At 64.3% G+C, this 115,343-nt stretch carries 89 protein-coding genes, 1 tRNA gene and 2 pseudogenes (1 of these 92 running past the window's edge); 50 read left to right on the top strand and 42 right to left on the bottom strand.

From position 1 onward, the window contains the following. Positions 1–619, top strand: partial view of a sensor histidine kinase gene (locus QDT69_RS32940; protein WP_279710629.1) — the 3' portion only. The gene continues 77 nt to the left of window position 1, outside the view; 619 of the gene's 696 nt are visible here — the last part of the coding sequence; its start codon lies beyond the left edge, outside the window; its stop codon occupies positions 617–619. 49 nt (positions 620–668) lie between these two features. Continuing rightward, positions 669–1,103, top strand: coding sequence for a hypothetical protein (locus QDT69_RS32935; protein WP_279710628.1), 435 nt, complete (start codon positions 669–671; stop codon positions 1,101–1,103). Between the two features lie 204 nt (positions 1,104–1,307). Here the strand turns inward: QDT69_RS32935 and QDT69_RS32930 are convergent, their stop codons facing one another. After that, on the bottom strand, positions 1,308–2,249 hold the full coding sequence (locus QDT69_RS32930) for a LysR family transcriptional regulator (RefSeq protein WP_279710627.1): 942 nt from the start codon (positions 2,247–2,249) through the stop codon (positions 1,308–1,310). A gap of 210 nt (positions 2,250–2,459) precedes the next feature. Between QDT69_RS32930 and QDT69_RS32925 the strand changes: the two genes are divergently transcribed. The 10 genes from QDT69_RS32925 (at position 2,460) to QDT69_RS32880 (ending at position 9,125) form a co-directional block, all read left to right on the top strand. Next, positions 2,460–3,227, top strand: a complete 768-nt coding sequence (locus QDT69_RS32925; RefSeq protein WP_279710626.1) for an SDR family NAD(P)-dependent oxidoreductase — start codon at positions 2,460–2,462, stop codon at positions 3,225–3,227. Between the two features lie 38 nt (positions 3,228–3,265). Continuing rightward, positions 3,266–3,877 (top strand): glutathione S-transferase family protein, encoded by a 612-nt coding sequence (locus tag QDT69_RS32920; protein ID WP_279710625.1) that lies wholly within the window; start codon positions 3,266–3,268, stop codon positions 3,875–3,877. A gap of 179 nt (positions 3,878–4,056) precedes the next feature. After that, positions 4,057–4,362: a putative quinol monooxygenase gene (locus QDT69_RS32915; RefSeq protein WP_279710624.1), complete on the top strand. Its 306-nt coding sequence runs from the start codon at positions 4,057–4,059 to the stop codon at positions 4,360–4,362. A 347-nt stretch (positions 4,363–4,709) separates the two neighbouring features. Next, positions 4,710–5,363 (top strand): flavin reductase family protein, encoded by a 654-nt coding sequence (locus tag QDT69_RS32910; RefSeq protein WP_279710623.1) that lies wholly within the window; start codon positions 4,710–4,712, stop codon positions 5,361–5,363. Between the two features lie 62 nt (positions 5,364–5,425). Further along, the gene (locus QDT69_RS32905) at positions 5,426–6,400 is read left to right on the top strand and encodes an MBL fold metallo-hydrolase (RefSeq protein ID WP_279710622.1); all 975 of its coding nucleotides are present in this window, start codon (positions 5,426–5,428) and stop codon (positions 6,398–6,400) included. A gap of 847 nt (positions 6,401–7,247) precedes the next feature. Then, on the top strand, positions 7,248–7,532 hold the full coding sequence (locus tag QDT69_RS32900) for a hypothetical protein (protein WP_279710621.1): 285 nt from the start codon (positions 7,248–7,250) through the stop codon (positions 7,530–7,532). Positions 7,533–7,712: 180 nt separating this feature from the next. Further along, on the top strand, positions 7,713–7,946 hold the full coding sequence (locus tag QDT69_RS32895; RefSeq protein ID WP_279710620.1) for a hypothetical protein: 234 nt from the start codon (positions 7,713–7,715) through the stop codon (positions 7,944–7,946). Positions 7,947–8,143: 197 nt separating this feature from the next. After that, positions 8,144–8,593, top strand: coding sequence for a hypothetical protein (locus QDT69_RS32890; protein ID WP_279710619.1), 450 nt, complete (start codon positions 8,144–8,146; stop codon positions 8,591–8,593). A 155-nt stretch (positions 8,594–8,748) separates the two neighbouring features. Continuing rightward, the gene (locus QDT69_RS32885; protein WP_279710618.1) at positions 8,749–8,919 is read left to right on the top strand and encodes a hypothetical protein; all 171 of its coding nucleotides are present in this window, start codon (positions 8,749–8,751) and stop codon (positions 8,917–8,919) included. Next, a complete protein-coding gene (locus tag QDT69_RS32880; RefSeq protein WP_279710617.1) occupies positions 8,916–9,125 on the top strand; it encodes a hypothetical protein in 210 nt (69 codons plus the stop codon). Before QDT69_RS32885 ends, QDT69_RS32880 begins: the two co-directional genes overlap by 4 nt. Before the next feature lie 271 nt (positions 9,126–9,396). Here the strand turns inward: QDT69_RS32880 and QDT69_RS32875 are convergent. Beyond that, positions 9,397–10,951, bottom strand: a pseudogene (locus QDT69_RS32875) (ISL3 family transposase). A 111-nt stretch (positions 10,952–11,062) separates the two neighbouring features. On the opposite strand from QDT69_RS32875, the pseudogene QDT69_RS32870 reads away from it, so the two are divergent. Together QDT69_RS32870 and QDT69_RS32865 are read left to right on the top strand one after the other, a co-directional pair. Then, positions 11,063–11,155, top strand: a pseudogene (locus QDT69_RS32870) (hypothetical protein); the annotation flags it as partial. A 188-nt stretch (positions 11,156–11,343) separates the two neighbouring features. Next, complete coding sequence (locus tag QDT69_RS32865) at positions 11,344–11,484, top strand: hypothetical protein (protein WP_279710643.1); 141 nt, start codon at positions 11,344–11,346, stop codon at positions 11,482–11,484. Here the strand turns inward: QDT69_RS32865 and QDT69_RS32860 are convergent. From QDT69_RS32860 to QDT69_RS32850, 3 genes are read right to left on the bottom strand one after another with little or no spacing between them, the layout of a single operon-like run. Continuing rightward, positions 11,474–14,140, bottom strand: coding sequence for a DUF3962 domain-containing protein (locus QDT69_RS32860; RefSeq protein ID WP_279710616.1), 2,667 nt, complete (start codon positions 14,138–14,140; stop codon positions 11,474–11,476). The two genes, QDT69_RS32865 and QDT69_RS32860, sit on opposite strands and share 11 nt — an antisense overlap. After that, a complete protein-coding gene (locus QDT69_RS32855; RefSeq protein ID WP_279710615.1) occupies positions 14,133–17,699 on the bottom strand; it encodes a hypothetical protein in 3,567 nt (1,188 codons plus the stop codon). The genes QDT69_RS32860 and QDT69_RS32855 overlap by 8 nt, the downstream gene beginning before the upstream one ends. Continuing rightward, positions 17,699–18,934, bottom strand: a complete 1,236-nt coding sequence (locus QDT69_RS32850; RefSeq protein WP_279710614.1) for a hypothetical protein — start codon at positions 18,932–18,934, stop codon at positions 17,699–17,701. Before QDT69_RS32850 ends, QDT69_RS32855 begins: the two co-directional genes overlap by 1 nt. A gap of 397 nt (positions 18,935–19,331) precedes the next feature. Here QDT69_RS32850 and QDT69_RS32845 point away from each other — a divergent pair, with 397 nt between their 5' ends. The 3 genes from QDT69_RS32845 (at position 19,332) to QDT69_RS32835 (ending at position 24,453) form a co-directional block, all read left to right on the top strand. Next, positions 19,332–20,114 carry a Hachiman antiphage defense system protein HamA gene (locus QDT69_RS32845; protein ID WP_279710613.1) on the top strand — a complete coding sequence of 261 codons (783 nt, stop codon included), beginning with the start codon at positions 19,332–19,334 and terminating at the stop codon, positions 20,112–20,114. Then, the gene (locus QDT69_RS32840; protein ID WP_279710612.1) at positions 20,098–23,616 is read left to right on the top strand and encodes a DEAD/DEAH box helicase; all 3,519 of its coding nucleotides are present in this window, start codon (positions 20,098–20,100) and stop codon (positions 23,614–23,616) included. The genes QDT69_RS32845 and QDT69_RS32840 overlap by 17 nt, the downstream gene beginning before the upstream one ends. A gap of 453 nt (positions 23,617–24,069) precedes the next feature. After that, positions 24,070–24,453, top strand: coding sequence for a hypothetical protein (locus QDT69_RS32835; protein ID WP_279710611.1), 384 nt, complete (start codon positions 24,070–24,072; stop codon positions 24,451–24,453). Between the two features lie 264 nt (positions 24,454–24,717). On the opposite strand, the gene QDT69_RS32830 is transcribed toward QDT69_RS32835, so the two are convergent. Together QDT69_RS32830 and QDT69_RS32825 are read right to left on the bottom strand one after the other, a co-directional pair. Then, positions 24,718–24,793 (bottom strand) — tRNA-Ile (locus QDT69_RS32830). A 112-nt stretch (positions 24,794–24,905) separates the two neighbouring features. Continuing rightward, positions 24,906–25,874, bottom strand: a complete 969-nt coding sequence (locus QDT69_RS32825) for a tripartite tricarboxylate transporter substrate binding protein (RefSeq protein WP_279710610.1) — start codon at positions 25,872–25,874, stop codon at positions 24,906–24,908. Positions 25,875–25,993: 119 nt separating this feature from the next. On the opposite strand from QDT69_RS32825, the gene QDT69_RS32820 reads away from it, so the two are divergent. Next, a complete protein-coding gene (locus tag QDT69_RS32820) occupies positions 25,994–26,962 on the top strand; it encodes a TAXI family TRAP transporter solute-binding subunit (RefSeq protein WP_279710609.1) in 969 nt (322 codons plus the stop codon). Between the two features lie 123 nt (positions 26,963–27,085). Here QDT69_RS32820 and QDT69_RS32815 read toward each other — a convergent pair whose 3' ends face one another. Then, on the bottom strand, positions 27,086–28,297 hold the full coding sequence (locus QDT69_RS32815; protein WP_279710608.1) for an ABC transporter substrate-binding protein: 1,212 nt from the start codon (positions 28,295–28,297) through the stop codon (positions 27,086–27,088). Positions 28,298–28,480: 183 nt separating this feature from the next. Between QDT69_RS32815 and QDT69_RS32810 the strand changes: the two genes are divergently transcribed. Both QDT69_RS32810 and QDT69_RS32805 read left to right on the top strand, forming a co-directional pair. Continuing rightward, positions 28,481–29,590, top strand: a complete 1,110-nt coding sequence (locus tag QDT69_RS32810; protein WP_279710607.1) for a molybdopterin-binding protein — start codon at positions 28,481–28,483, stop codon at positions 29,588–29,590. A 9-nt stretch (positions 29,591–29,599) separates the two neighbouring features. Continuing rightward, positions 29,600–31,654, top strand: a complete 2,055-nt coding sequence (locus tag QDT69_RS32805; RefSeq protein ID WP_279710606.1) for a molybdopterin biosynthesis protein — start codon at positions 29,600–29,602, stop codon at positions 31,652–31,654. A 244-nt stretch (positions 31,655–31,898) separates the two neighbouring features. Here the strand turns inward: QDT69_RS32805 and QDT69_RS32800 are convergent, their stop codons facing one another. After that, positions 31,899–32,210 (bottom strand): hypothetical protein, encoded by a 312-nt coding sequence (locus QDT69_RS32800; protein ID WP_279710605.1) that lies wholly within the window; start codon positions 32,208–32,210, stop codon positions 31,899–31,901. A gap of 262 nt (positions 32,211–32,472) precedes the next feature. On the opposite strand from QDT69_RS32800, the gene mobB reads away from it, so the two are divergent. The 4 genes from mobB (at position 32,473) to QDT69_RS32780 (ending at position 35,675) form a co-directional block, all read left to right on the top strand. Then, positions 32,473–33,000, top strand: coding sequence for a molybdopterin-guanine dinucleotide biosynthesis protein B (gene mobB / locus QDT69_RS32795; protein WP_279710604.1), 528 nt, complete (start codon positions 32,473–32,475; stop codon positions 32,998–33,000). 57 nt (positions 33,001–33,057) lie between these two features. Then, positions 33,058–33,327 (top strand): sulfurtransferase TusA family protein, encoded by a 270-nt coding sequence (locus tag QDT69_RS32790; RefSeq protein ID WP_279710603.1) that lies wholly within the window; start codon positions 33,058–33,060, stop codon positions 33,325–33,327. Positions 33,328–33,649: 322 nt separating this feature from the next. Next, the gene (locus QDT69_RS32785; RefSeq protein WP_279710602.1) at positions 33,650–35,305 is read left to right on the top strand and encodes an OFA family MFS transporter; all 1,656 of its coding nucleotides are present in this window, start codon (positions 33,650–33,652) and stop codon (positions 35,303–35,305) included. Between the two features lie 91 nt (positions 35,306–35,396). Beyond that, positions 35,397–35,675 (top strand): hypothetical protein, encoded by a 279-nt coding sequence (locus tag QDT69_RS32780; RefSeq protein ID WP_279710601.1) that lies wholly within the window; start codon positions 35,397–35,399, stop codon positions 35,673–35,675. Between the two features lie 334 nt (positions 35,676–36,009). Here QDT69_RS32780 and lon read toward each other — a convergent pair whose 3' ends face one another. From lon to corA, 3 genes are all read right to left on the bottom strand, one after another. Further along, positions 36,010–38,385, bottom strand: a complete 2,376-nt coding sequence (gene lon, locus QDT69_RS32775; protein WP_279710600.1) for an endopeptidase La — start codon at positions 38,383–38,385, stop codon at positions 36,010–36,012. An 11-nt stretch (positions 38,386–38,396) separates the two neighbouring features. Beyond that, complete coding sequence (locus QDT69_RS32770) at positions 38,397–38,804, bottom strand: Hsp20/alpha crystallin family protein (protein WP_163149919.1); 408 nt, start codon at positions 38,802–38,804, stop codon at positions 38,397–38,399. A 181-nt stretch (positions 38,805–38,985) separates the two neighbouring features. Continuing rightward, on the bottom strand, positions 38,986–40,002 hold the full coding sequence (gene corA, locus QDT69_RS32765) for a magnesium/cobalt transporter CorA (RefSeq protein WP_279710597.1): 1,017 nt from the start codon (positions 40,000–40,002) through the stop codon (positions 38,986–38,988). 264 nt (positions 40,003–40,266) lie between these two features. Between corA and QDT69_RS32760 the strand changes: the two genes are divergently transcribed. Then, positions 40,267–40,542: a hypothetical protein gene (locus QDT69_RS32760; protein WP_279710596.1), complete on the top strand. Its 276-nt coding sequence runs from the start codon at positions 40,267–40,269 to the stop codon at positions 40,540–40,542. A 1-nt stretch (position 40,543) separates the two neighbouring features. Next, on the top strand, positions 40,544–40,735 hold the full coding sequence (locus QDT69_RS32755) for a hypothetical protein (protein ID WP_279710595.1): 192 nt from the start codon (positions 40,544–40,546) through the stop codon (positions 40,733–40,735). Here QDT69_RS32755 and QDT69_RS32750 read toward each other — a convergent pair. The 6 genes from QDT69_RS32750 to QDT69_RS32725 all read right to left on the bottom strand — a co-directional run bounded on the left by QDT69_RS32750 (position 40,705) and on the right by QDT69_RS32725 (position 45,114). After that, positions 40,705–41,466: a slipin family protein gene (locus QDT69_RS32750; RefSeq protein WP_279710594.1), complete on the bottom strand. Its 762-nt coding sequence runs from the start codon at positions 41,464–41,466 to the stop codon at positions 40,705–40,707. The two genes, QDT69_RS32755 and QDT69_RS32750, sit on opposite strands and share 31 nt — an antisense overlap. Beyond that, entirely contained in the window at positions 41,463–42,860 is a 1,398-nt protein-coding gene (locus QDT69_RS32745; RefSeq protein ID WP_279710593.1) for a nodulation protein NfeD, read from the bottom strand. Before QDT69_RS32745 ends, QDT69_RS32750 begins: the two co-directional genes overlap by 4 nt. 121 nt (positions 42,861–42,981) lie before the next feature. Then, entirely contained in the window at positions 42,982–43,923 is a 942-nt protein-coding gene (gene dapA, locus QDT69_RS32740) for a 4-hydroxy-tetrahydrodipicolinate synthase (RefSeq protein WP_279710592.1), read from the bottom strand. Positions 43,924–43,931: 8 nt separating this feature from the next. Beyond that, complete coding sequence (locus QDT69_RS32735; protein WP_279710591.1) at positions 43,932–44,186, bottom strand: hypothetical protein; 255 nt, start codon at positions 44,184–44,186, stop codon at positions 43,932–43,934. Between the two features lie 174 nt (positions 44,187–44,360). Then, a complete protein-coding gene (locus QDT69_RS32730; RefSeq protein ID WP_083632527.1) occupies positions 44,361–44,636 on the bottom strand; it encodes a hypothetical protein in 276 nt (91 codons plus the stop codon). A 13-nt stretch (positions 44,637–44,649) separates the two neighbouring features. Beyond that, positions 44,650–45,114 carry a hypothetical protein gene (locus QDT69_RS32725; RefSeq protein WP_279710590.1) on the bottom strand — a complete coding sequence of 155 codons (465 nt, stop codon included), beginning with the start codon at positions 45,112–45,114 and terminating at the stop codon, positions 44,650–44,652. A 488-nt stretch (positions 45,115–45,602) separates the two neighbouring features. Between QDT69_RS32725 and QDT69_RS32720 the strand changes: the two genes are divergently transcribed. From QDT69_RS32720 to QDT69_RS32690, 7 genes are all read left to right on the top strand, one after another. Further along, positions 45,603–45,692 carry a K(+)-transporting ATPase subunit F gene (locus tag QDT69_RS32720; protein ID WP_016846764.1) on the top strand — a complete coding sequence of 30 codons (90 nt, stop codon included), beginning with the start codon at positions 45,603–45,605 and terminating at the stop codon, positions 45,690–45,692. Positions 45,693–45,811: 119 nt separating this feature from the next. Next, positions 45,812–47,515 (top strand): potassium-transporting ATPase subunit KdpA, encoded by a 1,704-nt coding sequence (kdpA, locus tag QDT69_RS32715; RefSeq protein ID WP_279710589.1) that lies wholly within the window; start codon positions 45,812–45,814, stop codon positions 47,513–47,515. 24 nt (positions 47,516–47,539) lie between these two features. Further along, positions 47,540–49,645 (top strand): potassium-transporting ATPase subunit KdpB, encoded by a 2,106-nt coding sequence (gene kdpB, locus QDT69_RS32710; protein ID WP_279710588.1) that lies wholly within the window; start codon positions 47,540–47,542, stop codon positions 49,643–49,645. Positions 49,646–49,761: 116 nt separating this feature from the next. Beyond that, a complete protein-coding gene (locus QDT69_RS32705) occupies positions 49,762–50,367 on the top strand; it encodes a K(+)-transporting ATPase subunit C (protein ID WP_279710587.1) in 606 nt (201 codons plus the stop codon). Between the two features lie 39 nt (positions 50,368–50,406). Beyond that, positions 50,407–53,118 carry a sensor histidine kinase KdpD gene (locus tag QDT69_RS32700; RefSeq protein WP_279710586.1) on the top strand — a complete coding sequence of 904 codons (2,712 nt, stop codon included), beginning with the start codon at positions 50,407–50,409 and terminating at the stop codon, positions 53,116–53,118. Then, positions 53,115–53,804, top strand: a complete 690-nt coding sequence (locus QDT69_RS32695) for a response regulator transcription factor (RefSeq protein ID WP_279710585.1) — start codon at positions 53,115–53,117, stop codon at positions 53,802–53,804. Before QDT69_RS32700 ends, QDT69_RS32695 begins: the two co-directional genes overlap by 4 nt. A gap of 54 nt (positions 53,805–53,858) precedes the next feature. Next, the gene (locus QDT69_RS32690) at positions 53,859–54,098 is read left to right on the top strand and encodes a DUF6496 domain-containing protein (protein WP_279710584.1); all 240 of its coding nucleotides are present in this window, start codon (positions 53,859–53,861) and stop codon (positions 54,096–54,098) included. A 149-nt stretch (positions 54,099–54,247) separates the two neighbouring features. On the opposite strand, the gene QDT69_RS32685 is transcribed toward QDT69_RS32690, so the two are convergent. Beyond that, positions 54,248–55,126: a Ku protein gene (locus tag QDT69_RS32685; RefSeq protein ID WP_279710583.1), complete on the bottom strand. Its 879-nt coding sequence runs from the start codon at positions 55,124–55,126 to the stop codon at positions 54,248–54,250. 106 nt (positions 55,127–55,232) lie between these two features. On the opposite strand from QDT69_RS32685, the gene ligD reads away from it, so the two are divergent. After that, on the top strand, positions 55,233–57,866 hold the full coding sequence (ligD, locus tag QDT69_RS32680) for a DNA ligase D (RefSeq protein WP_279710582.1): 2,634 nt from the start codon (positions 55,233–55,235) through the stop codon (positions 57,864–57,866). A gap of 219 nt (positions 57,867–58,085) precedes the next feature. On the opposite strand, the gene QDT69_RS32675 is transcribed toward ligD, so the two are convergent. Then, complete coding sequence (locus QDT69_RS32675) at positions 58,086–58,250, bottom strand: DUF3309 family protein (RefSeq protein ID WP_074125080.1); 165 nt, start codon at positions 58,248–58,250, stop codon at positions 58,086–58,088. Between the two features lie 165 nt (positions 58,251–58,415). On the opposite strand from QDT69_RS32675, the gene QDT69_RS32670 reads away from it, so the two are divergent. After that, positions 58,416–58,724, top strand: a complete 309-nt coding sequence (locus tag QDT69_RS32670; protein ID WP_050422534.1) for a polyhydroxyalkanoic acid system family protein — start codon at positions 58,416–58,418, stop codon at positions 58,722–58,724. 9 nt (positions 58,725–58,733) lie between these two features. Here the strand turns inward: QDT69_RS32670 and treY are convergent, their stop codons facing one another. From treY to QDT69_RS32640, 6 genes are read right to left on the bottom strand one after another with little or no spacing between them, the layout of a single operon-like run. Beyond that, positions 58,734–61,517, bottom strand: coding sequence for a malto-oligosyltrehalose synthase (gene treY, locus QDT69_RS32665; RefSeq protein WP_279710580.1), 2,784 nt, complete (start codon positions 61,515–61,517; stop codon positions 58,734–58,736). A 4-nt stretch (positions 61,518–61,521) separates the two neighbouring features. Further along, complete coding sequence (treZ, locus tag QDT69_RS32660) at positions 61,522–63,273, bottom strand: malto-oligosyltrehalose trehalohydrolase (protein WP_279710579.1); 1,752 nt, start codon at positions 63,271–63,273, stop codon at positions 61,522–61,524. Next, entirely contained in the window at positions 63,270–65,342 is a 2,073-nt protein-coding gene (gene glgX, locus QDT69_RS32655; protein ID WP_279710578.1) for a glycogen debranching protein GlgX, read from the bottom strand. The genes treZ and glgX overlap by 4 nt, the downstream gene beginning before the upstream one ends. 3 nt (positions 65,343–65,345) lie before the next feature. Beyond that, positions 65,346–67,493 (bottom strand): 1,4-alpha-glucan branching protein GlgB, encoded by a 2,148-nt coding sequence (gene glgB, locus QDT69_RS32650; RefSeq protein ID WP_279710577.1) that lies wholly within the window; start codon positions 67,491–67,493, stop codon positions 65,346–65,348. Beyond that, entirely contained in the window at positions 67,490–70,795 is a 3,306-nt protein-coding gene (treS, locus tag QDT69_RS32645) for a maltose alpha-D-glucosyltransferase (RefSeq protein ID WP_279710576.1), read from the bottom strand. The genes glgB and treS overlap by 4 nt, the downstream gene beginning before the upstream one ends. A 10-nt stretch (positions 70,796–70,805) precedes the next feature. Next, positions 70,806–72,755, bottom strand: coding sequence for an alpha-1,4-glucan--maltose-1-phosphate maltosyltransferase (locus QDT69_RS32640; protein ID WP_279710575.1), 1,950 nt, complete (start codon positions 72,753–72,755; stop codon positions 70,806–70,808). Positions 72,756–72,958: 203 nt separating this feature from the next. Here QDT69_RS32640 and malQ point away from each other — a divergent pair, with 203 nt between their 5' ends. Next, on the top strand, positions 72,959–74,905 hold the full coding sequence (gene malQ / locus QDT69_RS32635; RefSeq protein ID WP_279710574.1) for a 4-alpha-glucanotransferase: 1,947 nt from the start codon (positions 72,959–72,961) through the stop codon (positions 74,903–74,905). A gap of 18 nt (positions 74,906–74,923) precedes the next feature. Further along, positions 74,924–76,732, top strand: a complete 1,809-nt coding sequence (locus QDT69_RS32630) for a glycoside hydrolase family 15 protein (protein ID WP_279710573.1) — start codon at positions 74,924–74,926, stop codon at positions 76,730–76,732. Positions 76,733–77,067: 335 nt separating this feature from the next. Here the strand turns inward: QDT69_RS32630 and QDT69_RS32625 are convergent, their stop codons facing one another. The 3 genes from QDT69_RS32625 to QDT69_RS32615 form a co-directional block, all read right to left on the bottom strand. Further along, the gene (locus QDT69_RS32625) at positions 77,068–77,730 is read right to left on the bottom strand and encodes a DedA family protein (protein ID WP_279710572.1); all 663 of its coding nucleotides are present in this window, start codon (positions 77,728–77,730) and stop codon (positions 77,068–77,070) included. A gap of 160 nt (positions 77,731–77,890) precedes the next feature. After that, the gene (locus tag QDT69_RS32620) at positions 77,891–78,610 is read right to left on the bottom strand and encodes a metallophosphoesterase (RefSeq protein WP_074125090.1); all 720 of its coding nucleotides are present in this window, start codon (positions 78,608–78,610) and stop codon (positions 77,891–77,893) included. Beyond that, positions 78,600–79,133, bottom strand: a complete 534-nt coding sequence (locus QDT69_RS32615) for a hypothetical protein (RefSeq protein WP_279710571.1) — start codon at positions 79,131–79,133, stop codon at positions 78,600–78,602. The genes QDT69_RS32620 and QDT69_RS32615 overlap by 11 nt, the downstream gene beginning before the upstream one ends. Positions 79,134–79,748: 615 nt before the next feature. Between QDT69_RS32615 and QDT69_RS32610 the strand changes: the two genes are divergently transcribed. The 5 genes from QDT69_RS32610 to QDT69_RS32590 all read left to right on the top strand — a co-directional run bounded on the left by QDT69_RS32610 (position 79,749) and on the right by QDT69_RS32590 (position 86,818). Beyond that, the gene (locus tag QDT69_RS32610) at positions 79,749–80,168 is read left to right on the top strand and encodes a nuclear transport factor 2 family protein (RefSeq protein WP_347952178.1); all 420 of its coding nucleotides are present in this window, start codon (positions 79,749–79,751) and stop codon (positions 80,166–80,168) included. Positions 80,169–80,848: 680 nt separating this feature from the next. Then, positions 80,849–81,943: a TRAP transporter substrate-binding protein gene (locus QDT69_RS32605; protein ID WP_279710569.1), complete on the top strand. Its 1,095-nt coding sequence runs from the start codon at positions 80,849–80,851 to the stop codon at positions 81,941–81,943. 88 nt (positions 81,944–82,031) lie between these two features. Next, entirely contained in the window at positions 82,032–85,418 is a 3,387-nt protein-coding gene (locus QDT69_RS32600) for a response regulator (protein WP_279710568.1), read from the top strand. A gap of 7 nt (positions 85,419–85,425) precedes the next feature. Further along, positions 85,426–85,773 (top strand): Hpt domain-containing protein, encoded by a 348-nt coding sequence (locus tag QDT69_RS32595; RefSeq protein WP_279710567.1) that lies wholly within the window; start codon positions 85,426–85,428, stop codon positions 85,771–85,773. Beyond that, positions 85,766–86,818: an adenylate/guanylate cyclase domain-containing protein gene (locus QDT69_RS32590; protein WP_279710566.1), complete on the top strand. Its 1,053-nt coding sequence runs from the start codon at positions 85,766–85,768 to the stop codon at positions 86,816–86,818. The genes QDT69_RS32595 and QDT69_RS32590 overlap by 8 nt, the downstream gene beginning before the upstream one ends. A 316-nt stretch (positions 86,819–87,134) precedes the next feature. Here QDT69_RS32590 and QDT69_RS32585 read toward each other — a convergent pair whose 3' ends face one another. The 9 genes from QDT69_RS32585 to QDT69_RS32545 form a co-directional block, all read right to left on the bottom strand. Further along, positions 87,135–87,464 (bottom strand): hypothetical protein, encoded by a 330-nt coding sequence (locus QDT69_RS32585; RefSeq protein ID WP_279710565.1) that lies wholly within the window; start codon positions 87,462–87,464, stop codon positions 87,135–87,137. A 314-nt stretch (positions 87,465–87,778) separates the two neighbouring features. After that, on the bottom strand, positions 87,779–88,594 hold the full coding sequence (locus QDT69_RS32580; RefSeq protein WP_279710564.1) for a Cof-type HAD-IIB family hydrolase: 816 nt from the start codon (positions 88,592–88,594) through the stop codon (positions 87,779–87,781). Then, a complete protein-coding gene (locus tag QDT69_RS32575) occupies positions 88,591–89,115 on the bottom strand; it encodes a gluconokinase (RefSeq protein ID WP_279710563.1) in 525 nt (174 codons plus the stop codon). The genes QDT69_RS32580 and QDT69_RS32575 overlap by 4 nt, the downstream gene beginning before the upstream one ends. An 18-nt stretch (positions 89,116–89,133) precedes the next feature. Then, complete coding sequence (gene pgl / locus QDT69_RS32570) at positions 89,134–89,886, bottom strand: 6-phosphogluconolactonase (RefSeq protein ID WP_279710562.1); 753 nt, start codon at positions 89,884–89,886, stop codon at positions 89,134–89,136. 1 nt (position 89,887) lies between these two features. After that, positions 89,888–91,381: a glucose-6-phosphate dehydrogenase gene (zwf, locus tag QDT69_RS32565; RefSeq protein ID WP_279710561.1), complete on the bottom strand. Its 1,494-nt coding sequence runs from the start codon at positions 91,379–91,381 to the stop codon at positions 89,888–89,890. Positions 91,382–91,400: 19 nt separating this feature from the next. Then, complete coding sequence (gene gnd / locus QDT69_RS32560; RefSeq protein ID WP_279710560.1) at positions 91,401–92,384, bottom strand: phosphogluconate dehydrogenase (NAD(+)-dependent, decarboxylating); 984 nt, start codon at positions 92,382–92,384, stop codon at positions 91,401–91,403. 11 nt (positions 92,385–92,395) lie between these two features. Continuing rightward, entirely contained in the window at positions 92,396–95,242 is a 2,847-nt protein-coding gene (locus QDT69_RS32555; RefSeq protein WP_279710559.1) for a bifunctional transaldolase/phosoglucose isomerase, read from the bottom strand. Positions 95,243–95,458: 216 nt separating this feature from the next. Continuing rightward, on the bottom strand, positions 95,459–95,905 hold the full coding sequence (locus QDT69_RS32550; RefSeq protein ID WP_279710558.1) for a DsrE family protein: 447 nt from the start codon (positions 95,903–95,905) through the stop codon (positions 95,459–95,461). Between the two features lie 40 nt (positions 95,906–95,945). Then, a complete protein-coding gene (locus QDT69_RS32545; RefSeq protein WP_279710557.1) occupies positions 95,946–96,563 on the bottom strand; it encodes a hypothetical protein in 618 nt (205 codons plus the stop codon). A gap of 521 nt (positions 96,564–97,084) precedes the next feature. Here QDT69_RS32545 and QDT69_RS32540 point away from each other — a divergent pair. The 4 genes from QDT69_RS32540 to QDT69_RS32525 all read left to right on the top strand — a co-directional run bounded on the left by QDT69_RS32540 (position 97,085) and on the right by QDT69_RS32525 (position 103,446). Next, the gene (locus QDT69_RS32540) at positions 97,085–99,028 is read left to right on the top strand and encodes a PrkA family serine protein kinase (RefSeq protein WP_146991787.1); all 1,944 of its coding nucleotides are present in this window, start codon (positions 97,085–97,087) and stop codon (positions 99,026–99,028) included. A gap of 150 nt (positions 99,029–99,178) precedes the next feature. Continuing rightward, entirely contained in the window at positions 99,179–100,450 is a 1,272-nt protein-coding gene (locus tag QDT69_RS32535; protein WP_279710556.1) for a YeaH/YhbH family protein, read from the top strand. Positions 100,451–100,454: 4 nt separating this feature from the next. Further along, positions 100,455–101,999 (top strand): SpoVR family protein, encoded by a 1,545-nt coding sequence (locus tag QDT69_RS32530; protein WP_279710555.1) that lies wholly within the window; start codon positions 100,455–100,457, stop codon positions 101,997–101,999. Positions 102,000–102,249: 250 nt separating this feature from the next. Continuing rightward, a complete protein-coding gene (locus QDT69_RS32525; protein ID WP_279710554.1) occupies positions 102,250–103,446 on the top strand; it encodes an ABC transporter substrate-binding protein in 1,197 nt (398 codons plus the stop codon). A 63-nt stretch (positions 103,447–103,509) separates the two neighbouring features. On the opposite strand, the gene QDT69_RS32520 is transcribed toward QDT69_RS32525, so the two are convergent. The 4 genes from QDT69_RS32520 to QDT69_RS32505 form a co-directional block, all read right to left on the bottom strand. Then, a complete protein-coding gene (locus tag QDT69_RS32520; protein WP_279710553.1) occupies positions 103,510–104,565 on the bottom strand; it encodes a 2-oxoacid:ferredoxin oxidoreductase subunit beta in 1,056 nt (351 codons plus the stop codon). Further along, positions 104,562–106,409, bottom strand: coding sequence for a 2-oxoacid:acceptor oxidoreductase subunit alpha (locus tag QDT69_RS32515; protein WP_279710552.1), 1,848 nt, complete (start codon positions 106,407–106,409; stop codon positions 104,562–104,564). Before QDT69_RS32515 ends, QDT69_RS32520 begins: the two co-directional genes overlap by 4 nt. After that, positions 106,379–108,178, bottom strand: a complete 1,800-nt coding sequence (locus QDT69_RS32510; protein WP_279710551.1) for an FAD-dependent oxidoreductase — start codon at positions 108,176–108,178, stop codon at positions 106,379–106,381. The genes QDT69_RS32515 and QDT69_RS32510 overlap by 31 nt, the downstream gene beginning before the upstream one ends. 281 nt (positions 108,179–108,459) lie before the next feature. Beyond that, the gene (locus QDT69_RS32505) at positions 108,460–109,131 is read right to left on the bottom strand and encodes a DUF4286 family protein (protein ID WP_279710550.1); all 672 of its coding nucleotides are present in this window, start codon (positions 109,129–109,131) and stop codon (positions 108,460–108,462) included. 196 nt (positions 109,132–109,327) lie between these two features. Here QDT69_RS32505 and QDT69_RS32500 point away from each other — a divergent pair, with 196 nt between their 5' ends. The 4 genes from QDT69_RS32500 to QDT69_RS32485 all read left to right on the top strand — a co-directional run. Continuing rightward, a complete protein-coding gene (locus tag QDT69_RS32500) occupies positions 109,328–111,664 on the top strand; it encodes a caspase family protein (protein ID WP_279710549.1) in 2,337 nt (778 codons plus the stop codon). An 80-nt stretch (positions 111,665–111,744) separates the two neighbouring features. After that, positions 111,745–113,244 (top strand): DUF1800 domain-containing protein, encoded by a 1,500-nt coding sequence (locus QDT69_RS32495; protein WP_279710642.1) that lies wholly within the window; start codon positions 111,745–111,747, stop codon positions 113,242–113,244. Between the two features lie 15 nt (positions 113,245–113,259). Further along, positions 113,260–114,453, top strand: a complete 1,194-nt coding sequence (locus QDT69_RS32490; protein ID WP_279710548.1) for a DUF1501 domain-containing protein — start codon at positions 113,260–113,262, stop codon at positions 114,451–114,453. Between the two features lie 102 nt (positions 114,454–114,555). Further along, positions 114,556–115,343: substrate-binding domain-containing protein (locus QDT69_RS32485; protein ID WP_279710547.1), on the top strand; the 788-nt coding region annotated here is incomplete at its 3' end.

Below are 115,343 nucleotides of genomic sequence, written 5' to 3'. Positions count from 1 at the left end.
CGAGCTCACCTGCACTATCTGCACGGTTTCAGCAAATGCAATCAGATCTGATAACGCAGCTGTCAAGGCAGCGCTGCTCGACGTCGTCGACCTGCTGCACCAATGGGCCGATGTTCATCGAGCGTTGCGCATGCCGGATCAAAAACGCCTCACCGATGTCGCGAAGTACCTCCAGCAGCTTTGCTTCACGGTGACGAAATATCGACTAGAACGCCTGGCGATACGGGTCTTGTTCTCAGGGGACGATCTGCTGCTTGAAGGTGAACGCTGCTGGAAGGTTGGGCTGATTGTATCGGAGCTGCTGACCAATGCGGGACGACATGCGCAATTCGACGGTAGACATCCAGAATTGCGAGTCGAATTGCTGCTTGCAGGCGACATCGTAAGATGTAGGGTCAGCGACAATGGCTCGGCGTCTGAGCCGTTTGGGCGCGGCGAAGGGTTAGGGGTCATCGGCGAACTCGCAAGTAATTTGGGTGGTCGCGTTCATACGACCTGCGCAGCCGAAGGATCTTCTTTCCTTCTCACGTTCCCATTGACTCATACCGAGCAACGGGCCGCCGCCGCAACTCATGTTGTTCTGTTCAAGCGGAGGAAGATGCGCCGCCCTCGCCCGTAGACCGTTTCCTGGAGCGGGGCGCCCGGCGTAGAAAAGGAGCATACTGCAGGTGCTTGACCATATCATCAAGTTCATGACGCTTGGGTCGGTTGTTGTTGGTGTGATCACCATCTACACCGCATTGCATACCAACAATCGGCGCTTGGGCGCGGACATCTATCTCCGCTATTGCGATCGGGTCTCTGACTTGCGGCGTGCTCTTCCAATAACCGCCTTTGTCGAGCTTGGGGCCGCCGAGCCGAGACAAATAACGCCGGAGGAGCGCCGGACAGTTCATGAAATTATCTACTCAATCTTCGAACTGTATGAGCTTATGCTGCACGGCTTCCTTCCTCCGGCGATCTGGAGGATCAGGGAGCCTGATATCGAGCGACTTCTTTCCTTAAGCATTTTCCGGGCAGAATTGGCGGCTCTACAAGGCAGATTTGATACGCATCCGCGTTTCAGAAGTTGGCTCGAGCAAACTAGTCAAAAGCGGACATAGGCTGGCAGAGCGGTCTCGCGGAAGTCATTGGCCTGGGGCGGGGAATGGAGCGCCATTCAGAGTAAAACCGCGAACCCGTATGTAATTGAAATTGCGTTGCACGACGCCGTTGACCCGGCGGTCGTCGGAGCCGGTTTCGGCCCTCAAGCTGGACTGCCGAGCATTTCGCTACGCGCCCCGCGACTCCGCGCGCGTTGGCCGCCTCTAAGGGATGACAAGCGGCGCGCGGCGCTCGCTCTTCGCGATTGATTCATTGCCCGCAAACAGCGCGGCGAGCCACTCGATGAACACCCGAACCTTTGTGCTCATGTATCGATTCGGCTGATAGGCGGCAAAAACGGGAATGGGGTCCGATACCCAGTCGTTCAGGACGGTTTCGAGCGCTCCGCTTTGAAGGTGTGTGGTGGCGGAAAAAGTGAAAGCGTGTACGACGCCGAGACCGGCCAGGCTCATGGTCAGGCACGCCATGAAGTCGTTCGAACTGAGACCGTGCCGATTCTGCACTTCCACGCGTTCACGACCTTTCGCGACCACAATCGGAAAGGGACGCTGGGTCCGCGAAGCAATGGTTCGGATGACGACATGGCCATGCTCAAGGTCCGACGGATGCGAGGGGCGTCCATATCTGCCCCAGTACGCTGGCGTCGCACACAATATCTGCTTGACGGCGCCGATCTGTCGCGCCGCGAGCGATTGATCGAAGATCTCCCCCGCGCGCACGACGCAGTCGACGCTCTCTGCAATGAGGTCGACCGGTCGGTCACTGAGTCCAAACTCGAACTCGATGTCCGGATAACGCGCGACGAACGCCGGCAACGCGGGAAGGATGACGGACTGGCCTAACGGCATCGGCAGATCGACACGCAGGCGTCCTCGAGGGCTACTCTTCGCACGCGACATCGAGCCTTCGAGCTCCGCGAGGTCATCCATCAACTGGCGCGCGCGCTCGTAGTACGCAGAGCCATCCGCTGTCGTCGACACTTTGCGCGTCGTCCGGTTTAGCAGCTTCGTGCCGAGTTCGCCTTCGAGCGATACGATCAAACGGCTAACAGCCGTCTTGGGTAACTCGAGCATCCGCGCAGCTTTCGTGAAAGTCCCGCTCTCGACCACTCGAATGAACGCCTGCATAGCCTGAAGTTTGTCCACGATCCGGCTCCTCGCTTTCCGCGCAATCTGTATTGTTTCACCGAAGAAACAATGTGGGACTGTAGCAGCGGTTTATCGCTTTGCACGCGCTCGCTATCGTTTACCCGTCGGAGCGACTGGCGACCTTCAGCGGTGCTTCGAACGGACCGACGGGCGACTCGTTCCGCTTTCAGGGTTGGGCCGAAGTTTGTTCTGTAAGGGGAAATTGTCATGTCCAACGTCGCGGAAACGACCGTCGCGGACCGCCCGAAGGCGGTGGTCATCGGAGTGGGGCCAGAGCAAGGGCTCGGCGCGGGACTGTCGCGCCGGTTCGCGGCAGAGGGGCGCCACGTCATCGTCGCGGGGCGCACCCAATCGAAGATCGATCGGGTACGCGACAGCATTGTCGAGGCCGGAGGTTCGGCGAGCACGGTTGTCATGGACGTGACGCAAGAGGCGGATGTGATCCGGTTGTTCGATGTCGCGATGCAGACTGACGAAAATGGCGGCAGCGTCGACCTTGTAGTGTACAACGCGGGAAACAATCAGCCTTCTGACTTGCGCACGATGGAAGCGGACGTCTTCGAATCGTTCTGGCGGTTGAATTGTTTCGGTGGGTTCCTTGTGGGTCGCGAGGCCGCACGGCGCCTTGCGCCACTCGGCCGAGGTTCGATTCTCTTTAGCGGAGCGACGGGCGCACTTAGAGGTATGCCGAACTTCGCCCACTTCGCGTCGAGCAAGGCTGGTTTGCGAATGCTCGCTCAAAGCATGGCGCGCGAATTCGGTCCGCTGGGCCTGCATGTCGCCCATATCGTGATCGACGGGGGCATCGACGGAGAGCGGGTACATACGCGCTTCACCGAGCACTTCAAGCAAATGGGTGCGCGCGGACTGCTCGACATCGACGCGATCGCCGATGCATTCTGGTCGCTTCATCGCCAGCACCGCTCGGCGTGGACGCATGAGCTTGATCTGCGTCCGTTCACAGAGCCGTTCTGAACCAGGGCCCCCACACAATGAATTCCGAGAAATCAACAATGAAGCTTATCGGTCCCTGGCTTTCCGGCTTTACCCGTCGGGTCGGCATCACGTTGAAGCTGTTAGGCATATCGTTCGAACATCTGGCCTTTCACGCCTATGAGCAGAAGGAACTTATCCGTCCTTTTAGCCCGATGGTGAAGGTGCCGGCGCTCGTGCTCGACGACGGCACGATTCTCTACGACAGCGGAAGCATCATCGAATACCTGCACGAAGCGGTCGGACTCGAACGCGCATTGCTCGCGCCCTCGGGCGCAAAACGGCGTGACGCGTTGCAGTTCGTCGGCATCGCGTCCGCGATCTACGCAAAGCTCGGCGATATCTACGATGAGTCGCTTCGTCCGCCCGAGCATCAGATTGCCACGATCGTCGATTCGTTGCGCCAGCAGGTGTTGGCTGGGCTTCAGATGATCGAGTCGCGAGCTGGCGGCGGCTGGCTGGTGGGCGGCTCGCTTTCGCAAGCCGACATAATGGTCGTCGTCACCTATCAGTCGTCGCTGGTATTCATGCCCGACGTCGTGAATGCAACCGCATTCCCCAGGCTTGCCGGACTGGCCGCGCGCGCCATGGAAATCGAAGCATTCTCCAGTACGTTTCCCTTCAAGCAATAGCGAATCCATGAGTTGTCCAGGCTGGAAAATTGAGCACTACTTTGGGGTCAAAGCCGCATCTTCACCTTAGGAGACGCTACCGTCCGTGCGAAGCCAAAACAGTCGAAGGCCCGCAAGGCGCTGTAGGCGTGGTGCTACGGATCAGAAAACAAATCCGTAGTATGAGCAGGAGTAGCTAGATGATTCACGTAGTCGTAGAAATCAAAGCAAAGCCAGGCCAGCGCGAAACCATCCTCAGCGCATTCAAGGCGAACATACCCGCGGTCCATGCGGAGCGAGGTTGCATCGAATATGCCACGTACGTTGATGCAGCGGGTTTCGGCACGTTCGCGCCCTATGGCGACGACACGTTTATCGTCATCGAAAAGTGGGAATCTGCATCCCACTTGATGGCCCACGCCAAGGCTCCTCACATGCTGGAGTATCAGGCCAAGGTCAAAGATCTGATCGAACGCCGGACTGTCCACGTTCTTTCGCCTGCATAGGTAGGGAGAATATCGTCTCCAGGAAGGAGGCTGTGTCATCGTGCCGACGGCCGGCACCTATGACAGGCTCGGAAAAATCGCATTTCCGGACGTTCCCGTCCGCTCACTTCGAAGCGGGTGGCGGATTCTGAACTAGGGCCTGATGAAGCTAAAGCGAGTTTCCATCGGTAGTCACTCTCCCGCGACTACACCGGCATAACCCCGGCCGTAACGGGGGGCGCTTGGGGAGTGCTGCGAAGCCGGCCTAAGCCAAACCGTTCTTCGTCGGGGACGAAATGTACGCGGCCGGGCTACCGGCGGACAGCACTTCTTGCGTGGTTGATGAAGATTCTAGAGGGAACGAGGTCATGGATTTCCACTACTACGAGCCGGCCAAAGGTCACGGGCTGAAGCACAATCCGCTCAACGCAATCATCGCGCCACGACCAATCGGATGGATCTCCTCCCGGAGTTCAGCTGGGTTAGCCAATTTGGCGCCCTATAGCTTTTTCAACGCGTTTCTCTACGACCCACCAGTCATCGGCTTTTCGTCAATATCTTGGAAGGATACCGTCCAGAATGTCTCGGAAACGCGGGAGTTTGCCTGGAATCTCGTGACTAAAGAACTTGGCGATAAGATGAATCAGACATCAGAGGGGTTTCGCCACGGGGTCAATGAATTCGAGGTCGCCGGCTTGACCCCCGTAGCCAGCCGGCACATCCGCGTTCCGCGGGTCGGCGAGAGCCGAGCCTCAATGGAGTGCAAGGTATCCGATATTGTTTCCCTTCGGTCCGCAAACGGAGAAAAGACAGATGGATGGCTTGTTCTTGGAGAGGTGGTCGCAGTCTACATCGACAGGGCGTTGATCGAGGACGGCATCTACCAGACTGCGTTAGCCAATCCGATACTCCGCTCAGGACGCGGCGACGAGTACATTCAAGTAACTCAGGATCGCATGTTCGAGATGCCGCGACCACTTGGCAGCAGCCATCCGGATTTTCATGGTTCGCGCGGCTCGTGAAGCGTTGAACGGATGGGCTTGGGTGGGTCCATCACATCGTTTGAACCCATTCAGGAGTGATCATGTTCGAAAAATCTGCACTGGCCAGAGTATTTTTCTCGCTAGTCGTCGCAGCCGGGGTTTCCTTCTCGGCGCAAGCCGAACAGGCTCTGCATAAGGGGCAAGCGCCGGGCTACTTCCGCACGAAGGTCGGCGCTCTTGAAGTGACCTCGCTCTATGACGGGGCTGGTGCGTTTCAGTTCGACTGGTTGAAAGGCAAGCCTGCTGCGATTGAAGAGATCGGAATTGCTGCCACGGCCAACCCGCATTTCTTGGACGGAAACGAGGCCGGATTCCTTGTTAACACTGGCGCAAAGCTGGTTCTCGTCGACGTCGGCGCGGGTCCGTGGTTTGGTGGCAGTGCCTTTGGTCACCTTGGCGAGAGCCTGCGGCAGGCTGGCTACAAGCCTGAGCAGATTGACATGGTGCTGGTCACGCACCTGCACTCCGATCACGTCGGTGGCCTGACATCCAAGAGCGGCGAGCGCCAGTTCCCGAACGCTCAGATTTACGTGGCTCAAGCCGAGAGTGACTTCTGGCTCTCAAAGGAAATTGCCGCCGGGGCACCGAGCAACGCCAAGCCGTTCTTCGATGCCGCCCAAGCGATCGCTGCCCCGTACATCAAGGCTGGCAAGTGGCACACGTTCCAGCCGAACGAGAAGATCCTTGACGGGATGACTGTTGTGCCGCTGCCGGCCCACACGCCTGGCCATTCGGGTTATCAGTTCGAATCCGAAGGACACAAGATCCTCTTCTGGGGCGACACCGTCCATTCCATCAATGCTCAGCTTCCCGACCCCGACGTGGCGGCAGTATTTGACATTGACGTGGAAGGTGCCATTGCACAGCGGACGAAGCTGCTCGAGGCCATTGCTGGGAAGGACGTCTTGATCGCGGGGCCGCATTTGGCGTTCCCGGGGCTCGGTCGCGTGTTTAAGGCGCGTGGTGCCTACCACTGGGCTTCGACCTCGTACTCCAATCGCTGGGAAGAACGATAAAACCGAGCAGGGCCATTCGGCGCTCGCGCTCCCATTGATGCCTATACGTCACCGTTCGCCATATCCGGAGATCAACATTTCGATGCTGGAGCGTGACAGCCTCGCGATCAAAGAGAGTGTCGCGGCAACATCGCTGAGATTGACGTCTTCACTAGGCTACCGCACCGCGCAGACATCGAGGTCGGACGAGTTGAAAGTTCTTGTCCCGGCGCCCCATCCTCTGGCGGACCAGGAGCAAGTCGACTTTGCGGAAACACTTGACGATGAGCACGTCGTGTTGCGCGTCGGCACCCACTTGCGCTTCAGATGCAGACGCAGCGAGGCCAAATAGGGAAGGTGCTGCGCGCGAAGGTCGAAGTGTCTTCGTATGACGCGTTGTGCAAGATGGTTCAGGTGGGCATGGGGGGCGAAATATTGCCTTCCGGCAATGCAGAGTTTGTACGTCCTGCCGGACACCCGGCCGCTTAAGACTGGTACGCTACCACGACGGCGAGGGTAGGCGGCTCTGAGAGTCCGCTCCGAGCTCGCGACGAGCTTCTTCGGGCTGATCGACAAAGTGTCGGCGCGGCCGGGCTGCATTCCCGGCCCTCCGCCTCCGTCACCACAGGAAGCCGGTATCGGCATTGGCGTTTGTGCAGTCACGACGGTCGTTGACTGATCTCGTGCCGCTTGCATTCGCTGCGAAAAAGCGGCTGCTCGTCGTTGCTAAGCCAAGGCTTAGGTGAGACAACCACCGCAGTACTCGGAGCAACGCGAGTACAATAGATCGTGGGCTCGCGGAATTGTAACTCTTTCTCAACAATTCGTCTTGCGGGGCTCGATCATGAGTAGAGTAGGATTTCTCGCGTTGGCTGTGGCGATCAACGCGTTCACAATTCCTGCAGTTGCGGCGGAGTGTGCGTCGATCGAGGACATCGACGCCTCCCGTTCGCGCTGGGAGCTGTTGCGCAGCCAACCGACCAAGGAGGCCGACAGGGACAAGATCTGCCGCGCCTACGCCATGTCGTTTTATGAGTCGGTGACGCTTCGGCAAGACGAGGCAAGATGCGCCGGCGGCGAACGAAACCTCGCTGTGCTTGACTCCGAGATCGACGCTTTCAACGATCTGCTGGCGACAAAGTGCGGCCGTTGAATCCCAACATTGCCGGCGGGTGACAATTCCGAGGTGTGCCGATGATCCTGTTTCCGCTCATGACTGCCTGGATGTGGTTCCAGATCTTCAAAACAATGCCGGGGCTGGCACTTTCTGCCGGCACGGAAGGATCGCAGTGCTGAGATCCGTGACGAACGTCCTAGGTGAGGGAGGATGAGCATGACACAGGTGTTCTTTCACTGCTCGAACACGAAGAAAGTGTTCCTCGATCGTCGCGGCGCCGAAGTCGACGACCTTGCCGAGGCACGCGATTTTGCGACCCGCGTCGTGCGGTCCGTCACCAACGAGCGCAGCCTCGAGGACTGGCGCGATTGGGTCGTGCATGTCAGCGACGACCAAGGCGATGAGCTCTTCGTCATGCCCTTCTCTTTGGTCCTCGGCAAGCCGCATTGAAGGTCGCCATGCTCTGGACAGTCGATTGGGCCAGGCAGCACCAACTAGGAGGCAGGCGGCTGCAGTTCCGCGAAGGCTATGGCTGAACGAGGAGCGATCATCGGTCACACCCTATGGCGCGGCGGACCAGCGCACCATGTTCACTCCCGATCGCATCGCGATCGAGAAGCTCGACGGAACCCTGGTCGCGGAGCGGCTTGCGCCCCGAGATTCATTCGCCGGGCACCAGATGCACGCGCCCTGGGATCCTCTGCATCGCGCTTTATTTCAACGGCGAAGCGCTATGGACCTATCTTGCGACGCCATTTGCCTTCGCAATGGACGGCTTCCGTGTCGAGGAGACTGCACTCTGGCAGGAGGGGAAGGAGACGTGGCGAGTGCTGCGTGTCTATTTTCCGGGGGCGATCGAGACGCATTGCCAGGTTAAGGACTTCTTTTTTGACGAGCGGTTTGAACTCCGGCGGCACGACTACAGTGTCAATATCGCCGGTGGCTTCCCGGCCTCGCAACTGATGCTGGAATACACCGAGGCCAACGGGCTTCGTTTGCCGAGCAAGCGGCGAGCGTACAACCCCGGTCCCGACCGGCGTCCGATCCTCGACATGCTGATGGTTTCGATCGACCTCAGCGAGGTGGCGTTCTCGTAGACAATTTGGGCCGATCGAATGAAGGCCTGATTTTGACACCTGGACCATAACACGAACTTTTGTTTCTTCGTTACCGCCTCACAGCCTTCAAAGCCGCAGTCGATGAACCTAGATCATTTAAAGGAATGATGATCATAATGTAAAAGGAGCCATCCATGGGTGAGGTTATTCCATTCGTCTCAAAGGCCGAGCGCGAGCGCATTCGCCTGATCAAGGAAGCGCGCGCGATATATGACAGTGTCTTCCCGCCGGATGGTCCCGTCGATGAACAGGGCAGCGAAACGCCGGTAGTCCATCCGTTTAGCGGCGGGGGCTCCGTGTCGTGATCAAGATCATCGCCGTGCTCTGCAGTTTGTCTTCTCCGGCAAACTGCCACGAGCAGACGGTCACTTCATCGGATTTCGCCGATGTCTCCTTGCAGTCGTGCCTGATGGGCGCCCCGCAGCTTGCCGACTGGATGAAGCAGCATCCCGCCGAACGCCTGGCAGCGTGGCGTTGCGTAATCGGCCAGGAGCACGGCAGGGGAGCCTAGAGCGCATTCGCCACGATTTGCCAAGATTCGGTTTGCTTTACTCGTACCGACGCTCGGCGTCGGATACCAGTCTATCTCGCGAAGACAGACAGCTTCGCGACTGCCCCGGCGCCGGACCCCCGTCCCTTCGCCGCGGTTTGCGGCGGCCGGTCCTTCTCTCCCTCTCAAGGACCGGCCGCCCCTTTTAAGGTCCGATACGGCAACGCCGATCGAATGCACCATGTCAACCGGCGTTCAAATTTGGCTCTGACGCAATTTTGGTGCAGCTCACTCATTCGGCACCTATCAGTCTGGCTTGAAGCAGATCGATTTTTCCGCGGCCGTACATTTGGCGTCTGACGAGCTTGAGGCGTGTGATCTGCCCCTCGGTCTGTCCATTGGACCAGGGCGAAGTGATCGCTGCGCGAACCGCCGCTTCATCGTTCGTAACGCCGCGGGCGAACGATACGACGAGACTGGCGCGAGCGCGCTCGATCCAGGGCGACAACTCAGCGGCAGCTCTGCGCCGGATCATCGCGTGGAATTCGGCTGCGATCTCTCGAGCTTCGACGAGGGTGGGAACGCCAGCTTCGACGGCGACGACGGTGATCGTCTCCGCCTTGGAGAGCGTATCCCGTCCGACCGTCATAAGACGAACGATTGTTCTGGCCGATGGGATCCGGTGGAGGTTTTCGATATCAGCCTTTTCGGACCGCCGTCTGCGGGTCGTCCATTCGCCGACAACGCGAAGGGAGCCTCGGAAGCCGCGCACCCTTAAGCGGCGCCAAAGTTCAGCGCCGTTTCGGCAACCGGCTGCCCATTGGTCATCGAGCCATGGCAGATGCTGATCGAGTGAGTTCTGCCGGGTCCGGAAGATATCGTGACGTTCGCCACGGATCATCTGCCGTACCAGCTTTCTGCTATGGCCGGTCTGGCGCACGATCTGCTTGATCGGCGTTCAGCCTTTCGGCAGGCCCAAGATAGTTGCGTTGGTCTCTTCGCGGCGGAGATAGCCCTCATACTGGAGGCGCTCGGCCGCCGTGAGCAGCTTGGGATCGATTGTCGTTGCCCCGATCGCGCTGCGGATATGGCGCATCGATTTGCGGACGGCATCGAGGAAGGCCCGACTGGCGTTCTCCATCAGACGCCACCGATCCGCGACCTGTACCGCCTGCGGCAGGGCCTTTGCCGGAGCTTCGCCATATCCCCCACCACGGTCACGGGCAATGATCGTGATCGTGGGATGAGCAGCCAGCCAGGCTTGGGGGGTCGCGGGCTCACGATCCGGCAGCAGCGTGACGATCCGGCGCCTTTCAAGATTGCAGATGATGCTGGCGTATCGGTGATTGCGCCGCCAGGCCCAATCATCGATGCCTATAACCCTGAGCGGGTCGGCCGGCGGACGACTGCGGCGTCGAACCACACGCAGGAGCGTGTCTTTGCTCACCGGTAGCATCAGCCGCTTTGCGAAGCCTGCTGCTGGTCGACCGCCAAGCGCCAGGCCGAGGTGGTGGACGATAGAGTCCAGTCTCCCCGTGCGTCGCGCCGACGGAGCCAGTACGCATTCGGCGAAGCGCTCAGTGAAGATCTGGCGTCCGCACAGGACAGCGTCGCGGCGGAAGCGGCGAGCGATCACCAGGAGCTTTACAATCCGCCCCGAACGCGAAGATCGGTCACGCGCCGTCGATAGCGGCTATGGACGCGTCGGGAAACGTTCCGCACGACGGACACAGACCAACGCTTCCGGACGCTCGGACCTCAACAACGGCCTCATCGTCTTCGTAATACGCACTCTCTACAACAAACCCACGCGGCACCAGACTGGAGCGCTGGAGTGCTTGCTGTATGGCGCTGATTCTCCCCCAATCAAAACGCCAGACATCCCCCAAACTGCATCAAAAGTGAGTCAGAGCCAATACCGCAAGCCGAAAGACACCGATCGCGAACTCATCAAGGAAATGGTCAAGAACGAGGACATCCGTCTCCTCGTCGCGACCGACGCCGCCTGCGAAGGACTCAACCTGCAGCACCTCGGCAGCCAGATGAACGTCGACATGCCATGGAATCCGTCGAGGCTTGAGCAGCGGAAAGGGCGCATCCAGCGCATCGGTCAGTTGCGCGACGTCATCCACGTCGTGAACGTGCGGTACGCTGGCACGGTCGAGGACGACGCGTACACCGCCCTGTCTGAGAAGCCGTCCGCTACTTCCCGCAGCGGGTCGAGACCATCAGTTCGCCGATGGAGAAGCGCTACTGGAACGACGTGGCGGACGATGCCGGACTCGACTGGGAGTTCACCGAAAAGGTGCTCTCGTCCCATGACATCGCACATGCGACAGGGTTGGCGATGAGCCACCGCGCGGAAACTTTCAGGCGGTGACCGCTTTACCCAGCAGTAAGAGTTCGTGCAGCGGAAACGGCGACACGGTGTCGTCGTCGTACTGGGCGTGGACCGATCGCAGACGATGCGCTAGGAGCCGGAGCTCGGTGAGATCGTCGCCGTCCTGGCACAGGGCGACGCACACCTCGTCGACGGACGAGACCTTCCTCGGTTTGTTGTCCATGGCCCTGTTGTCGCCGGTCGGCAGATGGCGCGATACTGGCATCGCGCGGCCGACGGTCTTGGCCGAGACGGGCTTCCGCTTGAGCGCGTAGCCGGTACGCTCGGCGTTCGCTCCCCAGACGAACATCCCGGTCGGCCACTGGGTCTCGTCGTCGACGTAGTAGGACGGCAGCTTGCTGGCGTTCGCCGAAAGCCTGATGAGCCGCACGTTGCCCAAATCGGCGGGTGTGAAGACCCGGTTGCCGATCGCGATGCGGTCGAAGACCAGCTTGCCGTTCTGAATGGTGGACATCCACTTCTCGCCGAGCGTGTCCATGTCGGCGAGGACGACGGTTTCACCCGATCGGTCGATCTGCTCGAGCACCGTCGCGTAGAACGTGTGGAATTTCGCGACGTTCTCCTCGCTCCGCGAGCGGCGGAAGCGTTCGTTGACGCCGGAGAAGATGAACAATGCGGCCTCGGCGTAGGGCAGCCAGCTCGGTTCGCCGTCCTCCTGGGGAATCGCGCACTCCAGAATTCCGTCCCTGGTCCGCACCGCGAGCGGAAAGGCCTGCGCCCGGATTGATCCGCCGCCGACGTCCTGCGCGTTCCTCTGGATCGCGGCGACGGCCGCCACGGCGAAGGGAAGCTTCTCCTCGAAGACGGGCACGACGCCCAGCATGCGCAGCAGATCGCGCACCGCCGCGCGGATCTTCGGATTCTCCTCGCCGTCGCCGCCGTCCTCGACCAGCATTACCTGAGGGAGAAGACGCTCGCTGGCGAGCTCGCTCCGCGCGACCGCGTACGGATCGGCGACGCCGGCGTTGCGGTGGGCCGACGGCATTTCGAGGATGGCGCAGCCAATCTCCGTGCCGTCGGCGCGGGTCGCGCGGACGTGGGCCCGCATCTCGGCGCCGATCCGGCGGTTGGCCTCCTCCTGCTTGGAGCGGCGGATCTCGGTCTGCTGCTTGTCGGTCTTGCCGGCCTCCTCGGCCGCCGTCAGCTGGATCCTGGGCAGCGCCTGCGCGAGCACGTCGGAAACGGCCGGGATCACATTGATGCGCAATCCGTCGTTCCAGATCAGGGAAGCGCCGTCCACGGCATCGGGAACGCCGAGATAGTCGCCGATCTGCTGCACGACCGCCCGAGGCGTGGCCTCCTGCAGGCGAAAGATCACGATGTCCAGACCCCGGCTCGTTCCGATTGCCTTCAGGGTCCTGGACAGGGCGGCCCGTCTCAGGCCCTTGGCTTCCTCCCTGCCGTCCTCCTTCACGTGTCCGAACGGTCCCTTGACCGGCATCTTCCCGCTCAGGCGCGTCAGCGGCGCGGCGCGGGAGATGCCCGCTGGTTCGAGATGCCGGTCAATCGCCGTGGCGATGTCGTTGCGGTCCGGCCAGCCCACGCCGCTGCCGCCGGCCATGAACCTGTCGCCGCTGCCCGGCGCGAGGCGCGGAAGGACCCAGCGTCCCTCTTCGCCCACGACGATATGGGTGAGATCGGCCTCGGCGAGACGTGCCGCTCCGGCCAGGCGCCCGACGAGATCGAAGACACGGTGCTCGTTCTGCGACTCCCATTTCGCGACGATGTCCTTCGGGGCACCGCGGCCGAACACTGCCTTCCAATCGACCGTGGCCTTGAAACGGAACGCCGCGTGTCGGTAGCCGGCAAAGCCCGGTTCGCCGCCCACCGACGGCACGAAGACGTCCAGCGATCGGGACGGATCCGACACCTTGTCGTATCCCTGAACGGGGCCCCAGTTGCGGATCGAGGGGCGCGCGAGGACGTGCACGCCGTGCCCCTTCCGTTCGGGAAAGGTAGCCGTCGAGACAGTAATCACCTCGCTCCAGAGCGCGTCCGAACCGGTTCGCGCGCGGGTCGGTGGAAACGCCACGAGCTCGACGCCGCCGAACAGGTCGGACCGCGGGGTCTGAAGCACCATGGTGCGTTCCTGACCGGTGGCGAACTGGATGGTCTTGCCGGCGAGACGCCGCGCGGCGAGGGAGGTCAACGCGTCGAAGAGCCTGCTGTCCTCCGGCACCGCGCACGTCCCGTCGTGCGTGCGCATCGCCGTCGCGACTGAAATCGTCGTCCAGTTCCTGTCGTCGTCGACCGTATTGGCGATGTCGGCGCGGAGGTCGGCATCCCTTTTCGGATAGATGAGGCCGAGCCAGAGCGACAGGCTGGCGCGCACGCGCTGGGCGATGTCGGCGCGGTCGACGACGTCTCCGGCCTGGAAATAAAGCGACAGGCGAGGCGGGCCACCGTCGCGGTCCATCTTGACGTAGGCCGTTTCCGGCACCAGGAACGCCACCACCTCGGCCAGCCCCGCGACGACGATGCTCACCGGCATGTCGATGCGCTTGGTCTTCTCCTGCAACCACTGCGCCAGGATTTCGTGCGCCTTCGACGCCAGCGTGAAGCGGACGAGCGAGATCTCCTTCGGCAGGTGCTCGGCTGTCCACACCGCGACCTGAAGCGTATCGACGTTAGACACGGCGAAGTCCCTCCGTTTTGGCCAGAGCATCATGGAAAGGTTCGTAGAGCAGCTTCGCGACTTCGCGCGCAGGAACGTCGCCTCCCGACGTCATCGCCTGCTCCAACTGGGACAGGCACTGGACGAGCACGCTCGAGTCCCCGCTGTCCCCGCCTTCGCGCGCATCGAACGAATGCGGAGCGAACGCGTAGTCGACGAAGCCGACGAAGACCGGACATCCCCCGCGTATGCCGCGCCCGACCGTCTGCCAGATCGGGGTCAGCAGATCCCAGGCGAACTGCGCCTTGAACTCCGGCGGAAGACTGCGATAGCCGAAACGGCCGCGCTCCAGGGACTGCTTGACGAGGTTAGTCGCCGCATACCGCATCCTTCTCGCCCGCGAGGACATGCCCTCGACGGAGGCAACGCCCTTGTCGAAGCGCTCCTGCGCGAACCTGTTGAGCCGCCCGATCGTTGGAGCGAGATCGTCGGGGCGTGGATGCAACCGATGCAGGAAGTAGATGGTCGAGATCGCCGCCTTGCCCGGACGGTTCAGGATGTTGTGGCCGCGCCCGACGATCTGGACGGGCGCGACGATGACCGACTTTTCCGGCTCCAGGCCGAACCTCTCGATCAAGGACCGCGGCATCCTGCGGGCCTGCACCAGGCGGACCTCGCCCTCGTCGTCCGCGCGGTCGGGAACGACGCAGAAGACCTTCCAATCGGGATATCCGTTGGCTTCGAGCTCGGCGGCCAGCGCCTCCGCCACGATGGCGGCGTCGGCGTAGCTGTTGGTCACCAGCAGACCGCGCCGGCGATCGTCGAGCGCGGTCGCGCTCCAGCCCTTCCACTTCTCCGTCATCCGCCACCAGTCGGATTCGAAGCGGTTCATGCCGTCGCGCCGCGTTGCGAAGCGCTCCGCGATCGCCGCGAGATTTGCGCGGCGCGCCTTCTGGTTCATGCCCGAGATCCTGACCTGCGCCCCGTCATGGTCGCGGACGTCGACCAGCGCGAACACCGAATGTCCGATCGCCTCGAGTTCGGCGTCCGGTTGCTTCAGCACGCCCTTGACCGGGACCTGCACGTCGAAGGACGGCGAGGCCGTGTCCATGGGCCGGCCGGTCTTCGGATGCTTCCGCCTCCCGCTGCCGCCCGCCCAGCTCGTTCCGGACAGCATGAGGACATGCGGACCGGCCTGGCCCTCGGCGGCCAGCAGATCGTGGAGATGGGTCAGAAGGTGCCGGCCGACGCCGAGATGCGTGATCAGGGTCAGCTTTCCGCCCATGGCCGTCCGCGTCTCGTTGGCCGGCTCGTCGTAGAACAGGCCGAATGCGGCGCCGGCTGGGTTCGACGGCAGGAGCGTCCGATAATGCTTCAGAAGGCTGTTCGTCCGCCCCAGGAGGTGGCCTTCGTCGATGTCGAAGTCCCGCGCCACCGCCGGCTGGGTTTTGATCAGCCAGTTGTAGTGGCTCAGGGCGAGATCGGTGACCGTCGCGAGCAGAAGCGCGAGCGCGTTGCTCCGCCGGTCGAGCCGCTTGCGCGGCGGTCCGGTCTCGTCGACGGCGTTCAGGATCTGCAGCGGTCCGTCCAATTGATTCCCGATTTCGCCGACGAGGGATTCGTAGTAGTCGGCGACCAGTATCTCGCGAGCCACTTCCTGCAGCGCCTTAGCGGCGTCGGCAAACTTCACGTCGGTGAACTTGGGCCCGGATGCCTCGGCGCCGTCCTCCTCGTCGCCGTCTTCCGACACGGAGGAGCGGTCCGAATAGTGGCGGATCGCGCCGGCGACCTTGATGATCTCCAGAAACTGCCTTTCGTAGTCCGGATTGTCGAACGTCAGGTCGGCCGACGGCTCGCTCGCTTCCATCCGCCGCCGCCAGAGGTCGTAGAGGATGCTGCCGGCGGTGAAAGGAGTGTTTTCGTAGAATGCCGTCAGCGCCTCGCGTTCGTTCTGCAGGATCGCATAGATCGTGCCGATCAGGCGGAAGAAGACGTAGAAGTTCGACTGCCACTTCGTGTTCACGGGCTTGCGGAACTGGGCGCCGCTCTTGTCGCGCAGCGCACCGGACGAGCGCAGCCCGATGCTGGGAGCGTAGACGTCGGGCGCGTCGCCCATGATCGGGGATCTTGGCGCGAAGATGTCGTCGAATGCCTTCTGCACGCCGTCGACCTCGTCGACGACCACCAAATCGACCGTGTACTGCAGCAGTTCGGGGATCGTGACGTGCCGGTCGATCGTCCACTTGTCGGGCGTGATGTGCACGAACGCCTGCGGCGTCATGATCACAACTTGGGCGTCGACGAAGTCGCGCTGCTGCTCCTGGGCGGGACATCGCATCCACAACGGACACGACTTCGCATGGACGCTGTCGCCGACGTCGTCGATGTCGTCCTGCTCGTCGTTCGCGGCCGGTACCGCCTTCTGCTTCAGACTGTGGCATTGCTTCTCGGCGAAGCCCGGATATCCCGGCCGGGCGTCGGGAGCGCCTTCGACGATCTCCGGCGCCTGCTGCATGCCGTCCAGAGGACAGGCGGTGCTGAACCCCTCTGACAGGTCGCCGAGCGACGACAGGGACCAGCCGGTCGGGTCCAGTCCTCGCTGCCAGTAGATCGAATTGAGGTGCTTTTCCCGGTTCCGGAGGCTCGCGAGGACCGTCGCCTTGACGCCGTGGTGCCGCAGACGCGCGGCGAGTACGGATCCCTGGATCGTGTCGGTCGACAGCACCGCGATCCTCTTTCCGCTGCCGCCGAGCGTCAGCGTCAGAAGTAGCCCGAGCACCAGCGTCGACTTACCAGATGACAGCATCCCCACGACGTGGACCGCGCCGTCCAGCGTGATGTCCTTGCCGTCGAAGAATCCCGAAACGTCCTCCGGCCTGAGCTTTCGAAGGCGTTCGACGAGTCTCAGCGGCGGCAGGCTTTCCTTCGGCCAGTCGTCCTGCGCCTCGCGCGCGTCGACACGTTCGGCGATCTCGAGCATCTTCCTCAGCGCGATCCTGATCGGAGGATTCACGGCCCGCCGGACGAGGTCGTGTCTGCGGGCCGCCTCCGGATCGGCGGGGACGGGGGGGACGCGGTACACCAGCTTGGTGCGCCCGTGATCGACGGTGAACGTCGCCTCGCCCGGGTCGGCGACGCGAAGCTTGCGGGTGGACCATGGGACCTGCGCGGCGAAAGTCCGCTCGATCTGCTGGAGGAGCGCGTGCGGAGCCGCGGCGCGGCGGTTCACGCGGTCGGCCGCGATGTCGTGGCAGCGGACGGTCGCCGGCGTCCTGACGTACTGCGCGGTCGCGTCAAGCCAGGCGGACACCGAGCCGAACCGGGAGCTGAGATGGCGCAGCGCTGCCATCGCGCTGCGCGCCTCGGGCGCGGCGGCTTCGTCCAGAAGGTGCGGATATCCCATCATCAGGAACGGCACCGACCTGAGCGTCTCGTTGGGCACGAATCTATCGATGTAGGCCAGGCACAGTTCGGTCTGCGCCAGCGTCCGGACCTCCTCGGCGTCCATCTCCTCCGTCGCGGGATCGACGATCGCGAGCGCCTTGCGATACGACGCGACGAATTCGGCATCCGATCTCATCAGGCGGCCTCCAGCTCGTCGACGAGTTCGGACGCGGTGCGCAATTCGACCGGCGACTTCGCGTAGGAGCTCCGGACAGCTTCGAACCGGCCGCGATAGCCGCGCGACATTTCGGGCATCCAGTCCGGCACCGCGACGAAGCATTCGTGGTCCTCGGCGTATTCGCGGAAGCCGGGAAACCGCGCCGCCAGATGCTCCGGCGACAGATAGTCCTTCACGTCGACCGCGATCCTGCGCTTGCCGTCCGGAGACGTCGCGGTGAGGTCGACGCGATCCAGGCCCGGCCAAAGCGCGCAGGTCCAGCCCGCCCGCGAGAGGGCCTTCTCGAGCTCCAATTCGGTTTTCCCCGGCAGGCACCAGTATGTCCTGAACGGCCGACGCAGATGCATGGCGCCGACGCGCCACTTCAGGCGCTTGATGTCGCCGGCCTTGGCCCGGCGGACGGCCTCGGGTGCGCGGCACTCGGTATGAAAGCCCGCTGACTCGCGACGCAGCACCGTCCCGCTGACGGCGCAGACCGGCAGGCTGCCCTCGAAGAGTAGCGCCTCTGGGATACGGTGGTAGAAGGCGTCGATGACCTGATCGATCCGGTCCACGGTGGCCAGCAACGGGTGCGTCAGCATGACGGCCGTCCAGTTCGACAGCACCGGGTTCTCGATGATCGTGCGCCGGACCGCTACGTAGACGTCCTGGCCGTCGCGGCGATCGGAGCAGATTCCGCGCAGCAGCTTGTAGCCGGCATTCTCGATTAGTTCGGCTTCGGGGTCCGCTCCGGGCATCGCGAGGTCGGCGCAGGCCGGGGTGATCTCGCCGGCTTCGATGAGGCGCGCCGCGGTGAACTGGCCGTCCGGATCCCAAGACAGATCGCCGGCCCATTCGTAGAGCGGCTTCCGGGCGACGCGCGCGAGCTCGGAGAGGTTCGTCGGCCATTCCTGCCGTCCGGAGGCGAAGTTGCTCGCCGCGGCGAGGTCGAAGCCACGCTGCAGTGAGACGGGATATCCGTCCTTGAGCCACCCGTGCTCGTCGACCTGCGTCTGGACGTCGAGAAGGCCGCGAGCGAACCAGGTCACGAGATCCTGCGGGGAGACTGGCGGCCGGTCGTCGCCGCCCTCGAGCCTGCCCAGCTGGGTCCAGACGTCCTGGGGAACGTCGCTGTCATCCTGGAAATAGCGATAGAGAGTCGCACGGCTGATGCCGAGCGCCTGCGCGGCCGCCGTCTTCCATCGTCGACCCATTCCGAGCTTCTTCCCAAACAATTCTTGGCAGCGCGTTTCGAAATTGGTAGCCATGCGGTCCTGATTCCGTGAGACAGTTGCGACAATACTGTCTCAAGTGTCTCATTGCAACCGATTCCAGGGAACTTTGCACAGGTTGATCGCCGCCATGGTCGAACATATCGAAAAAGGGTCCGCACCGGCGTGCGCCGAAAGCGCGGTCGGCTCCGAAAAGGCGCGTTCCGCGCCTGGAGATATGCGGCCGGCTCGAGTCGTACTACCTGGACGTGTTGAAATCAAAAAAATCAATCATTGCAGCCGTCAGGGAACTTGGCCGAGGATGGCTGCCGATTCCTTAGGCGGCCGCGGGCGGCGATCTCCGGCATCCCGTCGACCCCCTTCATAGAGGCGAACCGGAGTGGCGCAGTTCAACGATTGGTGCAGTTCGGCCGACGGGAAGGTCGGAACCCATTTTCGACGCATCATGACCGGAAAGCCGGCGACGCTCGCCTCGGGCATCGCTGCGACCGCGGCCATCGTGCCGGGCCACTACGCGTCCGAAGAACACGTGGCCCGCGCGCTCGCCCGCCTCGGCAAGCCGCGTGCCGCCGCCCTCATCGAGGGCAAGCTTCCGACGACGAAGCAGATCCGGTCGGGCGATCTTGGCGAGATCTACGCGACGGAATGGATCGATGCGCACAGCGGGGGCTATCGCGCGCCGATCAAGCGCCTGCGGTGGAAGGACCATCGCAACATGGCGATGCGCGGCGACGACGTCATCGCCATCCAGTTGGACGTGAAGACGCAGCGGCTCCGCTTCCTCAAGACGGAAGCCAAGAGCCGCGCCAAGCTCACAGCGAAGGTGCTCGCCGAAGCGCGTGCCGGTCTGGACAAGGACGGCGGCCTGCCGTCGGCCCACGCGCTCACGTTCATTTCCGAGCGGCTGGTGGACATGAAGAAGGATTTGCGGCTCGCCGACGCGATCGACGACGCCTTGCTCAAGCACACCATCCCGCCACAGAGCGTCACGCATCTGCTGTTCGTCTTCACCGGCAACGCGCCGGAAAAGCTGCTGACTACCGCGTTGCAGAACTACACCGGCAAGATCGGCCAGTGGGGGCTCGGCCTGCACGTGGACGGCCACAGCAAGTTCATAGGCGATATCTACGATAAGGTGATCGCCGATGCCCACAAACCCTGACGCGATCGCGGCCGACATCGCGGAAGCGGCGACCGCCGGTTTTCGGGCAAACCTGATCGCACGCGGCCAGGCCCGCGCAATCATCTGGCGCGACGGCGCCCTTCCGGCGGACGCGCCTGCCTTCGCACCCCAGCTCAGCTACGATCTGCATTCCTACGGATACGCGCTGCTCGGACTCGGGCTTCGCCTGCTCGAGCTCGGCGGTGACGCGGCGCGCGCCCGGATGGCCTTCGAACAGGCCGCGACCGCGCTCGAGTCGGTGATCGCCAAAGGCGACCGCGGCGAGGTCGACCGCGACTTCCATTTCGTGATGGCTGCGGCCAGCTATCATCTCGCGCATCTTTCGGCGCGTGCCTACTCCCTGCTCGCGATCGTCGAGGCCGACGAGAACTTCTCGCCGACGGAGCGGCTGCTCGCCCTGCTCATGCGGCGCGACTTCCGCGGCTTCCGCCGTACCGTGCTCGACTACAGGGCCTCAGGAGAAGGCAGCGACGAGCACATCGCACATGCCATCCAGGCCGCCATGGACGGCGCCGCCGAGGGCGAAGACGAGGGCGATGAGTTCCTGTTCGACGGCCTCGACATGGCGCTGACGGACTCGTTCATGGCGGCGATGTCCCTGTTCGTGCAGGCAGTGGAGCGCGGGGAGCGCGCGCTGGTCGACCAGGCGGTCGAGCGGCTCCGCACCGGCCTTTCGATCTGCGGCGAACTGAACATGTTGCCGCAATGGTGGACTCACCGTATCGCCATCCACCTCATCCGGGACCTTTGGTCGAACACCTTCCACGAAAGGGTGCCGCTTCAACCGGCGGGCGGCATCGCGGCCGATTGGCCGCGGCTGCGCGAGCTGTTCATCGCGCTGCTGCAGAGCCGGACCAGGGCGGAGATGGACCTCTGGCCGTCCCAGGTGGATGCGGCCGGCCGAGCCGTGGACCAATCGGACGATCTGGTGGTCTCGCTTCCGACCAGCGCCGGGAAGACCCGCATCGCGGAACTCTGCATCCTGCGCTGTCTCGCCGGCGACAAGCGGGTGGTCTTCGTCACGCCGCTGCGCGCGCTTTCGGCCCAGACCGAAACCACCCTGCAGCAGACCTTCGGCCCGCTCGGCAAGACGATATCGGCGCTCTACGGCAGCATCGGCACGAGCGGCTTCGACGAAGACGCAATCCGCGAACGCGACATCGTCGTCGCGACGCCGGAGAAGCTCGACTTCGCGCTCCGCAACGATCCGTCGCTGCTCGACGACGTCGGCCTGCTGGTGTTCGACGAAGGCCACATGATCGGCCTTAACGAGCGCGAGGTCCGCTACGAGGTGCAGATCCAGCGGCTGCTGCGCCGGACCGACGCCGCGCAGCGACGGATCGTGTGCCTGTCCGCGATCCTGCCCGACGGCAAGCAACTCGACGATTTCGCCGCCTGGCTGCGGCGAGACCATCCGGGCGGCGTGATCAAGAACGAGTGGCGGCCGACCCGATTGCGGTTCGGCGAGGTCGTCTGGTCGCCCTCGACGACGACCGCGCGGCTGAACCTGCGGGTGGGCGACGAGCGTCCATGGGTCCGTCGCTTTCTCGTCGGGGTGCCCCCGCCCAAGTGGGTGCGGCCGAAGCGCCAGCGCAAGATCCCGTTTCCTCAGGATCAGCGGGAGCTCTGCCTCGCGACGGCCTGGCGGCTAGTCGAGGACAAGCAGACGGTGCTCGTCTTCTGCCCGCTGCGCAAGAGCGTCGAGCCTTTCGCCGACGTCATCGTCGACCTGCATGAGCGCGGCGCGCTTCGATCGCTGCTCGAAGCCGACCCTTCGGTTCTGAAGACCGCGATCGCGCTCGGCCAGGAGTGGCTCGGCGCAGACAGCGCCATCCTCAAGTGCCTCCGCATCGGGGTGGCGCTGCACCACGGTGCGCTGCCGACCGCCTACCGCAAGGAGATCGAGCGGCTGTTGCGCGAGAACGTCCTCAAAGTCACCATCTCGTCGCCGACGCTGGCGCAGGGGCTGAACCTGTCCGCGACCGCCGTGATCATGCACTCGCTGCATCGCGCCGGCGAACGGATCGACGTCTCCGAGTTCAAGAACGTCATCGGGCGCGCCGGCCGGGCCTATGTCGACGTCGAAGGCATCGTGCTGTTTCCCATGTTCGACGATGTCGCGAAGAAGCGCCAGAGTTGGGAAGGGCTGATCGACGATCTCGGCGCACGCAACATGGAGAGCGGTCTGGTCCAACTGATCACCGCGCTCCTGAACAGGATGCACGCCCGTATCGGCGGCGACATCGACCACCTGACGGAATACGTCGTCAACAACGCCGCGGCATGGAGCTTTCCCGAGGTCGCCCGCGAGAGACCCGAAGCGCGAGAGAAGGCGCTCGCCGAGTGGGAACGCCACATCGCGACCCTCGACACGGCCATACTGAGTCTCATCGGCGAGAACGACGTCCCGGACGACGGAATCGAGGCCGCGCTCGACGACATCCTGCAGTCCTCCCTCTGGCACCGACGCCTGCATCGCTACAACGAGGCGTCCCGGCGCATCTTCAGGGCGGGCCTGGTCACGCGCAGCCGGCTCATCTGGAAACAATCGAACGCAACACGCCGTCGCGCCTACTTTCTCGCCGGCCTCGGACTTTCCGCCGGACATGCGCTCGACGCCATCGCGGCGGAGGCGAACCCACTCCTGGTCCAAGCCAACGCCGCCATCCTGATGGGCGACGCCGACGCGGCGATCACCGCGATCACGGGCATAGCCGATCTCGTCTTCACGTTCTATCCGTTCATCCCCGACACGATGCCGGACGATTGGCAGGGAGTGCTGCGGGCGTGGCTGCTGGGTCGCCCGCTCGCGACCATGGCCGTCGGCCGGGAGGCGGAAACGTTGCAGTTCGTCGAGGGCGGACTGGTCTTCCGTCTGCCGTGGGCGCTCGAGGCTATACGGGTCCGCGCCGCGACCCACGGCGACACTGTCGACGGCCTTGAGATGACCGACTTCGAGCTCGGCCATGCGGTCTCCGCCGTGGAGACCGGAACGCTGAACCGGTCCGCCTCGATCCTCATCCAGGCGGGCTTCAACTCGCGGCTCGCGGCCATCAAGGCCGTGACTGACACCGGCGCCACCTTCGGCAACGGCCAGGAGCTGCGACAGTGGCTGGCATCGAAGGACGTCATCGCCCGGAGCGCGCTCGCCGATTGGCCCACCGTCGAGACGAAGGCCATGTGGACGGAATTCCTACAAAGCTTCAGGCGAAGCGACAACCGCACGTGGGCCAAACGCGGATACACGACGAAGGTGGCGTGGCTCGGGGCGGCGCCGCCGCCGGGCACGGCGGTCCAGATCCACGACTTCGGCGGTCACCCGCGCGTGCTCGCCGCCGACGGCACGCCGCTCGGCATGGTACAGGCCGCCCTCAACCCAGGACGGATCGGCCTGGCGCGCGCCCAGGTCTCGCATCACATGGGCAAGATCGACGTCTCCTACTTCGGTCCGGACGATTTCAACGCCGGCGCCGGCCCATAGGAGGGATGGCCCACCACGTCGGCAGGTGCGCCCCTCACGTGCGCGGACTGGCTACGGACGTCGAACCTGCGGCCGGAATACGGGCAGGGCCTCCTGGACGACCCTCGCGCCGATGGTAGTCAACGAGGCCAGACCGGCCCCCGGATCCGGGCGCTGCGGCTCCGCGACATCCCGCATCACCTGCGAAGTGCGTCCCCCCAATTATACATAGCCAGAAAGGGGTCGCTGACGTCGCTTCATTATGGTTAAGGGCCGAATTGGAATTGGAGGGCTCCTCTAGGACGCTCTGGCCATCCGGGAACGCCTCGTCCTGGGCTTCGAAGGTAAAGAACAGGCGCCGCAAAAGCCTGCCACAGTGGGTCAAACTGGCTCGCACGGCGTAAACCACGGAAATAGGAAGACTTCCGTCGGCCGGTTGCGGAGCTTATATTTGCGGAACAAAGGACGTTCCAGATGGCCGGCGAAGTGAACGAGGGAGTGGTCGGGGACACCGCGAAGCTGATGATGCATCGGCTGATCGTGCGGATGGTTCGTCGCGACCCGTCGCTGGTTGAAAGGGCCAAGATCGCCCACGCGCGCCAAGCGGACCAATTCGTCGACTGGCCGTTCGTGCGCGAGTGGGAGGAGCTACTTGCGCTTCCGACGAAAGAGCTTGCGTCCAGGCTTGTCAGCCGCGACCGCGAGATGGTGCGGCTTCGCAATTCGTCGCCGTTCTACTTGGCGGAGGGCGTCGATTTTGGCGGATACGACGCGCGAGTACGGTTGAGGCGGGCGGCGAGAAGGATTGTAGAACGAGGCTTGGCTACCGATCAGCACGCCACGCCTCGGGGACCTTGATGGTTGAGAAAAAGATACTCCGGACCCTCGAGGACCTACTCAGGGTGGTGAGAGCCCTCGCTTATGCAGGCGTCAAAGAACGCAACGAAGCTGATTAGACCCCCCTGACTTTTTTCCAGCTCAAAAATCGACGAAAAAATCGAGGGGAAATTCGATAGGCGTTTCAGGGAGATCTAAGATCGAGTCGTATTCAAAACGAAATCGAGTCGTTCTTAAGGGTGAAATCGAGTCGTTTTCAAAGTGTCCGCACAACACGGATATTCTTGGTGGGCCCGGCAGGACTCGAACCTGCAACCAGACCGTTATGAGCGGCCGGCTCTAACCATTGAGCTACAGGCCCCGCCGCCTTGCGGGCCGCGGGGGGGCGGCCGGCAACGGTGCGGGCTCCGTTTACAGGTTGCGTCGGGTTTCGGCAATGCCGCCCCGATCCGCCCATGACGGCCACTCACGCCTCAATCGACCGAGACGCCGGCGAACTCGACGACCTTGCGCCATTTCTCGGTCTCATCGGCCACCAACTTGCCGAATTCGGCCGGGGTCATCGGCTTCGGGATGCCGCCTGCCTCGGCGAGGCGCGCCACCAGCTTGGGGTCCTTCAGGGCCTCGCCGACGGCCTTGTTCAGCGCGTCGACGATCTCCGGCGGAGTGCCCTTCGGCGCTGAGATGCCGTAGAACCCGACCGCCTCGAAGCCCGGCACCGTTTCGGCGATCGCGGGCACGTCGGGCACGCTCGGCCAGCGCTGCGGCGAGGTGACGCCGAGCGCGCGGACGCTGCCGCCGCGCGACTGCTCCAGCGCCGACGGCAGATTGTCGAAGATCAGCTGCACCTTGTTGGAGATGATGTCGGGGAAGGCGATCGCCGATCCCCGATACGGCACGTGCTGCATGTCGCACTTGGTCATCGCCTTGAACAGCTCGGCCGACATATGCACCGAGGTGCCGTAGCCGGACGAGGCGTAGGCGATCTTGCCCGGATTGGCCCTGCAATAGTCGATGAACTCCTGAACCGTCTTCACCGGCATCGCATTCGAGACCACCAGCATGTTGGTGAGCTGCATGATGCTGGCGACCGGTGTGGTGTCGCGCAGGAAGTCGTAGGGCAGCTTCTTGTAGAGCGAGGTCGAGATCGCATTGTTGGGTGCGACGAACAGCAGCGTGTAACCGTCGGCCGGCGAGTTGATCGCGGCTGCGGCCGCGATGTTGCCGCCGGAGCCGGTGCGGTTCTCGACCACGAATTGCTGGCCGAGATGATCCGACAGCCACTGGCTCATGATGCGGGCGACGATGTCGACCGGGCCGCCGGCGGCAAACCCGATCAGCCAGCGCACCGGCCGGTTCGGATAGTCGGATGCGGATGAGGGGCTGAGCGAAGCAAGACAGCAGGCCAAACCAAGCAGAGCAGCACGTACGAACCGGATCATCGTCTCTCCCGTCATTTTCTTGTGACTGTTGCCGTCATGGTTTCACAAAACCCTGCCTTTGCCTACGACCCCGCCCGTGCGACGATAGTTGGACTCGTGTGCAATGCTTGAGGCTCGGGATGAAATTCGCTGTTATGATTTGCGCCGGCGTGCTGCTGCTCGCGGGCGGCGCGGCGGCGCAAGAGGGGGGCAAAACCATTTCCAAAACCACGATCAGTTTCGCCACCGCGACGCCGGGCGGCGGCTTTCCGCTCTATGGCAATGCGTTCGCCGAGGTGATGAATGCGGCCGATCCGACGCTGTCGATCGAGCCGCGCAACACCAAGGGCTCCAACGAGAACATTCCGCTGCTCGAGGCCGGCAGCGTCGACATCGCAACCGTTGCGGGCGAGCCGTCCTATGAAGCCTTCATGGGCATCGGCCGGCCGAAGGCGACCAAGCTGAAGATCCTCACCGCGATGTATTCGAGCCCGGGCATGTTCGTGGTCCGCGCCGACAGTCGCTACAAGACGATCCAGGATCTGGTCGGCCAGTCCGTCGCGTTCGGCGCCAAGGGCTCCGGCCTGCCGATCCTGTCGCGCTATATCCTCGACGGCATCGGGTTGAAGCAGGACGAGGACTTCAAATCGATCTATCTCGATCGCGCCGGCGACGGACCCGCGATGGTCGAGGACGGCCGCGCGGCGGCGCTGTGGGGCGCCGGCATTGGCTGGCCCGGTTTCAGCAAGATGGCCGAGAGCGCAAGCGGCGCGCGCTTCATTGCGCCGACCGCGGACGAGATCGCGCGCATCCGTGCCAGGCACACCTTCCTGAAGCCGCTGACGATCCCCGCCGGCAGCTATCCGAAGCAGACGGAAGCCATCTCTTCGGTCGGCTCCTGGAGCTACATCCTGGTGCGCGAGAGCCTGTCCGACGATGTCGCCTATCGGCTGGCGAAGACACTACATGGCGTCGAGGCCGATTTCTGCAAGAAGCTTGCGCAGGCCTGCGAGACCACGGCGGCGAACACCATCGCCGCCGCGCCCGATCTCAATCTGATCCACCCCGGCGTGCTGAGATATTTCCGAGAGATCGGGGTGGCGAAGTGATCTCTGCATGGACGCGTCGTTGCGTCTATGCAGAGGTCATTCCGGGGCGCGCGAAGCGCGAACCCGGAATCTCGAGATTCCGGGTTCGATGCTGACGCATCGCCCCGGAATGACTGCTGGCAGTTATTTCTTCACCATCGAACACGCCGGATCCGGCGGGCCGAACGCATCCTCGCCCGAGATCTTGGCCAGGATCTTGTAATAGTCCCACGGATACTTCGACTCGGACGGGATCTTGACCTGCACCAGCCAGAGATCGTGCACCATCAGATTGTCCTCGCGCAGCTTGCCGTTGCGGGCGAAGAAATCCTCGACCGGCTTCTCGCGCATCTTGGCCGCGACCTTGAGCGGATCGTCGGTGCCGCTGTCCTTGATCGCGTTCAGATAGGCGGTCACCGAGGAGTAGACGCCGGCCTGCCACATCGTCGGCATCCGGTTCATCTTGGCGAAATAGCGCTTCGACCATTCCCGGGTCTTGTCGTCCATGTCCCAGTAGAACGAGGTGGTCAGCAGCAGGCCCTGCGCGGCCGACAGCCCGATCGAGTGGACGTCGGTGATCAAGGCCAGCAGCGCGGCCATCTGCTGCCCGCCGGCAAAGACGCCGAACTCGGCAGCGGTCTTGATTTCGTTGGTGTTGTTGGGCGGGCCGCCGGCGATGCCGATGATCTTGGCCTTCGAGGCCTGCGCCTGCAGAATGAAGGATGATAGATCGGGCGTCGCAAACGGCGGGCGTACCGCGCCGAGCACCTTGCCGCCGTTCTTCGTCACGATCGCGGAAGCGTCCTTCTCCAGCGAATGACCGAACGCATAGTCGTCGGTGATGAAGAACCAGCTGTCGCCGCCGCGCTTCACGACCTCCTGCGCGGTGCCGACCGCGAGCGCGCGAGTGTCGAACACCCACTGCATGGCGTAGGGCGAGCAGAACTTGCCATGGAAATCGGTCGCGCCGGTCGAGTGGGTGATGAACAGCTTCTTCTTCTCGTTGGCGATGTTCTGCACCGCGAGGCCGACCGCCGAGACCGGCACGTCGACGATGAGGTCGACCTGATCGACGTCATACCAGCGCCGCGCGATGGTCGCGCCGATGTCCGGCTTGAGCTGGTGATCGCCGACGATCACCGAGATCGGCTTGCCGAGCACCTTGCCGCCGAAATCGTCGACCGCCATCTGCGCGGCGGTGACCGAGCCCTGTCCGGTCGGCGTCGAGGCTGGGCCGTTCATGTCCGTCAGCACGCCGATCTTGACGATGTCGTCGGATATCTGGGCCGATGCGGCCGAAGAGGCCAGTAGCGCGGCTGCGAGCGTCCCGAACATGGCTAGTCTGGTGGCGTTCATTCTGTCTCCCTCCTGAACTGGCGCATTGGCCATTATGGTTGTCCCGGGTCTCTGGAACCCGGTTATATTGGTTTCTTTTGCAACTAGTTTGGGGTCCGCGTCAACGCGCCATCGGTCTAATGACGCAGGCCCGGACCGGTGCGAGGCAGTTTCTTTCGGGGCCGATTCAGTCCATAGCGGGCCATGGTCACTGCCCAGCGCCTTCCGGCTTCGCTCACCCCGCTCGATGCGGCGCTGGCCGCCGTGCTCCGTAACCTCGCGCCGGTCCAGCCGATCGAACTGCCGCCGGCCGAGGCCTTGCGATGCATTGCCGCCGAGATGCCGGCCTTGCGCGCCTATCCGCCGCACGATGTCGCCGTCGGCGACGGTTGGGCGATGCGTGCCAATGACCTGGTCGGTGCGTCCTCCTACGCACCGCTGCCGCTCGCCGCGCTCCCGGTCTGGGTCGAGGCCGGCGCGGCGATGCCCGACGGCACTGACTGCGTGGTCGATGCCGATGCCGTCGACAGCTCCGGTCCGTTGGCGCAGGTGCTGGCCGAAGCCATCCCGGGGCAGGGCGTCCGGCGTGCCGGCAGCGATATTGCGATCGGGCGTGCCGTGATCGCGGCCGGTGAGCCGCTGCTGCCGCGCGGTCTGCTGCTCGCACGCGCGGCCGGGCTGGACCTGTTGCGTGTGCGACGGCCACGGCTTCGTATCGTCAACACCTCCAACGGTCAGCTGACCGCGCAGCTGATCGCTGACACTGCGCAGTTCGCGGGCACTGAAATCGTCTGCGCCGAGGTGGCGCCGGATGTGACCGCGATTGCCAACGCGCTCGCGGCAGATGGTTGCGACCTGATCGTCACGATCGGCGGCACCGGCGTTGGCCGCAACGATGCCGCGGTGAATGCGCTGGCGGCGCGCGGCACGCTGATCGCGCACGGCATTGCGTTGCAGCCCGGGCGCACCACGGCGGTCGGCCGCGTCGATGCAACGCCGGTCGTCGCTCTGCCCGGCGCGCCGGATCAGGCATTCGCGGCCTGGTGGGCGATTGCGCTTCCCCTGCTCGATCGTTTGTCGGTCCGGCACCCGCGCAAGACGCTGGCGCTGCCGCTGGAACGCAAGATCGCCTCCGGCGTCGGGATAGCTGAAATCGTGCTGCTGACGCGTCAGGACGGGAGCTGGGCCACGCTTGCGATCGGCGACCTGTCGCTCGACGCCATCTCGCGCGCCGAAGGCCTGCTGATCGTGCCCGGCGCTTCCGAAGGCTTCGCTGCGGGCACGGTCGTCGATGCCTATATATTGCGGGAGTGAGTTCCCGAGATGACCGAGATGCCGACATCGACCGACCATAAGCAGCATCGTCATTCCGGGGCGCGCGGTAGCGCGAACCCGGAATCTCGAGATTCCGGGTTCGATGCTGGCGCATCGCCCCGGAACGACAGCTCCCACTTCGAGCAGGACCAGTTCCTGACCATCCTGGCGCGCGAGGAGGCGATCGCGCGCTTCGAGACGGCGCTGTTCCCGCGCCAATTGCCGTCCGAGGCGCGGCGGCTCGCCGATGCACTCGGCCGTGCGCTGGCGGAAGACGTGATGGCGCCGATCGACGTGCCGCCGTTCGATCGCTCCAATGTCGACGGCTTTGCGGTGCGCTCCGCCGATCTTGCGCGCGCAGGCGAGGGCGCGCCGGTGCAGCTCGCGCTGAACGGCGAGACGATTTCGTGCGGCACCGCGCCGGCCCTGCCGGTGCTCCCGGGCACTGCCACTGCGATTGCGACCGGCGGCCCGGTGCCGCGCGGTGCGGATGCGATCGTGATGGTTGAGCACACCCAGCCAGTCGGCCAAGGGGGCGGCAACGACGCCATCGAGGTCCGGCGTGCGGCATCGCCCGGACAGTTCGTGTCCTATGCCGGCTCGGACATCGCGCGCGGCGAGGCGCTGCTGCGCGCGGGAACGATCATCGGCTCGCGCGAGATCGGCATGCTCGCGGCCTGCGGCATCGCCGAAGTCGCGGTGGTGCGCCGTCCCCGCGTTGCGATCCTCTCGACCGGCGACGAACTGGTGCAGCCGGGCGAGACGCTGCGGCCGGCTGCGATCTACGACACCAATGGTGCGATCGTCACCGCGGCGATTGCCGAGAACGGCGGTGATGCGGCATTCCTCGGTGCGATTGCCGACAATGAGGCCATGCTCGAAGCCGCGATGCGCAAGGCGCTGGCGGAGAGCGACATGCTGGTGCTGTCCGGCGGCACCTCCAAGGGTGCGGGCGACGTCTCGCACCGGATCATCGCAAGGCTCGGCAAGCCCGGCATCATCGCGCATGGCGTGGCGCTCAAACCCGGCAAGCCGCTGTGCCTTGCGGTGTGCGACGGCAAGCCGGTGGTGATCCTGCCGGGCTTTCCGACCTCAGCGATGTTCACCTTCCACGACATGATCGTGCCGGTGCTGCGGCGGTTGGCCGGCCTGCCGCCGCGCTCGGATGCCAAGGTCGCGGCCAGGGTGCCGGTGCGCATCGCCTCCGAGCTCGGACGCACCGAGTTCGTGATGGTGTCGCTGGTCGAGGGCGCCGACGGTCTGATTGCTTATCCCGGCGGCAAGGGCTCGGGCGCGATCACGTCGTTTGCGCAGGCCGACGGCTTCCTGAAGATCGAGGCGCTGGCCGACCAGATGCCGGCCGGCAGCGACGCCGAGGTGACGCTGTTCACGCCGCATGTGCGGGTGCCCGATCTCGTCATCGTCGGCAGCCATTGCACCGGGCTCGATCTCGTCACTGCACCGCTGGCGCATGCCGGCCTTGTGGTGCGTTCGATCGCGGTCGGCAGTCTCGGAGGGCTCGCGGCCGCCAAGCGCGGCGAATGCGATCTCGCCCCGATCCATCTGTTCGACGACAAGACCGGGACCTACAACACGCCGTATCTGGCCGATGGCCTCGAACTCGTGCCGGGCTGGCGGCGCATGCAGGGCATCGTGTTCCGTCGGGACGACAAGCGCTTTGCCGGCTTGAGCGCAGAGCAGGCGGTGCGCGCCGCGCTCGCCGATCCCTCCTGCATCATGGTCAACCGCAACCAGGGCGCCGGCACGCGTATCCTGATCGATCGCCTGCTGGCCGGCAGCCGGCCCGACGGCTACTGGAATCAGCCGCGCTCGCACAACGCGGTTGCGGCCGCGGTGGCGCAGCACCGCGCCGACTGGGGCATGACCATCGCGCCGGTCGCGCACGCGTCCGGGCTCGGTTTCATTCCGCTCGCCGAAGAGCATTACGACTTCGCGCTGGTGACGGCGCGCAAGCAGCGGCCCGCAGTGCAGGCCTTTCTCGACGCGCTGGCATCGGAGCAGGGTCGCGCTGCGCTGACGGCGGCGGGGTTCGGGCCGGCGTAGTGCTCCGCATCCACCGCCGTCGTCCTGGCTTTCGCCGGGACGACGGCGGTGGATGGTTCTGGATTCTAGACGTCAAACAGGCAGTGTCATTACCCGCGAAAGCGAAAGCGGGTGATCCAGTATTCCAGAGGCCGTAGTGCTTGAGCCGAGAGGCCGCGGCGTACTGGATCGCGCGGTCGAGCCGGGCGATGACAGATGTGGGTGGGGACGCCGCTTCGTGGCCTCGCGACATCGAGGCTCCGGCTCAGTGCCGCATGGCGGTCTCCACGAACTCCAGCACGGAGCGCGGGACCTCTTCGTATTCGACGAAACGGCGCCGAAGCTCGTCGGCGATGTCGGTCGTCACGTCGCGGGACCATCCCTCGTTGGTGTTGAAGGCCACGATGCGGACCGGATGGCTGTATTGGTCATCCAGCAGGCGCCGGATCAGCGTTTTCCGGTCGGCGCCTTCTTCGTCGGTCTCGCACCAGGCACGGCCAAGCCGACCGAAATCGTTCAGCACGAGATAGGTGTCGTGGTCGATCTGATGCGGCACGATCGAAGGCGAGCGCGACATAGGTGGTCTCCGATAATGCAATTTTATCGCGTTCCGGTCGCCCCGCGCAGTGGAAACTTCGAGGTATATCTGTTGGACCGACGTTAGTCCGGTGCGGCGCATCGGCCGCCGTGGCCGGTCCGCTGCCGTTCAACCCCGAGAAGCTCTGAAGGCGATCCCCAGGGACGGACGGTCCCGCCAAATCCCGCCGGCAAGGCTGGCATGACATTGCATCAGCGCTGATATAAGCAGCATTGGACGTTAGATGGCTTCGGAGACGTGGATGAAAGTGATTGGCCTCGCAGGGTGGAGCGGCGCCGGAAAGACCACCCTGCTGTCGCGGGTGATCCCCCATCTGCTGGGCCGGGGCTTGCGCGTCTCCGTGATCAAGCACGCCCATCACGAATTCGATGTCGACGTGCCCGGCAAGGACTCCTGGGTGCACCGGCAGGCCGGCGCGACCGAGGTGCTGGTGTCCTCGACCCGGCGCTGGGCGCTGATGCACGAATTGCGCGGCGCGAGCGAGCCGCGGCTGCCGGAATTGCTCGCCAAGATGGCGCGCGTCGACCTGGTCGTGGTCGAGGGATTCAAGCGCGAGCCGGTCAGCAAGATCGAGGTGTATCGCGCCGCCAACGGCAAGCCGCTGCTGTTCCCCGACGACCCGCGCGTGGTCGGGATCGCCAGCGATGTTGCCGTTAAGACCACGCTGCCGGTCGTGCATCTCGATGACATCGAGGACGTGGCCGAATTGATGCTGCGTTCGGCGATTCCGGTCGACGATGTGCTCGCATCGGCCTCGGTCGAAAACTAAGCAGGGTGGGACGGTGCCGCCGTTGACGATGCGCAGCCGCTTCGCCATGGTCGCGCCATGACGACGACCAAGCTTGATCTCACCGGCCTGAAATGCCCGCTGCCCGCGCTGAAGACGCGCAAGGCCCTCAGGAGCGTAACGGCGGGAGATTTCCTCGAAGTGCACTGCACCGATCCGCTTTCGGTGATCGACATCCCGGCCCTGATCCAGGAGACCGGCGACAAGGTCGAGATCACCGAACGAAGCGATATCCGGATCGTTTTTCTGATCGAGAAGATGAATGGAACGATAGATATTTCAAATGCTGCAGCGCCGCGTACGCGCTAGATGCAGCTTGATTTCTACCATTTGCCTATCGACACCTATTTTCCATTCTGCGCGAATTGATAATCTCCGCCGGATCGCGGAGGTGGAGTTGTGCCCGGATGTGGGCACACCGACGGACAACGGCCGGCCTGCGTCCAGTTCAGGCTGCACGGCTTGGCATATCCGATCGGATTGGGGGTTAACATTCCCGGAAATGCGCGTGGTTGGTCCCGGCGCATCGAGGGAATGTGCGGCGCAGCTGCCTGACGGCAGCTGCAAGGGCTGAGACGGGATCGAAGACGCAGATGCGCCTGACGTAATGGCGGCTGCAGGGGAGGTATCAATGACCGCAGTGAGCAGCGCCGGACGCGTATCCGCGGCAAGCGCAGGTTTCCTTGACAAGGAACACACGATCGCGACCGCTGGCTTCAACCGCTGGCTGGTGCCGCCGGCCGCGCTGTGCATCCATCTGTGCATCGGCATGGCCTATGGCTTCTCGGTGTTCTGGCTGCCGCTGTCGCGCGCGATCGGGCTGACCGCGCCGAAGGCGTGCCCGGACATTTCGCTGGTGCAGGAGTTGTTCACGACCACTTGCGACTGGAAGGTCGCGAGCCTCGGCTGGATGTATACCCTGTTCTTCGTGCTGCTCGGCGTCTCCGCTGCGATCTGGGGCGGCTGGCTCGAGAAGGTCGGTCCGCGCAAAGCCGGCTTCGTCGCGGCATTGTGCTGGGCCGGCGGCCTCGTGATCGGCGCACTTGGTGTCTACACCCACCAGCTCTGGCTGATGTGGCTCGGCTCGGGCGTAATCGGCGGGGTCGGTCTCGGCCTCGGCTACATCTCGCCGGTGTCGACGCTGGTGAAATGGTTTCCCGACCGCCGCGGCATGGCGACCGGCATGGCAATCATGGGCTTCGGCGGCGGCGCGATGATCGGCGCGCCGCTCGCCGACAAGCTGATGAACTATTTCAGGACTCCGACCTCGGTCGGCGTCTGGGAAACCTTTCTCGCCATGGGCGCGATCTACTTCGTCTTCATGATGATCGGCGCATTCCGCTATCGCATCCCGCCGGCTGGCTGGCAGCCCGAGGGCTGGACGCCGCCGGCGAAGGCCAATGCGATGATCTCGACCAAGAACGTGCATCTCGACAACGCGCACAAGACACCGCAATTCTGGCTGATCTGGGGGGTGCTCTGTCTCAATGTGTCGGCCGGCATCGGCGTGATCGGCATGGCCTCGCCGATGTTGCAGGAGATCTTCGCCGGCAAGCTGATCGGTTTGCCCAATGTCGGCTTCAACGCGCTCGACGCATCGCAGAAGGCGCAGATCGCGGCAATCGCGGCCGGCTTCGCCGGCCTGCTGTCGCTGTTTAACATCGGCGGCCGCTTCTTCTGGGCCTCGCTGTCGGACAAGATCGGCCGCAAGAATACCTATTATACCTTCTTCATCCTCGGCATCGTGCTCTACGCGCTGGCGCCGACCTTCGCGGCGATGGGATCGAAACTGCTGTTCGTGCTCGGCTTCGGCATCATCCTGTCGATGTATGGCGGCGGCTTCGCCACCGTGCCGGCCTATCTCGCCGACATGTTCGGCACGCAGTTCGTCGGCGCGATCCACGGCCGCCTGCTGACGGCGTGGTCGACCGCGGGCATCATCGGTCCGGTGGTAGTGAACTATCTGCGTGAATTCCAGCTGGCCGCCGGCGTGCCGCGCGACCAACTCTACAACACGACGATGTACATCCTGTGCGGCATGCTGATCGCCGGCTTCATCTGCAACTACATGATCAAGCCGGTCGATTCGAAGTGGCACATGAGCGACGCCGAGGTGGCCAAGCTGCAGTCGGCGAGCGCCAGCGCCGATGCGGCCGGACCGCACGGTTCCTACGGGATCGGGTTCGGCGGGCTCGATGCCAAGGCTGCGCTGTTCTGGCTTTTCGTCGGCATTCCGCTGGCCTGGGGCATCTACATGACGCTGCTCAGCGCGGTCAAAATTCTCTGATCGCGACAATTATCGCCGCGGGTTGCCGATGCTCCGGCGCCCGCGGCGTTCGCTTTATTTCAATAAACAGAAATGGGATTGGGGGATTTCAATGTCTTGCACCCGGATATGTCTTGCCGCCGCGCTGCTCGCCCTGGGGCTTCACGCCGCGTCGGCCCAGACCACGGCGCCGGCCGCGCCGGCACAGGCCGCGACCACGACGGCCAAGCCGTCGAAGATGAAGCTGACGATGGAGAAGCTGAAGGAGATGAGGGCGCAGTGGCGCGCCAACAAGCCCAAGCTGAAGGCCTGCCGCAAAGAGGTCAAGCAGAAGGGCCTGACCGGCGACGACCGCTGGTTCTACATTTCGGATTGCATGGGCAAGAGCTGAGCAACGGCGCTCTGAATGCGACGAGGATTGAGTTGAGAGAGCACGCCGTGCGGCACCCCTCTCCCTAACCCTCCCCCGCAAGGGGGGAGGGAACCCTTCCGCCTCGGGCTCCCTCACAAGCACGCCACGGCAACCTCCAAAACGAAGTCGGTACTCATAGCGCCTCGTATGCATGACGGATCATGCAGCCGTTGAAACATCGTCTGTGCTTCCTGCGGCGTAACGTCAGGTGAGCACGCCAGTAGGGCTCCCTCCCCCCGTGCGGGGGAGGGTTGGGGAGAGGGGTAAGCCCCGGGCGAGATGATCGACGCGGAGTGTTTCCCTCCGCCTGCCATCACTCCGCCGCGGCGGGCGTCGCCTTGGCGGGCTCGAGCGCGGCGGCGATCGCCTCGTCGACCCGTTCGAGCCAGATGAACTCCAGCTTGGCGCGGGCGCCGGCGGGGATGTCGTCGTAGTCGCGCTTGTTGCGCGCCGGCAGCATCACCCGCGTCAGGCCCGCGGCTGCGGCGGCGACCACCTTCTCCTTGATGCCGCCGACCGGCAGCACGAGGCCGCGCAGCGAGATCTCGCCGGTCATCGCGGTGTCGCTGCGCACCGTGCGGTCGGTCAGCAGCGAGGTGAGGGCGGTGAACATCGCAACGCCTGCGCTGGGGCCGTCTTTCGGCGTCGCGCCGGCAGGGACGTGGACGTGGATGTCGCTCCTCTCGAAGATCGCCGGGTCGATGCCGAGCTGCGATGCGCGGCCCTTCACCAGCGTCAGCGCGGCCTGCACGCTCTCGCGCATGACATCGCCGAGCTGTCCGGTGATGGTCAGTCCGCCGCGGCCCGGCGTGCGCGAGGCCTCGATGAACAGGATGTCGCCGCCGACCGGGGTCCAGGCGAGGCCGGTGGCAACGCCGGGGATGCTGGTGCGCTGCGCGATCTCGTTCTCGAACCTGGGCTGGCCGAGCAGCGACACGATGTCCTTCGGCGCGATCGTGACGTGGCTAGTGCTGCCTTCGGCGATCTGCACCGCGACGTTGCGCAGCACCTTGCCGATCTCGCGCTCGAGGTTGCGGACGCCGGCCTCGCGGGTGTAGCTCTTGATGATGAGCCGCAGTGCGTCCGGATCAATCTCGACCTGCTCGGCCTTGATGCCGTTGGCCTCGAGCTGGCGGCGCACCAGATAGCGCTTGGCGATCTCGAGCTTCTCGTCCTCGGTGTAGCCGGCGAGGCTGATCAGCTCCATGCGGTCGAGCAGCGGGCCGGGGACACCGTCGAGCATGTTGGCGGTGGCGATGAAGACGACGCGCGACAGGTCGAACGGCACGCCGAGATAATTGTCGCGGAAGGTGCCGTTCTGCTCGGGGTCGAGCACCTCCAGCATCGCCGCCGACGGATCGCCCTGGATGCCGCGGCCCATCTTGTCGATCTCGTCCAGCATCATCACGCAATTGCGTGCGCCGGCCTTCTTGATCGCCTGGATGATGTTGCCGGGCAGCGCGCCGATATAGGTACGGCGATGGCCGCGGATCTCGGCCTCGTCATGCACGCCGCCAAGGCTGACACGAACGAATGGCCGCGACATCGCCCGCGCGATCGACTGCCCGAGCGAGGTCTTGCCGACGCCGGGCGGCCCGAGGAAGCAGAGGATCGGCGCCTTGCCGCCGGGCGCGAGCTTGCGCACCGCGAGATACTCGATGATGCGGCTCTTGATCTTCTCGAGGCCATAATGGTCCTGGTCGAGGATCTTGCGCGCCTCCGCGATGTCGATCGGCTTCTCGTCCGGAATGCTCCAGGGCAAATCGATCAGCCAGTCGAGATAGCTGCGCACCATGCCGGATTCGGCCGCCGCCTCCGGCATCCGCTCGTAGCGGCGCAATTCCTTCTGCGCCTGGCTCTCGGCCTCCGGCGGCATCTTGGCTTCCACAATCGCCTTGGTCAGCTCGGCGACTTCAGCCGCCTTGCCGTCGCCTTCGCCGAGCTGGCGCTGGATCGTCGCCATCTGCTCGCGCAGGATCGCTTCGCGCTGCCGCTCGTCGAACACCGCCTTGGTCTTCTGCCCGATCTCCTGGCTCAGCCGCAGCACCTCGATGCGCTCGGCGAGATGACGCGAGACCTTGTCCATCCGCGCCACGAGGTCGATGGTCTCCAGGATGTCCTGCTTCTCCAGCGGCTTGATGTCCATGTAGGAGGTTGCAAGGTCGGCGAGCGTCGCCGGCGAGGTGGTGCCTTGCAGCGCGGCGATCAATTCGGGCGGCGTCTGCGGCAGCAATTGCGCGGCCTCCAGCGCCTGGCGCTGCAGATTGAGGAAGCGCGCCTCGATCTCGGGCGAGGTGGTGGTCGGCTCCGGGATCTGCAGCACACGCGCCGCGAGGAACGGCGTGCCGGGCAGATAGTCGAGCACGCGCATGCGCTGCACGCCCTGGCAGACCAGGTGATGGCTGTCGTCGGCGCCGGTGATGTAGCGTACGATGTTGGCGACGGTGCCGACGCGATAGAGCCCGTCGGGGCCGGGATCGTTGGTGTCGGGATCACGCTGCAGCAGGATGCCGATCGGCCGCTGCTCGCGCACCGCCTGCTGGGCGGCGGCAATCGAGGTCGCCCGCGCGATCGTGATCGGGATGATGACGTCCGGAAACAGCACGGTGTTGCGCACCGGGACGATGATCGTCGCGTCGCTCGGGATCGGCGCCGAGCTCGCCGGGCTTGAAACGTCTGATGCAGCCATGGCGAAATCCTCTAGCTCGATTTTCCGAGCCGCAGGCCGACGCAGCCATGCGCGGCAAAGCGGCTGATGGTGTAGCGGCCGGTCGGCAGCGCGATGCGCCGCTCGAAGCGGCCTTGCGGCAGCTCGAGGCGCAGGATGCGGGCGTTGCGCAGCTCGGAGGGCAGGGTGCGGCGGCCGGAGATCACCAGCGTGCCGCCGTCGAGCGCGGCCTCGACCTCGTCGGGATCGACCCCCGGCAGCGCGACCAGGATCAGGATCTCCTCCTCGGTCTCGATCACGTCCATCGGCGGTTCCCAGCTCGGCTCGCTGGTCTCCCCGCGCGGGTGCAAGTTGAGGAAGCTCTGGTGCAATCGTTCGGCGCGGGCGAGCGCCTCGATCGCATCCGTCAGCATCCAGTTGATCTGATCCTTGGGCCGCATGGGCACTCTCCACGTCGCATTGGGAGGCAACGTTACCGGTCTTGCAGCCGACCGTAAACCGGTGGCTCCGGGCGCTGCCGAGCGGCGGCGGGATTGTCCAAAAATGTCACGATTTGCCGCATGGTTGTGATGCACCGGGGCGCTTTGCTTGGACCCGTGATGGCTCGGTTCTGATCGTCGCCTACAGCCAGCCGGAACGCCTGAATCGCCAGAACAGCGCGCCGCATGCGGCCAGCATCAGGCCCATCACGACGAAATAGCTGTACTCCCATTGCAGCTCCGGTATGTACTTGAAATTCATGCCGTAGATGCCGGCGACGGCAGTCGGCACCGCGACGATCGCAAGCCAGGAGGCGAGCTTCTTGGAGATTGCGGTTTCCTGCGCCTGACCGACCAGCAGGCTTGCTTCAAACGCAAAGGCGAGCACCTCGCGCAGCGAGTCGATCCGCTCCTGGATGGTGCGGACATGATCGGTGACGTCGCGGAACAGCGGACGCATCGCGACACGCACCATCGGCAGGTCGTCGCGCTCGAGCCTCCGGCAAACTTCGACGAGCGGCCCGACTGCGTTGCGCAGTCGCAGCAGGTCGCGCCGCAGCAGGTAGAGCCGTTCGATCTGCGCCCGCGTCATCGCGCTCGCCAGCACCTCCGCCTCCATCCTCTCGACCTCGTCCTGGATGGTCTCGAGCACCGGGGAGTAGTTGTCGACGATGAAATCGAGGATGGCATAGAGGATGTAGTCCTCACCGCGGGCAAGCGCGCGCGGGCAGCTCTCGCAGCGTTCCCTGACCGGCGCGTAGGACGTCGAGGCGCCATGGCGCACCGAGACGATGTAGCCCTCGCCGACGAACAGATGCGTCTCGCCGAACGAGATGTTCTCGCCCACGAGCTGCGCGGTACGCGCCACGATGAACAGCGCGTCGCCATACTGCTCGATCTTCGGCCGCTGATGCGCGTGATCGGCGTCCTCGATCGCGAGGTCGTGCAGCTGGAATTGCCGCTGCAAGCTTTTCAGCAGCGTCATGTCGGGTTCGTGCAGGCCGATCCACACCACATGATCCGGCTTGTCGCGCCAGCTTGCGGCCTCGTCGACCGCGATATTGGCGACGCGTCGGCCCTCGACATAGACCCCTGCCGCGATCACGCCATCGGATTGGACGGGCGCGGCGGTTGCGAGATTTGGCGATACGAGGTCCATGGTCTCCACCCTCGACGCGGCCATATCCGCGTGACGACAATTCGCAATCAAAAAGGCTAGCACCGAATAGAAGCTGGTCAACACGCGCCGGGACGTCGCGTTCCGCCTTGCCTGGGACGTCACGACGGGTTGCCAGGGGCTGGACGGTCTTTATGCGGCGCCTATGCCGCACCGCGGCGTGCCCTCTCGAATTCCTACGGCCGCCTCAGCATCTTCTGGTGTGACGCGGTGCGCTCGCGCGCGCCGCCAACAGGAAGGTGGGACATGACCTTGCTCCATGTACACGAAGTCCGGCCGCGCGGTTCTGCCGGCGCTGTCGGCCCGGTCCTGAAGCGGACGATCCGGCGGATCGGCGCGGCCTTCAGGACGATTCACCGCGCCATCGCCGCCGCCAAGATCCATCGGCTGCGCAACGAGCTGCTGCTGCATCGCGGCCATGAGGGTTGGACACGGGCCAATCTCCATGCCGGCCTGCCCGGCGGCGATGCCGAGAGATATCCGCGGGCCCCGGTCGTGCTCGGCGAGAAGTGGGACTACTGAGATGCGCGCGGCGTCACTCATCGCTGGCCTGCTGCGCAGCGCCGCGGAAGGGCTGCTCAAATTCCTTGCCTGGATCGGCGAGGAGCCGATCGGCAGCTACCGGCCCGAGGCGCATTACATGCGCGGCCCGGGGCCGGCCTGGCAGGCCAAGCATCAGCCGGGTCAGGTGGCCTCGCTGCGCCGCGCCAGGTGATCGAGCAGGTTCATCGGCAGCGGGAATACCACGGTTGAGGAACGCTCGCCGGCAATGTCATGCAGCGCCGCGAAATAGCGGAGCTGCATCGCCTGCGGCTCCTGGGCGAGGATCCGGCCGGCCTCGACCAGCTTCTCTGCGGCCTGCTGCTCGCCCATCGCATTGATCACCTTGGCGCGCCGCAACCGTTCTGCTTCGGCCTGCTTGGCGATCGCCCGCACCATGGTCTCGTTGATGTCGATGTCCTTGATCTCGACCGCGGTGACCTTGATACCCCAGACGTCGGTCTGCTTGTCGAGGGTCTCCTGGATGTCGGCGTTCAACTTGTCGCGTTCGGCCAGCATCTCGTCGAGCTCGTGCTTGCCGAGCACCGAGCGCAGCGTGGTCTGGGCGAGCTGGCTGGTCGCGGCCATGTAGTCGCCGACCTTGATGATGGCGCGCTCGGGATCGACGATGCGGAAGTAGAGGACGGCGTTGACCTTGACCGAGACGTTATCGCGGGAAATCACGTCCTGCGGCGGCACGACCTGCACCATCACCCTGAGATCGACCTTCACGAGCTGCTGCACCACCGGAATCAGGATGATCAGCCCCGGGCCCTTCACCCCGGTGAAACGGCCGAGCGTGAAGATGACGCCACGCTCGTATTCGCGCAGCACGCGCACCGCCTGGGTCAGGAAGATGATCACGAGCAGCGCGACCGCCCCGTAGGTGAAATAATCAAGCATCATGCTGTACCTCCTTCGCCGGCGGATGCCGGCGCACGCCGCACCACCAGCGTCAAATCGATGATATTGGCGACCTCGACCGTCTCGCCCGCCTTGAAAGTCTCGGTGCCGCGCGCTTGCCAGCGTTCGCCATTGGTGAAGACGTGGCCTGATGTCTCGGACCAGTCGAGGACCTCGGCCGGAAGCCCGCGCATGGCTTGCGCACCCATCCGCAGCGGGCCGTTACGCGCGCGGCGCAGCGCCCCCAGCACGACGAGGATCAGCCCGGTGAACATCGCCGCGACGATGGCGATGAGCGGCCACGACAGGCGGTATCCGGGCGCCTCGATCCGGAACAGCATGGCGGCTCCCAGCACGAAGGCGACGATGCCGCCAAGGCCGATCACGACGGTCGGGTTGAAGGCCTCGATCGCGAGCAGCGCGATCCCGACCAGCATCAGGGCGAAGCCGGCGTAGTTGATCGGCAGCATGTTGAGCGCGTAGAGGCCGACCAGCAGGCAGATCGTGCCGACCACCCCGGGCGCCACGGCACCGGGCGACATGAACTCGAAGATCAGGCCGTAGATCCCGACCATCAGCAGCACGAACGCGATGTTGGGGTCGGTGATGACTGCGAGCACGCGCGAGATCCAGGTGGGATCGATGGCTTCGATCACGTCATCCCTGGTCGCAAGGCGCTGCGTCTTGCCGCCGGCAAGCTCCACCGTCCGGCCATCGATCTGTCTGAGCAGGTCGGCCGGATCATGCGCGGTGAATTCGATGACATGGGCCTCCAACGCGGCGTTGGTGGAGAGGGTGGCAGCGTCGCGCACCGCCTTCTCGGCCCAGTCGGCATTGCGGCCGCGCAATTCGGCCAGGCTGCGGATGAAGGCGACGGCATCATTCGTCACCTTCGCCGTCATGGCATCTTTCGGCTCGGCAGGGCTGCTTCCGTCCTTCTGCTCCTTGCCACCCTTGTCCGGCGTGCTGCCGGGCAGGCCCGGTAGCGGGCCGCCGATCTGCACCGGCGTCGCGGCGCCGATATTGGTGCCGGGCGCCATGGCGGCGAGATGGGTCGCATAGAGGATGTAGGTCCCGGCGCTCGCGGCATGGGCGCCGGAGGGGGCAACGTAGCCGATGACGGGAACGGGCGAGGCAAGCACGTCGGTGATGATCTCGCGCATGCTGGTGCTGAGACCGCCCGGCGTATTCAGGCGCAGGATCACGACCTCGGCGTGCCGTTCGGCCGCCTTGGCCAGGCCGTCCTTGACGTAGCTGGCCGCTGCCGGCCCGATCGCGCCATCGATTGAAATCGTCAGGGCAAGGCGGTTGCTGTCCGCGGCCGTACCGGGACGGATGGAGACGACCAGAGCGACCAGTGCGATCGCCACAACGAGAGCCGCCTTGAAGGTCTGCACGGCAAGCACTCCCTTGCCGTGGATATGGGGCGCGGTTCCGGAACCTCAATATGGCGCGGCGTCACGGACGAAGCCGGGCGTGCCATTGTGCATTGCGATGGCTTGCGGCGGCTCGGCGAACTCACTGCGCCACGGCGAGATATTCGTCGGCAAGCGCCGCCATCGTCTGCGCGACCTCGGCCTTGTCAGTTGCACCCAGCTGCACGATCGGCAGTCGCGTTGCCGGCTGCATGAGCCCCAGCAGCGCCAGCGCGAATTTCAGGGCGGCAGGATGCTCGCGCTCCAGCAGGGCTGCGAGCGGCACCAGCCGCTGGTGCAGCTCACGCGCCTGGTACAACCGGCCCGCGCGGAAATGCCGGTAAACGGCCACGTAGAGGTCGGGCGCGACGTTCGCGACAGTCGAGATGCAGCCGTCGCCACCGGCCGCGAGCCAGGCCAGCGACGAATGATCGTCGCCGGTCAGCATCCGGAACGTGGCGGGCAGGCGTGAACGCAGGCGTGTCAGGCGGGCGACGTCGCCGCCGCCGTCGCGCAATCCCGCGAAGCGCGGCGATGCGGCGAGCTCGAGCAGCGTCTCGTCCGCGAGGCCCTTCACGGTCCGCGACGGAATGTCGTGCAGGATCACCGGCAGCGTCGTCGCCGCAGCGACGTCGCGGAAATGCGCCGCCATGCCCCGTGGCACCGGCTTGTTGTAATACGGCACGACCGACATGATGGCGTCGGCACCGGCCGCTTCGACAGCCCTTGTGAACGTGACGGCGCGATCCGTCGCGTTCGATCCGGCGCCGGCGATGATCCGCACCCGCTTGCGCGCGACGCGGGCGGCGATCTCGACGAGCTGCACGCGCTCGGCGGGCTCCAGCGTCGCGTTTTCGCCCGCGGTCTCGCCGACCACCAGCGCCGAAGCGCCGGCCGCGATCTGACGCTCGCATAGCCGGCCGAACGCATCGGCGTCGATTTCGTCCCGGTGGTTGAAGGGGGTCGGAAGATCGGGGATGAAGCCCGACAGCCATTCGGCCGAATCAGCCTTCGATGCCCATCTGGATGTTGTCAGCGAGATCATGGGGTGGCTCAGGCCACGCGGCTCGCGGGGAGGGGCGCTGTCTCGCCGCTTGTATCGAGCTCGAGCTCGCGCGACAGCTCGATGATCATTTCGGGGTGCTGGCCGTTCTCGAACAGCGCGTATTTGACGGCCTGGGCGCGGTTGACGAACAGGCCGCCATAGAGGCCGTTCTGTTGCTGGGCGACCCACTGGCCGCGGTGGTTGCGGCCGATGAAGACAATGGTGGACGCTGCGCTACACGAGGGAGGTTCGACGAGTTTCACGGATGGAGTCCTTATTCTCTTGCTTGACGCATTTTCTTCACGCGAACCGGTGTTCACTTCGCTCGAAAACGCTTTAGTGGAAGTCACGCGATCAATGTCTGTGTTGCCGGATATGAAATCGAGCGCGAGCGACCGGCGACTTCATAGGAGCGGCATAGGATTTGAGGGATGACTTCAGGTGTGTTGGACGATGCCGGTGCCGAGCGCGCATAGCGCGACATAGGCGGTCATCTCGTCCCAGTGATTGAGGTTTGCGGCCAACGGCATTTCCCGTTTGGCAATCCCGGCGAAGGCGCAGATCACGGCCGACATCCAGAGCAGCGTGATGAGGCCCCTGCCGAAGCCCGCGCCGGCGAACACGGCGAAACCGATCATGATGGCAAGCCGGAAGCCGAACCGGACCATGACCTGGACCGATTGCAGCTGCCGCGGCAATTGTTTCGCGTTCACGATCGTGCTGCCGTCAGCCGATATTGTCGACCAGCAGCGGCTCGTAGAGCGTGCGGATGCCGCGACGGACGGTAGGCACGCTGGTGCGGTTCTCGGGCGTCGAGATCCGCTGCGCCTCGACGAAGCCGGAGAGGATCGCGAGCGCGAGATCCGTGTGATGGGTCTCGATCGACTGGTCGAGCCAGTCGGGCAGCTCGCGTTCGCGCGACAACGCGCAGTGCCACTCGCCCTCGTCATAGACCAGGCGGCGGATCTGCCATTGCGGCAGCTCGAGATCGAGCAGCGCGATCGCGGCATCGGTCCAGGCGCCGGACTGGATCAGGCCCTCGACGCGGGAAGTCTTGCCGCTCTGCCCGGCCGAAGGAAAGCGCCGGCAGGTCTGGCTGACGATGTCGGCCATGAACTCGGCTGTAACAGCATAGGCATCGCGCAGCCGTTCGCCGAGGTCGGTCGAGGTGTTTTGCGATAGCACGGACATGGCGTCATCTCGTCTTGCGCACGGCCCAAAGCATTGGCCGCAGGCCCAAAATGGCCGGACCGCCATTTGAAAACGAGATGAGGGGAGGGGCGGAGATATAGGGATTCCATAAAGATGGAACCTCTCCTGTCGTCCTGGCGAAAGCCAGGACCCAACCACCGCCGTTGGTTGCTTGCTCAATGTCTGGCCGCGTGTCCTTTCCTGAGGCCGCGGCGTATGGGTCCTGACTTTCGCCAGGACGACGCCGGAACCCGCCCGCAGCACTTATACGATTCCTATAACGTCCTTATGCGCCACCTCTCGAAAACCTATGCCCCGGATGGCACCTCACGGCGATCCGGTGCGGAGCGCTTATATGGTCGCCCGCGCCCCTCGGATGCATAGGAGTCTCTCATGATGGACATTCTCATGGCGGCGCTCGCGATCGGCTTCTTCGCGGCCGGCATCGGCTACGCCTACGCCTGCGAACGGCTGTAACGGAGGCGGCGATGATCTTCGATTACTCGCTCGCCGGCCTCGTCTCGCTCGGCCTCTTGTTCTACCTCACCTACGCATTGCTGCGGCCCGAACGCTTCTAGGCGGCACGCGATGTCTGCGCTTTGCACGATTCTGTTAGCCGACGCGGCGCTGACCGGGCTGTTGCTCGGTATGTTCGCGTCGCTGCTGCGCTTCGCACCCATTCGAAAGGTTTGACGCAATGACCGTCATCGGCTGGATTCAAATTATTCTGTTCTGCGCGATCGTGATCGCGCTGGTCAAGCCGCTCGGCTGGTACATGACCCGCGTGTTCAACGGCGAGCGCACCTTCCTCTCCCCCATGCTGCGCCCCCTCGAGCGCGGCATCTACTGGGTCGGCGGCGTCGACGAGCGGCGCGAGCAGCACTGGCTGACCTATACGGTCGCCATGCTGCTGTTCCATGTCGGCGGCTTCGCCCTGATCTACGGCCTGATGCGGCTGCAGGCGGTGCTGCCGTTCAACCCGGCCGGACAGACGGCGGTTGCCGAGGATCTCTCCTTCAACACCGCGATCTCCTTCATCACCAACACCAACTGGCAGAACTACGGCGGCGAGAGCACGCTGTCCTATCTGGTCCAGATGTTGGGCCTGACCCACCAGAACTTCCTGTCGGCGGCGACCGGCATCGCGCTCGCGATGGCGCTGATCCGCGGCTTCACCCGTTCGTCGATGCGCACGGTCGGCAATTTCTGGGTCGATGTGACGCGCTGCACGCTCTATGTGCTGCTGCCGATCTGCATCGTCTACACGCTGTTCCTGGTTTGGCAGGGCATGCCGCAGACGCTCGGCGCCTATGTCGATGCCACCACGCTTGAAGGCGGCAAGCAGACCATCGCGCTCGGGCCTGTGGCCTCGCAGGTCGCGATCAAGATGCTCGGCACCAATGGCGGCGGCTTCTTCAACGCCAACGCAGCGCATCCGTTCGAGAACCCGACCGCGCTGTCGAACCTGGTGCAGATGATCTCGATCTTCGCGCTGGGCGCCGCGCTCACCAATGTGTTCGGTCGTATGGTCGGCAATCAACGCCAGGGCTGGGCGATCTTCGCCGTGATGGGCGTGCTGTTCGTCGCAGGCGTCGCCGTCACCTATTGGGCGGAAGCCAACGGCACTTCCATCTTGCATGCCTTCGATCTGACCGGCGGCAACATGGAGGGCAAGGAGGTTCGCTTCGGCATCGTCGCGTCCTCGCTGTTTGCCGTCGTTACCACCGCGGCGTCCTGCGGCGCGGTCAACGCGATGCATGACAGCTTCACCGCGCTCGGCGGCATGATCCCGTTGATCAACATGCAGCTCGGCGAGATCATCATCGGCGGTGTCGGCGCCGGTCTCTATGGCATGCTCATCTTCGTGATCATCTCGATCTTCGTCGCAGGCCTGATGGTCGGTCGCACGCCGGAATATGTCGGCAAGAAGATCGAGGCGCGCGAGGTCAAGATGGCGATGCTCGCGATCCTGGTGCTGCCGCTGATGTATCTCGGCTGGACCGCGGTTGGCGTCGTGCTGCCCTCGGCCGTGGCCTCGATGGCCAATGCCGGCCCGCACGGCTTCACCGAAGTGCTCTATGCCTACACCTCGGGAACCGGCAACAACGGTTCGGCGTTCGCGGGACTTACCGGCAACACCCTGTTCTACAATCTGACGCTCGCTTGCGCGATGTTCGTCGGCCGTTTCTTCATGATCGTGCCGGCGATGGCGATCGCAGGATCGCTCGCCGAAAAGAAGTCGCATCCGCCGTCTGCCGGGACGTTCCCGACCACGGGCGGGCTTTTCGTCGGGCTCGTCGTCGGCGTGATCGTGATCATTGGCGGCCTGACCTTCTTCCCGGCGCTGGCGCTCGGGCCGATCGTCGAGCATCTCGCCATGAACGCCAACACCTTGTTCTGATCGAATTTGACCGGAGTGACATCCATGGAAACCGCAAAATTGCAAAAGCAAGGGTCGACCATGCTCGACCCTAAGATCCTAGTACCTGCGATGACCTCGGCCTTCGTCAAGCTCGATCCCCGGCTGATGGCCAAGAACCCGGTCATGTTCGTGGTCGAGATCGTCGCCGCGCTGACCACCGTGATCTTCGTCCGCGATCTGCTGACCGGTGGAGCCAACCTCGGCTTCACCTTCCAGATCATCCTCTGGCTGTGGTTCACGGTGCTGTTCGCCAACTTCGCCGAGGCTGTCGCCGAGGGCCGCGGCAAGGCGCAGGCCGAATCGTTGCGCAAGACCCGCACCGAGAGCCAGGCCAAGCTGCTCACCGGAACGGACCGTACCTTTCGGCTGGTGCCGGGCACCTCGCTGAAGGTCGGCGACATCGTGCTGGTCGAGGCCGGCGACAACATCCCGTCCGACGGTGAAGTGATCGAAGGCGTCGCCTCGGTCAACGAGGCCGCGATAACAGGCGAGTCCGCGCCCGTGATCCGGGAGTCCGGCGGCGACCGCTCGGCGGTCACCGGCGGCACCCAGGTGCTGTCGGACTGGATCCGCGTCCGCATCACCGCGGAGCAGGGCTCGACCTTTATCGACCGCATGATCAAGCTGGTGGAGGGCGCCGAGCGGCAGAAGACGCCGAACGAGATCGCACTCAACATCCTGCTCGCGGGCCTCACCATCATCTTCGTGTTCGCCACCGTGACGATCCCGAGCTATGCGGCCTATGCCGGCGGCTCGATCTCGGTCGTGATCCTGGTTGCGCTGTTCGTCACGCTGATCCCGACCACGATCGGCGCGCTGCTGTCGGCGATCGGCATTGCCGGCATGGACCGCCTGGTGCGGTTCAACGTGCTGGCGATGTCCGGCCGCGCGGTGGAAGCCGCCGGCGACGTCGATACGCTGCTGCTGGACAAGACCGGCACCATCACACTTGGCAACCGCCAGGCGACCACGTTCCGCCCGATCCGCGGCGTCTCCGAGCAGGACCTCGCCGACGCGGCGCAGCTCGCCTCGCTGGCCGACGAAACGCCGGAGGGCCGCTCGATCGTGGTGCTTGCCAAGGAGAAGTACGGCATCCGCGGCCGCGACATGCATGAGCTTGCCGCGACCTTCGTGCCGTTCACGGCGCAGACCCGCATGAGCGGAATCGACGCCGGTACGTCGTCGGTCCGCAAGGGCGCAGTGGATGCGATCCTTGCCTATGTCGACGGCGGCTCGCCCCGCACCGTCGCGTCGGGTAACACCGTCCGCGCCGTTTCGGCGACGATGAGCGCCGAAGCACGCGAGATCCAGGCCATTGCCGACGAGATCGCCAAGGCCGGCGGTACGCCGCTGGCGGTGGCCAAGGACGGCAAGCTGCTCGGCGTCGTGCACCTCAAGGACATCGTCAAGGGCGGCATCCGCGAGCGTTTCGCCGAACTGCGCCGTATGGGCATCCGCACCGTGATGATCACCGGCGACAACCCGATGACTGCGGCCGCGATCGCGGCCGAGGCGGGTGTCGACGACTTCCTGGCGCAGGCAACCCCCGAGGACAAGCTCAAGCTGATCCGCGACGAGCAGTCCAAGGGCAAGCTGGTCGCGATGTGCGGCGACGGCACAAATGACGCGCCGGCGCTCGCGCAGGCCGATGTCGGCGTCGCCATGAACACCGGCACGCAGGCGGCCCGCGAGGCCGGCAACATGGTCGACCTCGACTCCAACCCGACCAAGCTGATCGAGGTGGTGGAGATCGGCAAGCAGCTGTTGATGACCCGCGGCGCGCTGACCACGTTCTCGATCGCCAACGACGTCGCCAAGTATTTTGCGATCATCCCGGCGATGTTCCTCGCGTTCTATCCGCAGCTCCAGGTGCTGAACATCATGCACCTGGCAAGCCCGCAGAGCGCGATCCTGTCGGCGATCATCTTCAACGCGCTGATCATCATCGCGCTGATCCCCTTGGCGCTGAAGGGCGTCAAGTACCGCGCCGTCGGCGCCGGCGCGCTGCTCAGCCGCAACCTGATGATCTACGGCCTCGGCGGCATCATCATCCCGTTCATCGGCATCAAGGCGATCGACCTCGTCGTCGCCGCTTTGGGCCTGGCTTAACCCCGTAACCGTCATTGCGAGCGAAGCGAAGCAATCCATCTATCCGCGAAGAAAGTGTGGATTGCTTCGTCGCTTCGCTCCTCGCAATGACGGCGTAAAGAATTCGGAGACCTATCATGTTGAGAGAAATTCGCCCTGCCATCCTGGTGCTGGTCCTGCTGACCGCGATCACGGGGCTTGCCTATCCGCTCGCCATGACGGCGATTGCCGGCGTCATCTTTCCGAAGCAGGCGCAAGGCAGCCTGATCGAGAAGGACGGCAAGGTGGTCGGCTCCGCTCTGATCGGGCAGGAGTTCAAGGAGGAGAAGTATTTCCACGGCCGGCCGTCGGCGACGGTGGCGCCCGATCCGAACGATTCCACGAAGACCGTGCCGGCGCCCTACAACGCGGCCAATTCCGGCGGCTCCAATCTCGGCCCAACCAGCAAGGCGCTGAACGACCGGGTCAAGGAGGATGTCGAGAAGCTGAAGGCGGAGAACCCGACCGCCAGCGTGCCGGTCGATCTCGTCACCACCTCGGCCAGCGGGCTTGATCCGGATATCTCGCCGGACGCTGCGCTGTTCCAGGTGCCGCGGGTGGCCAAGGCGCGTAGTATGTCCGAGGATGCGGTGCGTGAGCTGGTGACACAGAACACGCAGGGCCGCTTCGCCGGCGTGATCGGCGAGCCCCGCGTTAACGTTCTTGCGCTCAACCTGGCGCTCGACGCGGCCAAGGCGAAATAGGGGAGTAGGCCCGCTCTCGCAGGATGACTATATTGCGGTATGGCCAATCAGCGTGACCCTCATAAACGACCCTCGCCGGATGCGCTGCTGGAGGCGGCGCGCCGGGAGACCGATCGATCGGGGCGGCTGAAGATCTTCATCGGCGCCGCCCCCGGCGTCGGCAAGACCTACGAGATGCTGCAAAACGCCCACGCCCGCCTCAAGGCGGGCGTCGACGTGGTGGTCGGTGTCGTCGAAACTCACGGGCGGGCGGAAACCGAGGCGCTGCTGAAAGGCCTCGAGGTGATCCCGCGGAAGCGGCTAAGCTACCGCGACCAGACCCTTGAGGAGATGGACCTCGACGCTCTGATCGCGCGGCGGCCGAAGCTCGCGCTGGTCGACGAGCTCGCCCATACCAATGCGCCGGGCAGCAGGCATCCGAAGCGCTATCTCGACGTCGAGGAGTTGCTGTCGCACGGTATCGACGTCTTCACCGCCGTCAACATCCAGCATATCGAAAGCCTCAACGACGTGGTCGCGCAGATCACCCACGTCCGGGTGCGCGAGACCGTGCCGGATTCGGTGTTTGATCGCGCCGATGCCATCGAGCTGATCGACCTCACGCCTGATGACCTGATCCAGCGGCTGAAGGAGGGCAAGGTCTATGTGCCCAAGCAGGCCGAGCGCGCGCTGGAGCACTATTTCTCGCCCGGCAACCTGACCGCGCTGCGCGAGCTGGCGCTGCGCCGCACCGCCGAGCGGGTCGACGAGCAGCTGCTCACCCACATGCAGGCCAACGCCATCGCCGGTCCCTGGGCCGCCGGCGAGCGCATCCTTGTTTGCGTGAGCGAGGACCCGCGCGCCGCCGGCCTCGTGCGCTATACCAAACGCTTGGCCGACCGGTTGCATGCGCAATGGACCGCGGTCAGCATCGAGACCCGGCGCAGCCTGCAGCTGACCGACGAGCAACGCGACCGCCTTGCCGACACCATGCGGCTTGCGGAATCGCTCGGCGGCGAGGCGCTGACCCTTCCCGGCGTCGGCCGCCGCATTGCCGACGACGTCATCAGCTTCGCCCAGGCCAACAACGTCACCCAGATCATCATCGGCAAGTCGACGCGCTCGCGCTGGTTTGAGCTGACGCACGGCTCGGTGGTGCACGACCTGGTGCGCCGCGCCGGCAATATCAGCGTCAACGTGATTGCCGGCGATGAGCTGCCGGTCGGCAAGGCCGCAGTGCAGACCGCGCAGCGGCAGGAACCATTCAATCCGCGGCCCTATCTGATGGCGCTGCTGCTGACGGCATTGGGGCTCGGCGCGGCCAAGCTGATCCAGCCGTTCTTCGGCATCGAGAACGTCGACCTCGTCTTCATCACCGCGGTGGTCGGCGCCGCGGCGCGCTACGGTCTGTGGCCGTCGCTGCTTGCGAGCGTGGCGGCCTCGCTGAGCTACAATTTCTTCTTCCTGCCGCCGATCTACACTTTCACCATCACCGACCCGACCAATATCGCGGCGTTCTTCTTCTTCATGCTGGTGGCATTGCTCGTCTCCAATGTCGCGGCGCGCGTACGTACCCAGGCCGATACTGCAATCGGGCGGGTTCGGACCACCGAATCGCTCTATGCGTTCAGCCGCAAGCTGGCGGGCACCGCAACGCTGGACGACGTGCTGTGGGCGACTGCCTACCAGATCGCACTGATGCTGCGGGTGCGCGTGGTGCTGCTGCTGTCCGACGACGGCGTGCTGACGGTGAAGGCGGGCTATCCGCCGGAAGATCAACTCGACCAGGCCGATCTGGCTGCGGCGAACTGGGCCTGGGCCAATGATCGCCCGGCCGGCCGCGGCTCGGACACGCTGCCGGGCGGCAAAAGGCTTTTCCTGCCGATGCGCACCGGCCGCGGCCCGATCGGGGTGATCGGCATCGACGACGACCGCACCGGACCGCTGCTGACGCCGGACCAGCGCCGGCTGCTCGATGCGCTGGTCGACCAGGGGGCGCTCGCGATCGAGCGCGTGCTGCTGGTCGAGGACATGGACCGCGTCAAGCGCACGGTGGAATCCGACCGGCTGCGCGGCGCGCTTCTGACCTCGATCTCGCACGACCTCAAGACGCCGCTGGCCTCGGTGCTCGGCTCTGCCTCGGCGCTGCGCGATCTCGGTGCGAACCTGAGCGACGCCCAGAAGCATGATCTGCTCGCGACCGTGATCGACGAGTCGGAGCGGCTGAATCGCTTCATCGCCAATCTCCTCGACATGACCAAGCTGGAATCCGGCGCGATCGTGCCCAACACCGCCCGGCACGATGTCGGCGAAATCGTCGGCAGCGCGCTGCGCCGTGCCGCCAAGATCCTGGTGCATCACCGGGTGTCGCTGGAACTTGCGGCCGATTTGCCGATGCTGGAGCTCGACGCCGTGCTGTTCGAGCAGGTGCTGTTCAACCTGCTCGACAATGCCGCCAAATACGCTCCCTCGGACACCACGATCTCGATCCGTGGCGCGCGCGACCGCGACACGATCGCGCTGCAGATTCTCGATGAAGGCAACGGCATTCCCGCCGCCGAGCTCGAGAGCGTGTTCGACAAGTTCTATCGCGCCGAGAAGGGCGACCATGTTCGTCCCGGCACCGGCCTCGGCCTGGCGATCTCGCGCGGCTTCGTCGAGGCGATGCGCGGCACGATCGCGGCGGCCAACCGCTCCGACCGCAGCGGCGCCGTCATCACCATCCGCCTGCCGATCCCGGCGGACACCAACGCGCTGGACACTGCTGCATGAACGCGACGCCGATCAAGGTCCTGGTCATCGACGACGAACCGCCGATCCGCAAACTGCTGCGGATGGGGCTGAGCACGCAGGGCTACGACATCCTGGAAGCGTCCAACGGCAAAAACGCGCTGGAGATGCTGGCCGAGGGGCCGGCGCTGATCATCCTCGATCTCGGACTGCCTGATATCCAGGGCCACGACCTGCTGCGCATGATCCGCGGCCGCAACGAGAGCGTTCCGGTCGTGGTGCTGTCGAGCCGCGGCGACGAGGCCGGCAAGGTGCAGGCGCTCGATCTCGGCGCCGACGACTATCTAACAAAACCGTTCGGCATGGACGAATTGCTGGCGCGGCTGCGCGCGGCGCTGCGTCACCAGCTGCAGGTGCAGGGCGAGCGGCCGGTATTCCGCTCCGGCGATCTCTCGGTCGATTTGGTGCGCCGGATCGTCAAGGTCGCTGACCGCGAGATCAAGCTGTCGCCGAAGGAGTATGACCTGCTGCGCGTGCTGGTGCAGCATGCCGGCAAAGTGCTGACCCATCGCTTCCTCTTGAAGGAATTGTGGGACGAGCTGACCGACGCGCAGTATCTACGCGTCTATGTGCGCCAGCTCCGTCAGAAGATCGAGGCCGATCCCGAGCGGCCGCAATTCGTGCTGACCGAGACCGGCATCGGCTATCGGCTGCGCGCGGCGGATTAGCTTCGGAACCTTCGCTCCGATCGAGGCTTGTTCTCCCTTACCGGGAGAGAAGCCATGGCAAGAAAATACTCGCGAAAGGCATCGAGCGATGTCGAGCGTGTGATGAAGAAGCGCAAGGCTGGCACGCTGCGCAGCGGCCGCTCCAAGAAGAAGGTGAAGAGCCGCAAGCAGGCGATCGCGATCGGCCTGTCGGAAGCGCGCGCCAAGGGACGGAAGGTGCCGAAGAAGGCCGCCAAGAAGGCGGCGAAGAAGAGGAAGACGGCCAAGAAGCGCACAGCTGCGAAGAAGAAGTAGGGCGGCGTCCCGCTCCACGTCATTGCGAGGAGCGAAGCGACGAAGCAATCCATCCCTCCAAGCGCGTGGAGAGATGGATTGCTTCGCGGAGCCTGTCATCCGGCGGCGCTGCGCGCCGACCGGGTGGCTCGCAATGGCGTGGAGAGGGATCAACCCGCCTTCCGCGACCGCGCGTTCGACCGGTGCGCCTTCTTGGCAGTACGACGATGTGGGGGGCGCCGCCGCGTAGTGGAGGTTGCGCGCCTTGCGCCGCTCTTCAAGCTCTGCTTCAAGGCGTCCATCAGGCTCACAACATTGCTCGGCTTCTCCTCGCGCTCGGCCGCCTTGATCGGCTTGCCGGCGGCCTTGCGGCGGACCAGGGCCTTCAGCGCGGTCTCATACTCGTCCTTGAATTTCGACGGATCGAAATGCGCGGCCTTGCTGTCGAGGATGTGGCCGGCGAGCTCGATCATGTCTTTCGTCACCTTCGGGCTCTTGATGTCATCGAAATAATCGTCGGCGTCGCGCACCTCGTAAGGGTAGCGCAAGGTGGTGCCGAGCATGCCCTTGTCGAGCGGCTCGATCGCGATCACGTGCTCGCGGTTGGTCAGCACGATCCGCGCCAGCGCGACGCGGTCCTGGTCCTTCATGGCGTCGCGGATCACTGCGAATGCGTCGACGCCGGCCTTGCCGTCGGGCCGGATGTAATAGGGGTGGTCGAGATAGCGCTTGTCGATCTCGCCCTCGGGCACGAAACTGTCGATATCGATGGTGTGGTTGCTCTCGATCTGGACCGCCTCGAGCTCGTCCTTCTCGACCTCGACATATTTGCCCTTGCTCACCTCGTAGCCGCGGCCCTTCTGGTCGCCCTCGACCACGTCGCCGGTCTCGGTATCGACCATCTGCTGCTTCAGCCGGTTGCCGGTCTCCCGGTTGATCATATGGAAGCGGGTCTTCTCGACCGTGGTGGAGGCCGGATAGAGCGCCACCGGGCACGACACCAGCGACAGTTTAAGCGTGCCTTTCCAGTAGGCGCGGGGAGCGGCCATGATCGTCTCCAAACAGCTTGAGTTTGGAACTTGAACGGATACCGTAGGTTTTGGTTCCTGATGGCCGCGCGCCCGCGGCGGCCGTGATCTGCGCCGAGGCCTGCACGTGTCGCTGAGAAACCTCACCACCTATCGCAAGAAGCGCGATTTCGAGAAGACCAACGAGCCGTCGGGCGACGTCAAGGTCGCACCAGCGAAGCAGCGGCGCTTCGTGATCCAGAAGCATGACGCGACCCGGCTGCATTATGATTTCAGGCTGGAGTTCGACGGTGTCTTCAAGTCCTGGGCGGTGACGCGCGGGCCCTCGCTCGATCCGCATGACAAGCGCCTGGCGGTCGAGGTCGAGGACCATCCGCTCGACTATGGCGATTTCGAAGGCACAATCCCCGAGGACCAATATGGCGGCGGCACCGTGCAGCTGTGGGATCGTGGCATCTGGGAATCGGACGATCCCGAACGCGGCTTCAAGAAAGGCGATCTGAAATTCACGCTGCATGGCGACAAGCTGCACGGCAGCTGGGTGCTGGTGCGGATGAAGAACGACCGCTTCGGCGGCAAGCGCACCAACTGGCTGCTGATCAAGCACCGCGACGAATATGCCGTCGAGGGCAATGGCGAAGCGATCCTCGACGAGGACCGCTCGGTCGCCTCCGGCCGCTCGATGGCCGAGATCGCGGCCGGCAAGGGACGGGCGCCGAAGCCGTTCATGCTGGCGAAGGGGAACGGCAGGGCCAAGGCCGATGCGGTCTGGCAGTCCAATCACGGCATGGCCGCGGATGCGCGCGCGAAGACCGGGGCGCCGGCGCCCAAAGCACGGTTGAAGGAGCGACCAAAGGCGAAGCCGAAGCAGGTGTCCGACATGCCGAACTTCGTCTCGCCGCAGCTCTGCGCCGCGGTCGAGAGCCCGCCGAATGCTGCGGGCTGGTGCCACGAGATCAAGTTCGACGGCTACCGCGTGCAGCTGCGGATCGAGGATGGCGAGGCTGTGCTGAAGACCCGCAAGGGGCTCGACTGGTCCGACAAGTTCGGCGCGATCGTGAGGGAGGCCGGCAAGCTGCCCGATGCCCTGATCGACGGCGAGATCGTCGCGCTCGACAAGAACGGCACGCCGCATTTTTCGACCCTTCAGGCGGCGTTGTCGGACGGCAAGACCGACCAGCTGATCTTCTTCGCGTTCGACTTGCTGTTTGCTGGCAAGGAGGATCTTCGCCCGCTGCCACTCACCGAGCGCAAGGCGAGGCTGAAGGCGCTGCTCGCGGCGCGCAAGGGTAGCAATCTCCTGGTCCGCTATGTCGAGCATTTCGAGGAGCGCGGCGATGCCGTGCTGGATTCGGCGCGCAAGCTCGGCCTGGAAGGCATCGTCTCCAAGCGGCTTGACGGCGCCTATCGCTCCGGCCGCTCCGACGACTGGACCAAGACGAAAATCCGCGCCGGCCAGGAGGTCGTGATCGGCGGCTGGAAGACCACCAACGGCAAATTCCGCTCGCTGATGGCCGGTGTCTATCGCGACGATCATCTGGCCTTCGTCGGTATCGTCGGCACCGGCTTTGGCCAGGACACCGTCCGCCGCATCATGCCGGCACTGAAGGCTGCGGCATCGGACACCAGCCCGTTCGGCGGCAAGAATGCGCCGAAGAACACCCGCGACGTGCACTGGCTGAAGCCCGAACTGGTCGCCGAGATCGAGTTCGCCGGCTGGACCGACGCCGGCAATATCCGCCAGGCGGCGTTCAAGGGCCTGCGCCGCGACAAGCCGGCGCATGAGGTCGAGGCCGAACGGCCGGTCGTAACCAACGTGGTGAAGCCGATGGCCAAAGGGCGATCCTCAGGGAAATCATCCGGCGAGGTGATGGGTGTCACCATCTCCCATCCCGACAAGGCTTTGTGGCCGGACGCCGGAGATGGCGAGCCGGTGACCAAACTCGACCTCGCCAACTATTTCGAGGCGGTCGGCGAATGGATAATCGGCTATCTCAAGGGCCGGCCGTGCTCGATCGTGCGCGCGCCCGACGGCATCAAGGGCGAGACCTTCTTCCAGCGCCATGCGATGGCCGGCACGTCGAAGCTGCTGAAGCTCGCCAAGGTGTCCGGCGATCGCAAGCCGTATCTGCAGATCGACCAGGTCGAGGGGCTTGCTGCGGTCGCGCAGCTCGGCGGCCTCGAGCTGCATCCTTGGAATTGCGCACCCGATGCCTATGACACGCCGGGCCGGCTGGTGTTCGATCTCGATCCCGCACCCGACGTCGCGTTCAGCGATGTGGTCGACGCCGCCAAGGACATGCGGCAGCGGCTCACCGCGGTCGGCCTCGAGAGTTTCTGCAAGACCACCGGCGGCAAGGGCCTTCACGTCGTGGCGCCGCTGCTGTCAGGCGCGAAGGACAAGGTGACCTGGAAGGAGGCCAAGGCGTTCGCGCAAGGCATCTGCCAGTGGATGGCGCAGGATGATCCCGAGCGCTATCTGATCAACATGTCGAAAGCCAAGCGCACCGGAAAGATATTCCTCGACTATCTGCGCAACGACCGGCTCTCGACCGCGGTCGCGGTACTGTCGCCGCGGGCGCGTCCGGGCGCCACGGTGTCGATGCCGCTGACCTGGCCGCAGCTGCGCGGCGATCTCGATCCGAAGAAATACACGGTCCGCTCCGTGCCTGCGCTGCTCGCGAAGACCAAGGCCTGGGACGGCTATGAAGAGGCGGCGTCGTCGATCAAGGCGGCGATGAAGAAACTCGCGGCACAGTGAGCGCTTTTTCCTCGTCATACCCCGCAACCCATCTTCGCCAAGGCTTCGCCGGGGTAAAGGGGTTGGGCCCGCCGAAGCTTTAGCGAAGGCGGCAAGCGGGGTATCCAGTACGCCGCGGCTCATCGGTTCAATCATCAACGTCTCTGGAATACTGGATCACCCGCTTTCGCGGGTGATGACAGTTATTGATGTGGATACGACGCAGCAAACGTCCGGGCGCTACAACCGCCCGAGCAGCAGCAGGATCAGGAGGATCACGATCACGAGGCCGAGGCCGCCGCCGCCGTAGTAGCCGGTGCCATAGAATGGTCCGCCGCCGATGCCGCTGAAGCCGCCAAGCAGTGCGATGATCAGAATAATAAGAATGATCGTTCCAAGTGACATCTCAATCCTCCTCAGCCCCGCGGGCCTGTCGTCTCTGCCCTTCGGGGGAGGAAACAACCCGCAACTATGAAGGTTCCGGATTGAGCGGCGCGATAAAACTGTGTGATCTTCCATTTGCGGTGGAACGGAACTACATGAACGGAATCTATGGAGGAGTGCACCGCGATGTCGGCTCCGCTGATCGTCTCGATTCCCCACAGCCTCGGCCGCGACGAGGCCATGCGTCGCCTGAAAGCCGGTTTGTCGCGCGCAGCGGCGAACGTGCCGGTCATGAGCGTCGACGAGGAGCGCTGGGAGAACAACCGCATGATCTTTCGCGTCCGCGCGCTGGGGCAGGTCGCGGCCGGACATCTCGATGTCGAGGATACCAATGTGCGGCTGGAGGTGACGTTGCCGTGGCTGCTGCAACGCTTCGCCGAGGTTGCGCAGGCCGCCATTCAGAAGAGCGGGCAGTTGCTGCTGACCAAGCGCTGATGCGCTGCGCTAGCTGTGCAGACGCGCACGCCTTGCGGCTTGCTTCGCTCCCGCCGCGGCCTTCGCCTTCAGCACGGCGACCGGCAGCTCGGCGAACAGCGTCGCGAGCTGAATCCTGCTGTCTCCCCCCGGGAGCGTGTATCCAGTCAGGTCGATCTCGCCTTCAAAGGCCTCCGCGCGCGGCCAGCTGCGTCCGCCCTGCGTGACCGGCGCAAATGATTTCGCCACTGCGACGATGACGGCTTCGCGGCCATGCCGCCTTGCGAAGGCGATGACATGATCGCGATGCGGGCCGCTGACGGTGAGCGGTTCGTAGGCGCCGCTGGTGAAGACTTCGGGAAGCTCGTTGCGCAGTCGCAGCAGATGCCGCGTCCACGCAAATTTCAGGCGGCCGTCGCGCCAGGTCTCTGTCAACGCGTCCCAATCCGGCGCTTCCAGCGCGGCGAGCAGCTCCGCACGTTCGGCAAAGTCGACCGGGCGGCGGTTGTCGGGGTCGACGAGCGAAAGATCCCAGCTCTCGGTGCCCTGATAGAAATCCGGCACGCCCGGCATCGTCGCCTTCAGCGTGATCTGGCTGAGCGAGTTCAGCGCGCCGATCAGCGCGGTGCGCCGAGCCAGCGTGTCCAGCGCATCGAGGAATTCGGGCGACGTGTTGCGATCGAGGATCCGATCGATGAAGGTCTTCACGCCGGCTTCATAAGGCTCGTGCGGATTGAGCCAGCTGGTTTCCTGCTTACCTTCGCGCGCCGCCTTCAGCGCATAGGCCTGGATGCGCGCGAGCAGCGATGGATCGTCCGGGTCCCAGGCGCCGAGCAGGGCCTGATAGAGCATGTACTCGAACGTTGCCGACGGCGCCCGCATCTCGCCGTCGAGCACCAGATGCGGCGCGTTCAGCACCTTCCAGCGCGCCACCGCGCTGGTCCATTCGCCGGGGATCTCCGCAAGCGCCATGATCCGGGCGCGCGCGTCCTCGCCGCGCTTGGTGTCGTGAGTCGCGGTCGAGGTCATGCCGTGCGGCCATTCGTGGGCGCGGGCCTGCATCATGGCGTGGAAGGTCTCGGGCGGAATTGCGCTGGCCGCCGGATCGCCGCCGACCTCGTTGAGCGCGAGCAGGCGGTGATAGCGGTAGAACGTGGTGTCCTCCAGCGACTTCGCCATCATCGGCCCGGTGAATTGCTGCACCTTCAGCGCGAAGCGCCGCACCCGCGGCGCGCTGTGCGGCGGCCGGCCGGGCTTCAGCAGGTCCATGGTCAAGGCATCGCGCAGGAAGTCGAAGATGCCTTCGTCGGCGGCGAACCAGTCGGCGCGGGCGCGCTCGATGGTCTCGCTGATCAGCGCGCGGTCATGCGCGGTCGGGCCGGAGCCCGTGAGATAGGTGCGATAGACCGGGAAGTGCAGCACGTAAAGCTCGAGCGCCTGCCGCAGGCTGTCGGCGGAGAAGTCGCGGCTCGAATAGTGCCCGCTGGCAATGCGCGCGACGAGCCGAGCCAGCACGGTGAATTCGCTGGTCAGCAAGGTCTCCAGCACGCGGCGCTTGGCCGCGCGCAGCACCGGCGTCAGGTTCGGCGACTGGTTGCTGATCTGGCGCCAGATCTCGCTCAGCGGATCGAGGCCGCTGCCATCGACCAGCACCTGGCTGATCGTGTTCATCCATTCATAGCCGGTGGTGCCGTGCACGCCGGCAAATTTCGTCAGCTTCTCGTCCTCGCCGAGGATCTTCTCGATCACCATGTAGAACGGCCTGGCCTTGACGCCCTGCGCCGATCGGATCAGGCGGCGCAGCCGCTGGAAATATTGCGCGGGATCGCGCAGGCCGTCGATATGGTCGAGCCGCAGGCCTTGCAGCCGATCTTCCGCAACCAGCCGCTTGACGAGGCTGTGGCTCGCCTCGAAGGTTGAGGCGTCCTCGACCCTGAGGCCGGCCAGCGTGTTGACGTCGAAGAAGCGCCGATAGTTGATGTCGCTGGAGGCAAGCCGCCAGTGGCCGAGCTTGTAGTGCTGGCGTTCCAGGAGATGATGCAGCGCCAATGTTTGAGTTGGGCGATCCTCGCCGGCGCGATAGGCATCGAGCCCGCGCGCGATGGTCTCGGCACTGCCCTCGATTGCCTTGATCGCGGCCTTCAGGGCCGGCGCTTCCTTGCGGTTCGGGTGACGCAGCCCGCGATACCTGGCGGCGAGCTCAAGCAGAGCGCGCCCGGCGGGATTGTCTTCCGCGCCGGCCTCGCGGACGATGGTCCGCAGCACCTCACCATAGCGCTCCGGCGCGATCGGCAGGCGATGCTCGAAATACCACGCCGAGAAGCTGCCTTCGTTTGCGTCGAAGCGCAGCTCGATCTGGCCGCGCTCCAGCGCCTGGCCATAGGATGAGCCGAGGATCGGCAGCAGCACGCCGCCGCGCGCGCGATAGGGCAGCTGGTCCCAGTCGATGTCGAAGGAGACCGCATGCGGCGACACCGGTCCCCATTCCAGCACGTCGAGCCACCACGGATTGTCGGCGAAATGCACGCCGACATGGTTCGGCACGAAATCCAGGATCAGGCCGAGGTCGTTGCGCTTCAGTGCGTCGCTGAACCGCGCAAAGCCCTCCTCGCCGCCGAGCTCCGGATTGAACTTGGTGTGGTCGACGACGTCATAGCCATGGGTCGAGCCCTTGCGCGCCTTCATGAAGGGCGAGGCATAGACGTGGCTGATGCCGAGCGCCTTCAGATAGGGCGCCACATTGGCGGCGGCATCGAAGTCGAAATCGGCAGTGAGTTGCAGTCGGTAGGTCGCGATCGGGATCGCCGGAGGCATTGTGCTATCCGATGTGCCAGCGCACCGCCCAGCCGGGGAGGTCGCTCGACAACGCGCCGCCCCAGATCACGGTTCCCTTCGGTTCCGCCGCGCCGCTCATATCCCGATCCGACAAATTGGCCGTGAGCCACAGCGTGCGGCCGTCGCCCATCTGCCAATACGCGGTCAGGAGATCGCCCGTGACACGATCGCCACCGAAGCGCACCCCGGTCAGCCGCGGCGTGATCTCGCGGCGCCGTACGGCCAGCAGGTTGCGCACCAGTGCCAGCCGTGTGCGCGCCGGATCGTGGCCAAGCGCCGCCCAGTCGAGCACGGCCGACCGCACCGTCTCTTCGGCAAGCGGGTCGGGAATGTCGTCGCCATATTTGGCATAGGCCCAGGCGAACTCCTTGCGCCGTCCGGCGCGGACCGCGTTGGCGAGGTCGCCCCTGAAATCGCAGAAGAACGGGAAGGGTGTCGTCGCGCCCCATTCCTCGCCCATGAACAGCATCGGCGTGGTCGGCGCGATCAACGTCACCGCGAGCGCGGCCTCGATCGCCTCCGGCTTTGCGATGCTCTCGAGCCGATCGCCGAGCGGCCGGTTGCCGATCTGGTCGTGGTTCTGCAGGAAGTTGATGAAGCAGATCGGCGACAGCGTGCCGCTCGGCTCGCCGCGGGCCTTGCCGCCCCAGAACTCCGAGACTTCGCCCTGGTAGATGTAGCCCGACGATAGCGCGCGCGCGAGGTCCTGCTTCGGCGCCCGGTAGTCGCCGTAGTAGCCCTGCTTTTCCCCGGTCAGCAGCACGTGCCAGGCGTGATGATAGTCGTCGTTCCACTGGCCGCGGAATTTGCCGTTGGGTGGGTCCTCGGCGGCATCGAGCAGGCTTGCGATGTTGTCGCCGTTCTCGAGCACGAGGTTGATCTGCCGGCCGGTCTCGGTGGCGAGCTTGCCGGCGGCCTTGCTGAAGTCGTGCAGGATGGAGACCTCGCCGGCTTCGACGATGGTGTTGACCGCGTCGAACCGCAGCCCGTCGAAGCGATAGTCGCGCAGCCAGGACACGACGCTGCCGATCGCAAACGCGCGCACTTCAGGCACACGATAATCGATCGCGCTGCCCCACGGCGTATGCGCGTCGCTGAAGAAGGAGGGCGCATAGCGGCCGAGATAATTCCCCTCGGGACCGAAGTGGTTGTAGACCACGTCGAGCATCACCATCAGCCCGCGCAGATGCGCTTCGTCGATCAGGGTCTTGAGGTCCTCGGGGCGGCCGTAGGCGCTGTCGGGCGCGTACCACAGCACGCCGTCATAGCCCCAGTTGCGACGCCCAGCGAAATCCGCCAGCGGCATCAGTTCGAGCGCGGTGATGCCGGTTGCAACGAGATGATCGAGCTTGTCGATCATGGCGCGGTAGGTGCCTTCTGGCGTGAAGGTGCCGACATGCGCCTCGAGGACGACGGCCTCATGCCAGGGACGTCCACGCCACTCCGTCGCGCGCCATTTGAAGGCGGTGTGATCGATCACCTCGCTCGGGCCGAACACGTCATCCGGCTGGGAGGCGGAGGCGGGGTCGGGGACGTCGACCTCGTCATCGATGCGGAATTTGTAACGCGTGCCGGCGCGCGCGCCCGGGATTTCGGCGACGTACCAGCCGGCCGCATCGCGCGTCAGCGCGTGCGGCTTGTCGAGCAGGAGGTCGACGCGCTTTGCCGCCGGCGCCCAGAGCCGGAAGCGCGTGCCATCAGCGGTGAGTTCGGGTCCGAAATGCTGCGCGCTCATGCGGAGCCTGCGAATGCCAGCACCGAGCGCGGCGGTGCCGTGGCGTCAGCGCCGGATACGATGAGGTCGCCCGTTTGCTCCGTCTTGGTCGTGTTCAAGACCTGCTGCCAGCTGCTGTATTCCGCCATCCTCGGCATCCTGAACACGATCTCCTGCGGCGCGGCATTGAGCACGATAAAGATCGGCGCCTGCCCTTGTTCCATCGGTCCCAGCACATAGGCGAGGAACCGGCTCTCCGGGAATTTCCAGTCCGACTCCTTCATCTCCTCAGCAGCGGGCGTCAGCCAGAGCACGCCATAGCTGCCGTCGGTGCGGCGGCCGTCGAGCCAGCTCTGGCAGCGGATCTGCCCGAACCGCTGGCGTAGCGCGGTGAGATGACCGATGAAATCGATGGCGTCGTCGTCGGTGCCGAGGTTCTCCCAGCCGATCCAGCCGGTCTCGTTGTCCTGGCAATAGGCGTTGTTGTTGCCTGCTTGCGTGTTGGCGACCTCGTCGCCGGCGAGGATCAGCGGCGTGCCCTGCGCGAGCAGCAGGCAGGCCAGCGCGTTCTTCCTGAGCTGGCGGCGCAGCGCGATGATGGTGGGATCATCGGTCGGGCCCTCATGGCCGCAATTGTTGCTGTGGTTGTCGTTGGAGCCGTCGCGATTGTCCTCGCCATTGGCCTCATTGTGCTTCTCGTTGTAGCTGAAGAGGTCGGCGAGCGTGAAGCCGTCGTGCACCGTGATGTGGTTGACGCTGGCGCGGGTCGCGCGGTTGTCGTGGTGAAACAGATCCGAGGATGCGGTCATGCGGCCGGAGATGTCGCCGATCAGGCTGCCTTCGCCGCTCCAGTAGCGCCGCATCGCGCTGCGATAGCGGTCATTCCACTCCGACCATTGCGATGGAAAGGCGCCGACCTGATAGCCGCCGAGACCGAGGTCCCAGGGCTCGGCGACCATCTTGGCGGTCGCCAGCACCGGGTCCTGGCGGATCGCGGTGAGGAAGGGATGGTTGCGATCGAACCCGTTCGGCCCGCGCGCCAGGGTGGTGGCGAGATCGAAGCGGAAGCCGTCGACATGGCAGACCTCGACCCAGTAGCGCAGCGAATCCATCACCATCTGCAGCACGCGCGGATGGGTGAGGTTGACCGAGCTGCCGCAGCCGGTGAAGTCGTCATAGAAGCGCGGGTTCTCGCGGTTCAACCAGTAATAGGAGGCGTTGTCGATGCCGCGGAAGGACAGCGTCGGGCCCATATGGTTGCCCTCGGCGGTGTGGTTGTAGACGACGTCGAGCAGCACCTCGATGCCGGCATCGTGCAGCCGCGCGACTGTTGTACGAAACGAGTCCAGCGCATTGTCCTGGGCGTAGCGCGCCTCGGGCGCGAAGAAAGCGATGCTGTTGTAGCCCCAGTAATTCGACAACTTCTTCTCGACCAGGACACGGTCGTCGATCAGGCCGTGGATCGGCAACAGCTCGATGGTGGTGACGCCGAGCCGCTTGAGGTGATCGATCATCGCCGGCGACGACAGGCCGCCATAGGTGCCGCGCAGGTTCGGCGGCACGTCCTCGCGCTTCTGCGTCAGGCCCTTGACGTGGGCCTCGTAGATGATGGTGTCGGCCCAAGGAATATGCGGCCGGATCTCGCGGCGGCCCCAGTTGAAGGTCTCGTCGACCACCACGGCCTTCGGCATGCCGCGGGCATTGTCGCGCCGGTCAAAGGAGAGATCCTCGCGCGCGCTGCCGGTGCGATAGGCGAAGTGCGCATCGCTCCATACCAGCCGACCGGCGAGCCGCTTGGCATAGGGATCGAGCAACAGCTTGTTGGCGTTGAAGCGGTGGCCGCGCTCCGGCGCGTACGGGCCGTAGACGCGATAGCCGTAGAGCTGGCCCGGCGAGACGTCATTGAGATAGCAGTGCCAGACGTCCTCGGTGCGCTCCGGCATCTCGATCCGCTCGAGCTCGCGGCGGCCCTGGCCGTCGAACAGGCACAGCTCCACCTTCTCCGCATTGGCCGAGAACAACGCAAAATTGGTGCCTCTGCCGTCCCAGCTTGCACCGAGCCGTGCGGAGGTTCCCCCGGTCAGTCGCATGAATCAGCTTTCCGGTACGAGGAAGATCGCAGCCAGCGGCGGGATCGTCAGGCTCAGCTCCGGCGTGGCGCCTTCCGAGGCGCGCACTTCGCCGATATTGCCGTCATTGGTGCCGCCGTAATGGGAGGAATCCGAGTTGAACACCTCGTGCCACTTGCCCGCCAACGGAACGCGGACGCGATAGTTGCGATAGACGTTGGGCGAGAAGTTCGTGACCACGAGACAGCGGGCGCGGGCATCATTGCCCTTGCGGATCCAGGCGAACACGTTGTTGTTGGTATCGTCGGTGACGACCCATTCGAAGCCGGCTTGGTCGCAATCGAGCTCATGCAGCGCCGGCAGCGCGCGATACAGACGGTTGAGGTCGCGGACCAGGTTCTGGATGCCGCTGTGCCGCGGCTGTTGCAGCAGATGCCAATCGATCGAGTAGTCGTGGTTCCACTCGCGCTCCTGGCCGAACTCGCAGCCCATGAACATCAACTTCTTGCCGGGATGCCCAAACATGAAGCTGTAATAGGCGCGCAAATTCGCAAAGCGCTGCCAGTCGTCGCCGGGCATGCGGCCGAGGATCGAGCGCTTGCCGTGCACGACCTCGTCGTGAGACAGCGGCAGGATGAAATTCTCCGAGAAGGCGTAGTGCAGGCCGAACAGGATGTCGCCGTGATGGTATTTGCGGTGGATCGGATCCTTGCCGATGTATTTCAGCGTGTCGTGCATCCAGCCCATGTTCCACTTGTAGCCGAAGCCGAGCCCGCCATATTCGACCGGACGCGACACCTGCGGCCACGCGGTGGATTCCTCCGCCGCGGTCGTCGCCTGCGGGAAGTGCGCGAACAGCTCGGTGTTGAAGCGGCGCAGGAAGTCGATCGCCTCGATGTTTTCCCGCCCGCCATATCTGTTCGGAATCCAGCCGCCGGCGGGACGGCTGTAGTCGAGATAGAGCATCGAGGCGACGGCATCGACGCGCAGCCCGTCGATGCCGTAGCGATCGAGCCAGAACAGCGCGTTCGACACCAGGAAGTTGGTGACCTCGGTGCGCCCGTAATTGTAGATCAGCGTGCCCCAATCGAGGTGACGGCCCTGCAGCGGATTGGCGTGCTCGTAGAGCGCGGTGCCGTCGAAATTGCCAAGACCATGCGGATCGTCGGGGAAATGTCCGGGGACCCAGTCGAGCAGCACGGCGAGGCCAGCGCCGTGGCAGGCGTCGATCAGCGCCGCGAAATCGTCGGGTGAGCCGAAGCGGCTGGTCGGCGCGAACATGCCGGTCGGCTGGTAGCCCCAGGAGCCGTCGAACGGATGCTCTGATATGGGCAGGAATTCGAGATGGGTGAAGCCCATGTCGCTGGCATAGGCCGGCAGCTGCTCGGCCATCTCGCGATAGGTCAGCCACTCATTGCGGCCCTTGCGCCGCCACGAGCCGAGATGGATCTCGTAGATCGACATCGGCGAGCTCAGCGCGTTGACGCGATCGGGCGCCGGGCGCGGGTGCGGGATCTTGCGCTCGTCGATCACGATCGAGGCGGTCTTCGGGCGCACCTCGGCGGCGAACGCCAGCGGATCGGACTTCAGCGGCAGATGCTGGCCGTTGCGCCCGATGATCTCGAACTTGTAGTGGTCGCCGACGCGTGCGCGTGGGATGAACAGCTCCCAATAGCCCGGGCCGCGCACCCGCATCGGATGCCGCCGTCCGTCCCAGAAATTGAAGTCGCCGACCACGCTGACCCGCCGCGCATTCGGCGCCAGCACCACGAAGCCGATACCGTCGACGCCGTCGATCGTTATCGGATGCGCACCCAGCGTGTCATAGACCCGCTGATGGGTGCCCTCGCCGAGCAGATAGAGATCGAAATCGCTCAGGATCGGCGGAAAGCGGTAGGCGTCCTCCAGTTCGACGACATTGTCGCCGAAGCGGGCGCGGAGCTGGTAGCGCGTCGATCCGTTCGGCAAGGGACCTGCGAACAGGCCGGCGTCGTGGATCCGCGCCAGCGGTGCCGTCTCGCCATGCTCGCCGATCGCCTCGACATTGGCGGCATCGGGCAGGAAGGCGCGCACCACGTTGCGATCCCCCTCGGCGTGGAGGCCGAGATAGTGGAACGGATCGGAATGGCGACCCTCGATGATGGCATAGGCCTCGGCGGGCAGTTTGCTCATGCAACCTCATGCGGCTGTTGCGCCAAAATCCTTAACAGGCCGGTCAGCGGCACCCGCAGCCAATCCGGCCGGTTGGCCAGCTCATACTCGATCTCGTAGAAGGCTTTCTCAAGCAGGAAAAAGCTGAGCAGGCGATCGGCCGCCTTGGCGTCGGTGGGCCACAGGCGTTGCCCGGCCATGGTCTCGCGATACGCCGCCAGCAGGGCTTCCGCGGCCTGGTCGCGCCATTCGGCCAAAGCGAGGCTCAACCTGCCGCTCTCGTCGGGCGAAACCTTGAGCGCGCGTTCCAGCGCCGCCGTGGCGGCATAGTCGATCGAGCGGATCAGGCCGGCGACGTCGCGTGCCGCCGGCGCCTTGCGGCGCCGCTCGGCGATGGTGCGGCCCGGCCCACCGTCGAAATCGATGATGAAGACGTCGTCCTTGACCACCAGCAGCTGGCCGAGATGCAGATCGCCATGATGGCGGATGTTGAGCCCGTCGCTCTCGCGCGGCAGCAGCGCCTTCAGCCGCTCCGGCAGCATGTCGTGCTGGGCCTGCAACTGATCGGCCAGCAGCCGGTCGGCCTCCTTCAGGGAGCCGCGCCGTTGCTTCAGCGTATCGAACACGCGCTCGGCGCGCGCCATGATCTCGTCGTTCCAGCGTTGCAGATCCTCGGGCTTGGTCGGCTCGGGTGCGAAGTCCGGCAGGTCGCGGTTGCTGGCGAGCGCGATGTGCAACTCGGCGAGACGCTTTCCGCCATGTGACAGGTGGCGCAGATAGGTGGCGTGATCGCCGTTCTCCTCCGGACGTTCGCTCGCCGCAAGCAGACGCTGCCGCTCGACGAGGCGGTCGAGGTGCGAGGCGCCGACATTCCAGAGGTCACCCTGGTTGACCACCATGGCGTGCAGCACCGCGATCGCGCTGCGATTGTCGCCGTCCACCAGCTCCGAGGTGCCGAGCAACGCGGGCGTGTTGGGGAAATTGACCACTTCGGTGAGGAAGCGGCCCATCTCGATCTCCGGATTGATGCCGACCTCGAGCTTCCGATAGATCTTGGTGACATACTCGTTGTCGACCAGCGCGGTCGAATGCGGCTGATCGTTCTCGAAGACGCGGATGCGCTCGGGCTGCCGCACCGGGCGGTCGGAGAAGCGGCTCGTCGGCCGGAATTCGAGCTTCAGGCCCTGCTCGCCCTCGTCGACCGTGAGGTTTTCCCGCAAGTTGCGCAGGAACAGGCCGGTAAAGATCTGGTCGGTGGCGACATCGAGCAGCGTGCCCTCGCGCGCGCCCTGACGGACGGCGGCGAAGGCGCGCGGGTTGTAGCGCTCGCGGTCGAAGCGCACCCACTCGATCTGCATCGGCAGCACGTAGCGGCTGGTGTTGCCGCGCTCGGTGGTTTCGAAGAAGATCAGCCAGGGCCGATTGTCGCCGATGTCGCAGAACGGGATCGCGGCCACCAGCGCCGGCTGGATCGCCTTGGCGGAATGCTCCGGATACCAGCGCGTGCGGGCGAGATGGCCGGGCAGCACGTCGTGCTCGAACACGCCGCGCTCGCGCGCCAGCGACGTCCAGGTCGAATTGAGCGGCACCACCAGGGTCTCGAATTCCGGCACCGCCCGCGGCTTCACCGGCTCGGACTTGTCGCGCTCCTGCAACTGGAACCAGTAGAAGCCGTAGGGCGCCAGCGTGATCATATAGGGCAATTCGCCGATCGCGGGGAAGCGCGTTCGCCCGAGCATCTCGAGCGGAATGCGGTCCTTGAAGGCGGAGAGGTCGAGCTCGGTCGCCTGCGCCGAGCGCGACAGATTGGCGACGCACAGGATGACCTCGCCCTGATACTGCCTGACATAGGCCAGCACCGAGCGATTCTCCGGGCGGATGAAGGTCATGGTGCCGCGCCCGAATGCCAGCGTCGACTTGCGCACCGCGATCAGCCGCTTGGTCGCCGACAGCAGCGACGACAGGCTGCGCGACTGCGCCTCGACATTGACGGCCTCGTAGCCGTACACCGGGTCCATGATCATCGGCGCGTAGAGCCGCGCCGGGTCGGCGCGCGAGAAGCCGCCATTGCGGTCCGGCGACCATTGCATCGGCGTCCGCACGCCGTTGCGGTCGCCGAGATAGATGTTGTCACCCATGCCGATCTCGTCGCCGTAATAGATGATCGGGGTGCCGGGGAACGACAGCAAGAGCGAGTTCATCAGCTCGATCTTGCGCCGGTCATTGTCCATCAGCGGCGCAAGGCGGCGGCGGATGCCGACATTGATGCGGGCGCGCGGGTCGTTGGCGTAGGTCGACCACAGATAGTCGCGCTCGACATCGGTGACCATCTCCAGCGTCAGCTCGTCGTGATTGCGCAGGAACAGCGCCCATTGGCAGGCCGACGGGATGTCGGGCGTCTGCCGCAAGATGTCGGTGATCGGAAAGCGATCTTCCTGCGCGATCGCCATGTAGATGCGCGGCATCAGCGGGAAGTGATAGGCCATGTGACATTCGTCGCCATGGCCGAAATATTCCTGCACGTCCTCCGGCCATTGATTGGCCTCGGCCAGCAGGATCTTGCCCTTGGCATAGGCGTCGAGCTCCTGGCGCAGCCGCTTGATGATGGCATGCGTCTCCGGCAGGTTCTCGTTGTTGGTGCCGTCGCGCTCGCACAGATAGGGAATGGCGTCGAGCCGGAAGCCGTCGACGCCGGTGTCGAGCCAGCGCTTCATCACCTGCACGATGGCGCGCACCACGCGCGGATTGTCGAAGTTCAGATCCGGCTGATGCGAGAAGAAGCGGTGCCAGTAGAATTGGCCGGCTTCCGGATCCCAGGTCCAGTTCGACTTTTCCGTGTCGGTGAAGATGATCCGCGTATCGAGGTATTTCTGGTCGGTGTCGCTCCAGACGTACCAGCTGCGTGCACTCGAATTCGGCGGGCTGCGGCGCGCGCGCTTGAACCAGGCATGCTGATCCGAGGTGTGGTTGACGACGAGCTCGGTGATGACGCGCAGGCCGCGCTTCTTGGCTTCCTGGATGAAGCGCTTGAAGTCCTTCATCGTCCCGAAATCGGGATTGATGTCGCCGTAGTCGCCGATGTCGTAGCCGTCGTCGCGGCCGGGCGAGGGGTAGAACGGCAACAGCCACAGCGCCGTGACGCCGAGCTCCTGCAGATAGCCGAGCTTCTCAGTCAGCCCTGCGAAATCGCCGATGCCGTCATTGTTGCTGTCGGCAAACGCCTTGACGTGCAGCTGGTAGATGATCGCGTCCTTGTACCACAGCTGGTCCGTGGTCTCGGTCGCGACCTTCGCCTCGGTATTGACGGAGGAGAATACGTTCATGACGGCTCCTTCAGGCGACACAGCGTAACAGCAACGCGGGATCGCGCGCAGGATCGAGACGCAGGCGGATGCCTCCCCATTCGAGCGCGTGGCGCTCGCCGGTGACAAGGTCTTCCAGTTCCGTGACGGCGCGGCGGGCATCGCCGCGGCCGACCATGACGTCGCCGAGCGGAAGCCAGACCTCGCGCGGCTCCGACGACAATGCAATCGCGGCCGCGATCACATTGCCCTGATCGGCCGCCTCCTTGACGAAGCCGATCACGTCGCCGTCATCGACATTGATAAAGCGCAGACCAGCGAATTGTTGCAGGGCCGGATTGCCGCGCCTGATCCGGTTGAGCGTTGCGATGTAGGGCTTGATGTTCCCGTGCTCGTCCCAGTCGCGCACCTTGATCTCGTACTTCTCGGAGTTGAGATATTCCTCGCGGCCGGGCACCGGCGTGTGCTCGAGCAGCTCGAAGCCGCTATAGATGCCATAGCTGCTTGAAAGCGTCGCGGCGAGCGCGAGGCGCGACTTGAACATCCAGGATTCGCCGCTTTGCAGGTGGAAGGGCAGGATGTCCGGTGTGTTGACGAAGAAATTCGGCCGAAAGAAGTCACGCTCGGGATACGAGGTCAACTCGCCGAGATACTGTTCGAGCTCGGCGCGCTGCGTGCGCCAGGTGAAGTATGTATAGGATTGCGTGAAGCCGAGCTTGGCGAGGCCCTTCATCAGTTTCGGCCGGGCGAAAGCTTCGGAAAGGAACAGCACGTCCGCATCGCGATCCTGCACCTCGCGGATCAGCCATTCCCAGAATGCCAGCGGCTTGGTGTGCGGGTTGTCGACCCGGAAGATCTTGACGCCCTGTTCGACCCAGAACAGCACGACATCGCGCAATGCGCGCCACAGCGCAGCGGCATCCCCGGATCCGAAATCCGGATCGACGACGTCATCCCAGCGCCGCGGCGGATGTTCGGCGCTGCGCATCGAGCCGTCCGGGCGCCGCTTGAACCAGTCCGGATGTTCGGTCAGCCAGGGATGATTGGGCGAGCATTGCACGGCGAAATCGAGCACTACCTCGAGGCCGTGGGCCTGGCATGCCGCGACGAAGGCACGAAAATCGTCGAGCGTGCCGAGCTGCGGATGCACGGCATCGTGGCCGCCCTCTGCCGCGCCGATCGCATAGGGGCTGCCGGGATCGCCGGCCTGTGCAATGGCGGCGTTGTTGCGGCCCTTGCGATGCGTCTGCCCGATCGGGTGGATCGGCGCCAGCAGCACGACGTCAAACCCCATCGCGGCGATGTCGGGAAGCCGCGCGATGCAATCGTTGAACGTCGCGTGCACGCCTGATGTCCTGCCCTGGCTGCGCGGAAACATCTGGTACCAGGCGCCGCAGCGTGCCCGCGGCCGGTCGGCGGTGAGGGGATAGAGCTGCGATCGCATCAGGTCGCCGCGAAACTGGCTGCCGGCCATCGCCTCGCGCAATTCGGGCGCCAGCAGCGCGCCCGGCTCGCCGGTCTGCAGAAAGATCTCGCACTGCCTGATGATGACCGCAGCCGCGGCAGGTCCGCCGGCCTGCGCCTGGGTCAGCATGCCGGCGCCTTCGAGCGCGTCCAGCGCGTGGTCGCCGCCGTCGCGCTGCTTCTGCTCGAAGCGATGCCGCCAGCTGGCGAAGTCATCGGTCCAGGCTTCGATCGCGAAGCTGTAGCGGCCGGGGCGGTCGGGCACGAAGGCGCCGCCCCAGCGGTCGTCGCTGTGCAGTGTCATTGGCGCGGATTGCCACTCGCCGTCGCCCTCGCGCCGCCACACCAATGCCGCTGATATCACATCATGTCCGTCCCGGTAGATGTCGGCCCACACCTCGACCGGTTCGCCGGCGATGCGCTTGACCGGAAAGCGGCCGCCATCAACCGACGGATAGACATCGGTGATATGAAAAGTGCCATGGGCACTCTCGACAGGCCGGAGGGTTTTGTTCACGGTGATGCCGCCATTGAAAATGCAAATGACGTCCCGGCGCCGGGAAGGAGGCGCGCCAGACCCATATAGAAAGCCGCTCGCCGGGCAATGGTTCCCGGTGGGAACGCCGGATAGGGTAGAGCGTTGAACATCAACTATCCCTTTCCCGTATCTGTACAATTTAGCAACGATCCCAATACCGTTGCGAGCAGTCAGCGTGCCGAATGGACCTTTACGCCAAAGCCCACACCCTGGGAATCCAGACCGAGTATATCGATGGTAGCGGTCACCGCCGTGTGACAACCCCCGAGGCGCTGACGGCGATCCTCGCCGCGCTGCCGCCCCACACGCCGCGGCGGATCGTCATCGATCCCGTCGTCGTCAGAGGCGGCCATGGCGGGCAAACGCAGCTCTCGGAAGCGGCCCAGCTTCCGGTGCAATGGAAGCTCACCAACGGCAGCGCGGTGCTCGCGCAAGGCGAGGCGCATGCGCGGAGCGTGACGTGGCCGGCCGGCCTGCCCGAAGGCGTGCACCGGTTGCAGCTGTCGGATGCATCCGGCAGCGAGGAACTGCCCCTGTTGGTGGCGCCGGACGGTGCGTTCGGCGGCGCGTTCGACCGCTGCTGGGTGATCGCGGTCCAGCTCTATGGCGTGCGGTCCGCGCGCAACTGGGGCGTCGGCGACTTCACCGATCTGGAGGGTCTGCTCGAATTCGCCCATCGGCTCGGCGCCGACGGCGTCGGGCTCAATCCGCTGCATGCGCTGTTCGACGATCGGCCGGGCGATTGCAGCCCGTACTCGCCGAACAGCCGGCTGTTCCTCAACGCGCTCTATATCGACGTCGAGAAGATTCCCGAATTCAGGATCGATGCGGCGACGCGGGCCGCGCTGGCGCATCTGCGCAGCAACGACATGGTCGACTATGTCGGCGTTGCGGCGCTGAAATGGCCGGCGCTGCGCGCGGCCTTCGCGGCCTTCAAGGCCAATCCCGGCCTCGGCCGCTGGCAGGATTTCGAGGCCTATCGCAAGGAGCAGGGTACGTTGTTGTCGCGCTTCGCCTGCTTCGAGGTGATGCGGCACAAGTTCAACACGCCGTGGTGGGAATGGCCGGATGAATGGCGTCAGCCCGACGATACGGCCTGCGCCAAACTGCACCGGGCACGCGACACCGCCGCCGAGGTCGAGTTCGTCGAATTCGTGCAATGGACCGCGGACCGTCAGCTCGGCGCCTGCCAGGCTCTCGCGCACAAGCTCGGCATGCGCGTCGGACTCTATCTCGATGTCGCGGTCGGCGTGCAGTCGGATGGCTTCGACGCCTGGAACGAGCAGGTCGCGATCTCGCGCCATCTCGGCGTCGGCGCGCCGCCGGACCCGCTCAACACCGCGGGCCAGGATTGGGGGCTCGCGGGCTTCAATGCCGCGGGCCTCGAGCAGCGCTCGTTCGAACCGTTCCGGCAGATGCTGCGCGCCTCGATGCATCATGCCGGTGCGATCCGGCTCGATCACGCCTTCGGGCTGAAGCGGCTTTATCTCGTGCCGCGCGGCTTCGGCCCGGCCAACGGCGCCTATGTGCTGATGCCGTTTGAGGCACTTTTGGCGGCGACCGCGCAGGAGAGCGCGGCGAGCCGCTGCGTCGTGATCGGCGAGGATCTCGGCACCGTGCCTCCGGGATTCCGCGAGCAGATGAACGGCTGGGGCATCTGGTCCTATCTCGTGATGATGTTCGAGACCGATGACCAGCGCGTGTTCCGCAACGCCGACTATTATCTGCCCAATGCTCTGGTCACCTTCAACACCCACGACCTCTCGACCTATGCCGGCTGGCGCTCGTTCAGCGATCTCAAGACCAAGCGCGCGCTCGGGATCGATCCCGGCGAGACCGACCAGGGGCGCTGGGACGCGCTCGGCCATCTCGACGACGTGCTGCGCCGGCACGACATCCACCACAATGATTTCTATTCGGTGGCGAGCTTCCTGGCCCGAACCCGATCGCGGATGATGGCGGTGTCGATGGAGGACCTGCTCGGCATCGTCGAGCAGCCGAACATCCCCGGCACCGTCTACGAGCATCCGAACTGGAAACGGCGGCTGCCGGTCTCGATCGAGCATCTCGCATCGGCAATCGACATCGACGCGCTCAGGCGCGCAACCCGTGAGCGGTCGCATGCCTGACAATGCGGAGCACGGCGCGTGGCTTCTCGGATCGAAGACTATGGTCTGATCGGCGATTGCGAGACCGCGGCGCTGGTCGGCCGCGACGGCTCGATCGACTGGCTGTGCTGGCCGGCGTTCGATTCCGATGCCTGCTTCGCCGCGCTGCTCGGCACATCGCGGAACGGCCGCTGGCTGCTGACGCCCACTGGGGAGATCAAGCGGACCACGCGCCGCTATCGGGACGATACGCTGATCCTGGAGACCCGGTTCGAGACCGCAGATGGCGTGGTTGATCTGATCGACTTCATGCCGCCGCGCGGCAAGGCGTCCGACGTGGTCCGTCTCGTTCGCGGCGTCAGCGGCCGCGTCAAGATGCACATGGAGCTGGTGATCCGCTTCGGCTTCGGGGTCGATGTGCCCTGGGTGAAGAAGAACCCGGACGGCGAGGGGCTGCTTGCGATCAGCGGGCAGGACATGACCGTGCTGCGCACGCCGGTCGAGACCCGTGGCCAGGATCTGACCACGCTCGCCGATTTCGAGGTCGGCGAGGGCGACACCGTGCCGTTCGTGCTGACATATGGTGCGTCCTTTCAGCCGGTGCCGGAGCCGATCGATCCCGAGGCGGCGCTCAGGGATACCGAAGACTATTGGACGGACTGGTGCCGCCGTTCGACCTATGACGGCAGCGTTCAACGCGACCTCGTGATGCGCGCGCTGATCACGCTGAAGGCGCTGACCTTCAGGCCGACCGGCGGCATCGTCGCGGCACCGACCACCTCATTGCCGGAAAAGCTCGGCGGCGCGCGCAACTGGGACTACCGGTTCTGCTGGCTGCGCGATGCCACCTTCACGCTGCTGGCGCTGATGAATTCGGGCTACACCGAGGAAGCGGCGGCCTGGCACAATTGGCTGCTGCGGGCCGCGGCCGGCGCGCCGGTCAACATGCAGATCATGTACGGCATTCTGGGTCAGCGGCGCCTCCTGGAATGGGAGGCCGGATGGCTGTCCGGCTATGAGGGGGCGCAGCCGGTCCGTGTCGGCAACGCCGCACATGCGCAGCTGCAACTCGACGTCTATGGCGAGCTGATCGACGCCTTCCACCAGTCGCGCATGGCCAAACTGAAGCTCGACGAGGAGAACTGGTCGCTGGAATGCACCGTCGTCAATCATCTCGCCGAGGTCTGGGATCAGCCGGATCACGGCATCTGGGAGCGCCGCGGCGTGCCCCGGCATTATGTGTTCTCCAAGGTGATGTGCTGGGTCGCCTTCGACCGCGCCATCAAGAGCGCGGAGCGGTTCGGCTTCAAGGGACCGCTGGTCAAGTGGCGGGTGCTGCGCGAGGCCATCCATCGCGACGTCTGCCAACGCGGGTTCGACCCCACCCTCAACAGCTTCGTCGAGAGCTATGGTTCGAAGCTGCTCGATGCCAGCCTGCTGCTGCTGCCATCGGTCGGCTTCCTGCCGCCGGACGATCCGCGCATCCGCGGCACCATCGCGGCGGTCGATCGGCACATGATGCGCGACGGCTTCGTGCTGCGGCACGATCCGCGCGAGGCGTCCGGTGAGGTCCAGCCGATCGAGGGCGCGTTCCTGGCCTGCAGCCTGTGGCTCGCCGACGCCCATGTGCTGGCGGGAGATCTCGACAAGGCGCAGACCATGTTCGACCGCGTGGTGGCGGTCGCCAACGATCTCGGCCTGCTGGCGGAGGAGTTCGACCCCGGCGCCGGCCGGCAGACCGGCAACTTCCCGCAGGCGCTGACCCATATCGCGCTGATCAACACCGCGCACAATCTCAGCGCAGCAAGAGCCGACGCCGAGAAGCCCGCGGTGCAGCGCTCGACCTGAAGCGCGGGGCTAAAATATCGAAAACAACCCCATGCAAAGGAGCCGTCGGCTGCCGGCGTCCGACCCGCAACTTGACACGTCGGGCAAATCAGGGGTACATTTCCAATATTCCGAAATCGTGCAAGCGCCCTGCGTCGCTCGTCTCGACTCCGCAAGCGGGCATTTCCAATATCCAGAGCAAAACGCCAATCTGCCGGCGCCAAGATATCGAGAGATTGGGCAGGCCAATCGAATAGCGCGCGTCCCCGCGCATGCCGCGGCGTGGCCTCCGCCTCGATCCCCCGGTGCCGCAGATCGGCGGTCACCGGAGGGAACGTCTGAGCGCGGCCAAGACGCTAGGTCCTGGGACGACGGTACCGCCGCCGCAATGCGGACAACTTGCGTTCTGCCTCCAGGAGCAGTTGTTGCTCATGGTGTTTGTAGTAGCTCCACAGGTAGAAGATAGTGATCCCTGCCGCTGCGAGCGTCAGCCAGCCGAGCGGGCCCGCTACGCGACGGAAGCTGTGGCCCAACAGATACCCACCGACGCCGAAGACTGCTGCCCAGGTGATCGCGCCCAGTGCGTTGAAGAGCAAGAATCGCCATAGCGGGAAACGATTGGCGCCGGCGAGCACCGCGGCAAACACGCGGAGCACTGCTATGAAGCGTCCGAGAAAGACGATCTTGCCGCCATGGCGCAGGAAGAGATACTCGCCCAGATCGAGCTTGCGCTGGTCCAGGCCGATCCAGTTGCCCCATTTGAGCAGCGCCTTGCGCCCGATCGTGCGGCCCACCCAATAGCCGATATTGTCGCCCAGGATCGCGGCGCCGGCCGCAGTCGCGATAATCCACCGAATATCCAGACCATGATGCGAGCCAGCGTAAATGGACGCTGCGACGAGCGTGGTTTCGCCTGGCAAGGGGACGCCGGCACTCTCGAGTAGGATGATCGTGAAGATCGCGATGTATCCATAGGACGCGATGAGTTCGTCAGTCGCATGTTTCAGTAGGGGCAGCAAATCCAGAGGCACTCCTTCGATAACCCGGTAGGATACGAGTACGACGCCGAGGCTAGGCTGCGATCGAGGTCTGTGGCAACATGCCCGCGAGCCATCGGGTTGAACACGCAGACCCGCCACTGGCCCATGGTTGGGTGCAAGACCTCCGCAAAGCCGACCGCTAGACCGTAATCAGGGCATAAGGCAAGCGATCAGGCTTCTGCACGTGCACGGCGACATTGTACACGCGCGCTCCGGCCGGGGTGCGCCCCTCATACTTGCCGCGGTGTGCATGGCCATGCACCACCGCGCTCACTCTGAAGCGGTCAATGGTCTCGGCAAGGCGCGAGCATCCGAGAAACGGATAGATCTCCAGCGGTTCGCCTTCGACCGTTTCGACGATCGGCGCGTAATGCAGGACGACAACGGCACGCTGACTGTTCACGGTGCGCATGACATTTTCGAGTCGCATCGCTTCGTTCACTGCTTCAGCAACGAACGTCTTGATCGCGAGTTCTCCGAATGAACTGAGCATGCGCGGTCCGAACCCGCCCGCGAAGCCCTTTACTCCCACAAATGCCACACCATTTACTTCGGTCGCCTGCCCGTCCAGCAGGCGTAGGCCCGCATCGCAAAGAATCTGCTTCACCTCGTCGACATGCCCCGACTCGTAGTCGTGGTTTCCGAGAACGCCGATCACCGGGACGGTGCACGCACGCAGTTCCTCCGCCAGAACGCGCGCCTGACTCGGAGTTCCGGTATCGGTAAGATCGCCGCAAAGAACCAGTGCCGCGGCGCTCTTTGAGATTTGGCGGAATACTTCGCGAAGCGAGCCCGGCTGGCCATCCTTCACATGAAGGTCGCCCATGCTCGCGAATGTGAATGATGTGTCACTGGTCATTGTCGTATTTGCCTTTGGCTTCCGAAAATCCCCACACTTCGACGGCGTTCTGGTAATCGGAGCGCGACAGCATTCGACCGCGGCATATCCTGGCTGCTGTTGGCGGAAGTTCGCGCTGCCGATTCAGTCGTTCGAGAAGCTCGTCGAGCAACCATGACGGAATGGCATCCCGCTCACTCGGGTAGATCCATCGAAAGATCAGCAGATGAGAGAGCAGCACTTCCCAATGAGCATCGAAATAGGCCACGAGGCGTTGCCAATCGATTCGGCTGCTCTGCTTCAATATAATGTTCGCGATATCCGAGCCATCATGGCGAAATCGCTTTTGGATAAAAGCCTTCGACCAGATGAGCTCGGTGGGATCGATAACCAGTACGCCAAGCCCCAGTACTTGAGCTTCGCGAGCGTGGTGAAACCATCCTTCCTGGACCGGAACCATGCCATTGCTCGATCCGAAGATGACATCCACGAAATACTCGCCGTAGTAGATCTTTCCGAGCCACTTATCGTCGACGATTGACACTCGGCGACCACCGCGATTCAGGTGAGCGAGTAGACGTTGCAATTCAGCCCTGGTCGTGAAGATGTCCAGGTCCTTCGTCGGGATTCTTGCGCCAGTGTGGGCATTAACGGCGTACCCGCCCCCAACCAGGAACGGAAGCTTGGCGTCAAGCAGTTCCGCGAGAATTTCCCTGTAGAACCGCTCCGCCTGCGCTTGACGAACTCGCCTGTACTCCTTGCTATCCTCCGAAGGCTCCGAAGACCGTCTTGGAATGTAGGGACCTCGGACGCGCACGATCTCTTTTCCAGTCTTTTGGCCGACTACTCATCAATTGATGCCAAGAATAATTGATGCCAAGAATGGAAGTTCCTTCCGGGCGAGGCGCCCAGAGTTCCCGTCCACCGCCCCTTGGCACTCACACTCTCGCCACGTCGACCTGAATCCTGACCGGAATGGAAACATTCTCTGCGGCTTATGGGATGCCTCCGTGATACTCAGCCTGATTTTTTGGCTTCGTTGGCGCGAGCGAATGAAGCCACTTAACCGGTTCGCCGGCATGCTGGAGGCTGATCTTGAGCGACGCGAGAAGGCCGCGCTACTGGTTCCGGCCGCCCCGGTGCGGTTCAGGCTCAGTTCATGCTGCCATCCTTAGCCTACGGATGGGGCGATGGCAGAACGAGGTCGGTGATGTCGAACACATCAGAGGTTTTCGATGCTGTAGCGATCGTAGTCGATTGGCTGGACGCTTGCAGACAGGGGCGCCTGCCAGACCTGCTCGAACTGTACGATGACGATGCCACGGTGGACTGCGGCGAAGGCGGCCGGTTCGAAGGACGGTGTGCGGTGCGCGCGTACTGGACGCTGAAGCTGCTCGATCAGGGCCCCGGCGCCTTCGAGATCAAGGCAGTCGTGCCGGAAACGAGCGGCGTTTGTCTCGAGTACCGCGCTTGCGGTGGGCAGCCCTTTCGGATGCGCTTCCGTTTCAACTCGGCGGGAAAGATCGCTCATACGACCTGCGATCCGCTGGTCGGCAAAGGTGGTGCGTTGGCTGCCTGACGCAGCGATCCGCTGCCAAGCGGGCATTTCCAATATCCAGAGCAAAACGCCAATCTGTCGGCGCGAAGATATCGAGAGATTGGGCCAAGCCCTATCGAATAGCGCGCGTTCCCGAATAACCGCTATTGGCCGATCATGACATGTTGCGCCGCCGCACGACTTCGGTCGCAAGCGGGAGCATAGCGGAAGTCGACGGGTAATTCGCGATTGCGGAGCGCGACGCTAGTGACCCGAAGCGAAAGTCGAATAAGGTGTCACTCGATTACCTCGTCGGCGCGCGCAGCAAGATCGAGATGTGAGGCTCCCCCTAGGCGCCGTAACGGTCTTGAGGTTGATGACTATCTTGAATATTATCATGTGCCGACTGGAAAATCGGCGGGCGCAAACCGGCAAAATCTTGCGCGGATCCATTGGGTCAGTCTAAACGCCCCGATTTTTTAAACGCCCCGATTTTTCGGATATTCCCCTGCAGGACAAGGCGCCTCAGTCCTTCAGGATTCATTAGCACTATCAAACACCTGCAGGAGCCAATCGCGGTTGCGGCGTGAAGTAGATTTCAGACCAAGGGAAGGCCCTTGGCGTGCTAACAACCCCATAGAGCTTCGATCAACGAGCCGGCCGGGGCGACCTTTGGCAGAGACAAATGGAAATGGGCCTGCCGACAAGCCGGGGAGGAAACCATGGATCGTCGCCAATTCGTTGCAGGCGCTGGCGTAGGGGTTGCGGCTTCCGCTTCTGCTTTTCCGATGCCAGCAATCGCCCAGGGTGTGCGCGAGCTCAAAATGGTCACCATCTGGCCGAAGGGCTTGCCGGGTCTCCAATCAGGCGCCGAGCGTGTCGCGCGGTCGATCACTGCGATGTCGGGCGGGCGGCTGACAGTCAAGGTGTTCCCCGCCGGCCAGTTGGTCGGTGCCATGGAATCCTTCGATGCCGTCTCCTCTGGCCTCGCCGACCTCTACCACGGTTCAGAAATCACGTGGGCGGGCAAGTCCGCCACCTTCGCTTATTTCTGCAACGTCCCGTTCGGATTCACCGCCGATGAAATCAACGCATGGATCTATTATGGTGGCGGCCAGGCACTCTGGGACGAGTTGAGCGCGGGTTTTGGCCTCAAGGCGTTCCTGTGCGGCAACACTGGTCCACAGATGGGCGGATGGTTCACCAAGGAGCTGACAAGCGTCGAGGCGTTTAAGGGTTTACGCTATCGTATGCCTGGCATCGGCGGCGATGTACTGCGGCGGCTCGGCGCTGTGGTGGTTACGCTGCCAGGCGGTGAGATCATTCCGTCTCTTCGATCGGGCGCGATCGACGCGAGCGAATTCGTTGGGCCCTGGGTCGACATGGCGTTAGGTCTGCACAAAGCGGCCAAGTACTACTACTATCCAGGCTTTCATGAGCCGGGGGCGGCGCTCTCCCTTTCCATGAACAAGAAGCTTTGGGACAGCCTCGACAGCACCGAGAAAAGCATTATCGAGGGTGCCGCTGCGGCCGAGAACACACGTTCCCTTGCGGAGGCAACAGCCGGCAACGCCACAGCGCTTGAGCAGCTCCTAAGCGATCCTGCGATCCAGATCCGCAAGGTCGACGACACGATCCTGCAAGAACTAGGCAAGATTTCGGGCGAAGTTCTATCCGAGGCAAGCCGCAAGGACGACCTGGCGCGGCGGGTCTACGACAGCTTCATAAAGTTCCGCACGGCGGCGGTTCGCTGGGGCGACATTTCGGAACGCGCCTTTCTCAATGCACGCGCGCTGCCGTATCCCTTTGGCGGCTGACAATCGCCGGCGTTTCGCCATCTGAGGCTGAGGCGCGGACATGAGTTTGGGGAGGTCAATCCGGTCAACAGCGTTCCCCGGTCCGAACATGCGGGCATGGGTGCCGTCGCGGCTCGGCGTGGCAAACCGACTGTTGCTTGCCTTCCTCGGGATCAGCGGCCTGTCTATTGTCGGCGCGGCCGTTGCCATTTTTTCCTTCCGCGATATCGGCCATGCTCTCGACCGCATCACGGCAAAGCGCGTGCCTGCGGCACTGGCCTCGGTGGAAGTATCGCGGCGGGCTGAACGGATTGTTTCGGTCGCGCCGGCCCTGCTCTCTGCTGCGACGCCCGCCGAGCACACCGACGTTTCGCAGAGGATAGGCGCCGAGATGCAGGAACTCGCCGGACTGTTGGAGGGCTTCGAGCACCGTGGCGCCGACGGCGTAGTCCTCGGCCCAATGCGATCGGTCGTCGGTCGTCTCCGGATCAATCTTGAATCGCTGAATAAGCTGGTCGCGGATCGCTTGGTCGTAAGCGAACTAAAGCGAGGTCATTTGAGCGACGCGCTCACTGCTGACAATGAAAGCCAAAACCTGTTGACACCCTGGCTCCAGATCGTTGAGGGGCAGATCGCACAATCGCGCCGAGCGTTCGACGACGCCAAGCTGGGGATCGATGAACGAATAGCGGCCGGAGTAGGGTTGGTCGGATCAACGACATCTTATCACGCGCTGCAGCGCGTGCAGTTTCTCATTACGTCGACGAGTGAGAGGCTGCAGCAGATTTCGGCAACAGACGATTTAGACAGCCTGCGTGTGCACGTGTTTCGAATTCAGCGATCCCTGCGTGAGGCGAGGGAGATAACGGCCAGCCTCGATTCGAGATTGCAACCGCTCTTGATGGTCAAGCTCGAGGAATTCCGTGCACTTGTTGAGGGCACTAACAGCATTCCTGAGCTACGGTCGCAGGAACTTGGCATAGTCGCGCAAGCGACCCGTAACTTGACGGAGAACGCTGCGCTGTCGCGAGAACTCACCCAGGCGGCGGATCGCCTTGTCTCAATTGCCAATCGCGATATCGCGCAGGCCAATGACGAAGCGCTGGCGGCTCAACACTTCACCTCGACTGTCCTGATCGCAGCCGTTGCGCTCAGTTTACTCAGCTCCATCGTGATTGTTTGGTTGTACGTAGGGCGCAACATCGTCTCGCGGCTGACATCGCTCAGCCGCAGCATGCTCGCGATCGCTGAGGGCAATCTTGCGGCCAAAGTACCGACCGGGGGCAGCGACGAAATCGCGGAAATGGGCGCAGTTGTCGAGATCTTGCGCAAAAACACTGTCGAACGGAACGAATTGTTATTAGAGAGAGAGCAAACGGCCGAGCGGCTCGAAAAGCAAGTCGAGGAGCGCACTATCGAGCTGGCTCGCTCGATTGAGGAGCTGCGCGCGCTCGGCGAGGTCAGCCAGGCCGTGAATTCAACAATCGATTTGCAGACGGTGCTGTCCACGATCATCTCGAAGGCGGTCCAACTATCAGGCACTGATGCCGGCACGATCTATGCGTTCGACGACGCCCGGCAGGAATTTAAACTACGCGCCAGCTACGGCATGGATGAGGAGCTGGTCGCGACAATTAAGGAACGCAACGTCCAGATGGGAGAAACGATGATAAGTCAGGCGGCGATACAGCGCTGCCCGGTGCAAGTTGCCGACATCACGCACGAGTCTCCGTCGCTCGTCCTCGATGTCATCATACGCGCGGGGTTCCGTGCACTGTTAGCAGTCCCGCTGTTGGGTGCTGACCGGATCGTCGGAGCACTCGTAGTCCGTCGCAAGGAGCCGGGTAAATTTCCGTCGGGCACAGTCAACCTGTTGCAGACCTTCGCCGAGCAATCGGTCCTCGCGATTCAGAATGCGCGAATGTTTCAGGAGATCGAGGAGAAAGGACGCGAGCTTGCTGAAGCAAGCCAGCATAAGTCGCAGTTCCTTGCAAACATGAGCCACGAAATCCGCACGCCGATGAATGCCGTCATCGGTATGAGCAGCCTTTTGCTGGATACCGAGCTCAATGAGGAGCAGCGCGACCATGCCAGCACTATCCGCGATTCCAGCGAAACACTGCTCACGATCATCAACGACATTCTCGATTTTTCGAAAATCGAGGCGGGGCGCATGGACATCGAGGCACAGCCGTTCGATCTGCGTGACTGTGTAGAGTCGGCGCTGGACCTCGTCAGTAGCCGCGCGGCCGAGAAGCGCCTGGACATCGCCTATTTGTTCGAGGGTGAAGTGCCGCCGGCTATCCAGGGCGATGTCACTCGCCTGCGGCAGATCCTCCTGAATCTATTAAGCAACGCGGTCAAGTTCACCGAGCAGGGCGAAGTGGTCCTGACCGTCACAACGAAGGGCGAGCAGCTGGAGTTCGCTGTGCGCGACACCGGTATCGGGTTAGACGCAAAGGCCCAGGCTCGTCTTTTCCAGTCCTTCTCCCAGGCCGACTCCAGCACCACACGCAAGTATGGCGGCACCGGGCTGGGATTGGCGATCAGTAAGAGGCTCGCGGAACTCATGGGAGGCACAATGTGGGTGGAAGGCGCTGGCCCGGGGCATGGAAGCACCTTCCATTTCACAATCAGTTTCCAACGGACCGATCTGCCGAAAGGCACGAGGCGCGACTTCGTCGGCGCGCAGCCGGCGCTGCAAGGCAAGCGCATCCTCGTGGTTGATGACAACGCCACCAACCGTAGAATCCTGGCACTGCAGGCGGCCAAATGGGGGATGGCGGTTCACGACACCGAAGCGCCCGAGCAAGCGCTAGAAGTTCTCATGCGCGACTCCTTCGATCTAGCCATCCTCGACATGCACATGCCCGGTATGGACGGCGCCACGCTGGCTGCACGCATTCGGGAAGCCGGCCACAGCCTGCCGCTCGTGCTATTCAGCTCAGCCGGCAGCGGCAAGGAGGCTGGCGATAGTCTTTTTGCCGCCAGATTGGCAAAGCCGCTGCGGCAGAGCCAGTTCTTCGACACGTTGGTGACGCTGCTGGCGCACGAGGGCGCGCGCAGACACGTTGCCGCGCCAGCCCGGCCCCGCATCGATCCCCAGCTTGCCTCCCGCCACGCGCTTCGCATCCTTCTGGCCGAGGACAACGCGGTAAATCAAAAGCTCGCGCTTCGCCTGCTGCAACAGATGGGCTACCGCGCCGACCTCGCCAGCAATGGACTTGAGGCGATCGAGTGCGTCGCTCGACAGACCTACGATGTGGTGTTGATGGACGTGCAGATGCCGGGGATGGATGGCTTTGAGGCCTCGCGTCAAATCACGACGAGGTGGCCCGCGGGCCAGCGCCCGCGCATCATAGCGATGACCGCCAACGCCATGCAGGGCGACCGCGAACTGTGCTTGGCCGCGGGCATGGACGATTACGTGAGCAAACCGATCCGGGTGGATGAGCTGGTCGCGGCTTTGATGTCCGTACCGACACGTCGGCAATGAGGATAACATGGACGAATCAGTCATTGACCGGGCTGTTTACGCCGAGCTGCGGGACACAACCGGAGCTGAATTTGTGGCCGAACTTGTTGACACGTTTATCGAAGAAGGGCCTGGCATGCTTGCGGAGCTGCGCGCTGCCCGCGTTGAGGGCAATGCCGAACGCTTCCGCCGCGCAGCGCACTCGCTCAAATCAAATGGGAGAACCTTCGGCGCAGTGAAATTGACGGCGCTGGCGCGCGAGTTCGAGCTCAAAGGACTGGATGCTGATCCAGTCCGCGACGTGGGCGGCTTGGCGGCGCTGGAAGCGGAATACGCCCGTGCCGTTGCCGAATTGAAGGCTCTACGCAATGGCTGAAGACACTTCTCGTGTGCTGATTGCCGACGACAACAAGGTCAATCGCTTACTGCTGTCGCGCAGCGTCGAACTGCTGGGGCATCGAAGCGCGCCGGCCGAGAACGGTCGCCTTGCCCTGGAGAAGTTACGAAGCGAAGCGTTCGATCTACTGCTGCTCGACATCGAAATGCCCGAACTGGATGGTTTCGCAGTGCTCGAGCAGATCAAGGCCGACCCACAGTTGCGTGAAGTGCCAGTCATCGTGACCTCGTCGATCGAGGGGCTGGACAATGTCGTCCGCTGCATCAATCTCGGAGCGGAGGACTATCTGCGCAAGCCGGTGAACCAAGTATTGCTAAAAGCTCGCATCGGCGCCAGTCTCGAAAAGAAACGCTTGCGCGATCAGCAGAAGGCACTAGTGCGGCGCTTCGTCACCTCCGAAGTGGCGGACGACCTGCTGCAGTCGGACTTCGCCTTGGGCGGAAAATGGCTTTGCGCATCAGTCTTGTTCTCCGACATCCGCGGGTTCACAGCCTTGGTCGAAAGCCAGGGGCCGGAGGAAACGATCGATCTGCTCAACACTTATCATATGCTGATGTTCGACGCCATTGGCAGTTATGGCGGCGCGGTCAACCAAATTATGGGCGACGGCCTGATGGCTCTGTTCGGCGCGCCGCTCCCGCTCGACGATTGTGCCGGCAGTGCTGTGGCTGCGGGGCAAGAAATGCTCGGACTGATCGAGCAATTCAACCATGAGCGAAGCGCGGTGAACAAGCCAGCGATTCGTATCGGGATCGGCATCGCAACGGGCAACGTCGTGGCCGGTTACATCGGAACCCAGCAACGTGGCACATACACCTGCATTGGCGACACAGTAAACCTAGCGGCAAGGCTGGAGGCGCACACCAAAGTGGCCGGGTGCAGCATCCTTATTGATGACGCTACACAGCGTGCCCTGGGCGGCAGTGTGCCGACGCAGTCGTTGGGCGAGGTGCCGTTCAAGGGCAAGGCCGCCGCCGTCGAAATTTTCTCGGTGATGGCTGGCCAGCTACACGGGCAATCCTGAAATTTCGAGACGAACTGGACGCGTCTCTTTCGGAGCAGCCGACACATTGCTGCAAAATCGGTGAAAAACGCGTTCCTACCGTTCCATCCTGGAGCGGTCCGCTACTATCACGAGATTGGTATCAAAATTCCAGATGAACTCGCCTCAACGAATTGACCGGGTTCGTCGCGCGCAATGTCCGTCGGCCGTGACCTTGTCATAAACGCTGCTCGTTTGCACCGACGAGGGGACGGAATCTTCGCCGAATTTGATGCAGTACCATATGTCGGCTCATGTGCCCATCGCGTCATTTGCTGCGGTTGCGCAACAGTGGTCGTTATCGGAGCGAAGCGTTGGCTGCGATGACGAAGACCTCGCTTGTCTCCTCGCCCTCGATCACGGCGGTATCGCTGCCCGCTCCGCCGTTCGATGTGACCGGCGGCAGCGCGCCCTGGCTCGCATCGAGCGTGACGGTGTCGTTGCCATCCTGGCCGAGGATGTCGACGGCGGTCGTGTTGGCCGTCGTCGCAGGCCTGCCCGTGATCGGAACCGCTCCTCCGTTGACCGCGATGACCCCGGCCGCGCCGCGGCCGGTGGTGATGGTGTCGTCGGCGGCATCGCCGAGGATGGTGAGGACTCCAGCGGCGAGGTTGGCGGTGACGGCCATGAATTGCACTCCAGTCAATATTGGCGTGTCCCAGGTCGGACTCGCCGAACTGATGTGATCGGTTGCCTCTTGAAAAATTCCTGGATGCGGGCGGCCGCGCGCGAACGTGAAGGAAGGGCATTCGAAATTGACTGCCGATGGATCGGTGGAGCCGGGGGTGACCGGACGGCAGACATCGCCGCGACAAATGGCCACGTGATCAGTGTGATGCGATCACATGATCAGAGTGACTCGGATCGGATGTGACGGACAGGAATGGCGATCACGCTGCCACCCGCGTTCGATCGCGGGCAGCAGGTGATTGTCCGAACCCTTCAGCGAAGCTGCAGCACCGTGTCCATCGCGCGCGCGAAGCCGTCGTGCTCGTTGGTTTCGGTGACATGCGTGGCGCGCGCCTTCACGTCGTCGCTGGCATTGCCCATCGCGAAGGAGACACCGCTCCTTGCGAACATCGGCAGATCGTTCTGCATGTCGCCGATCGTGGCGACATTCTCCAGCGACACGCCGAGACGCTTGGCGATGCCCTCGACGAAGGTGCCTTTGTCGTGGCCGGGCGGGGTGACGTCGAGATAGTAGGTCTGCGAGCGCACCGCGGTCGCGTCATGGCCGACCATCCGTTGCATCTCGGCCTCGCAGCGTTGCAGCAAAGCCGCATCCGAGCTCGCGCCGACGATCTTGCAGGCCTGGTCGAGATAGGGTGTGAAATCGTCGACGATGGTCGGATCATGCTTGATCGTGTTCGCTTCGTGGGCGGTATACTCGCCGTCAGGATTGCGGGTCAGCCAGCGGTCGTTGGTGAACAGCCAGATGTCGACGCCGCGATCGCGCAGCAGATCGACGCAGCGCTTGGCCACCGCTGCCGGAATCAAATGCTGCTCGATCGGCTTCAGTTGCGGATCGACGATCGAGGAGCCGTTGAAGGCGCCGATCGGCAGCGTGATTTCGAGCGGCGCGACCAGGAAACCCATCCCGATCGTCGGCCGGCTGGAGACGATGGTGAAACCGATGCCGGCTTCGTGCAGCTTGCGCACCGCAGCCTTGGCGCCGTCGGTCAGGGTCTTGTCCTTGGTGAGCAGCGTGCCGTCGACGTCGGACACGACGAGGGCGATGCGGGTCGCGATACTGCTCATGGGCGGTCCAGCTTCAGTTGATTGACGATGTCTTCGATGATGGTGTCGACGGAACGGTCGATCGCAACCGTGATCGGGCGTTCGTCCGGCGTCGGCGGCTCCAGCGTCTTGAACTGGCTGGCGAGGAGTCCCGGCGGCATGAAATGGTTCTTGCGCGCGGCCAGCCGTGTCGCGATCAGCTCCTGCGTGCCGTCGAGGAAGACGATGCGGATATCGTCGCGGCCGTGCACCAGGATATCGCGATAGCTGCGCTTCAGCGCGGAGCAGGCGATGACGGCGCGTTCGCGGATGCCGCAGGTGCGGTCGATCTCGGCGGCGATCGCGCGCAGCCAGGGCCAGCGATCCTCGTCGGTGAGCGGCTGGCCGGAATGCATCTTGGCGACATTGCTCGGCGGATGGAAGCTGTCGCCGTCCTCGAAGCGCCAGCCGATCCGGATCGCGAGGCGGTCGGCGATGGTGCTCTTGCCCGAGCCGGAGACGCCCATCACGACCAGCGCGCAGGGGTTTTGCCCGTCATCCAAGAAAGTCACCCAGGGAAGTCATCCACCAAAATCCTCCGGCAGCGCGGCCTGATCGATCAGCCAGACGGTTTCGCCCAGCGATCGCGCGCGGTTTGCCGGCAGGTTCTCGCCTGCGAACAGGCGCGTCAAGATCGCGCGCTTGCTTTCACCTGACACCTCGAACAGCATCTCGCGGCAGGAGGCGAGCGCGGGCAGGGTCAGCGACACACGCGGCACGAACGGTTCGACATTGGCCTTGGGCACCCCGACCACCCAGCGCTGGGTTTCCTCGACCGCGGGGTAGCCGGGAAACAACGAGGCGGTGTGGCCGTCGGGGCCGATGCCCATCAGCACCAGGTCGAACAGCGGCCGCTTCGGATCGAGCTGCTCGGCGCCGTAGAACGCAATCAGCTCGTTCTCGTACAGCGCCGCGCTGACGTCGGGATCCCTGAGATCGGCAGTGTCGGTTGCGATCGGGTGCACATTGGCGGCCGGCGCGCAGCGATCGAGGAAGGCCTGGCGCGCCATGCACATATTGTGCAGCGGGTCCTTGCGCGGCACCAGGCGTTCATCGCCGATGAACCAGTCGATGCGGTCCCACGGGATCCTCCGGCGATAGTCCGGCGTCGCCAGCAGCTGGTAGAGCGCCTTCGGACTGGAGCCGCCGGTGAGGCAGATCGCGATCCGGCCGGGGTTCTCGTCGATCACAGCGATTACCCGCTCGGCGGCCGTCTTCGCCAGCGCCGCCGGATCGGCGACTGTGATGATCTTGCGCTGGTTGGTCGTGGTCATCTCAACCCAGCTTACGCCAACTGCGGCCGTCGCGCGTCAGCAGCGCGTTGGCCGCCTCCGGGCCTTCGCTGCCGGCTTTGTAGGGTTGCAGGCCGCGCCCGCCGGCGCTCTTCCAGGCGTCGATGAAGGGCTGCACCGCCTGCCATCCGGCCTCGACGCTGTCGGCGCGCTGGAACAGCAGATTGTCGCCGATCATGCAGTCATAGATCAGCGTCTCGTAGCCGGTCGACGGCTCGGCCTTGAAGTAGTCCTTGTAGCGGAACTTCATCTCGACGCCGTCGATGTTGATCGCCGGGCCCGGCACCTTGGTGTTGAACTGCAGCTCGATGCCTTCGGTCGGCTCGGTCGAGATGACCAGGTAATTCTGCGACAGGCGATCGACCGCGGTGTCGCGGAACATGGCGAACGGCGCCTGCTTGAACTTGATCGCGATCTCGGTGCGCTTGGTGGTCAGCGCCTTGCCGGTGCGCAGGTAGAACGGGACGCCGGCCCAGCGCCAATTGTCGATGGTCAGCTTCAGCGCGGCATAGGTCTCGGTCGAGCTGTCGGGCCGGACGTCGGGCGTCTTGAGATAGTCCGCGATCTCGGTGTCGCCGATCCGGCCGGTGCGATACTGGCCGCGCACCGAGTTGGACAGCGCTTCCTGCTCGCTCTGGATCTGGATCGCGCTCAGCACCTCGGCCTTCTCCGAGCGCACCGCATGGGCGTCGAAGCGCGCCGGCGGCTCCATTGTCACCAGCGACAGCAGCTGGAACAGATGGTTCGGCACCATGTCGCGCAGCGCGCCGGTTGCGTCATAGAAGCTGCCGCGATGGCCGACGCCGAGCTTCTCGTCCACGGTGATCTGGATGTGGTCGATGTGGTTGCGATTCCAGATCGGCTCGAACATGCCGTTGGCGAAGCGCAGCACCAGGATGTTCTGGACGGTTTCCTTGCCGAGGTAATGGTCGATCCGGTAGATCTGGTGCTCGTCCATCAGCTTCAGCAGCGCCGAATTCAGCGCCCGAGCCGACGCCAGATCGGTGCCGAACGGCTTCTCGATGATCAGCCGCCGCCAGGCGCCGTTCTCCTCCAGCATGCCGGTGCGTCCGAGCTGCTCGCTGATCGGCAGGAAGGCGCTCGGCGGGGTCGCAAGGTAGAACAGCCGGTTGCCGCCGGTGCCGCGCGCCTTTTCCAGCTTGTCCAGCCGTTCGTTCATCGCATCGAACGACGCTGGATCGCGCGGATCGGCCTCGACCGAGGTGACGCATTCGAACAGCCGCTTGGCGACCGCCTCGTCCACCGGGCGGGTGGCGAACTTGCGCAGCCCCTGCATCAGGCTGTCGGTCAGCTGCTCGCTCGACATGCCCCGGCGGACGATGCCGACGACGCAGAATTTCTCCGGCAGCAGGTCGCCGGCGGCGAGATTGTAGAGCGCCGGGACGACCAGGCGGTGGGTCAGATCACCGGTGGCGCCGAAGATGATGAAGGAGCAAGGATCGGGTTTCTTCTGCACGTGACCTTCCACGTTCGATTTAAGACTTCTTCGGCGGCTCCTTGTGGCCGCCGAAACCTGCGCGCATCGCCGAAAGGATCTTCTCCGCGAAGGTGTGATCCTTGCGCGAGCGGAAGCGGGTGTAGAGCGCCGCCGTCAGCACCTCGGCCGGCACCGCCTCGTCGACCGCGGCATTGACGGTCCAGCGGCCTTCGCCGGAATCTTCGACAAAGCCGGAGTAGTCGTCGAGCGTATGGTTCTGCGCCAGCGCCGAGGCGGTGAGGTCGAGCAGCCAGGATGGGATCACGCTGCCGCGCCGCCAGACTTCGGCGATGTCGGCGATGTCGAGATCGAAGCGATGCTCCGCCGGCAGCGCCTCGATATTGGCGTTCTTCAGGATGTCGAAGCCTTCGGCATAGGCCTGCATCAGGCCGTATTCGATGCCGTTGTGGATCATCTTGACGAAATGCCCGGCGCCAACAGGACCGGCATGGATGTAGCCCTGTTCGATGCGCGGGTCGCGGCCGTCGCGGCCCTGGGTGCGCGGGATGTCGCCGATGCCCGGCGCCAGCGTCTTGAAGATCGGGTCGAGCCGGTCGACCACGGGCTTGTCGCCGCCGATCATCATGCAGTAGCCGCGCTCGATGCCCCAGATGCCACCGCTGGTGCCGACATCGACATAGTGCAGTCCGCGCTCCCTGAGCGCCTTGCCGCGGCGGACGTCGTCCTGCCAGAAGGTGTTGCCGCCGTCGATGATGACGTCGCCGGGCTGCATCAGCTTGGCGAGCGCCTCGATGGTGGCTTCGGTGATCTTGCCGGCCGGCAGCATCACCCAGGCGGTGCGCGGCGCCTCCAGCTTGAGGACGAAATCCTCCAGCGACGAGGCGCCGGTGGCATTGTCCGCGACCAGCGCGGCGACCGCCTTGGGGTCCTTGTCGTAGACCACGGTGGTGTGGCCGTTGCTCATCAGGCGGCGGACGATGTTGCCGCCCATCCGCCCGAGGCCGATCATGCCGAGTTGCATCCTGACCTCCGTCAGTTCAGTGCGGCCGAGATCGCGGCATCGAGCGCCGCAAGCCCGGAGCTGAGATCGCCCTTGAGATGCACGCGCAACGCCCGCCGGCCGCGCTCGGTGAGCACGTCGAAATCGCCGCGCGCCTGCGCTGCCTTGATGACGCCGAAGCTCGCCTTCTGGCCGGGCACCGCCAAGTCCTGGGCATCGTCGGTCGTGACCTGCAGGAACACGCCGCTGTCGGGCCCGCCCTTGTAGGCCTGCCCGGTCGAATGCAGGAAGCGCGGGCCGAACTCGGCGCAGGTCGCGAGGTGTTTGGCGTCGCGCAGCTTCAGCCGCATCGCCTGCATGGCGTCGATGGTGTCGCCGTCGCGCTCGATATAGGCGAGCAGGGCGATATAGTCGCCGCGGCCGGAGCGCGAGAGGTGGGCCTTGATCCAGGAATTGAGGTCGCCATTGGCGCCGGCCCTGCGCAGCTCCTCGGCGTTCTGCGCATCGGTATAGAGATCGACCCCATCCGCCGACACCACCGGCTCTTCCGCCGGCAGCGACCCGGTCTTCTCGAACGCCGCCGTCAGCTCGCGGGTCTTGATCTTGGCGGCCTCGACGTCGGGCTGGTTGAACGGGTTGATGCCGAGGATCGAGCCGGCCACCGCGGTCGCGATCTCGAAGCGGAAGAACTCCTGGCCGATATGGTCGATCGACTTCATCACGATCCGGACCACGGGATGGCCGGCGGCCTCGAGCGCCGTGAGTTTCGCCTCATGCGCGGCATCGTGCTCGCCTTCGGTGCGCAGGTCGATGAAGAAGCGGTCGTTGCCGTAGACGGCGGCATCGCCGATCGTCTCGCCCTCGATCGGGATCAGGCCCTTGCCGTCCTTGCCGGTCGATTCCGCGATCAGCTGCTCGGCCCAGGCGCCGAAATCGGCGACCTCGGGCGAGGCGAAGATCGTCACCTTGTCGCGGCCTTCGAGCCCGGCGATGCCCATCGCAAGCCCGAGCTGGACGCCCGGGTTTTCCTGCGGCGGCACGTCGGCGCCGCAGGAGCGCACCATCGCGAGCGTATGGCCGAGCAGGCTGCGGACGTCGATGCCCGCGGCCGCTGCCGACACCAGGCCGAACGGCGACAGCACGGAATAGCGGCCGCCGATCGCCGGATCCCCGTAGAAGATCCGGGCAAAGCCCTGCTTGATCGCGACCTTCTGCAGCGAGGAGCCCGGATCGGTCACCGCGATGAAGCGGTGGCCCGCCTTGTCCTTGCCGATCGCCTTGGCCACCCGGTCGAAGAAGTAGTCCTTCATGACGTTCGGCTCGGTGGTGCCGCCGGATTTGGAGGAGACGATGAACAGCGTCTTGGCGATGTCGACATACTCCTCCATCGCGCGCACCTGCGCCGGATCGGTGGAGTCGAGCACGTGCAGCCGCGGGAAGCCGGATTTGTGCGGGAAGGTCTGCGCCAGCACCTCCGGGCCGAGGCTCGAGCCGCCCATGCCGAGCACGACGGCGTCGGTGAAGCTCTGTCCCTTCACGCGCTTGGCGAAATCCTCGTAGTCGGCGACATCGGCGGAGGCGGCGCTGGTCAGCCAGCCCAGCCATTTGTCCTCGTCATCGCCGGTCCAGACCGACTTGTCCTTGTGCCAGAGCCTGCGGATCTTGGCCGAGGCGCGCCATTCCTCGGTGCTCTTCTCGACCGCCTTCTCGATGGTGGCGCCGAGCGCCAGCTTCTGGTGGTCGATGCCGCCGCCGAGCGAGGTCGCGCGCTTGAAGGCGACCGCGCCATACAGCTTGTCGGCGGCGTCGGCGAACAGCTTGACGCCGTCCTTGACCAGCTCCTCGGTGATCGCATCGAGCGAGATTCCGGACTTCTCCAGCTCGTCCAGCACGCGGCGGGCGTCCTCGACATTCTCCTCGAGGCTGTCGCGGACCTTGCCGTGGTCGCGGAAGGCGTCGAGCGTCGCCGGCGGCACGGTGTTGACGGTGTCGGGGCCGATCAGCTCCTCGACATAGAGCACGTCGCTGTAGTCCTTGTTCTTGGTGCCGGTGGATGCCCACAGCAGCCGCTGCGGCTTGGCGCCCTTGGCGGCGAGCTTGTCCCAGCGTGCGCCCGAGAACAGGCGCTTGTAGTCTTGGTAGGCAAGTTTTGCATTCGCGATCGCGACCTTGCCCTTCAGCGCGGCAAGCCGCTCCTTCTCGGAGGGGTCGTTGGCGCGCGCGATCTTCTCGTCGAGCTGCTTGTCGACGGCGGTGTCGATGCGGCTGACGAAGAAGCTCGCGACACTCGCGATATGGGAGGGATCGCCGCCCTTGGCGACGTACTTCTCGAGGCCCTTGAGATAGGCCTCGGCGACCTGGCGGTAGACCTCCTGCGAGAACAGCAGCGTGATGTTGATGCTGATGCCTTCGCCGATCAGATGCTCGATCGCAGGCAACCCCTCCGGCGTTGCCGGCACCTTGACCATCAGGTTCTTGCGGTGGACGTCCTTCCAGAGCCGCTCGGCCTCCACGATCGTGCCCTTGGTGTCCATCGCGAGATAGGGCGACACTTCGAGGCTGACGAAGCCGTCACCGCCATGGCTCTGGTCGTAGACCGGGCGCAGCACGTCGGCGGCATGCTGGATGTCCTCGACGGCAAGATGCTCGAACAGGTCGGCGACCGAGCGGTCGCCCTTCTTGAGCGCCTGGCCGATCGCCCCGTCATACTCGTCCGAAGAGCCGATCGCCTTCTCGAAGATCGAGGGGTTGGAGGTGACGCCCTTGACCCCGTCGGTCTCGATCAGCCGCTTCAGGTCGCCCTTGGCGACGAAGCCGCGGGCAAGGAAGTCCAGCCAGACGGCCTGGCGGTGATTTTCGAGTGCTTTGACGGGGTTCATGGGTGCCTGTTCTCGTTCGATCGAGGGTCGATTTTTGGGTTCCCGGGCAGCTTTCGGGGGCGGAGGGGGATTGTCAACATGGCTGGGGGCCCGGGCGGAATATCAGCATTCCCAAGGGATAACGCCATTCACAACAGTTCGATCCCCTCGGACGCGGGTGCGAGCAGACCCCGAACTCAGCACATTTTTATGACGCGTTGCGGCGCACGCCGCACGTCAGGGTCGCAGGTAGAGGTAACCTTGGGACTGCAGCTCGGCGAGGCGCACCACGCCGCCGCGCTCGGCGGCGACGAAGCCGGGCAAGAGGTCCTCCAGGCCGATATTCTGCGATTTCATAGTGTTGCCGCAGGCGGCAAGCTCGATCCCGTCCCTGGCGAACTGCCCGACATGCTTCGACAGGTCGGGATTGGCCGCCGAGGCATGAAACCCCTTCAGCGCCTGGCCATGCACCACGAGTGCGATCGTGACATTGCCGGGGCCGCCGACGCCGTCGAGATGGTTCTGGATGTTGCCGATCACGAAACTGATCTTGTCGAGGTCGTCGAGGTGATAGACCACCTTCAGTTTCTGCGGCGGCGCTCCGGCGGCGGCGTTCGCTGGTGACGCCGCGAAGGCGGTGCCGATCGCCGAGAGGGTGCCCCAAAGAATGCTGCGTCGGTGCATGGCGTCCCTCGCGCAATTGTTGTTGATCCGACCGGGCCTATCACTTGTGGCGGAGCGCAGCGAGTTCCTTGCGGTCGGTCACAAGTTCGGCGCATTCGCCGGTGGCCGCGCGATCGACCCGAAAGATCTTGTCGTCGGCGCCGGCGAGCAGCTCTTCGCTCGCGTCGTCGTCGGGCTTGTTGCGATTCCACATCCTGATGCTGGCGAGGCGTGCGATCGCGGATTTATCGTCCTTCGACAACGCCACGCTGATACCGCCGCCCTCGCAATCGACGCCGCATTCGAAGCGGATTTCGCGTCCGGAGTCGGTCGCGACCGCGTGGTTGCAGAAGCCGCTGGAGTCGAAATTGCCGGAGCGGTGGCGGTAGGTGACGCCGAGACGGAATGAGTAGCTGGTGGTCTTGTCCTCCGGCGCGTCTTCGGCCGACACCAGAAGCTTCATCGCGCTGACCTTCTGCTTCGGATGCTGCGCCAGATGATTTGCATCGTATCGCCGTACGAAGCAGGCATAGGCTTTCGCCCCTAGCGGGCCCGCGAACATCCTGTTGTCGAAGGCGGCTGCGGTGGCCTTGTCGACCGCTTCCTGTGCCTGGACGGCTGACGGCGCGCCGGCGCAGGCTGCGGCGGCAAGTGCGACAACAAGGAGCGTCTGCTTCATGGCGGCCTCGGGAATAGCCTGCGCCTCCAAGGTGTCATCTTTACAGCGCGGCAAAGGTGCCGCGCGGAACTGCGCGGGCTCGTTGCCTTAGTCGCGGCGACAAGGAGGCACGTTCAACGGCAAATAAGCCTTTGTTTATGCGGCCCCGTGAAGTGCCCATCTTGACGCCAAGGCTGGACAATCACACCTTTTCAGGGAAGCCCAACGTTCATCTTCGGACGGGGAAGTTGCCCCGCTCGGATGTCCGCTTCGGAGGCGCTGTTGGAGGCTCGGGCCCCGGTAAACCACGGATGTGGCGGAGGGGCTACAACCGTCAAAAACAGGCCACCAACAGGGGATATTGATGAACCATTAAGCTTCCTGCCTGTTGATAAGGCAGAGGCTGCACGCGCCGTGCATTGCCGAAATGAGTCGGTCGAGTGTCCAATGGACCCAGCGTGCCGACGCTGATTCGATCCTAGGACGCTCTGGTTACGACTCGTGTCAGTCGTGCGGCGATACATATCGTGGAGATAGGGATCATGTACAACGATTCTTTGTTCAACGCCTTCGCAAGGTCGTTTGAAGCGCGAAGCCAGACCGACATGTCGATGGCCGAGTATCTGGAGTCGTGTCGAAGTGATCCGATGCGATACGCCAATGCGGCCGAGCGGTTATTAGCGGCAATCGGTGAGCCCCAGATGATCGACACGGCCAAGGACCCACGCCTTGGCCGTATCTTTTTGAACCGTACGATCCGGTCGTATCCGGCCTTCGCCGGCTTCTACGGCATGGAAGACACGATCGAGCGCCTCGTCGGCTTCTTCCGCCACGCCGCGCAGGGCCTCGAAGAGCGCAAGCAGATCCTCTATCTGCTCGGACCGGTCGGCGGCGGCAAGTCATCGCTCGCCGAGCGCATCAAGTCACTGATGGAAGTCCACCCCATCTACGTGCTGAAAGCCGGCGATGAGCTCTCGCCCGTGTTCGAGAGCCCGCTCGGCTTGTTCGATCCGGAAACGCTCGGGCCGATCATCGAGGAGAAGTACGGCATTCCGCGGCGGCGCTTGAGCGGGCTGATGTCTCCGTGGGCCTACAAGCGGCTCGAGGCCTTCGGCGGCGACATTTCGCAATTCCGCGTCGCGCGCATCCAGCCGTCGCGGCTGCGCCAGATCGCGGTCGCCAAGACCGAGCCCGGTGACGAGAACAACCAGGATATCTCCTCGCTGGTCGGCAAGGTCGATATCCGCAAGCTCGAGACCTACGCCCAGAACGATCCCGACGCCTACAGCTATTCCGGCGGCCTCAATCGCGCCAACCAGGGCGTGCTCGAGTTCGTCGAAATGTTCAAGGCGCCGATCAAGATGCTGCACCCGCTGCTGACCGCGACGCAGGAGGGCAACTACATCGGCACCGAGAACATCGGTGCGATCCCGTTCACCGGCATCATCCTCGCGCACTCCAACGAAGCCGAGTGGCAGAGCTTCAAGACCAACAAGAACAACGAGGCCTTCATCGACCGCATCTGCGTCATCAAGGTCCCCTACGTGCTGCGGGTGACCGAGGAACAGAAGATCTACGAGAAGCTGATCCAGGGTTCCGAGCTCGCCGCCGCGCCCTGCGCGCCGGCAACACTGGAAACGATGGCCCGCTTCTCGGTGATGTCGCGGCTGCGCAAGCACGAGAACTCGACGCTGTTCGGCAAGATGCGGGTCTATGACGGCGAGAGCCTGAAGGAATCCGATCCGAAGGCGCGCAGCGTGCAGGAATACAAGGACGCGGCCGGCGTCGACGAGGGCATGGACGGCGTCTCCACCCGATTTGCCTTCAAGGTGCTGGCCTCGACCTTCAACCACGACACGACCGAGGTCGGCGCCGACGCGGTGCACCTGATGTATGTGCTGGAGATGGCGATCCGCCGCGAGCAACTGCCTGACGAGACCGAGAAGCGCTATCTCGAATTCATCAAGGCCGACCTCGCGCCGCGCTATGCCGAGTTCATCGGCAACGAGATCCAGAAGGCCTATCTGGAATCCTACGCCGACTACGGCCAGAACCTGTTCGACCGCTATGTCGACTACGCCGATGCCTGGATCGAGGATCAGGACTTCAAGGATCCCGACACCGGCCAGCTGATGAACCGCGAGCTTTTGAACCAGGAGCTGACCAAGATCGAGAAGCCGGCGGGCATCGCCAACCCGAAGGACTTCCGCAACGAGGTCGTCAAGTTCTCGCTGCGTTCGCGGGCGCACAATGGCGGCAAGAACCCGAGCTGGACCTCCTACGAAAAGGTTCGCGACGTGATCGAGAAGCGGATATTCTCGCAGGTCGAGGATCTGCTTCCGGTCATCTCGTTCGGCTCCAAGAAGGACGGTGAGACCGAGAAGAAGCACGGCGAGTTCGTCGAGCGGATGGTGGAGCGCGGTTATACCGAGCGCCAGGTCCGCCGGCTCGTCGAGTGGTACATGCGGGTGAAGCAGGCCGGCTAGAGCATGATCCGGAAAGGTCATGCTCAGGCAAGAATCCAGTGCACGATCCGGAAAGCCGGCAGCGGCTTTCCGTCTCGTCCGGTTCCGTCCAATAAGAATGCGATGCGACTGTCATAATCGCATCCGGCGCGAGGCAGATGCAAAGTGGTCATGCACATCGTCGATCGGCGGTTGAATCCGGGTAGCAAGAGCCTGGAGAACCGCCAGCGTTTCCTGCGGCGCGCCAAGGCGCTGGTGCAGGGAGCCGTCAAGAAGTCATCGCAGAACCGGGACATCAAGGATGTCCTGGAGGGCGGCGAGGTAACCATCCCGCTGGACGGCATGGACGAGCCGCGCTTCCGGCGCGAGGGCGGCACGCGTGACATGGTGCTGCCCGGCAATAAGAAGTTCGTCGAGGGCGACTGGCTGCAGCGGCCGAACCAGAGCGGCGGCAAGGGCTCCGGTGCGGGTGAGGGCGACAGCGAGGACGCCTTCCGCTTCGTGCTCAGCCGCGAGGAGTTCGTCGATCTGTTCCTCGACGATCTCGAACTGCCTGATCTCGCCAAGCGCAAGCTCGCGGAAACCGAGAGCGAGGGCCTCCAGCGCGCCGGTTATGCGACCTCGGGCTCGCCGGCCAACATCTCGATCAGCCGCACGGTGAGCCGGGCGCTGGCGCGACGTGTTGCGCTGCGCCGGCCGCGCAAGGACGACATCGAAGCGCTCGAGGCGGAGCTTGCGGAATGCGACGACGATACGCGCCGCCGCGAGCTGCTCGCGCTGCTTGAAGCGCTGAAGGCCAAGGCCAAGCGGATCCCGTTCATCGATCCGATCGACATCCGCTACCGCCGCTTCGAGACGGTGCCGAAGCCGGTGGCGCAGGCCGTGATGTTCTGCCTGATGGACGTCTCGGGCTCGATGTCCGAGCACATGAAGGACCTCGCCAAGCGGTTCTACATGCTGCTCTACGTCTTCCTGAAGCGGCGCTACAAGCATGTCGAGATCGTATTCATCCGGCACACCGACCGCGCCGAGGAGGTAGACGAGGATACGTTCTTCCATGGGCCGGCTTCCGGCGGCACGCTGGTGTCGAGCGCGCTGGTTGCGATGAACGACATCGTCCGCACCCGCTTCCGCCCCGCCGACTGGAACATCTACGCCGCACAGGCTTCGGACGGCGACAACATGACGTCCGACAGCGGGCTGACCGGGCTTCTGCTGACCGACAAGATCCTGCCGGTCTGCCAGTTCTTCGCCTATCTCGAGGTCGGCGAGGCCGCCAACTACACCTTCGACATGCCGGACTCCTCGCTCTGGACGCTCTATGAGCGTCTGCGCAACGACGGCGCGCCGTTGTCGATGCGCAAGGTGAGCGAGCGCGGCGAGATCTTCCCGGTGTTCCAGGACCTGTTCAAGCGCCGCACCACCAGTCAGGAAAGGGTATAGTTTGATGGGATCTTCCGGGGGACGGCTGTTCGAGGGCGCCGACTGGGATTTCCAGACGCTGCAGCGAGTTCACGACGCCTGCGAGAAGATCGCGCGCACGGAGCTCGGGCTCGACGTCTATCCCAACCAGATCGAGGTGATCACCGCCGAGCAGATGCTTGACGCCTATTCCTCGGTCGGCATGCCGCTGTTCTACAAGCACTGGTCGTTCGGCAAGCAGTTCGCCTTCCAGGAGGCGTCGTACCGCAAGGGCCTGATGGGCCTCGCCTATGAGATCGTGATCAACTCCTCGCCGTGCATTTCATATCTGATGGAGGAGAACACGGCGACGATGCAGACGCTGGTGATCGCGCACGCGGCGTTCGGGCACAATCACTTCTTCAAGAACAACTATCTGTTCAAGCAGTGGACCGATGCCGACGGCATCCTCGACTATCTCGAATTCGCCAAGGGCTACATCTCGGCCTGCGAGGACCGCCACGGCCGCGAGACCGTGGAGCGGACCATCGACGCCGCGCACGCCCTGATGTCGCATGGCGTCGACCGCTATCCCGGCAAGAAGACCCTCGACCTGCGTGCCGAGGAGAAGCGTGCCGGCGAGCGCCGGCAGCACGAGGAAAGCGTGTTCAACGATTTGTGGCGGACGGTGCCCAACACCAAGCACAAGAGCAAGGCTGCGCTCACCGTCGAGCGCCGCCGCGCGCTGCTCGGCCTGCCGCAGGAGAACATCCTCTACTTCCTCGAGAAGACCGCGCCGCGCCTTGCGCCCTGGCAGCGCGAGCTCATTCGCATCGTTCGCCACATCGCGCAGTATTTCTATCCGCAAGGCCAGACGAAGGTGATGAACGAGGGCACCGCGACCTATGTCCATTACCGCATCATGAGCCGGCTGCATCAGCAGGGCCGCATCACCGACGGCAATTTCCTTGAATTCCTGCAATCGCACACCAACGTGGTGTTCCAGCCCGAGTTCGACGATCGCCGCTATTCTGGCTTCAACCCTTATGCGCTCGGCTTTGCCATGATGCAGGACATCGAGCGCATCGTGAAGAACCCCGAGGACGAGGACCGCGACTGGTTCCCCGATATCGCCGGAAAGGGCGACGTCGAGGGCGTGCTGCGCGAGATCTGGAGCAACTACCGCGACGAGAGCTTCATCAACCAGTTCCTCAGCCCGGCGCTGATCCGGCGTTTCCGCATGTTCCATCTGCACGACGATCCGGCTGAAAGCCAGGGGATCAAGGTCGATGCGATCCATGACGAGCGCGGCTATCGCCGGGTGCGGCGCGAGCTGGCGCGGCAGTACGACGTCGGCTTCGTCGACGCCAATATCGAGGTCATGGATGTCGATCTCGACGGCGATCGCCGCCTGATGCTGCGTCACACCACCGTGAAGGGCGCGCAGCTCAACGAGACCGACGCGCGGCGCGTGCTGCAGCATCTCGCCGATCTGTGGTCCTACGATGTCGCGCTGACCGAAGTCGACGGCACCGACAAGGTGCTGAAGGAATATGTGGTCAGCCCGCGCGCCGCTGCGGTCGCCGCTTGAGCATCACATAATCGAGAACAGCAACGCGCGGTGACTGCCGCGCGGAATGCGTGTCTTGCCTGGTGAACCTTCATTTCCATCGAAGGCTCACATCATGAACATCGCGGCAACATTCGAGCCTCTCGAAGCGCATCATGTTCCGCGCGAACGTGATTGCCGGCATGCGGAAATTTCGCCGAGTCTTCTTGGTGATTGCCTGCGCGGACGCGATTGATAAGGTGCGCCGCGTCAAGAAAACCAAGAAAAGGATATGCTCTTGTCAACTCGCTCTTGCCTGGCGGGCCTTCTCGCCGTCACCGCGCTCACAGCCTCGTCGATCTCGCCATCCGTTGCTGCCGATTCCGCGATCAGAATAGGAAACACCGCGCCCTATAGCGGCCCGGCGTCGGCCTACGGCACGATCGCGCGCGCCGAAGCTGCCTACTTCCAGATGCTCAACGATCAGGGCGGCATCAACGGCCGCAAGATCGAGTTCGAGAGTCTCGACGATGCCTATTCGCCGTCGAAGACCGTCGAGCAGACCCGCAAGCTGGTCGAGCAGGACGAGGTGCTCGCGATCTTCAGCGCGGTCGGCACCGCGCCCAACATCTCGGTGCAGAAGTATCTCAACATCAAGAAGGTGCCTCAGCTGTTCGTGTCGTCAGGCGCGACGCGCTGGAACGATCCGAAGCAGTTCCCGTGGACGGTCGGCTTCAATCCGACCTACGAGCTCGAAGGCCGGCTCTATGCAAAGTACATCCTGAAGACCAAGCCGGACGCGAAGATCGCAGTCATCACGCCGAACGAAGACGCCGGCAAGGACTATCTCAAGGGATTCAAGGACGGACTTGGCGAGCATGTCGGCCAGATCGTCGCCGAGACCACCTACCTCACGACCGACCCGACCATCGATTCCCAGATGGTGACGATGCGCGAGTCCGGCGCGGACGTATTCTTCGCCGAGGCCACGCCGAAATTCGCCGCGCAAGCGCTGCGCAAGGCGGCGAGCATGGGCTGGAAGCCGCTCACCATCCTGCCGACCGTCTCCAACTCCGTGTCTGCGGTACTTGAACCTGCGGGGCTCGAGAACGTCATCGGTGTCGTGACCGGTCTCTACCTGAAGGACCCGACCGATCCGCGCTGGGCCGACGATCCCGCACAGCAGGAGTTTGCGGCCTGGATGAAGAAGTACCAGCCGAATGCGAGCCCGGGCGATCTGTTCAACGTGCAGGGCTACACGGTCGCGCAGGTCATGACGGCGGTGCTGAAGAACTGCAACGGCGACTACAGCCGCGCCAACATCATCAAGCAGGCGACCAATCTGAAGGCGCTGGAATTGCCGATGCTGCTGCCGGGCATCAAGGTGCAGACCGAGCCCGACAATGTGACGCCGATCCGCCAGATCCAGATGGCGCGGTTCGACGGCAAGTCCTGGGCATTGTTCGGCGACGTCTTGAGCGACAAGTAGCTCCAAACGAAAATCGGGCCTCCCGACAGCGCCGGAAGGCCCGATTCGAAACCAGGTCGAGTGTCAGCGCAAGCTGGCGTTGATCTTGTCCAGCACGGCTGAGCCGGGGCACAGCGCCCGTTCGTCCATCGTGTTGAGCGGCGTCTCGACGGTGTCGAGATGGGTGTGCAGATCCTCGGCGTCCGGATCGACATAGAGCAGTCCGGTGACGATCTGGCCCTTGGCCGCGTGCTTCTGCAGGAAGGTCATCGCGCCCAGCCGATCATGCGGATCGTAGTCGGCATCGAGCTTGCGCAGCGCGAGCCTGGAACCGTCATGCTGCTCGACCACCTGCACGGTGCCCGGCGCATAGTCGACGCTGATCGGCTCGCGGCCGACCAACACGTCGAGCCGGTTCACCGCGTCATTGTGTTCGCGGACATAGTCGAAACTCTTGGTCGAGCCGGCGTGGTTGTTGAAGGCGATGCAGGGGCTGATCACGTCGATGAACGACGCGCCCTTGTGCCGGATCGCAGCCGCGATCAGCGGTACCAATTGCGTCTTGTCGCCGGAGAAGGAGCGCGCCACGAAGGTGGCGCCAAGCTGCAAGGCGATCGCGACCAGGTCGATCGCATTGTCGGTGTTGGTAACGCCCTTCTTGGACTTCGAGCCGCGGTCGGCGGTCGCCGAGAACTGGCCCTTGGTCAGGCCGTACACGCCGTTGTTCTCGACGATGTAGGTCATGTTGACGGCGCGCCGGATCGAATGCGCGAACTGGCCGAAGCCGATCGAGGCGGAATCGCCGTCGCCGGAGACGCCGAGATAGATCAGGTCGCGGTTGGCGAGGTTGGCGCCGGTCAGGACCGACGGCATGCGGCCATGCACCGAGTTGAAGCCGTGCGAATTGCCGAGGAAATAGTCCGGGGTCTTCGACGAGCAGCCGATGCCGGAAATCTTCGCCACCCGGTGCGGCTCGATCGAGAGCTCGTAGCAGGCCTCGATGATCGAGGCGGTGATCGAATCGTGGCCGCAGCCGGCGCACAGCGTCGAGATCTTGCCCTCGTAGTCGCGATGGGTATAGCCCAGCTCGTTCTTCTTCAGGCCGGGATGATGAAACTTCGGCTTTGCAATGTAGGTCATGTTACGGCCTTGCGGAGAGGGGTCACCTTGAGATGATCCTGGTGGTCGCCGATCGCGTTGGCGATGAAGCGCGCGGTGATCGGCGTGCCGTCATAGTGCAGGATCGGCACCAGCCTGACTGGGTCGATGCCGTTCTCGTTGACGATCAGCTGACGCAGCTGCGCGTCGCGGTTCTGCTCGACCACGTAGACGAAGTCGTGGTCGGCGATGAAGCTTGCGACACTGGAGTGGAACGGGAAGGCGCGGATGCGCATGCGGTCGAGCTGATGGCCGCGCGCCTCCAAAATCCCGATCGCCTCGTCCATCGCGGGCGAGGTCGAGCCGAAATACAGCACGCCGTATTTGGTCGGCTTCGCTGCGTTGGCTTGCAGCGGCCGCGGCACCATGTCCTGCGCGGTCTCGAACTTGCGCACCAGGCGCTGCATATTGTCGGCGTAGACGGCGCCTTCCTCGGAATAGCGCGCATAGCGGTCGCGCGAGGTGCCGCGGGTGAAGTAGGAGCCCTTGGTCGGATGCGTGCCGGGATAGGTGCGGTAGGGGATGCCGTCGCCATCGACGTCGAGATAGCGGCCGAAGTCGCGGCCTTCCTCGAGCATCTCCGCCGTCATCACCTTGCCGCGGTCGTATTGCTTGGCGTCGTCCCACTTCAGCGGGCGGCACAGCCGGTGGTTCATGCCGATGTCGAGATCGAGCATCAGGAAGATCGTGGTCTGCAGCCGCTCGGCGAGATCGAACGCGGCGGCGGCGAATTCGAACGCCTCCGCCGGATCTTCCGGGAACAGCAGCACGTGCTTGGTATCGCCGTGCGAAGCATAGGCGCAGGCGATCACGTCGCATTGCTGGGTGCGGGTCGGCATGCCCGTGGAGGGGCCGGCGCGCTGGATATTCATGATCACGGCCGGGATCTCGGCGAAATAGGACAGGCCGATGAACTCGGTCATCAGCGAGATGCCGGGGCCTGAGGTCGCCGTGAAAGCCCGCGCGCCGTTCCAGGAGGCGCCGATCACGATGCCGATCGAGGCAAGCTCGTCCTCGCCCTGCACAATGGCGTATTTCGCCTTGCCGGTCTCGGGATCGTGACGATACTTCTTGCAATGGCTGGTGAAGGCTTCCGCCACCGACGATGACGGCGTGATCGGATACCAGGCGCAGACGGTGGCGCCGCCATAGACGGCGCCGAGCGCGGCCGCGCTGTTGCCTTCCATGAAGATGCGGTCGCCGACCTTGTCGGACTTCTTCACCCGCAGCCCGAGCGGGCATTTCAGGTTCTGCAGCGCCCAGTCGCGGCCGAGATGCAGCGCATGGACGTTGGAGGACAGCAGCTTCTCCTTGCCCTTGTACTGTTCGCCGATCAGCTGCTCGACCACCTTGGGATCGAGGTCGAGCAGGGCGCAGAGCGCGCCGAGATAGATGATGTTCTTGAACAGCTGGCGCTGCCTGGGATCGGTGTAGGTCGAGTTGGTGATCGCGGTCAGCGGCACGCCGATGACGGTGATGTCCTCGCGGAATTTCGACGACGGCATCGGCTTGGTCGAATCGTAGAACAGATAGCCGCCGGGCTCGATCGAGGCGACGTCCTTGTCCCAGGTCTGCGGGTTCATCGCCACCATCATGTCGACGCCGCCGCGAGCGCCGAGATGGCCGTCCTCGGTGACGCGCACCTCGTACCAGGTCGGCAGGCCCTGGATGTTGGAGGGGAAGATGTTGCGTGGCGAGACCGGCACGCCGTGACGCAGGATCGAACGCGCGAACAGTTCGTTCGCGGAAGCCGAGCCCGAACCGTTGACGTTGGCGAAGCGGACGACGAAGTCGTTTACGCTGCTGATCGGGCTTTGGACTGACATGTTGATCCCGCTTGAACCATATCGATGAGGTACTTCTGCATGTCCCAGGCGCCGGTCGGGCAGCGCTCGGCACACAGTCCGCAATGCAGGCAGACGTCTTCGTCTTTCACCATGACGCGGCCGGTCTTCAGGTCGCCGGAGACGTAGAGCGCCTGGTCGTGATGCGGCGAGGGGGCCTTCAGCCGCTGCCGCAAATCGTCCTCCTCACCGTTCTCGGTGAAGCTGATGCAGTCCATCGGACAGATGTCGACGCAGGCGTCGCATTCGATGCACAGCGGCGCGGAAAACACCGTCTGCACGTCGCAGTTCAGGCAGCGCTGCGCCTCGCCGAGCGCGAGCTTGAGGTCGTAACCGAGCTCGACCTCGGCGCGGATGTCCTTCAGCGCGACCACCTTGTCGCGATGCGGCACCTTGAAGCGCTTGTCGGCGGAGATGTCGTTGTCGTAGCTCCACTCGTGGATGCCCATCTTCTGCGAGGAGACGTGCACCTCGGGCAGCGGGCGCTCGTTGATGTCCTCGCCGGACAGCATCTTGTGAATGGAGAGCGCGGCGTCATGGCCGTGCGCCACCGCCCAGATGATGTTCTTCGGCCCGAACGCCGCGTCGCCGCCGAAGAACACCTTCGGATTGGTCGAGACGAACGTCTTGGGGTCGACCTTCGGCATGTGCCACTTGTCGAATTCGATGCCGCAATCGGCTTCGATCCAGGGGAACGCATTCTCCTGGCCGACCGCAACGAGCACATCGTCGCAGGGGATGGTCTCGTCCGGCTCGCCCGAGGGCACCAGATTGCGCCGGCCCTTGTCATCGTATTCGGCCCGCACCTTCTGGAAGGTGACGCCGATCAGCTTGCCGGCGACATGCTTGAACGCCACCGGCACCATGTAGTTGAGGATCGGGATGTCCTCGTGGATGGCGTCTTCCTTCTCCCACGGCGAGGCCTTCATTTCCTCGAAGCCGGAGCGGACGACCACCTTGACGCTCTCGCCGCCGAGGCGGCGTGCGGTGCGGCAGCAATCCATCGCGGTGTTGCCGCCGCCGAGCACGATGACGCGGCGGCCGATCTTGTCGACATGGCCGAACGAGACGTTGGCGAGCCACTCGATGCCGATATGGATGTTGGCGCCGGCTTCCTTGCGGCCGGGAATGTCGAGCTCGCGGCCGCGCGGCGCGCCGCTTCCGACGAAGATCGCGTCATAATTCTCGGAGAGCAACTGCTTCAGGCTGTCGACGCGCTGGCCGCCCTTGAACTCGACGCCGAGGCCGAGGATGTAGTCGGTCTCCTCGTCGATCACGCTGTCGGGCAGGCGGAATTTCGGAATCTGGCTGCGCATCATGCCGCCGGCCTTGGGATCGCCGTCGAACACGGTGCAGTGATAGCCGAGCGGCGCGAGATCGCGCGCCACCGCCAGCGAGGCGGGGCCGCCACCGACCAGCGCGATGCGCTTGCCGTTCTTCGGCCCCGGCTTCGGCAGCCGATGCTTGATGTCGTCCTTGAAGTCGGCGGCGACGCGCTTCAGGCGGCAGATCGCGACCGGATTGTCCTCGACTCGGCCGCGGCGGCAGGCTGGCTCGCATGGACGGTCACAGGTGCGCCCGAGAATGCCGGGGAACACGTTGGACTGCCAATTGATCATGTAGGCGTCGCTGTAACGCCCCTCAGCAATCAACCGGATGTACTCGGGAACAGGGGTGTGTGCGGGGCAGGCCCATTGGCAATCGACTACTTTATGAAAGTAATCAGGCGCCGAGATATCAGTCGGTTTCATTCCTACCTTTGACCCGCGCGAAAATGCCTACCCGCGCGGCCTTATCGTTGACGACGAACGCTCACGTGGCGTTGTTCTGGTTTTTGAATTGGATCATAGGCTTATCTTATTAGAGCCGTTCCAGAGAAGGCAAAGGCTAAATTGTCCGATCATCAGCTTTCGCGCGGCTGATACGCGTGTAGCGTTAATCTCGATTGCGTTATGTGGCGGTGCAACATGCGCGCACCGCCACATCGTGTTTGTTTGAGTGTGAATCTCGACACAAGCGCTGCGCGTTTGCTTCAGCCGCGCGGCAGATCGCTCTTCGCGATGTCCCACAACAGCCTGTAGACGCCGCTGGTGACCACCAGCGGTTTCAAGGCAGCATTGCCGGTGATGGCAGCCGCGGCCGCAGGGACTGCGCTGACATCGGTGGCGTCGATCAGCACGAACCAGTCGCCAGCGCCGGGATCGGCCTTCTCGGCATCCGGCGTGAGCGGCTTCGACAGCACGGGATCGTTCTCCAAGAGATGCATCGAGATGATGCCGTCGCGCGCCGACGGATCGAGTTGCTCCCGCAATGCAGCGCGGAGCTTGTCCGCCCCATCGGCCGGCGGACGGAGGCGGATGATGCCGAGCGCGGCGCCTCGGCCGACGCCGCGGCTGATCGTGATGCGCGCCACCCCGCGGATCATGTTCTGGAAGCGCGCGATGTTGGCCTTCGACCAGTCGGTCTGGTTGGCGAGCGCCGTGCGGTAGGCCGGGCTCTCGAGCACGTCGAAGGTCGTGGTGGAGTAGAGGCTGAGATATTTCGGCCTGCCGTCTTGGGCGACGTAGCGGCGGGCCTCCTCGAATCCATCGATGGCGACACGCTCTTCGAGATGCTCGCGGTCATACCAGCGGTTGAATTCAGCTTCGTGTAAGCTGTCGATATCCATCGAGGTCAGCAGCATGCCTTGTCCGGCGATTGGCATCGGGGGCTCCTTCTTTGCCTTGTTTTATCTGTACAATATCGCCGACCGGTGCGGGCCGGGGAAGCCGGTTCCGAGGTGCCCGAGACCGCGCAGACCAAGGATTGCCACAATTGCCGCAATCCTGTTCAGCGCGCATTCACGGAAGTAGCATTTCCATCCATTACGCCAACTCTTGAGAAGAAAAGGGACGACCACTATGACGCGCATTCTGTGGGCATTGATCGTGGGTCTGGTGTCGTTCGCCGCGCTTCCCGTCCATGCGGAGGACCAGGAGAAGCGTCTCGCGCTCGTGGTCGGCAACGGCGCCTATCAGGCCAGCGCGCTGCAGACCGCCGCAAACGATGCCGGATTGGTGGCGCAGACCTTGCAGGCTGCCGGCTTCGATGTGATCGGGGCGCGCGATCTCGACGCCGAGACGCTGCGCAAGTCGTTCCGCGATTTCATCCAGAAGGTGCAGGACGCAGGGCCCAATGCGGTGGCCTTCGTCTACCTCGCCGGTTATGGCGTGCAGCTCACCGGCGAGAACTACTTCGTGCCGGTCGACGCCAAGATCGCCCGCGACACCGACGTGCCGGTCGAGGCGATTCGCATCTCCGACTACAGCCATCAACTCTCGGCGCTGCCGATCAAGGCCGGCGTGATCGTGCTCGACGCGGCGCGCAGCAATCCCTTCGCCAAGGACGGCCAGCCGCTGGCCGGCGGCCTTGCGCTGGTCGACCCGGAGCCGAAGATGCTGATCGCCTTCAACTCGGCGCCCGGCACCGTCGCCCCCGACGGCGCGCCGCCTTACGGGCCCTATGCGCAGGCGCTGGCGGAAATGATCCGCGCCGGCGGCCTGACCTTGCCCGAAGTGTTCGACCGGGTTCGCCTGCGCGTCAATGAGATGACCAAGGGCGCCGAGATCCCGTGGAATGCGCAGAAGGTCGATGCGCCCTTCATGTTCTTCGAGCGCAAGCCGGATGCGCCGCCGCAGCAGGTCGACGCCGGATTGCGCACCAAGCCGATCCGCGATTTCCCGGCCCAGGATGCCTACGCGGCGGCGCTGGAGCGCGACACGCTGCAAGGCTACGAGGACTACCTGCAGGCCTATCCGAACGATCCGCAGGCCAAGCGGGTGCGCGCGATCGTGGCGGCGCGGCGCGAGGCCATCACCTGGCGGCGCACCTACAACGCCGACTCGACCGATGCGTATTGGTCGTATCTGCGGCGTTATCCGCACGGGCCGCATGCTTACGACGCAAGGCGCCGGCTCGCTTATCTGTCGGCCGCGCTGGAGCCGCCGCCGCAGTTCACCGTGCTCGACTATGACGTGCCGCCGCCGCCGCCCGACGAGATCGTCTATGTCGACCGCCCGGTGCTCTATTACAGCGATCCGGTGTTCGACTTCGCGCCGCCTCCGCCGCCGCCGGTGTTCTTCCTGCCGCCGCCGCCGCCGGACTTTGTCGTGCTGCCGCCGCCGCCGCCGCCGATCGGCCTGTTCGTGCTGCCGACGCCGTTCTTCGTGGCGATGCCGGCCTATGTCGCCGCACCGGCCTATGTGGTGCCGCCACAGAACAACATCGTGTTCAACAACATCCACAACACGACGGTCATCAACACGGTCATCAACAACCCCAACCCGACGCCGGCGCAGCTCCATGCCGCCGGGGTGACCGCAGCGATGGGTGGCGCGCCGGTCACGGCGGCACCGCAACTGCCGGCCGCGGCGATGCAGCGCGCCAATCTGGCGCAGCCGGGTGGTCCGCAGGGCGTGACGCCGGCGCAAGGCGCGGCGATGGGAGCGCCCGGCGCTGCGCCGAACGCTGCCGCCGCGCCGAACGCGATGGGCGCGCCGGGTGCGCACACCCTTCCGGGAGCGAAGAATGGACCGCCGCTGCCGCAGTCGGCGACTGCGCCGCCCAGTGCCGCGCAACAGCACGGCGCCGTGCAGCCGGGCGCCACGCAACCCGGAGCAGCGCAGCCTGGTGCAGCTCAGCCTGGAGCCAAGCCGAATGTAGTCGCTCCCGGCAAGCCGGCGACAGCCATGGCGCCTGCCAACGCGCAACCTGCGCCTCCGGCCAAGCCTGGTGCGGCTACCCCGACGACAAATGCGCCGGCTTCGTCCGCGACCGCCGGCAAGCCGGGGCGGCAGCAACCGCTCTCGCATGCCGCGACCGCGCCGACTGCAAATGTGAAGCCGGCAACGGCGCCGTCGTCGCCGGCGAGCCGCGCACCGTCGGGCCGTTCGGCGCCGGCAGCGCGTTCGGCACCCGCGCATGCCGCGGTGTCGCCGCCGCCGGTCTCTCACGCTGCGCCAGTGCGGGCTGCACCTCCGCCACGGGCCGCACCTCCGCCGCCCCGTGCCGCAGCCGTTGCGCCGCGCCCGGCGCCCGCACCGGCTCCACGCGCCGCGCCGCCGCCGCCGCCACCACGGCCGGCGATGCAGGCGCAGCGCGCAGCACCGCCGCCGCGGATGGCAGCGCCGCCGCCAAGGCCTGCGGCACCAGCCCGAGCCGCCCCGCCGGCATGCCCTCCCGGCAAATGCAAACATTGAGGGCATGACACCATGAGCCGAGCAGGTCAGCCTTCATGAGCATCACGGCCACACTCGGATTGCGGACAGTCGCGAAACTGATGATCGGCACGATCGCCGCGCTGGTGGCGTTACACCAGCCGGTGCGGGCGGCCGAGCTCGCAGCGCAGGACATCGCGCTGCTCGATCGCCTGACCTGGGGCGTCAATGCGTCGAGCGCAGCGCATCTGCGCGAGGTCGGCGTCGAACGCTGGCTGCAGGAGCAGCTGCATCCGGCTGGCAGCGCATTACCGGCTGCCGTCCAGAAGCAGATCGAGGCGATGCCGGACGTGCATCGCTTCCCGTTCGACATTGCGGCCTCGTTCGACCAGCAGGGGAAATCCGCCAACCAGGTCGCCGATCCCGAGCAGAAAAAGGCCGCGCAACAGGTCTATCAGCAGGCCATGAACGACCGCGCCAGGCAGGCCGCGGCCCGAACCATCCTGCACGCGCTCTATGCGCCGGATCAATTGCGCGAACGCCTGACCTGGTTCTGGTTCAACCACTTCAATGTCCACCAGTACAAGGCCAACATCCGCGTGCTGGTCGGTGACTACGAGGACCGCGCGATCCGCGCCAACGCGCTCGGCAAGTTCCGCAACCTGCTGTCGGCGACGCTGCATCATCCGGTGATGCTGCGCTATCTCGACAACGCCGACAACGCGGCCGGTCACCTCAACGAGAACTACGCCCGCGAGATCATGGAGCTGCACACCATGGGCGTCGGCTCCGGCTACACCCAGGCCGATGTCGAGGCATTGGCGCGGATCCTCACCGGCGTCGGCATCGACTTCAAGTCGGAGGATCCGAAGCTGAAGCCCGAGCAGCAATCCCAGCTGGTCCGCGAGGGCGCGTTCGAATTCAATCCGGCGCGGCACGATTTCGGCGACAAGGCTTTCTTGGGCCATCAGATCAAGGGCCGCGGTCTCGCCGAGGTCGATGAGGCCCTTGACATCCTGTGCCGTCATCCCGCGACCGCCACGCATATCGCAAAGCAGCTCGCGACCTATTTCGTCTCGGACAATCCGCCGCCGGCGCTGGTGCAGCAGATGGCGCAGACCTTCCAGAAGACCGACGGCGATATCGCGGCCGTGATGTCGACGCTGGTTCATGCGCCGGAGTTCACCGCGAGCCTGAAGGGCGGCGCCAAGTTCAAGGACCCGATGCTTTATGTGATGTCGTCGGTGCGGCTCGCCTACGACAACAAGGTGATCCTCAACACGCTGCCGATCCAGGGCTGGCTCAATCGCCTGTCCGAGGGCCTTTTCAACCACGAGACGCCGGACGGCTATTCGATGCTGTCGGCGGCCTGGAACGGTCCCGGGCAGATGATGCTGCGCTTCGAGATCGCGCGCGCGATCGGTTCGGGATCGGCCGGGCTGTTCAAGCCGAACGAGCCCAACGCCGTCGACCAACCGGCGTTTCCGCTTGTCATGAACGGGCTCTACTTCAGCAACATCAGGCAGACGCTGAGCCCGACCACGCTCGCCGCGCTCGACCAGGCCGTCTCGCCGCAGGACTGGAACACGCTGTTTCTGTCGTCACCGGAGTTCATGCACTGAAAGGGAGGTTCGCCGATGAACCGCCGCGAACTGATCAAGGCCTTCGCCGCTTCCACCTCGCTCACCCTTGCCGGCCGGGTCTGGGCGGCGCCTGCGACCGACGCGCGCCTGCTGGTGGTGTTCCTGCGCGGCGCCTATGACGCTGCCAATGTGGTGGTGCCGGTCGGCAGCGAGTTCTACTACGCCTCGCGTCCGACGCTTGCGGTGGCGCGGCCCGATACCGGCAATCCGAATGCGGCGCTGGCGCTCGACGCCGGCTGGGGGCTGCATCCGGCGCTGCGCGAGTCGATCTATCCGCTCTGGGCCAAGCGCGAGATTGCTTTCGTTCCGTTTGCCGGCACCAGCGACGACCTCTCGCGCAGCCATTTCGAGACCCAGGACACGATCGAACTCGGGCAGGCGGTCGGTGGCAGCCGCGACTACCGGTCCGGCTTCATGAGCCGGCTGGCGACCGAGCTGACGCGGGTGAAGCCGATCTCCTTCACCGATCAATTACCGCTGATCTTCCGCGGCCAGAACCAGATCCCGAACATCGGCATCGCCAGCGTCAGCAAGCCGGGTGTCGACGACCGGCAGGCGCGGTTGATCAGGGAGATGTACGCGAAGGGCGATCTCGCCAATTCGGTGTCGGAAGGCTTTCGCGTCCGCGACGATGTCTACAAATCGGTCTCCGAAGAGATGATGGCGGCCAACCGCGGCGCGGTGTCGCCGCGCGGCTTCGAGCTGTCGGCGCGGCGGATCGGCCGCCTGATGCGCGAGCAATTCAACCTCGGCTTCGTCGACGTCGGCGGTTGGGACACCCATGTCAACCAGGGCGCGGCGACCGGCTATCTCGCCGACCGTCTCGGCGAACTGGGCAGGGGCCTCGCCGGCTTCTCCGAAGAGATCGGCCCCGCGATGTGGCGCGATACCGTTGTGGTCGTGATTTCCGAGTTCGGCCGCACCTTCCGCGAGAACGGCGACCGCGGCACCGATCATGGTCATGGCAGCGTCTATTGGGTGATGGGCGGCGGCATCAACGGCGGACGGATGGCCGGCGAGCAGGTGCAGGTCGCTCAGGCGACGCTGTTCCAGAACCGCGACTATCCCGTGCTGACCGACTACAAGGCGTTCTTCGCCGGCCTGATCCAGCACGTCTACGGCCTGCAGCAGGCGAGCCTCGAACGCATCTTCACCGGCATCAAGCCGAAGGACCTGAACCTGGTTTGAATGGGCACTGCCAAAATATCGAAAACAAAGTAGCCGTCGGTCGCAGGTGTTGTTCCATTTCGGTTATGCTTGGGATCCAGCTAACCGGGAGGCAAGAAAGCCATGATGGGACGGTTTTTCTCGCGACGGGCCGCCGTCGCAGCGGTGGTCGAGTGTTCGTTCCTGTTAGCTCTGGGAGCGGCAGCACCCGCCGCGCATGCCGCCGACGTCAAGGTCATCAGCACGGTCGCGCTCACCCCTACACTCGGCGAACTGATCCCGAAGTTCGAGAGCAGCAGCGGCAACAAGCTAATTGTCGTCTACAGCACGATCGCCGATCTGAAGAAGCGGATCGAGGCGGGCGAAACCGCAGATGTGATGATCCTGTCGCGCACTGCCCTCGACGGTCTAATGACCCAGGGCAAGGTTGCCCAGGGCAGCATCGTCAACGTGGGGAGCTCTTATGTCGCCGTCGGGGTACGTACCGGTGCGCCCAAGCCCGACATCAGCACGGTGGAGAAACTGAAGACTGCGCTTCTCGCCGCCAAATCGATCTCCTACGCCGATCCAGCGAAGGGCGGCGCCAGTGGCGTCTATTTCGCCAAGGTCATTGATCGTCTCGGCATCGCCGACCAGATGAAATCCAAGACCGTCCTGGTGCCGGGCGCCGAAGCAGGCGAACTCGTCACCAAGGGCGAAGTCGAAATGGGCGTCGCACAGGCCTCGGAAATTGCCGCGGTTCCGGGGACTCAGGTGGTCGGCCCTCTGCCCGGTGATTTGAACAGCGCGATCGTCTTCGCGGTCGGCATCGGATCCACGTGCAAGGATCCGGCAGCGGCCAGATCGCTGATCGAACTCCTCACCGGTCCGACCGGTTCCGCCGTGCTCAAGTCCAAGGGAATGGATCCGGC

The sequence above is a fragment of the Bradyrhizobium sp. CER78 genome, assembly GCF_029846235.1.
Taxonomy (GTDB): Bacteria; Pseudomonadota; Alphaproteobacteria; order Rhizobiales; family Xanthobacteraceae; genus Bradyrhizobium.
Note: the sequence above shows the minus strand (reverse complement) of the source record. Positions and strands in the feature narration are given on the sequence as shown.

Bases quoted from the DNA above. Each gene is read 5' to 3' on its own strand.
- QDT69_RS32925 (WP_279710626.1), top strand. From the start codon at position 2,460: ATGTCCAACGTCGCGGAAACGACCGTCGCGGACCGCCCGAAGGCGGTG.
- QDT69_RS32920 (WP_279710625.1), top strand. From the start codon at position 3,266: ATGAAGCTTATCGGTCCCTGGCTTTCCGGCTTTACCCGTCGGGTCGGC.
- QDT69_RS32915 (WP_279710624.1), top strand. From the start codon at position 4,057: ATGATTCACGTAGTCGTAGAAATCAAAGCAAAGCCAGGCCAGCGCGAA.
- QDT69_RS32910 (WP_279710623.1), top strand. From the start codon at position 4,710: ATGGATTTCCACTACTACGAGCCGGCCAAAGGTCACGGGCTGAAGCAC.
- QDT69_RS32905 (WP_279710622.1), top strand. From the start codon at position 5,426: ATGTTCGAAAAATCTGCACTGGCCAGAGTATTTTTCTCGCTAGTCGTC.
- QDT69_RS32895 (WP_279710620.1), top strand. From the start codon at position 7,713: ATGACACAGGTGTTCTTTCACTGCTCGAACACGAAGAAAGTGTTCCTC.
- QDT69_RS32885 (WP_279710618.1), top strand. From the start codon at position 8,749: ATGGGTGAGGTTATTCCATTCGTCTCAAAGGCCGAGCGCGAGCGCATT.
- QDT69_RS32865 (WP_279710643.1), top strand. From the start codon at position 11,344: ATGGAGAAGCGCTACTGGAACGACGTGGCGGACGATGCCGGACTCGAC.
- QDT69_RS32855 (WP_279710615.1), bottom strand. From the start codon at position 17,699: ATGAGATCGGATGCCGAATTCGTCGCGTCGTATCGCAAGGCGCTCGCG.
- QDT69_RS32850 (WP_279710614.1), bottom strand. From the start codon at position 18,934: ATGGGTCGACGATGGAAGACGGCGGCCGCGCAGGCGCTCGGCATCAGC.
- QDT69_RS32840 (WP_279710612.1), top strand. From the start codon at position 20,098: ATGCCCACAAACCCTGACGCGATCGCGGCCGACATCGCGGAAGCGGCG.
- QDT69_RS32835 (WP_279710611.1), top strand. From the start codon at position 24,070: ATGGCCGGCGAAGTGAACGAGGGAGTGGTCGGGGACACCGCGAAGCTG.
- QDT69_RS32825 (WP_279710610.1), bottom strand. From the start codon at position 25,874: ATGATCCGGTTCGTACGTGCTGCTCTGCTTGGTTTGGCCTGCTGTCTT.
- QDT69_RS32820 (WP_279710609.1), top strand. From the start codon at position 25,994: ATGAAATTCGCTGTTATGATTTGCGCCGGCGTGCTGCTGCTCGCGGGC.
- QDT69_RS32815 (WP_279710608.1), bottom strand. From the start codon at position 28,297: ATGAACGCCACCAGACTAGCCATGTTCGGGACGCTCGCAGCCGCGCTA.
- QDT69_RS32810 (WP_279710607.1), top strand. From the start codon at position 28,481: ATGGTCACTGCCCAGCGCCTTCCGGCTTCGCTCACCCCGCTCGATGCG.
- QDT69_RS32805 (WP_279710606.1), top strand. From the start codon at position 29,600: ATGACCGAGATGCCGACATCGACCGACCATAAGCAGCATCGTCATTCC.
- QDT69_RS32800 (WP_279710605.1), bottom strand. From the start codon at position 32,210: ATGTCGCGCTCGCCTTCGATCGTGCCGCATCAGATCGACCACGACACC.
- mobB (WP_279710604.1), top strand. From the start codon at position 32,473: ATGAAAGTGATTGGCCTCGCAGGGTGGAGCGGCGCCGGAAAGACCACC.
- QDT69_RS32790 (WP_279710603.1), top strand. From the start codon at position 33,058: ATGACGACGACCAAGCTTGATCTCACCGGCCTGAAATGCCCGCTGCCC.
- QDT69_RS32785 (WP_279710602.1), top strand. From the start codon at position 33,650: ATGACCGCAGTGAGCAGCGCCGGACGCGTATCCGCGGCAAGCGCAGGT.
- QDT69_RS32780 (WP_279710601.1), top strand. From the start codon at position 35,397: ATGTCTTGCACCCGGATATGTCTTGCCGCCGCGCTGCTCGCCCTGGGG.
- lon (WP_279710600.1), bottom strand. From the start codon at position 38,385: ATGGCTGCATCAGACGTTTCAAGCCCGGCGAGCTCGGCGCCGATCCCG.
- QDT69_RS32770 (WP_163149919.1), bottom strand. From the start codon at position 38,804: ATGCGGCCCAAGGATCAGATCAACTGGATGCTGACGGATGCGATCGAG.
- corA (WP_279710597.1), bottom strand. From the start codon at position 40,002: ATGGACCTCGTATCGCCAAATCTCGCAACCGCCGCGCCCGTCCAATCC.
- QDT69_RS32760 (WP_279710596.1), top strand. From the start codon at position 40,267: ATGACCTTGCTCCATGTACACGAAGTCCGGCCGCGCGGTTCTGCCGGC.
- QDT69_RS32755 (WP_279710595.1), top strand. From the start codon at position 40,544: ATGCGCGCGGCGTCACTCATCGCTGGCCTGCTGCGCAGCGCCGCGGAA.
- QDT69_RS32750 (WP_279710594.1), bottom strand. From the start codon at position 41,466: ATGATGCTTGATTATTTCACCTACGGGGCGGTCGCGCTGCTCGTGATC.
- dapA (WP_279710592.1), bottom strand. From the start codon at position 43,923: ATGATCTCGCTGACAACATCCAGATGGGCATCGAAGGCTGATTCGGCC.
- QDT69_RS32725 (WP_279710590.1), bottom strand. From the start codon at position 45,114: ATGTCCGTGCTATCGCAAAACACCTCGACCGACCTCGGCGAACGGCTG.
- QDT69_RS32720 (WP_016846764.1), top strand. From the start codon at position 45,603: ATGATCTTCGATTACTCGCTCGCCGGCCTCGTCTCGCTCGGCCTCTTG.
- kdpA (WP_279710589.1), top strand. From the start codon at position 45,812: ATGACCGTCATCGGCTGGATTCAAATTATTCTGTTCTGCGCGATCGTG.
- kdpB (WP_279710588.1), top strand. From the start codon at position 47,540: ATGGAAACCGCAAAATTGCAAAAGCAAGGGTCGACCATGCTCGACCCT.
- QDT69_RS32705 (WP_279710587.1), top strand. From the start codon at position 49,762: ATGTTGAGAGAAATTCGCCCTGCCATCCTGGTGCTGGTCCTGCTGACC.
- QDT69_RS32700 (WP_279710586.1), top strand. From the start codon at position 50,407: ATGGCCAATCAGCGTGACCCTCATAAACGACCCTCGCCGGATGCGCTG.
- QDT69_RS32695 (WP_279710585.1), top strand. From the start codon at position 53,115: ATGAACGCGACGCCGATCAAGGTCCTGGTCATCGACGACGAACCGCCG.
- QDT69_RS32690 (WP_279710584.1), top strand. From the start codon at position 53,859: ATGGCAAGAAAATACTCGCGAAAGGCATCGAGCGATGTCGAGCGTGTG.
- QDT69_RS32685 (WP_279710583.1), bottom strand. From the start codon at position 55,126: ATGGCCGCTCCCCGCGCCTACTGGAAAGGCACGCTTAAACTGTCGCTG.
- QDT69_RS32675 (WP_074125080.1), bottom strand. From the start codon at position 58,250: ATGTCACTTGGAACGATCATTCTTATTATTCTGATCATCGCACTGCTT.
- QDT69_RS32670 (WP_050422534.1), top strand. From the start codon at position 58,416: ATGTCGGCTCCGCTGATCGTCTCGATTCCCCACAGCCTCGGCCGCGAC.
- treY (WP_279710580.1), bottom strand. From the start codon at position 61,517: ATGCCTCCGGCGATCCCGATCGCGACCTACCGACTGCAACTCACTGCC.
- treZ (WP_279710579.1), bottom strand. From the start codon at position 63,273: ATGAGCGCGCAGCATTTCGGACCCGAACTCACCGCTGATGGCACGCGC.
- glgX (WP_279710578.1), bottom strand. From the start codon at position 65,342: ATGCGACTGACCGGGGGAACCTCCGCACGGCTCGGTGCAAGCTGGGAC.
- glgB (WP_279710577.1), bottom strand. From the start codon at position 67,493: ATGAGCAAACTGCCCGCCGAGGCCTATGCCATCATCGAGGGTCGCCAT.
- treS (WP_279710576.1), bottom strand. From the start codon at position 70,795: ATGAACGTATTCTCCTCCGTCAATACCGAGGCGAAGGTCGCGACCGAG.
- malQ (WP_279710574.1), top strand. From the start codon at position 72,959: ATGGACCTTTACGCCAAAGCCCACACCCTGGGAATCCAGACCGAGTAT.
- QDT69_RS32620 (WP_074125090.1), bottom strand. From the start codon at position 78,610: ATGACCAGTGACACATCATTCACATTCGCGAGCATGGGCGACCTTCAT.
- QDT69_RS32610 (WP_347952178.1), top strand. From the start codon at position 79,749: ATGCTGCCATCCTTAGCCTACGGATGGGGCGATGGCAGAACGAGGTCG.
- QDT69_RS32605 (WP_279710569.1), top strand. From the start codon at position 80,849: ATGGATCGTCGCCAATTCGTTGCAGGCGCTGGCGTAGGGGTTGCGGCT.
- QDT69_RS32600 (WP_279710568.1), top strand. From the start codon at position 82,032: ATGCGGGCATGGGTGCCGTCGCGGCTCGGCGTGGCAAACCGACTGTTG.
- QDT69_RS32595 (WP_279710567.1), top strand. From the start codon at position 85,426: ATGGACGAATCAGTCATTGACCGGGCTGTTTACGCCGAGCTGCGGGAC.
- QDT69_RS32590 (WP_279710566.1), top strand. From the start codon at position 85,766: ATGGCTGAAGACACTTCTCGTGTGCTGATTGCCGACGACAACAAGGTC.
- QDT69_RS32585 (WP_279710565.1), bottom strand. From the start codon at position 87,464: ATGGCCGTCACCGCCAACCTCGCCGCTGGAGTCCTCACCATCCTCGGC.
- QDT69_RS32580 (WP_279710564.1), bottom strand. From the start codon at position 88,594: ATGAGCAGTATCGCGACCCGCATCGCCCTCGTCGTGTCCGACGTCGAC.
- pgl (WP_279710562.1), bottom strand. From the start codon at position 89,886: ATGACCACGACCAACCAGCGCAAGATCATCACAGTCGCCGATCCGGCG.
- gnd (WP_279710560.1), bottom strand. From the start codon at position 92,384: ATGCAACTCGGCATGATCGGCCTCGGGCGGATGGGCGGCAACATCGTC.
- QDT69_RS32555 (WP_279710559.1), bottom strand. From the start codon at position 95,242: ATGAACCCCGTCAAAGCACTCGAAAATCACCGCCAGGCCGTCTGGCTG.
- QDT69_RS32550 (WP_279710558.1), bottom strand. From the start codon at position 95,905: ATGCACCGACGCAGCATTCTTTGGGGCACCCTCTCGGCGATCGGCACC.
- QDT69_RS32545 (WP_279710557.1), bottom strand. From the start codon at position 96,563: ATGAAGCAGACGCTCCTTGTTGTCGCACTTGCCGCCGCAGCCTGCGCC.
- QDT69_RS32540 (WP_146991787.1), top strand. From the start codon at position 97,085: ATGTACAACGATTCTTTGTTCAACGCCTTCGCAAGGTCGTTTGAAGCG.
- QDT69_RS32535 (WP_279710556.1), top strand. From the start codon at position 99,179: ATGCACATCGTCGATCGGCGGTTGAATCCGGGTAGCAAGAGCCTGGAG.
- QDT69_RS32530 (WP_279710555.1), top strand. From the start codon at position 100,455: ATGGGATCTTCCGGGGGACGGCTGTTCGAGGGCGCCGACTGGGATTTC.
- QDT69_RS32525 (WP_279710554.1), top strand. From the start codon at position 102,250: ATGCTCTTGTCAACTCGCTCTTGCCTGGCGGGCCTTCTCGCCGTCACC.
- QDT69_RS32520 (WP_279710553.1), bottom strand. From the start codon at position 104,565: ATGACCTACATTGCAAAGCCGAAGTTTCATCATCCCGGCCTGAAGAAG.
- QDT69_RS32515 (WP_279710552.1), bottom strand. From the start codon at position 106,409: ATGTCAGTCCAAAGCCCGATCAGCAGCGTAAACGACTTCGTCGTCCGC.
- QDT69_RS32510 (WP_279710551.1), bottom strand. From the start codon at position 108,178: ATGAAACCGACTGATATCTCGGCGCCTGATTACTTTCATAAAGTAGTC.
- QDT69_RS32505 (WP_279710550.1), bottom strand. From the start codon at position 109,131: ATGCCAATCGCCGGACAAGGCATGCTGCTGACCTCGATGGATATCGAC.
- QDT69_RS32500 (WP_279710549.1), top strand. From the start codon at position 109,328: ATGACGCGCATTCTGTGGGCATTGATCGTGGGTCTGGTGTCGTTCGCC.
- QDT69_RS32495 (WP_279710642.1), top strand. From the start codon at position 111,745: ATGATCGGCACGATCGCCGCGCTGGTGGCGTTACACCAGCCGGTGCGG.
- QDT69_RS32490 (WP_279710548.1), top strand. From the start codon at position 113,260: ATGAACCGCCGCGAACTGATCAAGGCCTTCGCCGCTTCCACCTCGCTC.